The sequence below is a fragment of the Chryseobacterium sp. AG844 genome, from assembly GCF_003182335.1.
Lineage (GTDB): Bacteria > Bacteroidota > Bacteroidia > Flavobacteriales > Weeksellaceae > Chryseobacterium > Chryseobacterium cupriresistens.
Genome location: NZ_QGTV01000004.1, coordinates 57,672 through 157,619 on the forward strand (window position 1 = coordinate 57,672; position 99,948 = coordinate 157,619).

Genomic DNA, 99,948 nt, shown 5'->3' on the forward strand with positions numbered 1-99,948 from the left:
ATTTGCCTTCCCGGAGCTACGGCGCTCATTCCGGCACTTGTTGTTTCGGGGCTTCCTAATAATGAATTTCTATTCGCAGGATTTCTGCCGCAGAAAAAAGGAAGACAAACCAAACTGAAGCAGCTTGCAGAAGAAAAAAAGACCATCGTTTTGTACGAGAGCCCTCATAAGATTAATACCACTCTGGAACAGATCAAAGAATTCTTCGGAGAAGAAACCAAAGTAAGCTTAAGCCGTGAGATTTCTAAGAAATTTGAAGAAACTAAAAGAGGAACAATCAATGAATTAATTGAGTTCTCCAAGAGTAAAACTTTAAAAGGAGAGATCGTCCTTATTGTCAATAATTCTATTTAATTTTCTTTGAAAAAATTAGTTTTTGTATTGTGTTCTGTAGTCTGTACAGCACAAACTAACCAATATATGAAGGTGATCCTGTCAAAAAAGACGGGGAAAGAAATCAGTTCTTATTCTGAAGGATATGGAACATTCTACGATACTGATTATAAGAAACAGGGAATTGTGGATTCTTTGGGAACTATTACATTTGAATCTCCTTACAAAGGAAGTATTCTGCATGTTTTCAAAAACCGGTTTATTCTTTATTCTGAGGAAGGAAATGGCAGAAAATCAGCTGTTATTGACGAAAAGGGAAAAGAACTTATTCCTCTGAACGATCAGGAATTTAATACACCCTGGTGGAGTGAAGAATGCATTATTTCATCAAAACAGAATTCAGAAGCTGTTTATGATTTTAACGGAAAGGAAATCATTCCTTATTCGGAAAAAATCCGTTTTTCAGGGAAGAACAGACTTTTTGTTTTAAAAGATAAAAAATGGTTTCTGTATGACTTTAACGGAAAGCAGCTCAACAATCGCGAATTTAAAGAAGACTATAGCTTTGAAGAGGACAGGGCACTTATCATTAATGAAAATGGAGAAAGTGAAATCATTGGTAATAACGGGCAAACGCTGCACAAATTTTCTAAACAGGTTGTCAACATCAATGCTTATCCTTATCTGATTACTAAAAATAAAAGTACAGGAAAGTATGGCTTGATTGATGCGGAAGACAATACGATTGCCGAAGAAATTTTTAACGATATCACTCCGGAATATTTTGGCAAAAAAGAATATATCTATCTTACGAAAAACGGAAAGACAACAGTTTTCAGTAAGAAAGACGGAAAGCTGTACGCACAGACTTTTAAATACGTAAATCCTTTATTAGGTAATTTATTCAGTGTTTATAATGATAAAGCAAAAAAATCCGGCATTATAGACCTGCAGGGTAACATCATTTTTCCGCAGGAATACGATTTTATCAAAAGTTTTACTGTTTCAGGAAAAGATTTTATTTACCTTAAAAAAGGAAATGAAGAACAATTCTTAGATAAAGATCTTAAAAATATTGTAGGAGACGGAGTTCAGATTTTCGGGTTTTATCCCGACAATCTTATCATTGGAAAGCAGGACCGCTATTATAGATTTTCTGTAAAAGATCATTCTATATCTGAGTTGAAAAATATCAGCGAGATTAAAAATGAAGATGTTGACTATTTTAATCCTCTCAATCAGTATTCAAAACCTTTGGTCTGCAGAAATACAGACAACTTTTATGGAATCCTGGATGGGAAGGGAACAGAAATTGTACCGTTTGTATACGAAGATATTATCACATTCGGAAATGCTGAAAACGAGATTGTCGTGAAAAAAGAAGGAAAATTTGGGGTTTCCAATTTTCAGAATGAGCCTTTGAAAGACATTATTTATGATAAATACTTTTGGCAGAAAGAGGTATTAAGACTGGATAAGAGTAAAAAAACAGACTTTATTTATTTCACCAGATTTAAAAATAATTCCGTTCAACTTTAATGAAAATTCTGATATTCATCAAAAAAAAGCTAGTATTTTGACAATTTAAATGGGTTGAATAACATTTTATAATATCTTTGCAAACCGTTTAATTCCAGAAAGGAATTGTAGAAACATGAAGAGGCAGCTGTCACTAGCTGAACGAGTTATAAAAAATAATTGTCAATAGATATGAAAATATTAGAAGGAAAAGTAGCACTAATTACCGGAGCTACAAGAGGAATCGGTAAGGGAATTGCTGAAATGTTTGCTCAGCAGGGAGCAAAGGTAGCATTTACCTACGCTGGCTCTGTAGACAAAGCAAAAGAATTAGAAGCAGCTTTAAGTTCTGTAACCCAAATTAAAGGATATCAGTCTGACGCATCAGATTATGATGCTGCTCAGAAATTGGTGGAGGAAGTGATGGCAGAGTTCGGGCAGATTGATATTTTGGTAAACAATGCAGGGATTACAAAAGATAACCTGTTGTTGAGAATGTCCAAAGAAGATTGGGATAAAGTAATCAAAGTAAACTTAGATTCAGTTTTCAACCTTACAAAGGCAGTAATTAAGCCGATGATGAAGGCAAGATCAGGATCTATCATTAATATGACTTCTGTAGTAGGTGTGAAGGGTAATGCCGGACAAGCCAACTATGCAGCTTCTAAAGCCGGAGTGATCGGGTTTACAAAATCTGTGGCATTGGAATTGGGATCAAGAAATATCAGATGTAATGCTATTGCTCCCGGATTTATTGAAACAGAAATGACGGCTGTTCTGGATGAAAAAACCGTTCAGGGATGGAGAGAAGAAATTCCAATGAAGAGAGGAGGACAGCCAGCGGATATCGCCAATGCATGTGTATTCTTAGGCAGCGAAATGTCTGCATACATTACCGGACAGACGTTAAACGTTGACGGTGGAATGTTAACATAAAAAATGAAAAAAGTACAGAATATAGTTTTATTCTTGTCCGTTTTACTATTCATCGGTCTGACATACATTAGTTTCTTTAATGTATATCAGACCGATGATTATTTTTGGTCCTATACAACCAGAAAAGTGGGACTACTGGAAAGTTTTAAAGAAACTTATACAACATGGGGAGGAAGATATTTTGGGTATTCTATCAATATGTTTAATCCCGTCTTTTATGACAGTAACAATATTGTTCCGAAAATCTATCCCGTCTTTTTAATGTTTTCCTTTATTGGAATTTCCGCATTAAACCTGAAAGAATATTTCCACTATTCTCTGAAAGAATCTCTCAAAAAAGGCTTCCTTTTGTTTTTCTTTTATACCATACTTCTGGTAAGCCTGCCTGAGCATTACTTCTGGATCACGGGTTCAAATATCTATTTCGTTCCTGTAATTTTAGCAGGTATTTTACTCTATTTTATTAAAAAAAATAAAGATACTGGAGAGAATATCTGGTTTTATCTTTCCATACTGCTTGTCGTAATGCTGATGGGTTCTAATGAAATTCTGGCATTGATTGTATGGGGAATTCTGTTGGTATCTTATTATCAGAAACGTAATAAAAAGAACTTGTTTTTGGCACTCCTGGGAACCGTTTTCCTGCTGGTATGTTTTCTTGCACCAGGAAATTTCAACAGAATGGGAGAGGTAGAAAGAGGTGTTGTAAAATGGTTGAAAAGGATTGCTCTTTTTGGTGCTGATACAGCATATGTAGGGCTTAAGGTTATCGCAGTACTTCCATTGTTTATTAAGGTTTTTGAAGAAGAACTCAGGAAAATCGCTACTCAGATACTGTTGAAAAAAGCTGTTTTATTCTGGTTGGTTTCATTGATACCTTTGTTATTTACAGGGTATATTCTGACCGCCATTGCAAGGCAGTTTGAAAGTATCATCTTCTATTTTTTAATTAGTTTTTCACTAATCGTCTTTTTCAAATTTGAGAAAATTAAAAATTTTTGGTGGGTTTCTCTTTTCATTGTTTTTCTACCTGAATTGAAAATTTTCCCCGAAAAGTATTCTTATTTTAACATTGATTTTAATGGTGAAAATATAGTTATGGAGCTTTTGACTACAAATCTTAAGGAATATGAAAGAGAGATGAATCAGAGAGTTGATATAATTAAAAACTCGTCTCAGGATTCTGTTGTGGTAGATAAAATAAAAGAAGTTCCCAGAATTTTATATATGGATGAAATGGCTTCTGTAAAAGAGGAAAAAACCTATGTAAATGATCAGCTTGAAAAATATTTCAATAAAAAATACATCAGAACAAAAGAATAAAGGCTTTAGATAAATATTCTAAAGCCTTTTATTTTTAGTCTTTAAAAACCTGATTTTCCTGCTCCTGGACTCTTATAAAAGTAGTTCTCTTGGAAAGTTCTTTAAGCTTTGAAGCACCTACATAAGTACAGGTAGATCGTACACCTCCTAAAATATCCTTTACGGTTTCTGAAACAGGACCCTTATAGGCCACCTTTACTGTTTTTCCTTCAGAAGCACGATATTCTGCCACACCTCCGGAATGCTTATCCATGGCTGTTTTAGAACTCATTCCATAGAAAAGGCGATATTTTTTACCGTTTTCTTCAATCATTTCGCCACCACTTTCATCATGTCCGGCAAACATTCCGCCCAGCATTACGAAATCTGCACCGCCACCGAAAGCTTTTGCTACATCACCGGGAACTTTGCATCCGCCGTCAGCAATGATATGCCCTCCCAAACCGTGAGCAGCATCTGCACATTCAATAATCGCAGAAAGTTGAGGATATCCCACTCCTGTTTTTACTCTGGTCGTACACACAGACCCAGGTCCAATACCTACTTTAATAATATCTGCACCTACCAGAAGAAGTTCTTCTACCATTTCTCCGGTAACCACATTTCCTGCTATAATAATCTTATCCGGGAAATTGGCTCTTGCCTTCTTCACAAATTCAACGAAATGCTCAGAATAACCATTGGCTACATCTATGCAAAGAAACTCAATTTTTGGGTGCTTATTGAGAATCTGTTTTATTTTCTCTTCATCAGCTTTTCCGGTTCCGGTACTCAGTGCAATATACTGATGAATACTTTCAGGCTGGCTGTTGAGAAACTTGCTCCATTCCTCAGGAGTATAATGCTTATGAACCGCGGTAATAATTTTCTCCTTGGCCAGTTCTACTGCCATTTCAAAAGTTCCTACCGTATCCATATTGGCAGCAATTACAGGGACTCCTGTCCATCTTTTTCTGGTATGTTTAAAGGTAAATTCTCTCTGTAAATCAACTTCCGAGCGGGATTTTAAAGTAGAACGCTTAGGGCGGAACATTACATCCTTGAACCCGAGTTTTATGTCATATTCTATACGCATTTTGTAATTATTTGTCAGAATAAAGGTAGTGAATAATATGAAATAGTGTATTTTTGAAACAATGGATTTTCCTGTAACATTTCATATTTTCGGCAAAACAATCCTTGCGCATCCGCTTTTTGAGGCTGCCGGAATGTTTCTGGGCATGAGATATTATTTTTATCTGAAACGTAAGTCTAAAGAAAAACTTTCCTTCAATACTTCTGCGGCAGTTTTAATTGGTGCTACTGCCGGAGCTTTGATCGGTTCCAAGCTGATCGGTAATCTTGAAAATCCTTATGCATTGTTTGAAAATTTTTCTGTCAGAAAGGTCTGGTCAAACAATACTATTGTAGGCGGACTGGCTTTTGGTTTATTGGGAGTAGAGCTGGCAAAAAAGATTGTACATCATAAAGAAAGTACGGGAGATCTTATTGTTTTTCCCCTGATATTGGCCATGATTATAGGCAGAATAGGATGTTTTCTTACAGGTATTGGTGAAGAAACATATGGTATTCCTACTGATTCTGTTTTTGGGATGCATTTGGGGGATCAATATCTCAGACATCCTGTTGCCTTGTATGAAATAGCCTTTTTACTTTTTCTGTGGATTGGATTAAAGTATATTCAGAATCGTAAGAAGTACACCTCAGGTTTTATTTTTCAGCTGTTTATGCTCAGCTACTTTTCGTTCCGATTCTTTTTGGATTTTATTAAACCAAGAATAGAAATCATTGGAAATATAGGTACAATTCAAATGGTATGTATCTGTGTAATTATTTACTACATTTATAAAATCAAAAATACCGGATCTTTATATTTAAAATATTCAAGATGAAAACATTAACTATTTTAGAAGGCAATCTCAATCTGGCTGGAGTAGTGGTAATGATTATTGGTGCAATTATTTTGGCTGCACTGGTTTTTTCCCTCATCGTCGCTTTTATTACAAAACTTATTTATGAAAGGAAAGGAGACCAAAAATTCACCAGAAAACAATTTATCCAGACCATGCTGATATCCCTTCTGATCTGTGGATTAATCAGCGGTTATATTTGCGGAGGACTTTAAAAAATTTGCTATGCCAGTAAGAAATTATACGTATTACGATTATACAATCAGTCTTTGCCCGGAATGTCTTAAAAGGGTAGGTGCCAAAATCATTATTGAAGATGAAGCTGTTTTTATGACCAAAAGATGTCCGGATCATGGATTTTTTAAAACAAAAATAGCTTCTGATGTACAGTATTATAAAAATATAAGAAACTATAATAAAGCCTCTGAAATGCCCTTCCATTTCGGAACCGATGTGGAATATGGCTGCCCCTATGATTGTGGACTATGTGTAGATCATGAACAGCATAGCTGTCTTTCTATCGTAGAAGTGACTGATCGCTGTAATCTGACCTGCCCAACCTGCTATGCAATGTCCTCACCCCACTATGGAAGTCACAGAAGCCTGGAAGAAATTGAGGCTATGTTTGATGTTATTGTAAAAAATGAAGGGGAACCGGACGTGGTGCAGATCAGTGGAGGAGAACCTACAATCCATCCGGAATTTTTCAAAATTATGGATATTGCCAAATCAAAACCGATCAAACATCTGATGCTGAACACCAACGGAATCAGAATAGCCAATGATCCGGGATTTGCTGAACAGCTGGCGACCTATGCTCCCGAGTTTGAAATTTACCTTCAGTTTGATTCATTTAGACCTGAAGTCCTGGAAGATTTCAGAGGGAAGGATCTTACCGCGGTCAGAATGAAAGCACTGGAAAAACTCAATGAGCTTAACCTTTCTACGACACTGGTTATTGTTCTTCAAAAAGATAAAAATATTGATGAAATAGGAAAAATTATAGAATTTGCCCTGAAACAGAAATGTGTAAGAGGAATTACCTTCCAGCCGGTTGAAATTGCCGGAAGAAACCGGGAAGATTCTGCTCATGAAAAAATTACCTTAACTGAAGTAAGACAGGAAATTATCAATCAGTTTCCGTTATTACATTCTGATGATATTATTCCCGTTCCATGTAATCCGGACGCGCTGGCTATGGGATATATCCTGAAACTTCAGGGCGAAACAATTCCTTTAACCCGATATATCAATCCTGCAGATCTTCTGAATAATGAATCAAGGAATACCATTGTTTATGAACAGGATAAAGGATTGCATATGCAGCTGCTGGATATTTTCAGCACCGGAATTTCCGTAGATAAAGTTCAGCCTAAAGTCAATCAGTTACTGTGCTGCCTGCCGGAGGTTTGTGCTCCGGATCTTGACTATGATAACCTTTTCAGAATAATTATCATGAACTTTATGGATGCTCATGATTTTGATGTAAGAGCGGTGAAGAAGTCATGCGTACATATTGTCAATAAAGACCTGAAGTTAATCCCTTTTGAAACGATGAACCTTTTCTACAGAGATGAAAAAAAGGCTTATCTGGAAGAACTCAGAAAAGAAGATAGAGTATTATTTTAACAATATAAAAGCAAAGCGTGAAATCTGATTTCACGCTTTTATTATTTCCTTGTTATTTTACTTCTTTTACATCTTCAAAAGTCATCACTTCTTCCAATGTTTTCATGTATTCATACGCAGTAAGATCAAACTTTACCGGAACAATAGAAATATATCCGTTAGCCAATGCCGTTTCATCGGCATCTTCAGAATCGTCCATATTGTTGAAATAACCTGTTAACCAGTAATATTTTTTACCGTGTGGATTGATTCTTTCATCAAAGCTTTCTTCCCATTTGGCATGAGCCTGCTTACAGACTTTTACACCTTTTATTTCTTCCGCCGGGAGTTTTGGAATATTCACGTTCAATACAATTCCTTTTGGCATTGGATTTTCCAATGTTCTTCTTACGATATTCTGAATAAATTCTTTAGCCTGGGTAAAATCTGCTTCCCAGCTGAAATCCAGCAGTGAGAATCCAATAGCAGGAATTCCTTCCACACCAGCTTCTACCGCAGCAGACATTGTACCCGAATAAATTACATTGATAGAAGAATTTGCCCCGTGATTGATCCCTGAAACCACAATATCCGGTCGTCTTTTCAGAATTTTATCAAGAGCCATTTTTACACAGTCTACAGGAGTTCCGCTGCAGGAAAAATCAGTCTGCGGGCCGTCCAGGGTAACTTCTTCGTAACTTAGGGTAGAGTTGATGGTAATAGCGTGGCCTTTTCCACTTTGGGGAGAGTTGGGGGCTACAACCACTACTTCTCCGATTTCATTCATAAAACTGACAAGATTTCTGATACCAGGAGCTGTAATTCCGTCATCATTAGTCACCAGAATAAGTGGTCTTTCCATAAATTATCTTTAATTTTTTATTTAAATAGAGTGAGTTTGTTCATTTTCAGAATTGAACAAATAGATTTTCAACACATCAAATGTAGGTAAAAATCAGACGCCATAAAATACCAGATTGGGATTGGCTGTTGTGAAAATAGAAATAAAATCCTTCTGCTTTTGCTTCAGAGAGTGAAGATCAAAGCACCAATAAAGAAAAATACCAGATGCAGAATATCTGACTAAAATGAAGGAAGTTTACTATGAATTTTATTTTATCAAACTCAGAATTTTACAGGTGCTTCCCATGAAAATCTGTTGTTATCCTGTGAAGAACACCTGTAAAGCCTGATAGTTTTAATGTTAAGTGGTTGTACAAAATAATAAACTAGTCGAGAGGTTTTCTACCGGAAATGATATTATAAAGAATAACAATAATAGCAATAACCAGTAAAACGTGAATTAAATAACCTGTGCTCATTCCGGGAACGACTCCTAGCATTCCCAATAGCCAAACAACGATGCAGATGACTGCTACTAACCATAATAAACTTTTCATGACTTAATATTTTGAATTTGTATGATTAATTCTCTGCATATTTTATGCCTTTATGATATGAAATTGATTTTTGTGGTATGTGTTCTTTAGTTTTTAACTAAAAAAACAAAGCTTCACATATGCCTGAGAAAAGGCTGATCTGTATCATTTTGTAATCAAACAGCCTGATAATAGGAAATGGCTGACACTGTCCTGATTATTTGTCAATCTCTTTAAATAAAAATCGTCAAAACTGTCGATATTTGTAAATAAGGTATTAAATTTGATCATTTGTAACAGTACCAAACTTACTGCTACTAATTATTATACTTATTTTAAAAAAATTAATAAATAAAGACAGTTTATGTGGAAAAATTTCAAACTGAATAAATTTTTACTCCTTATTCCATTAACCAGTCTAATGTTTTGTTTCAACTCGCCACAGAATGACGATGAAAAGATGCAGACGATAATGGTGAGCGTAAAAAACACACTTTCTTATCTGCATTATAGCCCGAAAACTATCAATGATGCCTATTCGAAGGACGTTTATAAGCATTATTTCGAATTGGTAGATCCGGCAAAAAGATATTTTCTTCAATCTGATATGGATGAATTCAGCAAGCATGAAACCAAGCTTGATGACTATATCGGACAAGGTGATCTTACATTCTATAAGCTTACGATTGACAGGCTATACCAGAGAGTAGATGAGATTGATAAAATCACACAGGATATCTTCAGCAAGCCCATCAATCTTCAGGAAGATGAAACGCTTACTCTTGAGCCCAAATTAAAAAAAGTACCTGCCAACAAACAGGAACAGTATAATGAGTGGAAAAAATTCATCAAATACAACATCCTTCAGGAAGTTGAGTCGATGAACAGCAAAGAAGAAGCTCAGAAAGAAAAGAAAGACTCTGTTCAGAAATACAAACTGAAAGATACGATCAAATTTAAGCCACTTACTCAGGACGAGAAGATCAAAAAAGCGACTGATGAAGTAAAAGATCTGGTAAAAGATACTTTCACGAGATTCAAAAAGAGAAAGAAAATGGATTGGTTTACCGTGTATATGAATGCTTATACAGAAGTATTTGATCCGCACACCAACTACTATTCTCCAAAAGATAAAGAAGACTTTGATACCCAGTTTACCGGAAAAGTTATCGGTATCGGGGCTTTGATCCAGGAGAAAAAAGGAAATCTTTACTTAGGAGCGCTTACTATTGGAGCACCGGCATGGAAGTCGAAACAGCTTTCAGAAGGAGATAAAATCCTGAAAGTAAGATCAAAGCCGAAAGAAGATGCTGTAAATGTAGTGGGAATGCTTTCTGATGAAGCAGTACGTTTGATCAGAGGTGAAAAAGGAACTCCGGTAACCTTAACTGTTCAGAAAAAAGACGGTACCATTAAAGATGTAACGATGATCCGTGAAGAGGTTGCTATCGAAGATACATTTGCAAGAAGTATTGTTGTAAATGCTCCAAACGGTAAAAAATACGGTTTCATCAACCTTCCAAGTTTTAATGCTGACTTTGAAAATGCCAAAGGAAGAAATGCTTCTGATGACATCAAAAATGAGATTATTAAGCTTAAAGCCCAGAATATTGAAGGAATTATTCTTGACCTTAGAAATAATGGCGGAGGTTCTTTAACTGAAGTAGGCGATATTATGGGACTTTTCATGGAAGCCGGGCCTTATGTTCAGGTGAAAGATGGAAATGGAAAAATACAGACGCTTAAAAATAAAAACGAAGCTCCTATCTGGACTGGTCCGCTTGTCATTATGCAAAATGAACTTTCCGCTTCCGCTTCAGAAATCCTTGCAGGTGTAATGCAGGATTATGGAAGAGCAATGATCATCGGATCTCCGCAGTCTTTCGGAAAAGGTACCGTTCAGACTTTTGTGGATCTGAACAGATTCCTGAACACAGAAGATGATTTCGGATCTTTAAAGCTGACGATCCAGAAATTCTATAGAATAACAGGAGAATCTACCCAGAGAAAAGGTATCGTTTCTGATATTCAGATGAAGGATTTCTTTACTTATGCTGAAGTAGGAGAGCGATATGATGATTATGCATTGGCCTGGGACAAAATTTCACCTACAAAATTCCAGAAACTGAACTATTTCAACATTCAGGCGCTGGAAAAAGCGAGTGCAGACAGAATGGCTAAAAACAGCAATTATCAGTTGTTATTAGAATCCGCTCAATGGAGGGAAAAACTGGATAAAGAAGAAAATATCACTTTGAATATTACGAAGTTTAACGAGCTGATGAAGAACAGAAAATCTCAGATTGAAAAGTTCAAAGCTTTGACGAAATTTGAGAACGGCCTTCAGTTTATCATGTATCCAAGTGAAATTGAAAGAGAGAAAAAAGACGAAGCTTTCAAGAAAAAATCTGAAATGTGGATCAAGAATCTGAAAAAAGATCTTTACCTGCAGGAAGCAATGAATATTGTATCAGATATGGGAGCTAAATCCTAAACATAAAAAACCGCTAATCAAAAAGATTAGCGGTTTTTTTATTGAATAAAGTAGATTACTTAATTTCTACACATCCCACTCTTCCTCCTGCATTTCCGGTAGGCTGAGTATGGAAATCATCTGCAGCGGCATGTACAATAAGACCTTTTCCAATGATGTTTTTAGACTCATCTGTACAGCCCAGACACCATTTGTCTGTCTTGAAAGTCAATGTTGCTGTTCCGTTCTGATCAGCAACCAGGTTTCCTATATCTCCCATATGGAAATGTTCAGCACCCCATTTACCATGATCATTCTTTGAAGGATTCCAGTGGCCGCCAGTAGAAGTTCCGTCTGCAGCTGAGCAGTCTCCTTTTTCATGAATGTGTACCGCATGGATTCCAGGAGTAAGGTTGGTAATATCCAGCTTCATGGTTACTTCATTTCCATTTTGAGTAAACTTCGCTGTTCCCCCTGTCTGTGTTCCGCTTTTGGCATTTACAGAGTATGTTTTTGTGGTTCCGCATGAAACGGCAAAAACTGCAAATCCCGCCAATAATGCTAATGTTTGTACTTTCATTTTTTTAAATGATTTATAGTGATTTTACGATAAATTTAAAAAAGATTTTCCAAAAGGCTTTATGATCTCACTCTTTTTTGAAAAACTTAGTTTAAATGATTGCTTTAATACAGGCTGTTGTGACCTTAAATTCCGAAACTTAGCCTGAGACTTACTGATTTAAAACGAAGTAAAAAAAGCTTATTTTAGTAGCTGGGAAGCAGTGTATAATCTGATCCTTGGAGAAAGAAAAGAAAATGATTATTCTGTATACATTCATTAGTGAAGAAAAACATCAGTCACGTTTAGACCGATACCTGCCTGCTTTTTCTCAGGAGGTTAATCAGAATATCCTGCGATACAGAAGATGGCAGGATGTGCAGATTTCTTTACTGGGAAAGGTGCTTTTACAATATGGTCTAAAAACATATTATAATATTTCTGATGTAAAAACAGGAGTTCTTCCCAATAAAAAGCCTTACTTAAAAGACCATCATATTCATTTTAATATATCGCATTCCAAAGAGCTTGCGGTCTGTGCTATTGCAGAATATCCTTTGGGAATAGATGTTGAATTCAGAGATCCGAAGATCAATTATCAGGATTTTATATTTCAGATGACGGCCAAAGAGCTTCAGAAAATTCATGATGCTGAGGATAAAACGAAAGAATTCTTCACTTATTGGGCAAGAAAGGAAGCTGTAATAAAGGCTCATGGAGCAGGGATGATGCTTCCGCTGGATTCTTTTGAAGTGGTCAATAACGAATGCAGGATTGAAGAAGAAAAGTTCTTTACCAGAGAAATTTTTATTCATGAAGATTATCAGGGTTATATTGCATCTTCAGATCGGAGAATTAAAGAAGATGTTCTTTTATTTAAAAGATTTGAAGAGGAGATCTCGTGACAAAAAAAGCGTAATGACCTCCAGACAATAGCAATAAAAGACAACAGACTTTCATTCCGGAAAAATATCTTTGTAAACTAATAATTTTGAAGTGGAAGAGTATAAAAAACGGATTGTAAAAACAATTCAATATATTGATAACCATATTGATGCAGATCTTTCTCTGGAAAAAGTTTCAGAGGTAAGCGCCTATTCTCCGTATCATTTTCACAGAATATTTAAGCTGGTTACGGGAGAAACCCTTCAGAATTATATTATCAGAAAGAAAATAGAGAAAAGTGCTCTCCATTTAGCGGTACATAGAAATATGGAGATTAAGGAGATCTATTGGGATCTTGGGTTTTCCAATCATTCTGTTTTCTGCAAAACATTCAAAAAATATTACGGTCTCGTGCCCACAGAATTTCGCAGATCAGCACCGGAAAAATTTCACAGGATTTTACAAATACAAAGCAAAAACGGACAAGTTGATACGGTTTTCAGCCAATACATTTGCAATATTGAAAATCTGTTAAACTGGACTAAAATGAATTTAAAAATCGAAGTAAAAGAAATGCCGGAAATGAATCTGGCATCCGTAATGAGCCTTGGAATGGCCAATGTAGAACCTTCTTTTAATATCCTTATAGACTGGGCAAAAAAGAAAAACCTGTTTCCGCGGCAAAATCTTAAAATGATTTCTGTTTATCACGACAGCTGCAAAATAACACCTCTCGATAAGGTAAGGATTCATGCCTGTATGCTTTTGGATGAGAAACTGACTCAGCAGGACGGGGAAGTCTTTCCAGAAACATTAGAGGGCGGAAAGTACATTGTAGGAAGCGGAGAGGTGACATTGGATGATTTTGAACAATGTTGGGTTTCTTTGTTCTTATGGATGAATGAAAACAATTACACCATGAGAAGAATCTTCCCTTATGAAATCTATCACTCCAATTTTAAAGAACATCCGGAAGGAAAAATGATCGTGGATTTTTGCATTCCGGTTCATTAATTACCATTCGGGAGCAAAAGAATGCCTTTCAGTAATATATTTTTTACAGAAAGGCATTTCTCATGCTATTTTTGATTCCAGAAAACAATAAAAATGAAAACACAAGGACAAAACATACTGTTTCTGATTCTTCTTCTCACTTCCATTATGGGATATTCCCAGGTGAAAATATCGGGGAAAGTATCCTTCAAAAACAAAGGAGTCGCCGAAGTAAATGTAACGCTGAAAGACACCTATGATGGGGCTACAACAGATGCCCAGGGTAATTTTACCTTTGAAACTTCAGAAAAAGGAGCTCATACAATTACTTTTACCCACCCGAAATATGAAAATGTAGAAAGATCAGTTTCTATTGAAAGTCAGGATATTTCTTTGAATATTGATCTTAAAGAACAGATCAGTGAGATTGATGCAGTGGTGGTTTCTGCAGGATCTATTGAAGCCAGCGATAAGAAAAGAGCAACAGCATTACTCACTCCCATTGATATTTATACTACAGCAGGAGCAGACGGACAGATTTCTTCGGCATTAACTTATCTTCCTGGAGTTCAAAAAGTAGGAGGAACGGAAGGTTTGTTCATCCGTGGAGGAACAGGAACCGAGTCTAAAATCTTTATGGACGGAAGTCTTATCAATAATTATTTTTCCAATTCAGTTCCGGGAATTGCGGGAAGAGATCAGTTCAATACTTCGCTTTTTAAAGGAAATATCTTCTCAAGTGGTGGTTATTCGGCGTTGTACGGCCAGGCCCTTTCGGGAGCTTTAATGCTGGAAAGTGTGGATCTTCCGGATGAAACTTCCTATAATTTCGGGATTTCACCCATTTTCCTGAATGCCGGATTTCAGAAGTTAGGAGATAATAAAAACTATTCTTACGGAGCTACAGCAGGATATTCTCTGCTAAGCCTGATGCAGAAAGTCTTTAATTTTAATACAGATTTTGTTGAAGCTCCGCAAGGTCTCAACGGAGATCTGAATTTCAGATTTAAAACAAAATCAGGAGGCTTTTTCAAATATTACGGAATGTTCAATTCCAATAAAATGGGTGTAAAGTCGGAAAGCCTTGAACCTGGATCCGATTTCAGTCTCGTAAAGCTTAACGGTAAAAATACATTTCACAACCTTTCTTTTAAACAAAAATTCGGAAAATATCTGCTTAATATGGGCGGTTCTTATTCCTACAACAGATCGGATCTTCATTTTTCTACAGAAACCAATGATATTGAATCCAACAGAAGCCAGCTTCTTACCGATGGAAACTATCTGAACTTCAAAGCAGTTCTTGAAAGAAAAATAAACAGAATCAGTGCCGTAAGAGGAGGAATTGAACTGAATAATACCGATGAAAATCTGAATTTTGAAGCGGTACGGAAACATTATAAAGATTTGATCTCCTCTGCTTTTGTAGAAACTGATCTTGGCTTCAGCAATGCTTTATCAGCGAAAATAGGGGTGAGAGCAGAACATTCTTCATTTTTAGGAAAGGATAATATTGCGCCTCGTTTTGCGATTGCCTACCGCCTTGCAAAAGACTGGACCACTTCGTTAGCGTACGGGACTTTTTATCAGAATCCTGAAAGTAAATACATCAATGGACCTGCCAATCTTGGTTTTCAGAAATCACAGCATTATATTTTCCAGGTTCAGAGGGCTTCAGAAGGCAGAACTTTACGTTTTGAGGCATTTTACAAGAAATATGACCAACTGATTAAGACGTTCAATATTACCCAGAACAAAGAGCAAAATCAGCAGATTCAGACTGCTTTAAACAATGATGGCTACGGATATGCAAAAGGACTGGAGTTTTTCTGGAGAGATAATAAAAAGACATTTGAAAATATCGATTACTGGATCAGCTACTCTTATCTGGATTCAAAAAGAGATTTCCTGAATTATCCGGTAAGCCTGCAGCCGAGTTTTGCAGCAGAACATACCCTTTCAGCAGTCGCAAAAAGATTTATTCCTGAATGGAAGCTTGGGGTTAATTTATCATATACTTACGCAAAAGGACGGCCTTATTATGACATTGCCTCCACATTTAAAGATGGAAAAGCTGTAAATTTTATCCGGAATGAAGGAACACTTAAGGATTACAACGCATTGAATTTCAGTGTCAATTATCTTCCGAATATCGGTAAAAAAGATGCGAAAGCCTTTCCTGTATTTGTATTGAGCATCAGCAATATTTTAGGATCAAAGAATGTATATGGCTATAATTTTTCAGCCAATGGCTCCAGAAGCTCTGCTATTGTTCCGCCAGTCAATACTTTTGTATTCATAGGAGCATTTATAAGTTTTGGAGTAGATAAAACAGATGATGCTATCAATAATAATTTATAAAAAACATATCTTAGAACACACAATAAACTAACTTTTAAAATTTAATATCATGAAAAAATACCTTTTAAGTTTTGCTTTAGCTTTGGTGAGCTTAACGGCTTTTGCACAGGCAGATTATGACAAAATAATGTCTGAAAAAATAGCCAGAATTGAAACCTGTAAAACCCCGGAAGATTTCCAGGCTCTTGCGAATGATTTCCAGAGAATAGGAAGTAAAGAAAGCTCAAAGTGGTTACCTGCTTACTATGCAGCATTTTCTTATATCCAAAAAGGGAGAACCCTGATGAGGGACGGAAAAATGCAGGAACTGGATGGTATTGCAGATCAGGCAGAGAAAAGTCTTTCATTGGCCCAGAATCTTGCAGGAGCAGATAATGCGGAAATTCATCTGTTGAAAAAAATGTCTTATTCCCTGAGAATGATGGTGAATCCTGCACAACGTTATATGACAGACGGGGCAAGAGCTGCTGAGGAACTTAATATTGCAGAAAAATTAGATCCTTCAAACCCAAGAATTGCATTGATCAAAGCAGAAGATGTCTATTTTACTCCCGAACAGTACGGAGGAAGCAAAACCAAAGGATTGGAACTATTTAAAGATGCTCAGGCAAAATTTACAACATATAAGCCTAAAACAGCTTTAGATCCTAACTGGGGAAGAGGAGAAGCCGATTATTTCCTAAGCTTACCGGCAGAAAAAGCAAAGTAGTTTTCTCTATATTTCAAATCAATCAACCTTCACAAGTGAAGGTTTTTTTGTACCGTTCAGAACGAAAAATCAGCCCTTCGGTAACAATTAATTTTTGATACCTTTAATAAAAACTAATTTTGAGTCAAGAAAACAGATCATGAAACGGAAAAACTTTATTGTACTATTCTGGGTATCGCTTGCAGTCTCCATGTTTTTCTTTTTTGTCTTTACAGAAGAGAAGAATCTTGAAAACTTTTTATATACCCTGCTTATCTCTTTTATTTATTCTTTTGTATTGGGAGGAGGAAACGGAATGCTGAACAGTTTTCTGAATAAAAAAATTCCATGGTCGGAAGCTACAACGAAAAGAGCGGTTATCAGTATTATTTCAATTATCGTAACCAATTTTGTACTGGTTTATTTTTGCAATTATGTCAATTTTGTACTTATTCAAAAAGCGGCTACTACAGAAGAGTTTTTCCTTGGAAAATATAATTTCCTTAATTGGTTTACCATCAATATTGCGTTGTTGATTTCTGCTTTCCTGCATGCAAAAGGTTTTATGGAAGAACTGAAAAAGACTTCCAAAAAAGAAGTGGTGGAACAGAAGCTGATCGCCAAATCCGCCAATGCCCAGTTTGAAAGTTTAAAAAACCAGCTGGATCCGCATTTCCTTTTCAATTCTCTGAATGTTTTAAGCTCTCTGATTGATGAAAATCCGCGACAGGCACAAAAGTTTACCGCTTCAATGTCAAAGATTTACCGGTATGTACTTGAACAAAAAGATAAAGAGCTGGTAACGGTGGAAGATGAAATAGAATTTGCCAGAACTTATTGCGAACTTTTAAAAACAAGGTTTGAAGACAGTGTAGATTTTACCTTTGATGTAGCTAAAGATGATTATCAAAAATATGTAGTTCCACTGGCTTTGCAGCTCTTGCTGGAAAATTGTATCAAACACAATTTTGCAACTTCATCAAAACCTTTGGTCATCAGAATTTTTTCAGACGGAAATACGCTCTGCATTGAAAATAATCTTCAGGTAAGAGAACAGATCAAAGAAAGCTCAGGAATTGGTCTAGCCAATATTGTACAGCGTTATTCCCTTATTACAGAGCGAAATGTCTTCATCGAAAAATCTGAAGATCATTTTAAAGTAAAACTTCCAATGCTCGTGGCTAAACCACAAGTTTCCATATCAAAACCTGAAGATGATTCTGCAGCTTACCAACGGGCACAAAAAAGAGTAAAAGAGATTAAGAGCTTTTACATGAACCTTATTTCTTACTGTACCGTAAGCGCCTTTTTAATCTTTATCAATCTTTTTACAAGCAGCAGAAATCACTGGTTCTGGTTTCCCGTACTGGGATGGGGAATAGGTGTTGCTTCTCATGCATTTCAGGTGTTTGGAGTAGGAGAATCATGGCAGGAAAAGAAGATTCGTGAAATTATGAACAAACAAAAAAAATAGAACCATGGGAAGATTTGACGAAAACGATATTGAATATCAACGGGCAAGAAGGCAGGTAGAAAGACTGCGTGGATTTTACGGACATGTATTCGCTTATATCGCAGTGAATGCTCTGATCGTTGTCTATAATTATATGCACCTGAAGCCTGGTGAAAGCTATTTTCAGTTTAAAAATTTTTTTACGGCAACTTTCTGGGGAATAGGGCTTGCAGCTCATGCGGTGACCGTTTTTCTGCCGCAACTTAATTTTATCAGGAAATGGGAAGATAAGAAGATCAAGGAACTGATGGATAAACAGAAAGATCACTAAAAAGGAAATTTTAATCTAAAAAAATTCTTTACAATGAATACCTTATCAACGCTGTTCTACATTTCAATGGCCGCCTGGTTTCTCACGGAATTCCTTTACAAAAACATGTTGAAATCTGGTAAAGAAGACCAAAAGAACAAGGATAAATCCACACTGAACATCTTATGGCTGGCGATTCCTTTTTCCATTGTTAGCGCAATATTCATGTCTTATAATTCTCATTTTCCGATGGCTGATGGTGTCTGGATTCTTTACCTGGGTGAACTTTTCATTCTTATTGGGATTATTGTCAGGTATGTGATCATCAGATCTTTGGGGAAATATTTTACGGTAGATGTTACCATCAGACAGGATCATAAAATCAAAAAAGAAGGGTTTTATAAATACCTGAGACATCCTTCCTATGCTTTTTCCTTGCTGACTTCTCTTGGCCTTGGTTTGTATTTAAATAACTGGTTGTCATTGATTTTTGCTTTTGTACCTCCGTTTTTAGCCTTTGCCTATAGGATAAAGATTGAAGAACAGACTCTGATAGAACAGTTTGGAGATGAGTATATTGAATATAGAAAAAGCACGAAGAAATTAATCCCGTTTATCTATTAATGACAGGTTTTTACGGTTCGGATAGCATAAACTACCATTCGGTCACATAAAATTGATTCGTGGCACTTTCCTGAGCTACCTTTGACTCAAGAAAAAACAAATCAACCTTTAAAAACAAAACATTATGGAAATTTTACCTGACAAAGAAACAATTGCTTACAGAAAAGCTTCAAGAAGAGTGAAAGACCTGAAAGAATTTTATGGAAACCTTACCTCGTACTGTATCATTATTCCTTTTTTAGCAATACTGAACATTGTAACTGCTCACGGATATTTATGGTTTTTATGGCCTGCACTGGGATGGGGAGTAGGAATTGCATTTCATGCCATAAGCGTATTCGGAATTGGTAAAAGCTGGGAAGAAAGAAAAATCAGAGAACTGATGGAGAAGGATGAAAAACAGAAAATAAAAACACTTTAAACAATAACTTAAAAACTTATAATATCATGGATTACGATACTGCCCACACAAGAACCAACAATATCAGAAAATTCTATAAAAGCCTTTTTATATTTGCCTTATTTGCCGTTCTGATCATTCCTGATGATATTTTTAGCGAAAAGATGATTAGCTTTCATTGGTTTGACCGATATACTATTCTTGGAATCTGGGGATTTATTATTCTGGTAAAAGCTGCAAAACTATTTCTCTTTGATTCCGAATGGGAAAAGGACATGATTGAAAAAGAACTCAGAAAAGAGAAAAAAACGATAAATTATTAAAATCTGTCCACTTTTATATAACTTTATTTCCTAAAATCTGACAACCAAAACTTAAACTCAATGATCAAAACTGTCATTATAGAAGATGAAAAACCTGCTTCAAGGAAGTTGGAGAGAATGCTGAATAACTTTCCTGAAATAGAGATCGTTGCCAAAATAGAATCAGTGGAAGAAGGTGTTGCCTGGTTTTCTGAAAACGAACATCCGCAGCTGATCTTTTCAGATATTGTTTTGGGTGACGGACTATCTTTTGATATCTTCGAAAAAGCACCTACCAAAGGTTTCATTATCTATACAACAGCATTTGACCAATATACCCTGAAAGCCTTTAAGCTGAACAGTATTGATTATCTTTTGAAACCTATTCTTGATGAAGATCTGGAAGGAGCAGTGGAGAAATTTAAATCCTTCATTCCTGCCAGCGATACCAATGGTTCTCAGGATATCAAACAGCTGATAAGAAAAGAAAAATCTACCCTTTCCAGAGTTCTGGTAAAAATAGGATACAACCTTAAGATTATTCAGACTCAGGAAATAAGTTGCTTTTTCAGTGAGAATAAAATCGTTTATCTTCAGACGGAAGACCGTACCTATCCATCAGATTTTACACTTGATGAGCTGGAAGATGTACTCGATGAGAAAAAGTTTTTCCGGGTGAACAGACAGTTTATTATCAGTTCGGATTATATCAAAAACATCCATACTTCGCCTTACTATAAAGTGGACCTTGAGTTTCAGCCTGAAGAAGAAATAACGGTCAGCAGAGACCGTGTGAAAGATTTTAAAGACTGGCTGGTCAGTTGATAAAAATTAAACAAAAACAAACACCATGGATCTTATACTATTTATTTTTAAACTGTTTCTTTCTCTATTTTATCCCTGAAAGATTGATCAGCAGGCATTATAGAAATCACTGGCGGATTGTACAAATTGGTGAAATGCTTCCGTAACTTCTTTTGAATGCTTGTGGGTAAGCGGAAACGGAACCATATGGGAATATTCAAACGGGAAATCTTTAATTTCAATAGCTACATTGATGTTCCTGTAGCCTCCCTGCAGCGTATTGAGTGCTTCTATCGGAGGAGCAACACTGTCTTTCTCCAATACATAAGCCTTGATCTGAGATTGGATTTCCTGAATTCTTTCCTCTCTTTCCTTCTGGAAATAATTGTAGCGGAGCATTTTCTTGAACCAGCTTTCCTGTGGATGCAATACTTCATTCTGATAATGTTTCAGACGTGAATCTGACTTAAAATCAGAGCTCAGCAATTCCGTAAAAACAGACTGCATTTTAACTGTTGCCTGAGTATCCATTATATATTTGGATATAGGAAACATCCTGTCGATCGTCATTCCTCCACAAAAACAAAATACTTTTGATCGGGTAAAATAATGATGAGGATCTGCCATTTTGATAATTAAAGCAAGAAATGATCCTATAGAATAGCCAAATAAATCCAGATTTGCTGTTGGAGAAATACCCTTGATTTTACCCTTTTTAATGTCTTTTACCACTTCTGTGATATCAGAATAGGTCTGGAGGCCGGACCAGAAAATTCTTTGAGGATGCGCTTCCAGTCTGGAACTTATGGCTGCATTTACATAGGAATAATTCATATTTTCCGGATACTTTTTTTTCCTGAAACTAACCACTTCCATCATATGATGACGGTCACTCCAGATAGGTTCTGCACGATCCATATGAAATGCAATAGGAAATAAAATGATGGCCTTTTGTGTTCTTTGAGCCAGTTCATAGGCCCATGGCAGGTATTTATCCCATTTCTTTTCATTCAATCCATGGAAGAAAAACAAAGCTCCTTCGGCTGTTTCTATATCTGCCCGCTTCAGGATATGATATTCAAATCTTTTATTACATTCAATATCAAAATCTTTGATATCTACAGCGGGGTGGTCGTACAAGAGATAAGCATTTTTGTTGATTTCGAGTGTTTGCTGATGTTTGTTGCAATGCTGATTTTCTGAGCCGTAAAGCAGGTCACAAACCTTGGATTCAAAAGGAATTGATTCAATGCTTACATTCAGTTCCTTTAGTTCAGCCCTGTCTTTTCCGGAATCAAAATGATTTTTCAAAACTTCATACAATTCATAATATTCCATAGCAAGACGATTGAGGGGTTCATATTTAGAACCATCAAGTTAGAGAATTATTGCGGTAATGAATTGATTTTTAAGGTTTAAATATATTCCAGGCATAAGAGAAATACAATAAACCCCGAAATAGTCTTATTCCGGGGCCATGATATAGAGATTGATGATGATGTTTATTGTTGAATTATTTTTTTGTCCGATAATTTTTTTTTAAACTATCTGTAATCTATTCTGTTAGATTCGGTGTCTTCAAGTTGTTTGACAATTGATTCAGGTATTTCGTCACTGTCAATGGGAAAACTGATGGAATCAGAAATGAAGTTTTTTCTGTCCGCTTTTCTGAAGATTTCAAACAAAGCAATCGGCTCCTGATTGAAGCTAATGCAGGTGCTTATAAAGTGGATTTCGTGGAGTTTATAGTCTGGGTTCTTAAGTTTTTCTTTAATATCCTTTATCCTTGAAATGAAATGTCTCTGACGAATAAAAGTATTGCTGTTCATGATGATGAAAACATAATCAGAATAGGCTGTTACTTTTCCAAAGTATTTGTGATGATCACCACCGCTTCTTTCAATAAAATATTCTCCGGTGGTTTCAGACTTGTAAATTTCCATCGCAGAGCGCCATATACGGTCTTCTTTTGCCATCAAAGGATTATCGGGTAGATTTCTGTTATAAGAATACCAGCAGCCTACTAAGCGGTCTAAAAGTGCCGTATTCATATCGGCATTATTCATATCGATCCTCAAATCATTAAAATTGAATGCCTCCGTATTTGAATTGATGAAATCTATATAATTGGAATAACCCAAAACTTTGACAATTAAACTCAGTTTGGCAAGGCTGGGTCTGCTTAAAGCAGCATTTTCATTCTGTTTAAATTTTTTCAGTTTATTGATGATCAGATGTTCATACAGATAATTCGTTCCCAGAAGATCTGGCTCTTTTTTGATCTGTTTTTCAGAATGATCGTTAATAATCAGGTCGTTCAGTTCTGCGCTTATATAAGACCATTCGGTTTTGGTCACATCTTTCCAATGGTTTTTCTTTAAAAATTGCCGGCTTAAGAAATTCATAAGCTTTTCAAGATGCAGGATATCTTCCTTTTTCATGGTGTTTATTTATAAGACTAATTTAAGATTTTTATCAAACTAAAAAAGATTTTTGAAAGACTTTTATATTGTATAATCCATGGATATTTGAGTAGAAAAACAAAAATCAAAACAATGGAAACAAAAATGCTATTACAAGATGAGTCCCTTTGGAACAGAATACAGGAATTTTCTCTGGATGCTCCCGGTGTCGAGTTCCCTTTCTCAAAAAAACTCGCAAAAGAAGAACGCTGGAGTCTGGATTTCGCAAGAAAAGCAATTGAAGAATACAAAAAGTTCGTGTATCTCTGCTGTGTTCTTCCTCATGGAGCTTCTCCCAGTAACATCGTTGACAAGGTTTGGCATATGCATCTGATTTATACGCAGAATTATTGGGAGGAATTCTGTCCTCATATTTTAAAAAGACCACTTCATCATCATCCATCCAAAGGAGGTTCTGCGGAAAAAGAAAGACATCAGAACTGGTTTGAAGATACATTAGACAGTTATCAGACCATATTCCGGCAGGAAGCACCCGAAGAAATCTGGAGAGAGCGTAAGAAAAAGTCAACATTGCAATCATGGATTAGAAAAATGGCCTTCTTTGCTCCCATATTGGTGTTATTGCTTTTATTTTCGTGTACAGAAGGAGATAACTTTTCAGGGTTAATGGTTACTGGAGTTGTATTCGGGATTATTTTTATTCTGGGAACTATCGTTTCAATCATAGGAGATCAGGAGGTTTCTGACCATAACAGAAAAGATAAGCAAAATAATGACGGAGGAAGTTGTGGTGGCTCAAGCTGCAGCGGAGGAGGCGGCTGCGGTGGTTGCGGTGGATGTGGAGGCTGTGGTGGATAATAAAACTCATCATTATGAAAAAACTCATCATTCATTCAGCTCCGGTTGTGATAGGCTTTATATGGCTTATGACAGTTCATCAGACATTTAATCCGGTTATTCTTAAAGGACCTGACTTTTTGAAGTTCTATGTCATTCTGGTTCTAGGATTTTACGCTTCGTTTTTTATGCTAAATTCTTTGAAAGAAACCATTTCGGGAACGACAATTTATTTCGCAGGATTTATTTTCTTGTTGGGAATTATCAAGCTTATCAGAGGGTTCTTGTTGGGAAAACCTGTTGGGTTTCTTGTTATGATCTTAATAGCAGAATGTATTGTTACATTGATTTTTATCTCAGGTCATGTCAATGAAAAGATAAAGTAAAACTTATTATTAAAAACAAACCCGAAACAAAAATGTTCCGGGCTTTATCATGTACTGTTGATATTAAATATCTTTCTTTTCTTCTTTTACGGGCTTATAGCCATATTTCCGAACCATAACGGAAGTCAGGACTACCAAAATAAGACTGATCGCGATATTGGAGTTTTCCGGATGTACAATGGCCTGATAAAGATTATAACCGAAAATAGAGGATACAACCGCAATCAGAATATTGTTTACATAAGCATACTGGTTTTTTGTAGATGTTTTCATAGTAGTATTTTTTATTGTTATTTACTCAGTAAGTATGATAACTTAAAAAACGTTACAGAAAAATTTCAAAAAAATATTTTCTTTAAAAAAACAATCTCAATGACCGAATCCCGTACCCCGAAACTCTTATGAAATAACACCACTGCCGATCAGCTCCTCATCAATATACCATGATGCAAACTGTCCCTCAGCAATAGCAGACTGAAGTTCATCAAATTCAATATAAAAAGCATTTTCAAACTGATACAGGGTTGCTTTCTGCAAAGGCTGTCTGTACCTGAATCTGGCCATTACTTCCATAGATCCTCCGTTCTGAAGTCTCAAATCTTCACGTACCCAGTGCAGTTCAGAATTATCAATTTTCAGAGCTTTTTTATGAAGTCCCGGGAAATGGCTTCCTTCTCCTACGAAAAGAATGTTGTTTTCCATATCTCTGGAAATGATAAAACAGCTTTCTTTGTGTCCGCCTATACCAAGGCCTTTACTTTGTCCGATCGTGAAAAACTGGGCACCCTGATGTTTTCCGATTACCTTTCCGTCAGATTTTTTATAATGGATTTTTCTTGATAAAAATTCAAGTTCTTCTTCTTTGGATGAGAATTCAGGTTTTTCTTCCGAAAATAGAGGAGAATCTTTGAAAATTTCTACGATTTCCCCTTCATTAGGTTTCAATTGCTGTTGTAAAAACTGGGGAAGGCTTACTTTTCCGATAAAACATAATCCCTGAGAATCTTTTTTATCTGCCGTTACCAGTCCGATTTCTTTTGCAATTTCTCTTACCTGAGGCTTTGTAAGTTCTCCAATTGGGAATAACGCTTTTGAAAGCTGATCCTGGCTTAGCTGGCAAAGGAAGTAAGACTGATCCTTATTATTGTCTTTTCCGGCCAGAAGGTGGAAAATTTCTTTACCGTTTTCATCAAAAGTAGAATTTACCCTTGCATAATGTCCTGTTGCTACCTTATCGGCACCTAAAGACATTGCGGTCTTCATAAACACATCGAATTTTACTTCTCTGTTACACAATACATCAGGGTTGGGAGTTCTGCCTTTTTCATATTCGGCAAACATATAGTCAACGATACGCTCCTTGTAAAGTTCACTCATGTCTATCACCTGGAAAGGAATTCCAAGCTTTTGTGCTACCATAAGGGCATCATTACTGTCCTCAATCCAGGGACATTCATCTTCTAATGTTACGGAAGCATCGTTCCAGTTTCTCATAAATAAAGCCACTACGTCATGGCCTTGCTGCTGCAGCAAATACGCTGTAACACTAGAATCTACACCTCCGGAGAGGCCTACTACTACTTTCATTGTATTCAATTTTACGAAACTCTTAACGGGAGTTCTTAGTTTGATGTGGCAAAAATACAATTAAAAAATTCGTAAAAAAACCATAATTTTAAACATTGATAAAAACGATAGCATATTGATTCCCTTTTTATCAGTTTCTCTGCAAACGGAAACAGACGAGAACATAGCTTTAAAAACAAAAATAGTATATATGAAAAAGTTTATTATTTCTATGATGCTGATCAGCTCAGGATCAGCATTTTCCCAAATTTCAGTAGGTACGCCGGTACAGGAAAACAGCAAATGGACTTTCGGAGGAGGCATTGGATTAGGATTTGGAAGTAACAGCGCTTTTAATCTGTCCGCATCACCAAGAGTAGGTTACAGGTTTACAGATGATTTTGAAGGCGGTGTGGTAGGAAGTGTGTCGTGGCAGACTTCTGATTACTATAAATCTACTATGTTTGGAGTAGGTCCTTTTGTCAACTATTATTTTGCCAGATCATTTTACGTGGGAGCCAACTATCAGCATTATTTTGTTGATTACAAAGATAAATATTACGATTATAAATATAACACGGAAGAGAATGCATTATACCTTGGAGGAGGATATATGCAGCGGATCGGGAATAATTCCTTCATGCAGCTGGGTTTAATGTACAATGTGCTTTGGAAACAGAATTCCAGTGTATTTTCCAGCGGTCTGATTCCGACTATTGGTTTTGTGGTGGGACTTTAAGTGTTCATTTATCAAGAGGAACGGGCTTTAGCCCGTTTAGTCAGAAAACAAAATTCATCCGGCTTCAGCCAAAGCTTACAAAACAAAAATCCCCGGGAAACTTCCCGGGGATTTTCTATTTGAAATTAAATTATTTATTTAATTAAGATTGAGAAGACTTTTCAGCCGATTTCTTAGCTTTCTGTGTTTTCCCGATCAGTCCGTCTTTTGCTTCATTAAGATCAAGAATTACGGTTTCTCCTTCGCTCAATTGCTTGTTTACCAGCATTTCTGCCAATAAGTCCTCAATATATTTCTGAATTGCACGTTTCAGTGGTCTTGCTCCGAAATCTTTATCCCATCCTTTTTCAGAAATAAAGTCTTTTGCTTCTTCAGTAAGATCCACTTTATATCCTAATTTTTCAAGTCTGCCATAAAGCTTATTCAGTTCAATATCAATGATTTTCTTGATATCATCCTGTACAAGAGAGTTGAAGATCACAATATCATCAATTCTGTTTAAGAATTCCGGTGCAAATGCTTTTTTAAGGGCATTTTCAATGGTACTTCTCGCTCTTGAGTCTGAAGTGGTTTTCTTCGCAGAAGTTCCGAATCCTACACCGTCTCCGAAATCTTTAAGATCTCTTGTTCCGATATTTGAAGTCAGAATAATGATGGTATTTCTAAAATCAATTTTTCTTCCTAAGCTGTCTGTAACGTGTCCTTCATCCAAAATCTGCAACAGAATATTGAATACATCAGGGTGAGCTTTTTCAATCTCATCCAAAAGAACTACTGCGTAAGGCTTTCTTCTTACCGCTTCTGTCAGCTGACCACCTTCTTCGTATCCAACGTATCCCGGAGGCGCACCAACCAATCTCGAAACCGCGAATTTCTCCATGTATTCACTCATGTCAATTCTGATCAGAGATTCATCGGATTCAAAAAGCTCTCTGGCCATTACCTTCGCCAATTCGGTTTTACCAACCCCGGTTGTTCCAAGGAAAATAAAGGTACCGATAGGGCGGTTAGGATCTTTAAGACCAGCTCTGTTTCTCTGAATAGCTTTCACTACTTTCTTCACAGCATCTTCCTGGCCGATTACTTTTCCGTTAAGCTTCTCATCCATTTGGGCCAATTTATCAAGCTCGTTCTTACCAACTTTCGTTACAGGAACTCCGCTCATCATAGAAACTACTTCCGCTACATTTTCTTCTGTTACGGTTTCTTTTTTCTCTTTTACATCCTTATCCCATTTTTCCTGAGCCGAATTCAGTTCCATCTGAAGACGTTCCTCTTCATCTTTCAGTTTTCTTGCTTCAAGATAGTCCTGAGCTTTTACCGCTTTCTGTTTCAGTTCTTTGATATCTTCGATTTTCTTTTCAAAATCAATAATTTCAGTAGGAACTTTCATGTTTTTGATATAAACACGGGATCCGGCTTCGTCCATTGCGTCAATTGCTTTGTCCGGTAAGAAACGGTCTGTTATATATCTTGATGTCAAATTGACACACGCCGCAATCGCTTCAGGTGTATAAATGACATTGTGATGCTCTTCATACTTATCTTTGATCTGGTTCAGAATCTGAATGGTTTCATCAATAGAAGTTGGTTCCACCATTACTTTCTGGAATCTTCTTTCTAACGCTCCGTCTTTTTCAATGTACTGACGGTATTCATCCAGAGTAGTTGCTCCGATGCATTGAATTTCACCTCTTGCCAAAGCCGGTTTGAACATATTGGAAGCATCTAAACTTCCCGTAGAACTTCCAGCTCCTACAATGGTATGAAGCTCATCAATAAATAAGATGACATCTCTGTTTTTCTCCAGTTCCGTCATGATGGCCTTCATTCTTTCCTCAAACTGACCACGGTACTTAGTTCCGGCAACTAAACTTGCCAGGTCTAAAGTGATCACACGTTTTCCGTAAAGAACTCTGGACACTTTTTTCTGTTGAATTCTTAATGCTAAACCTTCAGCGATGGCAGATTTACCAACTCCCGGCTCCCCGATAAGAAGCGGGTTGTTCTTCTTTCTACGCGATAAGATCTGAGAAACTCTCTCGATTTCTTTTTCACGCCCGATTACAGGGTCCAGTTTTCCGTCTCTGGCCAAAGAAGTAAGGTCTCTACCAAAGTTGTCCAATGTAGGGGTTTTACTTTTTGCAGAACCTAGATTTCCTGCAGGTTTTCTCATTTGCTCAAATTCCTCTCTTTCATCATCATCATCGTAAGCACTCATCTGTGGAGACTGGCCTGAATTTTTAAGCATAGTCTGGTACTCTCTTGAAACTCCTTCGTAGTCGATGTCATAAGCTCCCAGAATATTTGAAGTAGGGTCCTCATATTTATAAAGAATACCTAAAAGCAGGTGAACGGTATTAATTTCATTGCTTTTATACTGTCGGCATTCTAACTCTGCACGTTTGATCGCATGATCTGCCATCTTAGTGAAAGAAATATTGGTAACCTCCTCAGAAATAGGATTAAGACTTGCTGTATTTAGAGTTTCAATTTTTCTTCTGATTTGTGTTAAATCCGCATTAAGGTTTTGAAGGATTTCTTTTGCAGAGTTTTCCGTTTTTATAATACCTAAAAGTAGATGTTCTGTATTAAGAAATTCACTTTTCAGCCTTTTAGCTTCGCTTTTGCTTTGTTTGAACACCTGGCTCAAACCTTGTGAAAACTTATAATCCATAATATATCTCATTAGAACAAAGGCAACATTACCTTTTATTCATTATCTAAATTACAAATATTTTACCAAAAATCAATTAATGACTTTATGGCAGAAAAAAATTTATTATCTTATTGAAAATGATTAAGTTTGTAACCTTAAATTTTCCCCATGAATCCTGAACTTACCACTTACATTGGCTATTCTGCTTCTCTTTTTATCGTATTGAGTTTCATACTGAAAGATGTAAAAAAAATCAGAGTGGTTAACATGATTGGCTGTATTTGTTTTGTCATTTATGGTATCTTTAATGGAATGCTTTGGCCGGTTATCATACCAAACGGGCTTATTTGTTTCATTCAAATCTATTATTTAATACTAGACAAGAAAGATTGATGAGGAAAAAAATTATTACTTCTGCTTTTAGTAATCTGTATACTGACCAACGGATAGAGAAGGTGTGCAAAACCCTTTTTGATAACGGGTATTCCATAGATCTGATTGGTAACGATTGGGAAGGAAATGAAAAAATGGAACGTCCTTATCCCTTTTCCAGAATAGGATTAAAATCTAAAAGCTTAAAGACCGCTTATTTTGAATTCAACTGGAAATTATACAAAGAACTGAAGAAAAAAGCGGACAAAGATACGATTCTCCATGCCAATGACATTGATGCACTTCTGCCAAATTATCTCATTGCCAGAAAACTGAACATCCCTTTGGTGTTTGACAGCCATGAAATTTTCACGGAAATGCCATCTGTTCAAAACAGGTTTTCTCAGAAATTCTGGAGAGTGCTGGAAAGAAAGCTGGTTCCCCATATGGAACTGATGATGACAGAAAGTGAAAGCTATGCGGAATGGTTCCATGAACAATATAATGTCAATCCGGTTGTGGTCAGAAATATTCCCAGAAAAATTCTTTTTGCACCGGAAATTCCTGAAAATCATCCAAAGATCATTCTGTATCAGGGAGCGATTAATCAGTCGAGGGGAATTGAAAGAATGATTGTGGCCATGCATCATATTAAAGATGCTGTTCTGAAAATTGCAGGCGACGGCCCGAAGAAAAAAGAATACGAAGAACTTGTGATTCAGGAGAAACTTCAGGATAAAGTATTTTTCCTGGGTAAACTGAAACCTGAAAACCTCAGGGAAATCACCAAAACCGCTGACGCAGGATTCAGTCTCGAAGAAAATAACGGAGTAAGCTACTATTATTCACTTCCTAATAAAGTTTGCGATTATATCCAGTCGAGAGTGCCACTGGTCATGATTAATTTCCCGGAAATGCAAAGGATAAAAAATCAGTTTGATGTAGGAGAAATTATTCCGGATCACCGGCCTGAAACCATTGAAAAAGCAATTAATCTTGTTCTTCAGAATGGAAGACAGTATTATCAGAGCGAATTAAATAAGGCAGCAGACGTATTTTGCTGGGAGAATGAAGAGACGAAAATTCTTCAGCTTTTTGAAAAAGCGTCACGTAAATAAATTTTACAAAATTGGTTATCTTTGCAAAAGAAATTTGATTTAAAATGACCATTAAAGAAAAACAGCAGGAAATAATAGACGAATTCGCTTTTCTTGACGATTGGGAGCAAAAGTATGAGTACATCATTGATCTTGGAAAAGAACTGAAAGGCTTACCGGAAGATAAGAAAACAGAAGAAAATCTGATTAAAGGCTGTCAGAGCAAAGTTTGGATTGATGCTGAATTCAAAGATGGGAAACTTTTCTTTAATGCTGATTCTGATGGTATTTTACCCAAAGGTATCGTTTCTCTTTTAGTAAGTATTTATAGTGGGCATTTCACTCAGGAAATCCTGGATTCTGATTTTGATTTTATTGCAGAAATAGGACTACAGGAATTTCTTTCACCTTCCAGAGCCAACGGATTGATGGCGATGACCAAGCAGATCAAGTTTTATGCAGTTGCTTATCAACTGAAATCATAATCGTGAGCAGAATTTTAGCATATCGTTTTTCCGCATTCGGAGATGTTGCGATGACCGTGCCTGTTTTCAGAGAATTTCTGGAACAGAATCCCGGCGTGGAAATTATTATGGTTTCCAGGAAAAATTTTGCGGCGCTGTTTGCAGGAATTTCTAATGTAACTTTTAAAGGGATTGACCTGGATGATTACAAAGGTTTTTTCGGATTGAGAAAACTGAGTAACGAACTGATCCGTGAATTTAATCCGGATTGTATTGCCAATCTCCATGATGTAATCCGAACCAAGGTTTTAGACAGAATATACAGAAGGAAAGGGCTCAAGGTCTTTAAAATTGATAAAGGCAAAGAAGAAAAAGAGCATCTTACGGATATCTGGAATCTGGAAAAGGTACAGCTGAAAAAAACAGTGGAACGTTATGCAGATGTTTTCCGTGAAATGGGTTTCAAAGTTGAACTCTCCCATCAATTAAGGCCGGTTTCGGCGCAAAAATCCGGGATTGGTTTTGCCCCTTTTGCCCAGCATAAAGGGAAAATGCTTCCTTTGGCGAAATCGTATGAACTGGTAAGAATTCTTGCTCAGAAACATACGGTGTATTTCTTTGGAGGAGGTAAAAAAGAAACGGAAACTCTGGAAAAATGGGAAGCAGAGATTCCTAATACAAAAAATCTTGCCGGAAAATTAAATCTTACGGAAGAGCTCAATTATATTGCCGGACTGGAACTGATGATATCTATGGATTCTGCCAATATGCACCTCGCAAGTCTTGTGGGAACCCGATGTATTTCTATCTGGGGAGCTACTCATCCTTACGCCGGATTTCTGGGATTTGGACAAAGTGAGGAAGATGTTGTTCAGGTAAAAGACCTGAGCTGCAGACCATGTTCTGTCTTTGGAGATAAGGAATGTTACAGAGGTGACTGGGCCTGTCTTGAAGAATTTAATATCCAGAAAGTGGTGGACAGGGTTAATTTTTAAAAATTAGCTTTACTATTTCTTCTGCTTTAGCTTTATCGGAGTGACTTGCTTCTAAAATACTCTTTCTTTTTTCATTGTCATGGTAGTTTTTTTCAGCTGAGGTGATAATCTGCTGGCGGATTTGGCTCATATCATCGCCATACAGACATAAATTTGTTAAAACCGGATCATCTGTAATATTCCCGTTAATAATCACGAAACGGCTGTTGTAAAGCGTATTAAAAAGCTTCACCTTGGTTCCTGAATTCTGGTAAGAAATTAAAATATTGGCATGAGCACCTTCCAGAAGACGATAAAGGTTCTCTGTGGTTTGAATAGGAGTGAGGCTGATATTTTCAACTGCTGAGATTTTGTTTTTAATATCTTCACTGGCACGATCGGAGGCAACAATCAGTTGATATTGCGGAAGCGTTTTAAATAAACCGATAGTCTCATTTAATGCTCTTTTATTGTCTGCAGTGGTGAGATCGCCGTGAAAAAGAAAATACTTTCCTTTTGTATCCAATACCTTTACTGATGTATTACCGTGAAAAATGTGAACAAGCTGCGCATTCTCCGAACAGGCTTTTACTTCCTGATATTCTTTCTCCGAAAGACAGAATACGGTTTCAAATTGCTTTAAAAGTTTTTTCTGATATCCGGAATACTTCACAGATTCAATTTTGTAAATAATCTTTTTAAATGGATTCTTCTCAGACACAGAGAGGCCTTTATAATACTCTGATTCGTTATTGTGATGACGGAGGTAGAGTTTGTGATCATTCTCTCTCAAAAACCGTATAATTTGGGTGGTTTGTAAACCCTCAAACAAGATGGGAGCTTTATTCCTGTCCAGATTTTTAATAAGTTCTTCAGATTTTCTGATCGCAGCAGCGAAAGGCGTTGATGAAAAATAAAGCAGAGGATTCTTCTTCTTTTTGTAAAAAAATACATTTTCTGTAATCTCTTTAATTTCTCTGTCAATGGTTGAAGGGATCTTATCTATGAAACAGTGAAGGTGAATTTTTATTCCCAGATCAGATAAGGCCTTGATTTTATAATATACATCAATGATTCCGCCATAAGAAGGAGGGTAGGGATAATTAAATGATATGATGTGGAGCTGCTTCAAATTCGGCTATTCGATGTAGGCAAAGGTAGATAAATATCAGGAAAACTGCAGGAGACATTTAAATACTTAGGGATAAAATAAAAAAATCTCCCAGAAATCTGAGAGATTTTTTGTGGGTCCTGAGGGATTCGAACCCCCGACCCTCTGGGTGTAAACCAGATGCTCTGAACCAACTGAGCTAAGAACCCGAATTTTTTTGAAAGGTTTCGTTTCCTTTTCTGTGGGTCCTGAGGGATTCGAACCCCCGACCCTCTGGGTGTAAACCAGATGCTCTGAACCAACTGAGCTAAGAACCCTCTAGACTTGTTCTCTTGTTTAGAGTGGTGCAAATATACGACTTATTCTTTAATCTCCAAATTTTTTTCCAAAAAATCTCCCACTACAAAGTTGCTTCCGCCGATAAAAATCATTTCTTCATTTGTACATCGTTCTTTTGCAGAGAGATACGCTTCCTGTACAGAATCAAAAATTTTATAAAAAATTTTCGCCTCCTGAAGCAGATTTTCATAATCTTCCGGGTGTCTTCCCCTGTTGATGGATGGTTTTGCAAAATAGAACTCAGAATTTTCGGGAAGTAATTTCATCACATCATCTATTTTTTTGTCGTTCACAAACCCCAAAATAATATGCTTGTGCCTGTCAATCGAATTTAATTGTGAAAAAACATACTCCAAACCTGCCTGATTGTGTCCCGTATCACAAATGGTAAGCGGATGTTGTGAAAATTCAAACCAACGGCCAATAAATCCTGTATTCTGGTGAACATGGAGAAGTCCTTTTTCCAATGCTTCATCAGAAATATTTACTTTAAGTTTCCTTAATTCTTCTACTGCGGCCAATACAATTCTGATATTTTTCTTCTGGTAATTCCCTTTGAGATCAGATTCCAGATCTGTATTGATAAGAGTGGCATCTGTCAAAGGAGCATTTTCTTTCGCTGCTTTCTCCTTAATGATATTTTTTACAGCTTCATTTTCGTCACCGGAAATAATAGGCGTATTGTGTTTAATAATTCCGGCCTTCTCTGATGCAATTTCTTCGATGGTATCTCCAAGAATATTCTGATGATCCAGCTGAACATTGGTAATAGCCGAAATCAAAGGATTAATAATATTGGTAGAATCAAGTCTTCCTCCCAATCCAACTTCAATAATAGCAAAATCTACCTGCTGCTGATAAAAATATTCAAAAGCCATAATGGTGGTAAACTCAAAAAATGAAGGACGGATATCTTCAGGAAGTTTCTTTAATTTTTGAATAAAATCAAAGACAAATTCTTTACTGCAGTTTTTTCCGTTGACCTTAATACGCTCCGTAAAATCAATCAGATGGGGAGAATTGTATAATCCTGTTTTATAACCGGCTTCCTGAAGAACAGATGCCAGCATATTGCTTGAAGAACCTTTTCCATTGGTGCCGCCAATATGAATGCACTTTATTTTATCCTGAGGATTTCCAAAGAAAGCACAAAGCTTTGTTATATTATCAAGTCCAGGTTTATAAGCCTTCTGTCCATCTATCTGATAGTTGGGCATCTGTACGAAAAGCCAGTCGATAGCTTCCTGATATTGTTCATTTGTCATGGTGCAAAATTCCCAAAAGTTTTTTTAAAATAAAATATAATTTTTCAATCTGTAACTTTTTTATATTTAATTCGTCTAATATTGAAAAATCTTAATATGAAATCGCTGTGATTCACAGGTAACAGTACTGATGAAGATGACACGGTTCCATATGACCATTAAAAACAAATAAACATATACATATGAAAAAAGTTTGGATCATCGTTTTTGGATTAGGTTATCTGGGTTTGAGCGCTCAGAAGAAATGGTCCTTAAAAGAATGTGTAAGCTATGCAGTGGAGCATAATCTTCAGGTTATCCAAAATCAGTATAACAAACAAAACCAGGAATATAATCTTAAAGCAGCCCAAAAAGAATATTTACCATCTGTATCGGGGAGTATGACGAATGGGGTGAGTTTCGGGCAAGGGTCATTAGGAGCGGGAAGTTTTAGAAACGACAGATTCAATAACAGTGTTGGCCTGGGAGCCGATATTTTGCTCTATAATAATGGAAGATTAGAGAAAAATGTACGAAAAGCCCAGTTTGATGTAGAAGCAAGCCAATATGACATTGAAACCATTAAAAATGATATCTCCCTTCAGATTGCTCAGCAATATCTGACTGCCTTGTTGAATAAAGAGATCGTTAAAATCTCTCAGAGTGCTGTGGATAATGCCCAGAAACAGTTTGACAGAGCTAAGATCACAACCCAGGTTGGAACAACTGCCCAGACGGTTTTAGCTGAGGCTGAAGCTGCGCTGGCAAGAGAGAAACAAAACCTTAAAACAGCAGAGGTAAACGTTGGTCGTGCCTTGTTTGCCATCGCTCAGCTATTACAGCTTTCAGATTACAAAGGTTTCGATGTGGAAGATGTAAACGTTCCGGAAAAACTTGATTTGCAACTCAATACTGTAGATGAAGTGCTTACAACGGCGTATGAGATACAACCGCAGATCAAAGCAGCCGAAAGCAGGATAAGATCTGCCGAAGCACAAACTGAAGTAACCAAAACAGCATTCTGGCCAACGTTAACAGCAAGTGCGGGTCTTAACACTTTCTATAACAGGCAGTTTGATCCTATGCCAGGTACTGTGCAGGGAACTTTTTTTGAACAATATAAAGATCAGTTCGGGCAAAATGTTGGGTTATCATTGAATATTCCTATCTTCAATAAAGGAAAAACAAAACTTCAGGTAGAACAGTCTAAAATAAATGAAAGTATAGCCAAGAATACGTTAGAACAACAGAAGCAGACGGTAAGACAAAATGTTCAGAAAGCTCAGTTTGATGCTGATGCTAATTATGAAACCTATCTGGCTGCAGTGGAAGCTGAAAAAAGCTCAAAACTGGCTCTTGATTTTGCCGATAAAAGTTATGCTGCCGGAAGAACCACCATCTACGACGTCAATGTGGCGAGAAATAATTATGCAAATGCACAGGGATCAGTAGTGCAGGCAAAATATAATTATCTTTTTAGTCGTAAACTATTGAATTTCTATGCAGGAATTCCATTAAGTTTGTAAAATGCCAATTCAATCATTAGAAAAATACTTACCTCAAAATACACTTAAATATTTAAGAATCTGGTTTGCAGATTACTATATACATATAAAAGTTACAAGAAACAGAAATTCAAAACTGGGAGATTACAGAAAACTTCCGGATAATTCGCATGAAATTACGGTAAATTCAACCCTTACCCCACAACTCTTTTTCTTTGTGCTCACTCACGAGCTCGCACATCTGATTGCTTTCGAAAAATATGGACGGAGAATTTCGCCCCACGGCAACGAATGGAAAGAAACTTTTAGAAATATGCTTCTGGAAAGCCTTGAGGTTTATGATGAAGAGCTCAAACCTATTATTGTAAAATTTTCAAAATCGCCTAAAGCCAATTTCATGGCAAGCCCTGATCTGGTAAGATATTTTCATACTGAGAAACAGGATGATAGTCTTCATTTTATCGAGGAGCTTAAAAAGGGAGAATTCTTTATCTATCGCAACGAAAAGTATTTATTAGAAGGTCTGGTTAAAAAAAACTATCTTTGTAAGAACCTGGCTACTGGAAGGAAGTATTCTTTCAAGCCTTTAGCGAGGGTAGAAAAATGTAGCTAATAATGTTAAAATCAGATAGATATTGCGTTATAATGGCGGGAGGAATCGGGAGCCGGTTCTGGCCGATGAGTACGCAAAAATTTCCAAAACAGTTTCAGGATATTTTAGGAACCGGGCGCACTATGATTCAGCAGACCTATGACAGAATCAGCAAGGTAATTCCTAAAGAGCAGATATTCGTAATTACGAATAAAGAGTATGTTCCTGTTTCCCATCAGCAGCTTCCGGAAATTCCTGAAGAGAATATTGTGGGCGAGCCCTTGATGAAGAATACAGCCGCTTGTAATCTGTATATGGCCAACAAAATTGCTGAGATTAATCCGGATGCAACGATGATTGTATTGCCGGCAGATCATCTGATCCTTAAAGAAGATGTATTTTTGGAGAAAGTGGAGCTGGCATTTGAGCTGGCTTCAAAAAATGATTATCTGGTAACATTAGGGATTACCCCTACAAGGCCTGATACCGGATATGGATATATTCAGTTTGTAGAAAAAAAGGGTTCGGAATATTTTAAAGTGAAAACATTCACAGAAAAGCCTATCCTTGAAATTGCCCAAAGCTTTCTGGAAAGCGGTGATTTCCTTTGGAATGCAGGAATTTTTGTATGGAATGTGAAAAGTATCCATCATGCCTTTGATCTTTATCTTCCAGAAATGATGCAGCATTTTATGGCTTGTGAGTACAACTCAGAAAAAGAAAATAGCTGTATTGAAACCATTTATCCGAAGGTTCAGAAGATTTCTATTGATAACGGAATTTTAGAAAAAGCAAAGAATGTTTATGTGATTCCATCAGATTTGGGATGGAGCGATCTTGGAACATGGACTTCCGTATATGAAAATACAGAAAAAGATAAAGACGGAAACGCGGTAAAACTGAAACATTTACTTGCTTATAATTCAAAAGGAAATATCATCCGTTTAAAGAATAATAACAAGGCCGTAATCATTGATGGTCTTGAAAACTATATTGTTGTAGATACAGATAAGGCACTTCTGATCTGTCCGCGTGCTAATGACCAGCTCATTAAAGACTATGTTCTTGATCTGAAAAACTTTAAGAAAGGCGAGAAGTTCATGTAATATTTGGTATATTTCTGCTGATTTTTAAATTATGAGTAACACTGCAACCCGATTTACAATTCTTACATTTTTACTTCTGGGAATCTTAGGATATTCTCAGGAGAAGAAAAAGTTTTCAAATATACCTTCTGTTTTGCAGCAGATCAACCCAGGAAGCAGAGTAGACTCGTGGGTGCTGATATACAACAGCTACGGTAAAGGTGAAGAAATAAAGACTTCGGGTAAGGTAAATTACACTCCTCAGTTCTCAGGATTCAATCTTTTCCCTAGTGAAGACAGCTTTTATTATATTGCTTACTCAGAAGGAGGTAAAGTAAATTATGTAACAGATGTAGTGGGATTGAAGAAGTTTGTTGACAGAATTGATAATGCTCAGGAGGCTGCGGTTGTATTAGCTGCTGAGGGATATATGGTGGATGAAGAATTCAAGGATCTTGCCGGCAATTACCATGAAGATCAATCGAATTACTATCTGGATCTTGGAAAACTGACCTCAAAGGAATGTCCTTACCAGAAAACACATTATACAGTCACTGTAAATAAATCTACAGGTACTGTAAGCAATGTAAAAGACAATGGAACATATATTGAGCTTTACAATAAAAAATGTGCTAATAACCCAAGATTGTTGAAAATCGAAAAAAAAGAAGAACCCAAGAAAGATGAGTCTAAAAAAACACCCAAACGCAGATAATATCTATGAGACTGAGCGATTAATCCTTCGTCCCATGTCCCGTGAAGATAAAGATTTCGTCTTTGACCTTTATAACAGACCAAAATTCATTCAACATATCGGCAATCGCAATGTTAATTCTGTTGAAGATGCCGAAAATTATATTCTCAACAGATTTGCTCCCCAGATTGAAAGACTTGGATTTGGAAACTATCTTTTAATAACCAAAGAAGGCAATGAAAAAGTAGGGGCAGTAGGAATCTTCGAAAGAGAAGGTCTTGATATCGTGGATATAGGATATTCTCTGCTGGAAGAGTTCGAAGGTAGGGGATATGCCTACGAAGCAGCTCAGAAAGTGAAGTCTATTGGAATGGATGATTTCGGATTAACAAAAATATCAGCCATTATTTCAAAGGATAATATTTCTTCCCAAAAACTGATCGAAAAATTAGGGTTGAGGTTTAAAAAACACGTCATACTTCCAGGCGAAACCGAAGAACTCAACTATTACGAAACCGAATAAAACTTCTAAAAATGCTTTCACAAATAACGTATAGATCGTAAATCGTGTTATTTGTGAAAGCATTTGTGATATTTGTGTTTCAAAAAGAATTAACCTTCCAGAATCTGCTCAGCAGCAGTCTTTGACGTTACTTTTTCAATCACTCTTGTACAGACACCATTTTCATCGAAAATAAAAGTCGTTCTTACAATTCCCATATACGTTTTTCCAAACGTTTTTTTCTCCTGCCATACCCCGAATTTTTCAATGATATCACGGTTTTCATCCGCAATAAGATCATAAGGAAATGCAAATTTACTGTGAAAGTTCTTCTGTTTCTTTACACTGTCACCACTTATTCCCAGTAACTGATATCCTGCTTTTTCAAGCTTGGAATAATTATCACTCAGATTGCAGGCTTCCACGGTACACGTTGGGGTATTCGCTTGCGGGTAGAAGAAAACCACCAGTTTTTTTCCTATTAACTTTGATGAGGTTACCGTTTCTCCGTCTTGATTGAATCCTTCAAATTCAGGTAATTTATCTCCAACTTTCAGCATAATGATTTAATTTTGTTCAAATTTAAGGGTTACATGACAAAAAAACAAAGAGCTGAGCTCGTTCAGATAGAACTGGATAAATTATATCCGACTACACCTATTCCGTTAGATCACACCGATCCGTATACATTAATGGTGGCCGTAGCACTTTCCGCGCAGACCACAGATAAAAAAGTTAACCAGGTTACGCCTGATCTTTTTGCCGTGGCAGGAACTCCACAAAGAATGGCCAGGCTGGAAGAATTTGAAATCAAAGAACTCATCAAAGAAATCGGACTTTCCAATACCAAAGCCAAAAACCTTAAAAGAATGGCAGAACTTCTGCTGGAACGTCATAATGGTATCGTTCCGCAAACTTATGAAGAATTGGAAGCCCTTCCGGGCGTAGGGCATAAAACTGCTTCAGTGGTGATGAGCCAGGGTTTCGGATTTCCTGCTTTTCCGGTAGATACCCACATTCACCGTCTGATGACACAGTGGAAACTTACCTCAGGAAAGAACGTGGTGGAAACAGAGCGCGATGCCAAGAAATTATTCCCTGAAGAAGTATGGAATAAACTTCACCTTCAGATTATTTTCTACGGAAGAGAATATTCTCCGGCAAGAGGAAAAGGAGAGAAAGATTTTATTACAAAAATGTTATTTGAAAAATAGAATTTAACATTATTTAGGATTTTAAGAACTATTTTCAGTTACAAATAGAACAAGAAGAGCACTATTTTATAGTGTTTTTTTTTATCTCATAATTTAAATTCTAAATTTTTTTTTCACCAATAAAGGATATTTGTAAAATTTCACGATAATTCTTTTATTTCATAAAGAAAACTTTATCTGCCTGATTTATAATATCATTTAGAGACAATAGTTTTCTTTTTCGTAATTTTCTTTACTGTAAATTGTTACAGAAGTATTGTATTTCCATAAAAAGAGATATATTTGGCTCAGTACCATGAAGACCAAAATGAAAAAAATTAATCTTTTCGTTTTTTTTATAGTTTTATATTCCTGTGCCTGTAAAGGGCAGGTTCATCGGTTTTATTATGAACTTACCTATAAACCCTCTACCAAAAATAAGACGATAAAGACCGACATATTCTATCTGGACAGTCTTGATAAAAGGTCTGTATTCATTCGAAAAGAAAAGTGGGAATCTGATTCTCTTTTCACAACACAATCCCCAGTTTTATCATTAGGAACAATGAATTTTAAGGTAATAAAAGATCTTGGTAATTCATCAGTTATTCTGAAAGATGATTTATTTATAGGTGTTATTTCCTATAAAGAATATCCTGATCTTCATTGGAAGCTTTTACCGGAAAAAAGAAATACCGGGACTTTTCAAGTACAAAAAGCAGAAGCCAATTATGGAGGAAGACATTGGATAGCATGGTTTACTCAGGATATTCCGGTTTTTGATGGTCCTTATGTTTTTATGGGGCTTCCAGGGTTGATTATAGAGCTGAAAGATGCTAATAATGAATATCAATGGAAATTGAAAGGCAGTAAAAAAAATGTCCGGTCTACATTGCAAACAGAATCAGTAATGGATGAGAGTTTGATGTCAAAAGAAGCCTACATTAAAAATAAAGAAAACTTCATAAATGATCCCTTGCCTGTTTTGATGCAAAGTATGGCAGATGTTAGTAAAAGTCTGGAAATCATGAATAAGATGAATCAACAGGCCGAAGCAATAAAAAAATATCACCGGGAAAACGATAATACCATCGAAAGATAGTATCAACAATTCAACTATAACCATGGAATTAAGAAAAGAAATTAACGCTGTTTTTTTATATCTGAAATCGATTGATGTAAAAATTGATAAGAATGATTACATCTATCAGGTAGAATCGCATCCGGAGACACCTAGTCTTCTGGCTTTTAGTGATGCTCTTGGTTTTTTTGGTATTCCAAATGGTGCCTTTATGGTTGATTTTCAGGATTTTGATCATTTACCGGAAACATTTCTAACCATATTAGATATAGGAAACGGGCATTTGATTTTATCATATATTGAAAAAAAGGAGCAATCGGTTTTATATACAGATCATGAGGGTGTGCAGAAGACTATCTCCATTCCTGAAATGGAGAGTTTGTGGACTGGTGCGGTACTGGCCGCTGAAAATAACGGAGAAATCACAAAACCGTCTAATGTCTTTTACAATAAACTCCTGCCAGCATTCATCTTTTGTGCAGTATTTGTAGTGTTGTATTTTATCGGAGGCTGGTTTATAAGTGGTTTCGGTGCGATTACAATGGTGGGGTTGCTTTTAGCCTTTGAAGCTATAAAAACAGAGCTGGGGCTGGAGTCTGGTTTTTCTGCGCAGTTTTGTGATGGAAATGAGAAGTCAAGCTGCAGCCAGATTATCAACTCTGAAAAAGGAAAAATTGCAGGGTTCAAATTGAGTGATCTAAGTGTTTTTCTTTTTGGGATTCAGCTTTTTTCACTGCTTGTTTTTAATAAGGAGCTTATCAATAATTATTATTTTTTAATTGGTTTTTCTCTGCTGGGATGTATACCATTTACATTATATTCTGTTTATTTTCAGATGAAAGTAGAAAAGAAGTGGTGTCCAATATGTTTGAGTATTATAGGAGTAATCTATGCACAGCTTATCTATTTGTCATTTAACATGACGGAGATACTGAATAATGTACATCTTGACCTCCTAACAGTTTTGCTTTTGTCATCAGTAGTGATCGCTTTTTCCGGAACCTATATTTTTATTAAAAAAGCTTTGATAACCTATGCAGTGCTGAAAAAGGATGCGGAGTTTGACTCAAGATATATAAGGCATTATCCTTACTTTAAAAATATTCTTACAAGCACAGACCCCCTTGTTTTAAAAGCTGAGCCAATCCTGCTGGGAAATCCAAATGCTCCTGTTACAATTACTTTTATTACAAGCCCTTTGTGCGGATACTGTAGAGAAGCGCATGATTTCTTGCAGAGAATTTACAACCAATATAAAAATCAGGTCAACATCAAAATCAGATTTAATATGACAGGAGTCGTAACTGCTGAAGTAGAAGAGATGCTGATCCAGCTCCTGAACATTTATCAAACAAAAGGCGAAGGCAAATTTATTGAAGCTCTTCATGACTGGTATAGTCACAGACAGGCAGAGAAATGGTTGAAAAAATACAGTACAACTCTTGATAACAGAACCTTTCTACTGAATAAACTGGTTTCTGTTTCTTATGAAAATTTACAGAATAACCTGTTTTTCACACCACATTACTTTATCAACGACTATACATATCCTGTAAGACTTAATAAAAAGTATATAGAAGTATTTATGCCGGATCTTATTGAGGACGAATGGAATGAACAGCATGATTCTGTAAAGGAATTGGAGGTTGAATACAGATAAAAGAAGAAAATTATTATAATAATTATACAAAGAGGAAGCCGAAAATCTAAAGAGTAGGCAAACAAATTAAAACAAATTTCTATGAAAAAATTACAAAAGCTGAGCTTAAATGCTATGAAAAACGAAATGAGCAGAAACGAAATGAGAGTTATTAAAGCGGGTTCAGGAGGTGAGCCAGGAACTTGTAACTGTAACTCACAGTACTGCTATATGAATGGTATGAGAGCTATATGTGGCGGTGGATGGCCAGCAAAATGCTGCTAATCAATCAAAAATAACTTATATTTTTTCTGTAATTGCAATTCTGCAATTACAGAATTTTTTTAACCTATGAATACACCAAGTTTAGTTTTAATTACATGCTGGTATGGTAAATATCCATGGTATATGCCCTATTATCTGCATTCTTGTGCTTTTAATCCAAGTGTAGATTTTGTGATTATAACTGATAATACAGAGGAGGTAAAAAACTTACCCTCAAATGTAAAAATAGTCCATAAAAATCTGAAAGATATCATCTGCGATACATCTGATAAACTTGGGTTTCCAATCAACATAGATTATCCTTATAAGCTGTGTGATTTTAAGCCTGCATATGGTTTTATGTTTCCTGAACTTATAGAAGAGTATGACTTCTGGGGGCACTGTGATCTCGATCTTATTTACGGAGATATAAGAGCTTTTTTTACCAATGAATTTCTCGATAGCTATGATTATATAAGTGTAAGAGATGATTATACCACCGGATGCTTTGGTCTGTACAGGAATAATGAACTGATGAATACATTCTTTAAAAGAAGTAAAGACTATAAAAAGGTATTTTCTATGCCGGATCACTTCTGTTTTGATGAATGTAATTTTGTTTGGGACGATCTAGCAGAAGGTATTCCTATTTTCGAAATTGAAACAGAAATTGAAAGTTTTACCCATATCATGAAAAATGCTGAAAGAGAAGGAATTCTCAGAACTCATTTTGATTTTATTCTTATGGAGGGCTATACGGGGAGAGTAAAATTTGATAATGGAAAAGTTATTTATAAAAACAAATATGAGGCAATTATGTTTCATATGTTTTGGCTTAAAAAAGTATACAACCCCGAAAAAGTACCTGCAAAAATCCCCAACAGGTATAATGTAAGCCCCACTAGAATTTATTGGTAATTACTGTACTACTAATTAAAAAATAATAGCATGAAAAAATTACAAAAAATGAGCATGAATGTTATTAAAAATAACATGAACAGAAAGGAAATGAGAGTTATTAAAGCAGGATCGGGCCCAACATCATGTAACTGCCAGGCAGTGATGTGTCTAGTCCATGGGAGTATGGAGGCTTATTGTGGACCTTCAGGAGTGATCTGTTGCTAATCATTTTATGAAAAGAAAAAGAGAGAACCTTATATTGTTCTCTCTTTTTTATTATTTAAAACCAATTGTTTGTACTTTTTTTGATAGATACCAAGGGCAAGATCTGCTGTTTTAAAATAATGTTCAATATTTCCATTAATATTATTCTCTGCAGTAATATCAGAATATCCGAAATCTTTCTGAACGGAGACAAAAGGATATAATACCATTTTATGAGCTGACAGTTGTGATAAAAAGTTATCTGCAGTGTCTTCCGGGCCAAAGTCTGCATTGAGTATATGATCAAAAAAACGACTGTATACCACCATAAACTGGGTACACCAGAAATGATTGATCCAAAACCTGTTTTCTGTAATAGGAACAACAAATCTAAAGCCTCCTCCAATGCCTCCGGCCAGAATATCAGCACCCTGCTCATTAGATTGTATAATATTATTTATAAACGCATCTCTGTCATAATGTTCTGTAAAAACATGGTCATCTTCTACAATGATAATCACATCATCTTCGTTTTCAATAGCAAGAGATACCGTTTTTTTTATGCTTTCCCAGAGGCCTACATTCCCTTTCTCATGCATACATGCCTCTACAATTTGGCAGCCAAATTCCGGTCTGCCTTCAAACTCTTTTAACACACTTTCCCTTCTGTCTTCTCTATGTTTCAGATTGATAATGTAAGTGGGGATCATAATTTCTGAAAAGTTATTATGGCTCATAGCTGTAGTATTTTTTTATTTGGGAAAGTTCATCAAGAAAAACTTCCGGATTGTCATATATATATTGAAAATCAGTGGTGTTTTCGAATGATTGAAGGTTTCCGTCATCTTCAAACTGAGAAATGAATGGATGTATTACAAAGACGTCTTCCAGATGTGATGATAAAAAAACATCAAGAGGCAGCTTAGTATTGAAATTCCTTTGCAAGAAAAGAGAATATGTTTTTTTGAAAATAATCATGAACTGTGATCCCTTGAAACCATCAACCCAGAATATATGATCAGAAACTTCGATCACTTTTTCAAAGCTTAGGAGACCTCCAAGCAATAAATTACCTTCAAGTCTTTTTACCTTTTCAATACATTTTTCAAGATGATCTTGTGAAAAACTAGGACAAAACCGATGTTGAGAGGTTGAAATAATGATATAGTCTTCATCATCACTTTCTTTTATTACCTTTTGTATTCCTTCTGTGAAACTTAAATGTTCATCTGTGACAATAAATTCAGGTGTAAAATTTCTCTCTGTATAATGTTCTAAGGCACCAGAAAATTTTTCAGGATTTGAAGATAAAACAAATATTTTCTTCATAATGATTGGGTTTTCAGGATAAATTAGTTTTAATAAAAATAAATAAATCAGATTAAATGTCCAACAGCCTTCTGTGATAATTAACCTGCCCCAGATGATAGTCCAGATGAGCAAGCAGATGGATCAGAAAATAATCGGTTGTCATGGCACTTTCAAAAACAACCAATGGATATTCTTTTTTCAGGTCTTCATCGGACAATTGGGAAAGTACCGAATCTATCATTGCCGCAGTGGCTTTCACCTTTTCAATAAGTTCCGCTTTGGGAATATCCTTTGACGAAAATTCAAGGTCACGCTGTCTTACGTATCCTGTGTTTCCAAGGTGTGTTCCGATAAAATGATTAAGATTTCCGACCAGATGAAGGGCAAGGTTACCCGCAGAGTTGGCAATGTTTTTATCCGTTTTCCAAAGATTTTCTTCGCTTTGATAGGCTTCCAGTTCCGTTTTTAACTTATTTAAATCTCTGTTGTAAAGAGATCTTAGACTTTCTGTGATCATACCAGTTATTATTGTATTATAGTTTTAAAATATCCTTTAAAGTGTTTGTCAACCAAACTGTCAATATTGCATTTGTAATCTATAAAACCATATATGCTGTCATTTGTGGCGAATTTATGGCTGTTAAGAACTAATTTTTGACTGTAAACTTCAGATTTTATGAATTTTTCTTCCTTTTTTAAGGTTTTAGGATCAATATCTCTGATGTAAAATTGATTATTAAAAACTTTAATCAAAATACCATTTCCAAAATATCCATTATTGTTATTCAATTTGATAGTAAGAGAGTCATTCAGGTATTGAGCTTTACATTTATAATCATTGAATAAAAACGTTCCCTTACGAAAGCCATCCGAATAACTTGCAGTTTGAACAATATGTGCTGTTCTTGTTTTGCTTTCAACAACTTCACTATTATAAAGCTTCAGTTCCGGATATTTTGAGAGAACTAGAATACTATCATGGTTAGGTAAGCTACTATCAACAGTAAAATTTCCAAAATTCTGCTCTTTTTGACAACTCAAAGCCATCAATAAAATACCTGAAAAAAACAAAAATAGTTTCATATGAAACTATTTTTGTTTTTGAGCCCAAAGCTCCATTTTTCTGTTCAGAACGTCCAGCGGAAGACATCCCTGGCTTAAAACTTCATCATGGAAGCTTGCCAGATTGAATTTGTTTCCCAGTTCTTTCTGATATTTTTCTCTCAGCTCACGGATTCTTAAAGACCCTATTTTGTAGCCTAAGGCCTGACCCGGCATCGCCATATATCTTTCTACTTCTGCAGTGGCCGATGCTTCATCATAAGAAATGTTGCTTAAGAAATATCTGATCGCTTCTTCTCTTGACATTTTTCCGGTATGAAGTCCCGTATCTACTACAAGTCTTACTGCTCTCAGCATCTGATCGCTTAAATATCCCATCTTCTGGTAAGGATCAGTATATAAACCGAATTCAGGACCTAATGTTTCACAATAATGAGCCCATCCTTCACCATATGCTCCCAACCATCCGAATCTCATGAATTTAGGAAGCCTTGTATTTTCCTGCTGAAGAGAAACCTGATAGTGATGCCCCGGAATCGCCTCATGAAGGAAAAGAGATTCCATTCCCGAAGTAACATTAAATTTGGTAGGATCAGGAAGCGGAACATAAAATATACCTGCTCTTTTTCCATCCGGAGTTCCCGGCATATATTCTGCGCTGGCACTTGCCTCTCTGAATTTCTCCGTCTGTCTGATCTCAAACTTTGTTTTTGGCGTTACATTAAACATTGTTTTCAGCTTCGGAGTTATTTTAGTTAAGATCCCGTTGAATGCATTTAAAACTTCCTTAGATGTTTTAAAAGTCATTGCCTTTGGATCCGTCTTAACAAAAGTGATAAATTCTTCCAGAGATCCGGTAAAGCCTACCTGCTGTTTTACTTTCTCCATTTCTGCGCGAAGCATTGCAACCTGTTGAAGCCCGATCTTATTGATCTCTTCAGGTGATTTCTTTGTGGTAGTCCAGCTTTTTACATAATAGTTGTAGATCTCATTGCCGTTAGGAAGGCTGTTGTATCCGTCTGTATCCCTTGCTTTTGGCAGGTATTCTTTTTCTAAAAATGTTCCCATTTTAGTATAAGCCGGGATGATTTTTTTCGTAATAGCATCTTTGTAAAGTGCTGAGAATTTTTCTTTCTGAGCCTCTGTAAAGTTTTTAGGGAAATTTTTAATAGGTCCGTAGAAAATATTCTTTTCCATATCGGAAGTAGTGATTTCCTCAGCTCTCATCTGAGGAATCATTTTGATAACCAGTTTTTTAGGAAGCACTATTTTATTGTTGATTCCCTCACGGAAGTTGTCCGCAGCAGCATTCATCCACTCCGGAAATTTTTCCATTCTTTTCAGCCAGTCACTATAGTCCTTTTCGGTTTTAAAAGGCTGATTGCCCTGTCCGCTTCCATACAGTGGAAAAGTAAGTGGCAGCCCTCCAAACTGAGTGAAAGGAATATATTCCGGATGATAGGCATAGGCCTCAATTTTATCTTTTAAAGTATAATCCAAAACATCATATACCACTTTATCCTCATCAGAAAGACTTTTGTAATCTACATGTTCCAGCTGTTTCTGTACAGAATTGTAGAATGTTACTTCTCCTGAGATAAAATCTTTATCAATATTGATAGGAAGCTGGTCGTTATATCTTGTATCTCCCTGTGCTGTAGCATCTAAGGGGTATAGCTTAAGATATTGCTCATAATAGTTCGAAGCGATAGAATCCAGGTTGCTGGGTGTCACTTTTGTAAGGGGAGAATCCGATTTTTTGCAGGAAGCAAGACCGATCATCAACCCTAATCCCAGAATACTTTTTGATAAAATGTTTTTCATTTCACAATCTTTATGAAAACAAAAGTAAGTATTATTGGGATATTCATGCTTATGGTATGCATTGATTTTAAAAAATTATTTTCAAAATCCTTTTAACTTTGAATCAATTTTTTATCTTTGTCTAAAACGTTTAACAATCATATTATTACAGCTCTTTTTTAAGAAAAAATGAAAGGGATTTTAAAAATTTACCATCCGGACGAAACGCTAAAATACAATATCAGAAATACTTATTGTAAGGCCGTTTACAGCAACCAGCAACATTTTTTAGAGGTTGAAGTGATTACGGATGACAGTTTGGATCACGTGGACGATGATTCATTACAGTACAACTTTCCGCAGCTTTCACTTGAAGTTTTTGATTTTCCTATCGAATCGGCGGAAATAGAAGGGAAGACCATCATCATCAATGACTCTGATGAAGAAACCTATACAGAAGTAGATCTTTTTGATGACGAAGATGCCTATATCTATGATAATGAGCTTCTTTTTGAAAAAAACGAAGAAGGGGAGCTTCAGGTTATCTGGAAAGGAACTATTGATGACTTCTATACCGGATCAGATACACCGATCCCTTTTAGATTAAAATGCGAATTTAAACAAGATGATATTGAGGTAGAAGAAGACTAACCGAGCTTCTGCCTTTTTAACTGTAGATTTCTTTTCAAATTATTTTTTGGAAAGAAATTTGCTGTTTGTAAAATTGTAACAAATTTTAAGTTGTTTTTAAGCAATTTTTAAGAGTTCAATTCATAATATTCTCCTACATTTGTCGTTGAAATTTAATAAAATTTACATTTAATGCTGTTAACGGAACTTTCTCAGATTTTATTCGCACAAATCACTACCCCTGCAGTTGCTGCAGACAACTTGGAGTTCTCATTCTGGAAAATTATGTTCCATGGAGGAGCTTTCGCTAAAATAGTGATGGTCACTGTATTACTATTGGGAGTGTTTTCTCTATACCTGTTTTTTGAAAGGTTTTTCTTTATCAAAAGGCTGACATCGAAAACAGATTCCAACTTCATGAACAATATCGAAGACTTCATCAAGGCTGGAAAAATAGAGGCAGCAGCAGATTACTGCAAAACCCAGAACTCTCCGGAAGGAAGAATTTTAGAAAAAGGAATTTCAAGATTAGGACGTCCCGTTTCTGATATTGTAAGTGCTATGGAATCACAGGCACAGGTAGAGGTTGCCAATATGGAAAAAAACCTGAACCTTTTGGCTGTCGTACCGAGTATCGCACCAATGCTGGGACTTCTCGGAACAGTAATCGGGATGATTATTGCTTTCTTTAATCTATCTCATGCAACAGGGTCATTCTCTCCGAAAACACTTTCAGAAGGTATTTATACCGCTTTAGGGCAGACCGCTGTAGGTTTGGCTGTAGCGATTCCTGCCAACTTCTGTTATAATATTCTACTGACAAGAATTGATAAATTTGTCCTGAAAGCCCAGAATATGTCAGGAGAATTTTTAGACCTTATCAACAAACCTTTATAAATCTTTCTTACGATGAAAATTCAAAGAAGAAATAAAGCGAATCCGGAATTCAGTTTAGCAGCGATGACAGACGTTATCCTGTTGATGCTGATTTTCTTTATGATTACCTCTTCGGCGGCCAATCAAAGTGCCATCGATGTGAATCTTCCGAAAGCCGGGGCAGTTGATGATAATATTCCCAATCCTTTAACGGTAAGCATCAAGCCGGACGGTTCATTTTTTGTAGATGATAATCCTGCCAATAAAGGAGAATTGGAGCAAATTATTGTAGATAAATTAGCCAGCCAGACCAATAAATCATTTACGATCAGAGCTGATGAAAACACATTGCATAAAGATGTTGTTTTTGTGATGGAAATTGCTGAGAAACATAAATTTAATATTGCTATTGCAACCGTTAAAGACAAATAACATATCCGGATTTCCGGAAAGAATTACGTTTTAAGATGAAAAGCTATACAGCAAACAGAAACGAAGAAAATAAAGACAGAGTAAAGAGCGCATTGCTTTCTATTCTCATCTGGGCTGCTATTCTGCTTTTTGTTTTTTTGTATAAATTAAAACCTGAACTGGATAAAGATCCTGAAGTGGTTACTACCATGCTGGTTAATTTTGGTGATAACAGAAATGGAAAGGGAATTGAAGAACCTGCCGAACAGCCGGGAAGCCTTGCCGCTGCAACTGAAGAAGTGGCACCCGAGCCTGCAGAAACTCCGGTTCCGGAAACAAAAACAGTTATAAAACCAGAACCAGTACCAACTCCGGAGCCAAAGAAAACAGAGGTTAAAGAGAAGGTTATTACAGGAAACAATTCAAAAACAACCGTTCCTAAAAAAGAGGAATCCAAAAAAGCTGAGAAAAAAGAAGCAACCAGCACAAGTGCTTCTAAAAATACTAAAAAATCCGGAGCGACCACTGCCAATTCAAAAACAGGAAATGGTGACGGAAAAGGAACCGCAGCGATAGGCAACCTGATTAAAGGCAGAGGAACTAAAGCCGGAAGCCAGGGAACCGGTGATGGTATCGGAAATGCGGGAGATCCTTTAGGCGGTGATGGAAACGGTGACAGTAAAGTAGGAATCGACAGAAAATTGGTTGGTTATATTCCGGGAACAATGGGAAGAGGCGGAGCGCAGCCCTCACACAGTTGTACGGCAAGCGGATCGATTACCATTGCTTACACCGTAGATAAAGCGGGAAATGTAGTGTCCGCAAGAAGAGCCGGCGGGATTTCGGATCCTTGTGTCTCATCCACATCTGTGGCCTGGGTTAAGAAATATGTAAAAGCAGAAAAAGCCAATACATCTTCAACCGGAACTTACAAAATTACCTTCTAAAAATACAAAAGCACTTTATTCAAGTGCTTTTTTCAATTCATTTATTCTGTTGATGACCGGAAGGGCAAAAATACCACTGGTCTGAAGATAAAGCTCGTAGAATGTCTTTGCTTTATCCTGAAAATCTTTGTTCTGATCATGTCTGCTGTTGAAATAAAATAGATTTCCAAGCATTTCATAATAATCTTTGTGATCTCTTTCCTGTCTTTCATTCACAATCGCGATCATTTCTTCCTTGGTTTTAGAAGCAACCTCTGTGAAGTTCATTTTGAAAATATCTCTCATCAACGTATCAAAATCCAGTTCTTTCTGCATTAAACTTTTTTCAGGTTTGTCGAGAATCAATTTTTCTAATGCCTGAGTTAATTGGCGGATGAGTCTTAATGTGAATTCTTTATCTGTGATCATAATGGATTTAAAGTTTTAAGTTTAATGTTTAAAGTTAATAGCATCTGCTCAACCTGCAGATTTCATTAAGCAAAGAATAAGTAAGCTAATGCAATGGCAGTGATAACGCCGACTAAATCGGCCATAAGCATGGCAATTACCGTGTATCTTGTATTCTTAACGGCTACGGCGCCAAAATATACTGCAATCACGTAGAACGTCGTATCTGAGCTTCCCTGAAGCACTGCGGCTAATTTCCCCTGGAAACTATCAGCTCCGAATGTTGTCATCGTATCTACCATCATTCCTCTGGCTCCTGAACCGGATAAAGGTTTGATCAATGCAGTTGGAAGTCCATCCACAAATCTCGGGTCCATATTGGCAATATTGGCTACCCACTTCATTCCGTCAATGATGACATCAAATACACCGGAAGTTCTTAATAACGAAATCGCAATTAACATCCCAACGAGATAAGGAATAATTTTAACACAAGTTGTAAAACCTTCTTTTGCCCCTTCAATAAAGGCATCAAAAACGTTGATCTTTTTATAAACGGCTCCTAATACAATCGCAAGGAAGATAAAGAGAATCAGACCATTGCTTAATACTTTACTGAAATCATCCAGTTCATCTTTACTCAATTGTACAAGATACAGTACCAAAAGGGCAATAATAGCCGAAATTCCGCCTACATAAGCGATTACTACCGGACGGAGAAGATTGATTTTCTGGTATAAAGAAACAATAATCATCGCAGCTAGTGTAGCGGCAAAAGTGGCAATCATACATGGCAGGAAAATATCTGTAGGGGTTTTTGATCCCATAGAGGCTCTGATGGCAATAATCGAGACCGGGATCAATGTCATCCCTCCGGCATGAAGACACAGAAACATAATCTGTGAATTGCTGGCGGTATCTTTATTGGGATTTAAGGTCTGAAGGCTTTCCATGGCTTTTAAACCAAAAGGGGTTGCTGCATTATCCAATCCCAGAAGATTGGCGCTGAAGTTCATCAGCATATGCCCGAATGCAGGGTGATTTTTAGGAATATCAGGAAATAACTTAGAGAAAAACGGCTGAATCAAACGGCTTAGAAGATTGATGCCACCTGCTTTTTCAGCAATGCTCATGAATCCCATAAATAAAGTCATGATTCCGATAAGACCAAGACAGATCTTTACGGCTGTTTCTGAAGTTCCAATAACTCCATCGGCTTCCTGAACACGATAAACATTTACATTTTGTTTTAAAGAATCAGTTTTATAATGAATTCTGCTGTCTGCAAAATCATTCTTTTTCATCAGGCTGTCTCTTACAATAGGAGAGAGGCTGCTCACAGGTTGTGATGCAATCTTCACTGTATCACCTCCTTTTCCCACCACCATATCATTGAAAATGGTTTTGTAGTTACCTGACGAAACGTATTTTATACTGGCAATGGCAATGGCAATGATAATGAAAGCCGACCAAATTCTGCTGAGAACCATCTGATTGATTTAATTGTTTAAACTTATCAAAAATACTTTAAACCACAAAAATAACTAAAGTCTTTTGTTATTCTGTTGCCAAAGAGAAATAATGATGGCTTCTAATCTTAAAGTGTATTGTTAACGCAATGCACGCAAAGGTTTTTAATGATGAAGTTTGATTTTTCGTTCGCAAAGGCGTTCGCCCTAAGCAAAGGCATTGATTTAAGTAATATTGCTGAATGAAATGCCCTTGCGGACGGAAATATGCATAAAGTTTTTAAATTTTCCTTGCGATCCTCAGCGTTTAAGATAAGATGATTTATTTACTCCTTCAGGTAAACAAGGTGTCCTTCAAAATCATCATCCAGATTTTTCAGAACCTTAGCTTCATCCATTTTTTTGATTAATGCATCTACAAAGAAGCTTTTTTCAAAAAACTGGCGGTGAATTCCCGGTAAAATTTCCATGAAATAATCCATTCCGATTTTGTTGTTATGGAGATCCATTTTGGTTTCCAAAGGCTCATTCGGGAAAAGCTCTTCATGCATATCTGTTATTCTTTTGCAGAAATCAAGTGCTTTTTTCGGAGAAGAAATTTTACAGCAGTACATCATAATGAAGCAGCACCAAAGCGCATGTCTGAATGCGTTTCCAATTCCATTGTTGGAGGCTGTATCAGGAAATTTTTTCTGTGCAATGGTAAACGCTTTTACTGTTGCATAAAAACTCAGTAAAGCGAAAAGAGGATGGGGAAGAACAAGTGATAAAAGACGGATAATCTTTTTAAAACTCATGCTTCTGATGGTATTGAAAAATATCTTAAAAGTCCTCATAAATAAAAATCTCTCCCTAATTAGAGAGAGATTGTATTGTTTTTGTTACAGATGCTATGCTTTTACAGTTAATAAATTAACTGTTTTGGCAACAGTATCCTGAATTTCAGTTCTTTTTACGATGAAATCTACAAATCCTTTTTCCTGTAAGAATTCTGATGTCTGGAATCCTTCCGGTAGATCTCTACCAATCGTTTCACGGATTACTCTTGGTCCTGCGAAACCAATCAGTGCTCCCGGTTCTGCCATGATGATATCAGCGGTCATTGCGAAAGAAGCAGTGATTCCTCCGAATGTAGGGTCGCAAAGGTAAGCGATGTATAAAAGTCCAGCTTCAGAAAGCTGAGCTAATTTAGCCTGAACTTTTGCAAGCTGCATCAAAGAGTAAGTCGCTTCCTGCATTCTTGCTCCTCCGGACTGACAGATAATCATATACGGAAGTTTGTGTGCAATACAGTAATCTACTGCTCTTCTGATCTTTTCTCCCATTACAGAACCCAAAGATCCACCGATGAAAGCAAAATCCATACATGAAACTACCATTTCAGTTCCTTTTACAGTTCCTACAGCGTTTCTGATAGAGTCTGTAAGCTTTGTTTTAGCTTTTACTTCTTTCAGACGGTCTTTATAAGACTTTGTATCTTTGAAATTTAAGATATCAATACTTTCAACATTGGCATCCAGTTCGGTAAATTTACCACCGTCAAAAAGGATGTCAAAAAATTCTGCACTTCCTATTCTTACATGAAATCCGTCTTCAGGAGAAACATAGTTATTTCTCTTTAGTTCATCATGTTCCACTACTTTTCCGGATGGAGTCTGATGCCAAAGGCCTTTGGGAACGTCTTTTTTCTCATCAGTAGAAGTGGTAATGTTTTTTGCTTTTCTTTTAAACCAGTCGAATGCCATTTTTGCTTGTATTAATGTATAAATGTAAAATGTACCAATGTAAATGCATTTCTATGAATACTTTTTTACATTGGTACAAATGTACAGTTCTTATTTTAAAGTATCTATGTTATTTAAATCTTCAAATGCTTTCACCAATCTTGCAGAGAATGTGTCCTCACCTTTTCTTACCCAAACTCTTGGGTCATAGAATTTTTTGTTAGGTTTTTCTTCTCCTTCAGGGTTTCCGATCTGAGCTCTTAAATAATCAATATTGTTTACCATATAATCTCTGATACCTTCTGTGTATGCAAACTGAAGGTCAGTATCAATGTTCATTTTGATAACTCCGTAGTCGATAGCCTCTCTGATCTCCTCTAAAGTAGATCCTGAACCTCCATGGAATACAAAGTTGATAGGTTTTGCCGCTGTTCCGAATTTTTCCTGAACATATTTCTGAGAATTGTCAAGGATTTTCGGCGTAAGAACTACGTTACCTGGTTTGTAAACTCCGTGTACGTTACCGAAAGCAGCAGCGATTGTGAAGTTATCAGAAATAGCTTTTAATTTTTCATAAGTATACGCTACATCTTCAGGCTGAGTATATAATTTTGAGTTATCAACATCTGAGTTGTCAACACCATCTTCTTCACCTCCTGTTACCCCGATTTCTACTTCAAGAGTCATCTGAAGCTTAGCCATTCTTTCGAAATATTTAGCAGAAATTTCAAGGTTTTCTTCTAAAGACTCTTCAGAAAGGTCCAACATGTGAGAAGAGTAAAGAGATTTTCCTGTTTGCTTGAAGAATTCTTCGTTAGCATCCATCAATCCGTCGATCCAGGGAAGTAATTTCTTTGCACAGTGGTCTGTGTGTAGAATTACAGTTGCTCCGTAAGCTTCTGCAAGCGTATGAATATGTTTTGCTCCAGCGATAGCTCCTAAGATCGCAGACTTCTGTCCGTCATTGCTTAATCCTTTCCCTGCATTGAAAGAAGCTCCACCATTTGAAAACTGAATAATTACAGGAGCGTTTAATTTCGCTGCAGTTTCCATCGTAGCGTTTATGTTGCTTGATCCAATTACGTTTACTGCAGGTAATGCAAATTTGTTTTCTTTAGCATACTGAAAGATATCAGTAACTAACTGACCTGTGGCAACTCCTGCCGGAAAAATTCTGCTCATGTTTTACTTTTTATTATAAATTTATTAGGTGTTTTAATTTCGTGTAAAGGTAATCATTTTTAAGAAATTACTAGTTTCTTTTATCTCTGCCCCAAAGGAGCTTCTGACGGATGGTTTCATAGAAACTCAAACTGTTGGGCTGCACCAGAAGAAGCTGGAATTTTGCCTTTTTAATGATGATTTCCTTGTCGGTTTCTATGTGTATCAATCGGGAGTCTAAAGAAAGAGAGTATTGTGGTACACGGCTTTCCACCCTGAATTTTATTTCTACTTTATCATTCACAACCAACGGCCTCACATTCAGATTGTGAGGAGCAATAGGAGTAATGACAAAATTTTCGTTATTGGGAGAAATGATAGGGCCTCCGCAGCTCAGAGAGTAGGCGGTAGAACCTGTAGGTGTTGAAATGATCACTCCGTCACCCCAGAATACATTCAAAAACTCGTCATTGATATAAGAGTCAACGGTAATCATGGAGGTTGTTTCTTTTCGGGAAACGGTAACGTCGTTTAGTGCGTAAGGAAAAACTCCCTCCAGTTTTGGAGAAACCACTTCAATTACGGAACGGCGGCTTGTTTTTACATTTCCTTTTAAGATGGAATCCAGTTCCTTAAAGGCTTCTTCTTTCGTGAAAAAAGCTAAAAATCCAAGTCTTCCTGTATTCACTCCTACCACCGGAATTTCAAGATCTTCAATAAATGTCAGAGAGTTTACAATGGTTCCGTCTCCACCAAAAGTGAAAAACAGATCCACTTCCTTATCTAGAAGATCCTGTTTGGAATTGAAAGTTTCGAATATTTTTGAAAACTGAAGTGCTTCAGCCATTTCATCATACAGAACAGATTTTACATCTCTTGCTTCAAGTTCAGAGATAAACTTACTTAAATATAGAAAAGTATCAAGATCCTTTTTCTGAGAATATATGGCTGCCTTCATGTTATATTTCTATGAATTTTTGTAAAAAACCATAACGGTCTTTAAACAGATCGGTTTTCTCATCAGAATAATATTTTTCAACGATTCTGTAGTCATACCGGTCAAAAGTAGCGTCTATCGAGGCCAGGTTTTCATTGCTGATCTTTATGGTGACCTGAACTACCTCTTCAGACATAAAGCTTATAAACCCTCCGTAGAACTTCGAATTGTTGCTTTCTACAATGTTGGTAATTTCCGTCATAGAATATTTTCTGGCCGGAGTTTCTACGGTAAGAATAGCTCCTGTTTCTGAAAATAAAGGATAACGGGAAAGGTCCTGAAAAACATCTTCACAGGTAATATACCCAAGATATTTCTCATTTTTATTAATCACCGGAATCACATTGCTGCTGAAGGTATAAAACAGACGGATACTGTCCATAATATTATTGTCCTCCAGAATGGCAAAACGTTCAATCTGGTGCTCCAGATCCTTCAGTGTTCCGCCATCTTCCTCATACAGGAAATCCATGGCAAGAGCTCCGTAGAAGTGATGGGATTTTTTGATGAAAACATGGGAATATCCAAAGTCTTCCAACATATTTCTGGCCGACTCTATAGAGTCAGAAAGGCTAAAACACGGAAAGTCTTTTGAGATATAGTCCTTGATAAACATTGTGCTAATTTATAAAAAATTAAATGAAACTTTTTCTGAAAACACGACTTTTTTTAAGATGAAACAAAAAAAGTGCCGTCAAAATTTGTTTGTAAAAAAAAATAAAGTACCTTTGTCGCCTTTCATTTTTACTTTTTATTAGATTTATTTCAAACTGCACTGTCTACTAAGGACATATGCAGTTTTTTTATTTTAATGCTTTTGCAAATTCCCACATCACAATTCCGGCGCACACACTTACATTAAGAGAATGCTTTGTTCCAAGCTGAGGAATTTCTAAAAATACATCAATATTCGGAAGTACTTCATCACTGATTCCTTCCACTTCGTTTCCTAAGATCAAAGCATATTTTTTCGATCTGTCGATCGTGAAATCAGTAATAAGCCGGCTTCCTGTAGTCTGCTCAATCCCGATAATTTCGTATCCTTTGCTTTTCAGATCAGCAATCGCGTTATTGGTATCTGCGTCATGAGACCAGTCTACACTTTCCGTGGCTCCCAATGCCGCTTTATGAATCTCCCGATGGGGCGGCTGCGGTGTAATTCCGCAAAGGATTATTTTTTCAATTAAAAACGCATCTGCCGTTCTGAAAGCTGCACCTACGTTGTGCATACTTCTGATATTATCTAAAATGATGACCAACGGAATTTTTTCAACCTTCTTAAATGTTTCTACATCTATTCTGTTAAGTTCTTCCAGTTTTAGTTTCTGTACCAATTGTATTATTTTGTTGAGATTAATTTTCCGTCTTTATAGACCTCTGTTTTTTCTATGCTTCCGTCTTCACGGTAATGAACTCTGTTGCCGTTTCTTTTATCGTTGGCAAGTTCAGTTTCACGCTGTAATTTTCCAGATGGATAAAAAACTTTCCACTTTCCGGTAGCCAGCCCGTTGTCATAATGGCCAATATCTTTTATTGATTTTCCATCTTCATGAAAGGTCTTGCTTTCACCCTGTAATTTATTGAATTTATAATTGGAAATTTCAGTTATTTTACCTGCAGGAGAATAAAAAGTGGCGGTAAGACTGTTATCATAAATATTCTTCTCCCCATTTCTGAAAACTTCCTTGGAAGTAAGAACTCCATTTTTATCAAAATACGACCATTCTTTTACTTTGTATCCTTTTTTATATTCTCCTTTCGACTGCACTTTTCCGTTATCATAATAAAAAACAGCATCGCCATCCAGTTTCCCTTTTTTCCATTCCACGGTATTTTTTACCTGGCCATTGTCATAAAATTCTTTACAGGCCCCTTCCTGTAATCCGTCTTTATATCCACAAGGTTTCTGTGCCGTGATCAGGACAGAAGTGGAAAAAAACAATAGAAACATGTACTTCATAGCTATTTTTAATTCAAAAATAGTAAAATACTTATATTTGACTCAAAAATATACTATGAAAAAATTATTCACATTATTCATATTAATATGGGGATTTATTTACCTGAGTGCACAAAATACTTATTATCCTCAAGCTTTTTTTGATAAAAAGCTCGCAAGAGACATGCTTGGATTTGGAAACTCTACCATTGAAGGAGTGGCTTCTACCAAACAAAAAAACAACTGGGGAATCAAACCGTTACTTGGAGAAAAGCATTATGCTCCCAAAGGTACGGTTGTCATGCTTTTTCCTGTTACTCCTTATTTTGAGGAATTTTATAACATGAGAAAGAAATATGAAAATAAAAAAACCACCGTATATATGTCAGAAGAGGCTTTTAAATACAGAGTGGAAGCTTTAACCGATGACCATGGGAGATTTAAATTTGAAAAACTCAAACCCGGTAAATATTATCTTGAAACCATTGTCAACTTTACGGCAACGGCAAGTTACCAGCAGCAGACAGGAACCTCAGATGCTTATAACGGCTATGGAGCCTATCTGTATTCCACTCCTATATACAGCACATTTTTCTACGGATATTCTGCTGCCAACAGGGAAAGCAAATTTGTAGAGATAAAACAGGATGGCGAACTTAAAGAAATCAAGCTTTAAAAGCTTGATTTTTTATTTTCTGATCATAATCTGCTGTACATTTTTCTCAATGTTCTGAGCTAAGGTTTCCATAGGAATATCATTTTCATCATTATTGAACGGGTCTTCAATTTCTTCTGCAATAAGCTCCAGACTCATCAAAACATAATACACAAAAACAGTAAGCGGAATCATAAAAAGCCCGATCGTAATAACGTACGCAATTGGCAGCGCAAAAACATACAGAATAATAAACTTCTTGATGAAAGAAGAATAGGAGTAAGGAATCGGAGTATTTTTGATTCTTTCACAACCTCCACATACATCCAGAAATCCTGAAAGCTGGGTATCTAAGTACAGCATTTCAACTTCAGAAACTTTTCCTTCTTTTTTTAATTGATTCAGTTTATGGCTTAACAGAATAACAATTTCACTTGGTCCATGGTTTTTCAACGAGCTTTCAATTTCAGAATAATCTTCATCCAAAGCCAGCCTTGTAGATTCCTTGGAAAGGTGTTTGGCTAAAAAGTGCGGGAAATATTTTAAATATCTGGCAATCTGCTCAGCATCCTGGCGGTTATCACCAAGAATAGTATTGATTTTTATCGCAAAGTTTCTCGTGTCATTCACCAGTTTTCCCCAAAGTTTTCGACCTTCCCACCATCTGTCATAGGCCGTATTCGTTCTGAAAACCAGCAAAAGTGAAAGCACAAAACCCAGCAAAGAATGGATCATACCTACATTGCTCACTCCAGATTTTGTGGTAAGGTGCAAATATTCAACTTCCAGATACTGAATTCCCCATGAATACAGCCCTACAAGAACCATACTCGGAAAAAGAATTTTTAAAGTATCACTTTTGTGTAAGCTGAAAAGGATTTTAATGAAATGTTTGGTATTGTAGACTCTCATAAATTCACTTATTACTACAAATATAAATTTTTCATATGAGCTCTGCCAATAAAATAAGGAAGTGTGAAGCAGGAAGAGGGAAGTTATTGAAGCCGAAGGTCTAAGTCATTTCATAAAATCTTTTTATGAAATGATGTATAGGCTTTTACAAACAAATATTAACTTCCAGCATCCATCCTCCAGCTTCCCCCGATTTTAATCTAAATTTTCTCAGGTTTCAAAAAAACACTATTTTTATTTCGCATTAAATACAAAGTACATGATCCTCGAAAACGTAGATATTGTAGATGATATCAGTAAAGAAGATTTTCAGAAAAATTATTTTAAAAAGCAGAAACCTCTTTTAATTAAGAATTTTGCCAGCCGGTGGGAAGCTTTTGACAAATGGAATCTTGCCTATATCAAAGAAAAAGCAGGAGATCAGGAAGTTCCTTTATATGATAACAAACCGGCTGATGCCGCCAAAAGTTCCGATGCTCCGGTGACTTGGATGAAAATGAAGGACTATATTGATACCATCAAAAGCAAACCTTCAGATCTGCGAATTTTTTTCTATATCATCACAGACAGGCTTCCCGAGTTACTGAAAAATTTCACCTATCCTGATCTTGGAATAAAGTTCTTTAAAAGACTGCCGACTTTATTTTTCGGTGGAAGTGAGGCTCATGTTTTAATGCATTATGATGTGGATTTAGGTGATTTTATGCATATTCATTTTGAAGGAAAGAAAAGGATTTTATTATTTGATCAGAAGCAGTCGCCCTTTTTATATAAAGTTCCTTTATCCGTTCATACCATTTACGAGGTTGATTATGAAAATCCGGATTACGAAAAGTTTCCGGCATTGAAATATGCCAAAGGATACGAAATTTTCATGGAGCATGGTGATGCCCTCTTTATTCCAGGAGCATTCTGGCACTTCAACAGATATCTTGAACCTGGGTTTTCCCTTTCTTTAAGAGCGCTTCCAAATAAGCCAAACGTTTTTGCCAATATGCTCTATCATGTTTTCATTATGAGGTATACAGATAAGCTGATGCGAAAACTTTTCAAAGCTAAATGGGTGAATTACAAGCAGAAATGGGCTTACAGAAAAAGCTCCGAAGCTTTGGAGAAATATATGAAAGCAGGAAAATAAAATGGGCTGGAAGAGGGAGGCTGGAAGTTGGAAGACTCTTGACAGCCTTGTTACAACTTAAATGCCTTTTAAAAGATGATCAGTCATTACATGACGAATAGAAACTTCCATCTCCCAGCTTCGTGCTTCCAGCTTATTTATTAATAAGGCCGAAGATGGTTGCATCTACAAATTTCCCTTTTTCAAAGAAATAATCTTTCAACGTCCCTTCTTTGCTGAAATTTAAAGAAGTCAACAGTCTTTCAGAAGAAATATTGGAAGGATCTATGAAAGCATCTACACGGTGGAGCCTCATAATTTCAAATCCATAGGTCAGAATCGGAAGAATCGCTTCTTTCATATAGGATTGCAGCCAGAATTTGGGATTGAGTTCATAACCAATTTCAGCCCGGAAATGTTCTTTGTACCAGTTGTGATACCCGCAGGTTCCAATAACTTTTCCATTCGATTTCAGTTCCAGAGCCCATCTGAAACCTTTTCCTTTTTCGAATTCACTGTTAAAATGCTGGATAATGCGCCGGGAATCATCTTCGGTTTTGAAGGTTTCCAGGTCATAATATTCCATAACTTCATCCAGAGAAAAGTATTCAAACAGGTCCTGGGTATCATTAAAAGTAAGCTGGCGCAAAATAAGCCTTTCAGTCTCTAAGACAGGAAATTCCATAGATAATGTGATTTGACAGGCGAAAAGTACGATTAATTACTGATAAAGAAAAGTCGGGAAGATTAACCCTTAAACAATTCTATTACCCTGAATTTATTTTTTTAAATTTGGGGCTCATTTTTTACTATGGCAAAAACGAAGAAGGAAACTCCATTAATGACTCAGTATAATACCATCAAGGGTAAATATCCGGATGCGCTTTTACTTTTCAGAGTGGGAGACTTTTATGAAACTTTTGGGCAGGATGCCGTGAAAACATCCCAGATTCTGGGTATTGTTCTTACCAAAAGAAATAACGGCGAAGGAAGTGTGGAGCTTGCAGGATTTCCGCATCACTCAATAGATTCTTATCTTCCCAAGCTGGTAAGAGCCGGGATGAGGGTTGCAATCTGTGATCAGCTGGAAGATCCTAAAATGGTGAAAGGGATTGTAAAACGTGGTGTTACTGAATTGGTTACGCCTGGCGTTACTTTCAATGATCAGGTTTTGAATTCCAAAAAGAACAACTTCCTTCTTTCATTACACAAGGAAAAAGAGAAGTACGGAATTGCTTTAGTGGATATCTCCACAGGAGAGTTTCTGGTAAGCGAAGGAAACCTGGAAAAGCTTTTGCACATTATCAATACTTTTGATCCGAGTGAGATTATTTTCCAGAGAAGCACCCAGATTCCGGAGCAGATCAAAAATAAAAATGCCTTTAAGCTTGAAGACTGGGCTTTCCAATATAATTTTGCCTACGAAAAATTAACAAATCACTTTAAAACCAATTCTTTAAAAGGTTTTGGAGTGGAAGGTCTTCCGCTGGCGATTACAGCAGCAGGAGCTATTTTTGCATATCTCGTAGAAGATACCCATCATAATCTGCTGGCTCATATTACGAAACTACAGATCATTCCTCAGGAAGATTATCTGATGATGGATAATTTTACCCTGAGAAACCTTGAAATTGTTTATCCAAGCAATCCTCAAGGGAAATCTCTGCTGGATATCATTGATAAAACATCTACTCCGATGGGAGGAAGATTATTGAGAAGGAGAATTATCCTTCCTTTAAAATCTGTGGATGAGATTATGAGGAGACTTTCCCTGATTGACTTCTTAAACGAAAATGATCCTCTGAAATATGAAATCTGCCAGCTTCTGAAATCAATTTCAGATCTTGACAGGTTAATGGGAAAACTGGCCGCAGAGAAAATTTCACCTAAAGAACTTGGGTATTTACGCCAAAGTTTAATTAATATCCATAAAATCAAAGCGTTATTGCATCCTCATGCAGATGTGCTGGCGTGGTTAGAGCCTTTATTTGATCTGGAAGAATTGATTAAATTCCTGCAGAATCATCTTAATGAAGAACTTCCGGTAAGTATTGCCAAAGGAAATATCATTAAAGAAGGCGTTTCTGAAGAGCTGGACCGACTGAGAAATCTTCAGAGCAAAGGACGGGGTTTCTTAGATGAAATGTGCCAGAGAGAGATTGAAAGAACAGGAATTACCAGCCTTAAAATTGATTTTAATAATGTGTTCGGATACTATATTGAAGTTCGGAACACTCACAAAGATAAAGTTCCTGATGATTGGGTAAGAAAACAGACTCTTGTAAATGCAGAAAGATACATTACCGAAGAGCTGAAGGAATATGAAAACCAGATTCTTGGTGCCGAAGAAAAAATAGGCGTTCTGGAAACATCACTGTACAGAAATGTATGTTCAGAAACAATGGTTTATATTGATCAGATCCAGGGGAATTCCAATATCATTGCCCAGCTTGATGTGGCTGCGGGGTTGTCTGAACTTGCTGTATCTGAGAGTTATACAAAGCCTGTTTTGAATGACGGTTATGCTATCGATTTAAAAGAAGCAAGACACCCGATCATTGAAAATGCACTTCCGTTAGGAGAAAAATACATCCCGAATGATATCTTCCTGGATAAAGACTCCCAGCAGATTATTATGGTAACAGGGCCTAACATGGCCGGTAAATCGGCAATTCTGCGTCAGACAGCTATTGTATGCCTTCTGGCACAGATCGGAAGTTTTGTCCCTGCAAAACATGCGGAGATCGGGATGCTGGATAAAATTTTTACAAGGGTAGGAGCTACCGATAATATTTCTGCCGGAGAATCTACTTTCATGGTGGAGATGAACGAGGCAGCCAATATTCTGAACAATATTTCAGAACGAAGCCTGATCTTATTAGATGAAATCGGCCGTGGAACTTCTACTTATGACGGAGTTTCTATTGCATGGGCGATTGCAGAATATCTTCATCAGCATCCAACGCAGGCAAAAACATTATTTGCTACGCACTATCATGAATTGAATGAGATGACCGTCAATTTCGAAAGGGTGAAAAATTTCCACGTTTCTATTCAGGAAAACAAAGGAAATATTATTTTCCTGAGAAAGCTTGTTCCGGGCGGAAGCGAACACAGTTTCGGTATCCACGTCGCAAAACTGGCCGGGATGCCTGCCAAAGTGGTAAACAGGGCCAATGAAATTCTTAAAACACTTGAAGCGAGCAGAACTCAGGAAAGTGGAAGTACTTCTGAAAGTATCAAAAGAGTGACAGAAGAAAATATGCAGCTTTCATTCTTCCAGCTCGATGATCCTGTTCTGGAGAATATTCGTGAAGAACTGACGAAAATAGATATCAATACGTTAACACCGATTGAAGCTTTAATGAAGCTGAATGCGATAAAAAAAATGATTGGAGGGTAATCCAATCATTTTTTTTAATGCTAAAAGTCTGATTAGCAGCAGTAGCCGTCATTGCCCCTCGGGCCGATAATAAGGAAGTGGCTGACTCCTCTTAGTTTGCATAAACCTTCAGCGCAGGCAGCTGCCCCTCCGTTGATTTTCTTGAGCTCAGCTTTGTTGAGTTTCCTCGTTTTCAGGTTTGAATTTTTCATATTCCTTGTTTAAATATTATAAACCTGGTTAACAACAAAATCCATCCTGCATACCGGGAACTCCGTATCGCTCTTCTCCGGTATTCGGATCTGTGCAGCTTATCACTCTTGGGCAGATTGGTCTGTTGGTCCCTCCGCTGATCTCTTTCAGCTCATTTTTACTCAATTTTCTTTTCTGATTTTTTGAATTTTTCATAATAATTTTAATTTGGTAAAAGCTAATTTACAAGTTATTTTAATAGCTGCAAAATATTGTGATTCAAATTGTTAACTTTTTGCAAAAGATTCCTCCTTCACAAAAAAAGATTGAGGCCGCACCTCAATCTTTAGTATCTAACAAAGCTTTTGCTATTAACAGCAGTATCCGTTTCTTCCTACGGGCCCGATTACATATTCACCGTCCCCTCTGTCGCAAAGTCCTTCCGGGCATACAATAGGTCCGTTACCTCCGTTAATTTCTTTCAGTTCGCTTTTTGTTAATTTTCTTTTCTGAGCGTTTGATTTTTTCATGATGATTTGATTAGGGTTGTTGTTTTATTTAATTTGTATGCATTAACAGCAGAAACCGTCTTTTCCTACAAGACCCGGTACCGGTTCGACAGAGTCAGGCAGCATGCAGAATCCGCGCAGACACCTTGGAGAAAATGCTCCTCCGTTAATTCTTTTTAATTCACTTTTTGTAAGCTTTTTGGGCTGAATGTTTTGTTTTTTCATGGTAATTTAGTTTTTGATTCAACCCAAATATACAAAACCATTCATATAATTCCATCAATTGTGATAAAATTAACATATGTGTTAATGAAAACAAAAAGAGCGCCTTAAGCGCTCCCTTGTATTATAAATGATTGTATTCGTAAGTGATCATTTCACTATTTGTTACCCCAGTTCCTGTCTTATTATAGTACGTTTTGACATTCTTTGTAGGATATCCGCTGCTATTATACTCATAAACGCATTTAAAGATTCCCCATTCCCCGCTTCCTGCTCCGTTGTTATAATTAAGAACATGATTATAACTTAGTATATTGTGTACGGACCCGTTTTCATCTTCCGTATCAATAATTTTTAAAAACCCTGTTATATTTTTAAAAGGTACATTTTTGGTATCATACACAATAGGTTGTAAAGCACCTGTTGCACTGTGAAAACCGCCTGTATTACTGGGTACTGATGCCGTTTCTGTCCAGCTGCTAAGAGAACCGTCGGCATTTAATGTTGCCGTTTTGCTGCCTGTTCTTACGGCTGAAGATCCGGTAAAGTTTGCTGTATAGGTGATTTTTACACTATTACCGGAAAGATAGTTATAATTGGTTTCTACTGTAGAAACAGTTCCGGACGTAAGGTAAGTCTCACTGTATGTTTTTTTGCTCAATCTGCTGCTTCCATCATAAACATATGTTGTTTTATAGCTGGTGCTTGAGCCCGTTGTTACCTGCTGGGTAATCAGATCTCCTGAATAGCTGAAAGAGGTCACTTCACCATTGGTAATGTTTTTAATCTGGGAAATTTTTGAGCCATTGTAAGTGTAGGTTGAGGTCTCTCCGTCAGCAACCATTTTCGTTACTAAAACCGGGCTGTTATCATTATTGTTTTGATTGTTGTTGGATGAATCTGTATCATCATTGCTGCTTGAGCAGGATGCCAAAAAGAATACTGGCAGCAGTAAATAAGCTTTTTTCATGGTTTTTAATTTAAGCCGTAAAAATATCAAAAAAATGAATCAATGGACAAATAAATTATTCTTTTATAAGAAATTGATCCAATGGTGAATTTTATTTTCGTATATTGATGATTTGTAGTTGTTTGTATTTTAAAAATGAAAAATATAGTAAAAATATTAGCCCTGTTTGTATGCTGCTCGATTTTCAAAGCCCAGCAGACGGAAGTTTCTGTTGTAAAATATGAAGATCTGGAGAAGCGTATTGAGCAGGAACATGATAAATTGCTTGTTGTGAACTTCTGGTCTACAACCTGCGGTCCATGTGTAAAAGAGCTGCCTCACTTTATGGAAGTAAATACTAAATATGCAGGTAATCAGATGTATAAGATGATTCTGGTTTCATTAGACAGGCTGGCTGATAAAGAAAGAGTAATAAAATTCATTAAAAATAAAAACCTTACTGCAGAAGTACTTCTGTTGGATGATATCAAAAGAATGAATACCTGGATTCCAAGGTTTGAAAAAGACTGGGACGGGAATATTCCGGTAACGCTGTTCTATAAAAACGGATCAAAAATCTATTTCAATGACGGTGAAATGAGCAAAGAAGATCTCGAAAAAACAATTAAAGAAAACCTGTAATAAATAATCGATTATGAAAAACCTGAAAATTGTAATGACCGCATTTGTCGTTGGGCTGGGATTACTGAACTTTACAACGAAAGATGATCATAAGACTACAGATAAGAGCGTGAATGTTTCATCTGTAAAAGGCTACGAAATAGGGGATGAAGCCACTGATTTTAAGCTTAAAAATATTGACGGGAAAATGGTTTCGTTAAGTGATTTCAAAAGCGCAAAGGGATTCATTGTAGTATTTACCTGCAATCATTGCCCGTACGCAAAGAAATATGAAGACAGGATTGTTGAGTTGGACAAAAAGTATAAAGCTCTGGGATATCCGGTCATTGCCATCAATCCGAATGATCCCAACGTACAGCCGGAAGACGGTTATCAGCAGATGATTGAAAGAGCAAAGCAGAAAGGATTTACTTTTCCCTATCTGGTAGATGAAGGGCAAAAAATTTACCCGCAGTACGGAGCAACAAAAACCCCCCATGTTTTTGTACTGAAGAAAGAAAACGGAAAGAATATCGTAAAATACATTGGTGCTATCGACAATAATTATGATAACCCGAATGATGTATCAGAATACTATGCACAGGATGCCGTCAATGCTTTGATCAAAGGAGAACCGATAAAAACAGTGAAAACTGTAGCCATCGGATGTACAATCAAAGTAAAGAAATAATATATTTGTCTGTATAAAAAATCGGTGTTCCTTAAACACCGATTTTTTATGGCTAATCCCAATTTGAAATGAAAATCCAATTCAGTCTGAAATATTTTCTTTTGACCCTCTTTCTCTTTCTTGTGGAAGTGCTGATTGCCACCAAGCTCAGTGATATTTTCTTTGTGAGAGCTTATCTTGGAGATGTTATTGTGGTCATGCTTCTTTATACTTTTGTAAAGAGTTTTATAAAAGTAAATGATCAGAAACTGATTTTTGGAATTCTGATTTTTTCATTGATGGTAGAATTTGCACAATATTTCAATATTGCAGAAAAATTAGGCTTCCATCCTGGAAGCCTGATGTATATTGTCATTGGAAACTCTTTTTCCTGGATTGATAACCTTTGCTATGCCATAGGCTGCCTCATTCTCTATATTTTCGTAAAAATGACAAACAATGATGGCTTAACCTCAACCCCTAATCCCTGATTCCTAAAACCTATTCTCTATCTCCCAAAACTATCATATTTATCCTCTGCATATTTGGTAAATCGGTTCAGTAAAGCCACATTTTCTTTTTCCAGAGGAGAAAGATCATTGTCCACATTATTAAAAACAGGGATATACCAATCTGTCTGCTCAAAGAAATTTCTGTAGGTTTCTTTTTTGAAAGAGTAACCATGTCTTGCAAATACAGAGTTTTTGATGATCTCGAGATCCAGTTTTCTTAAATTTTTAAGATCTTTTTCTGTGAGTTTCTGCTTGGATGCATTCAGCCTGAAAATTGCTTCAGAGGCTATACGGTTTTTAGAGGTTTTATAGCTTTCTGTTTTTCCGGTTTCCTCATCGGTATATTTTTCGGTAAACTCTTTCGGGTTTGACCAGTCTACGAGGTCAGAATCCTTATCCAGCATGAAATTTGGGTTGTAAACAAATTCTTTTTTGGTCAGTTTAAGTGTTTTTGAAGGTGCTTTAACACTTGTTTTATCAAAAGCATTCCACTTTCCGGTTAAGCTGTCACCTTTTAATTTTACCTCAAACCTTCCGTCTGTTTTGTCATTGCCGGGTTCATCCAGTACAAAAGATGCCGTGGATTCATTGAAAACACCTCTGAACGGGCGCTGATTCCCATTTACAATACTTTGTCCGTAAACACTGTCTTTGGTGATTCTGTTGATCTTTAAAGAAATTCTTTTGTAGTTGCTGACATCATATTCTGAGCCGTCTGTTGGGTCAACAACCTTTTCCATGCCGGCAAATTCACCGGTATAAATTCCGTAATATTCTTTGTGAACCTCGGGGATTATCACAGAGTCTTTCTTTGCAGTCAGAGAATCTTTTCCTGATTCAGTAGTCTTTCCCTCTTTTTTGCAGCTTAACAGAGAAACTGTAAGCAGGGAAATCAATGTGTAATTTAGAGTTTTCATATAAGTTTTTTTGTGATTAAATATTCAATAATAAGGATGTTGGGAATCCAGCCCAGCCATGCAATGATCTGATAAACATCCATAGGATTGGGATGAAATAAATATACAATAATTACCTTCCACATTCTCAGGGTAACAGCAGATAACGTAAAAGCAAAACTCCGCCACATCCACTGTTTGTGCTCTTTAAACCTTTTCTTTCTGGCTAATTGATACGCTTTCAATGTTAAAAACCACCATAAAAATCCTAAAATAACAAAAGAAATTTTTGAAAGAAGTCCTCCGTTGGCAAAAATTCCCATGTAAATTCCTGAAGGTGCTGCAAAGATCAGAATGAGAAAAATATAAACTTTTCCCATATTCCTGTGGAAATTTTTGAATCCAAAATTCTTTCTGAGCATGGCAAGAAAACCAGAAAGAAGCACAAAAATGCTCGTGTAAACATGAGTATAGAAAAAAGAAAGATATTCCGGTCTTTCCGATACTTCTGTCTGTTTAATCATCAGAAAGCTGACTTCAGGATTATAAGGAATATATTCTAATGTAATCTTAAGCATCAGCCAAAAGAAATACCCGAACCCTAAAACTAAAAGGGTTTTAAAAAAGATAGATGTATTTCTTTTAGCAGAAAGCATTCTGATTATTCAAAATTAATAACGAAAGGAAGATTAAACCAAATCATTACAGTATTCCCCTTATATTCTCCGGGTTTCCATTGGGTTTTCATTGATTTCATCACTCTTTCTACTTCATGATTAAGGGATTCATTGTCTCCGGTTACGATAATCGTTTCAATATAACCTTTAGCATTGACAGAAAACCTTGCTTGTGAACTTGTTCTTCCTTTGGCTCCTTTTATTCGGTTCGTATTTATTTTTTGAGATACCTCACGCATAAATGCTGAAAGTCCTCCGGGATATTCTGCCTGCTTACTTTGTTCAGGAATAAACTTATCTCTGGAATGATCTTCTGTGGGTGGTGTTTTGGTTTTCTGCGTTTGTGAGAAGGCGAACCCAAATCCAAGACACAAAATGAATGCTAGTGTTTTTTTCATGATTAATATTATCGTATTCAGGTTATTTATTTTCAAAGAAATCAATGACTAATTCATTGAATAATTCCGGTTTTTCTTCGGGAACATAATGATTGGCATTGGGGATAATAGCTAATTGTCCTTTTGGGATAGATTCTGCGATTTTTACCGTATGTTCTGTTTTTATAAGATCATTATCACCAGCAATGATTAATGATGGGCACTGAATTTTACTCAGGTCTTCATACTTCCATTGGGGATACTTCAAATCCAGATTCAGAAGATCAATAAAGATATCATTTTTGTGGTCTTTATTGTCTTTAGTAAGGCTTACAAGCATTTCTTTCATGGATTTTAAATCATGATCTTTCACTCCTTCCGGAAAAATATTGGCTCCTGAACAGGCAATTTTGTCTACCATTTCGGGGTATTTCATGGCCATAGACAGTGCGAGAATTCCTCCGTCACTCCAGCCCAGAATCTTTGTTTTTTTGATGTTCAGCTTCTCTAAAAACTGTTTAATATCCTCTGTCTGAATATCAAAAGTAAGCTCTTTCGTTTTGTCATAAGTAGATCTTCCTCTTTCACGGCAATCGACAATGATCACTTTATATTTTTTAGCAAAGGTGTCTTTTTGATTCATAAAAGCACTGATAGATTGGCCATTACCATGAAGCATAAGTACAGGTTCTCCCTCTCCATAGGTTTCATAATATAATTTGATACCGTTAACATCCATAAATTTTCCTTCCGACATTGTTCCGATAATGCCACGACCTTTGATCAACAAAGACTTGCTGCCACTGAATGGTTGATAATCCGAAGCTTCAATGGTAAAATGTTTTACGTGCTTTATGTTCTGAGAATAGATTCCTTCAAACCAGCCGCCGGATGTGAGATCTTTCTCAAAGCCTGAGTTTTCCAAAGGGATTTCAATCCACTTTTTTGACTTTCCATCATTGACTTCCAACTTAAAATCGTCAAAATAAAAATCGCCGTTGTTTTGTGCAAAAGCTCCGATAGTCATGGTCTTCGCAGATGGATTGATGGTTCCTTTTATTTCGTAGGTTTTCCATTCACGGGTTACCTGGATTCCATAATATTGATTTTCAAAGAAACTTGTAGAGTTATCTTTATTATTTATTCTGCACCATAATCCACAATTGGAGCCATTATCCTCATTATCTTTTCTGATTTTTGCCGTTATACGGAAGTTCCAATTCTGTTTATGCTCTATATTGACAACTTGTGTGAATGATGTCCAGTCAGAGACGATTGTTTTTTCCTGGCTGTATCCTAAAAAGAACCAGAGTAAAAGAAAGAAACCGAAATTTTTTTTCATGTATTTAGTTTTTATTAAAAGTAATAATTTTTTATAAGCTGTTGAGATCCTGTGCAATCAGCCATCCTTCACTCCAGCATGCCTGGAAATTGAATCCTCCGGTCACGGCATCTATATTCAAAACCTCTCCGGCGATATAGAAATTGGGAAGTAATTTTGAAGACATGTTTTTGAAGTTAATTTCCTTTAAATCAACGCCTCCGGCCGTTACGAACTCATCCTTAAATGTTGATTTTCCGGTTACCTGAAACTTTTTTTGGCAAAGATTTTCCAGTATTTTATGGATTTCTTTTCCGGAAATATTAGCTACCTGTTTGTTGAGATCAACCTTTGAGATCTCTAAAATTTTCTGCCAGAACCGGTTGGTAATATCAAAGATCTTTGATTGTCCGATGGTTTTTTTTGGGTTGCTTTGCTTGAAATTCTGGAACATTTCTTCCGCTTCATCTATTTCAATAGAAACGAAATTCACTTCAATTTCAAAGTTATATTTCAACTTTGCCAGGCTTATCGCTTCCCATGCAGAAATTTTCAGAACAGCAGGCCCGGAAAGCCCCCAATGAGTAATAAGCAAAGGTCCGCTTTCTTCAGTTTTCAGCTTAGGAATAGAAATTCCTGCATTTTCAAAGCTTGTTCCCGGAAGGTCTTTCAGCAATTCATCTTTAATATTGAAGGTAAAAAGTGAAGGGACAAGGTCTACAATCTTATGGCCCAGATTTTCTAAAATTTTCAACGATTTTGGCGAACTTCCGGTTGTATAAACAATATAATCGGCTTCAAAATCACCTGAATTGGTTTTCACTATATATTTTTCGTCCTGTTTTTCAATCTCTTTTACCGTACATCTTGTCTGCACAGTGACATTTTTCTTTTGAGTTTCATTCAGGAAAGTATTGATGATAGTCTGGGAAGAATTGCTTTCCGGAAAAGTTCTGCTATCATTTTCAATTTTTAACGGAACATTACGCTGGTCAAACCATTCCATGGTATCACCAGGCTGAAATTTAGTAAAGACACTTAGCAATTCTTTATTTCCACGGGGATAAAACTGAACCAGTTCTCTGGGATCAAAGCATGCGTGCGTCACATTACAGCGTCCGCCTCCGGAAATTTTAACTTTCTGAAGGACATCTGAGTTCTGTTCTAAAATCGTAATTGTATATTTCTTTTCGTCAAGATTAGATGCGCAGAAAAAGCCTGCAGCACCGCCTCCGATAATAATGATCTGTTTCATGTATGGGTAATCCTATGCGGAAGATTATTTTTTCAAAAGTACAATTTTTATAAACCATCTTATTTGAGTATTTTTGAAGATTATAATTTTAATTATATCAAAAACGATTTTCATATGATTTTCTACCATAAATTTGAAGTAAGATGGAGCGATCTTGATGCCAACAAGCACCTTGCCAATTCATCATATGTACAATATTGTGCACAGGCCAGAATGGCTTTTATGACTAAAGAAAAAATGGGGGTTACCCAGCTGAGCAGATGGGGAATCGGCCCGGTGATCCTGCATGAAAGATATTCTTTCTTCAAAGAGATCTATGCTGATCAGACGGTAATCGTAAGTGTGGAAATAGACGGATGTGCAGAAGATTCTTCCATCTACCGTTTCGTACACAAATTCTATACACCTGACGGAATGCACTGTGCCACGGCAGAAGCTACAGGCGTATGGATTGATATGATGCTTAGAAAAATGACCACACCACCGGATGATGTAGTGGAAGCAATGAATAAGTATAAGACCGCGGACACTGTTGTATTATCGAAAGAAGACTTCAAAAAGTTTCCTTTCCACCCGCACAATATTGACCCGGCAGAACTTACCCAATAATTCAAAGTTTAAAATTCAAGGTTTAATGTTTAAAGTTTGAGAAGCAATTTTTACATCATTCATACTTTTTACATTGGACATTAATACAAAAAATCATGTTTGAAGATAAATCACAGGAGCTGACGCCCATTTCAAAATTAGGAGAATTTGGTCTTATTAAACATTTGACAGAGTATTTTCCGTTATCCAATGAATCTTCAGAACTTGGAGTAGGAGATGATGCGGCGGTCATTAATCCGGGCAGCAAAAAAGTAGTTCTAACAACAGATGTATTGGCGGAAGGAGTTCATTTTAACCTGGGTTATGTTCCTTTAAAGCATTTAGGATATAAAGCGGTGGTCGTGAACCTAAGTGATATTGCTGCGATGAATGCGACACCTACACAGATATTGGTTTCCCTTGCGGTATCCAACCGTTTTCCTGTGGAAGCTTTAGAAGAAATCTATTCCGGAATTCAGGCTGCTTGCGGAAGGTACAAAGTTGATCTGGTTGGAGGTGATACAACAAGCTCCAATTCAGGGCTGGTGATGAGCATTACGGCTGTAGGAATTGAAAATGAAGAAAACATCGTAAAAAGAAGCGGTGCAAAACCAAATGATCTTCTTGTTGTAACAGGAGATTTAGGTGGAGCCTATATGGGGCTACAGATTCTGGAAAGAGAACATGCGGTTTACCTTGCTGACCCCAATATGCAGCCTGAAATGGAAGGCTATGATTATATCCTTGAAAGACAGCTGAAGCCTGAAGCAAGAACAGACGTTAAAAAGATCCTGGAAGAACTGGATATTAAACCAACTTCTATGATTGATATTTCAGATGGTCTGGCTTCCGAAATCCTTCACCTTTCAGACCAGTCAAAGGTAGGTTTCAGATTGTATGAGGAAAAAATTCCGTTGGATAATCTTACCATCTCTACGGCAGATGAAATGAATTTAAACCCGGTAATGACTGCTTTAAGCGGTGGTGAAGATTATGAACTTCTGTTTACGATTTCACCGAATGATTTTGATAAAATTAAAAACCACCCGGATTTTACCATTATAGGACATGCCGTAGAAAAAGAAGATGGAAACTTTATGGTAGCTAGAGGATCAAACCAGCTGGTAGCGCTCACCGCTCAGGGATGGGATGCTTTTTTAAACCAATAAAATGTATACTTTTACAGTACTACCATGTTTAGTAATTATAACGTTTGTAATAGTTACTTTATATAAACATTACATAAAAAAACAAAATCAGAACTTGAAAGAGTCTTTCGTTTTTGTCTTATTTTTTGTGAGCATCTGGACCTTAATTTATTATTTTGTTTTCAGCTGAATGAAAGGTAGGCTGGAAAAGCATATCAATAAAACCGAAAAATTATATTTAATTTTAAATATTGTAAGAGAACCGCAGCACTTTTTTTGCTGTGGTTTTTGTTTCCAGTTAATTATTTTACACCATAGTGATGATTACACCTGAAAAAGAAATTCCCACTCACCATCTCACCTCTGAAGAGTTTCAGATGAGTACACTAAGCGCAGCGGGCCCGGAGAATTTTCATGATGTTCACCGGCATAACTTTTTTGAAATCATCTGGTTCAGGGAGGTGTACGAAAACAGCCGTTTAGAGCTGGACTTTGAAAGCTATCAGCTTCAGAACAATCAGATCTGCATTATTGCACCCGGGCAGGCATTCAATATGAAACTGGAAGGAGAGGAAGGGTATGCAATGGCGATAAGCAGGGAAATTTTCAACGAAGTATGTGATATAGAATCAGTACTTAACGGAGGTGAGCTTCCCTTTTTTTTACATCCAAAAAATGAAAAAACCTGCAGTACAATCATATCTCTGATGGAGCAGGAGTATACAACAACATCAAGAACAGCGCTTTTAAAGGCTTATCTGAAAGCATTCTGTATCATCATCGGGGAACAGATTATCCCTCAGGAGCCTTTATTGAATGACCGCCAGCGTATTCAGGAGCTGGTGGGACTTATTGACAAACATTATATCGTGCATAAAGAGACTGGTTTCTATGCCGATCAGTTAAAGATAAGTACCCATCATCTTAATGATATTGTGCGCCATCTGAGAGGAACGACTGTAAAAAAGATGATTTCTCAGCGTCTTGTCCTCGAGGCGAAAAGAGAGCTTAGCTTCGGAGCGCTCACGGTGAAGGAAATTGCTTTTAAACTAGGATTTAACGATGCTTCATATTTTTCAAGGTTTTTCAAGAAACATACGGGGCAAAATCCCGACAATTTTAAGAATAATGAAAAAGGGTAATCCTCAATATTTACTACAATAATAGAGTAAAACTGATATTTTTCATTTGTTATTCTATTTAAATCTTCAGTTTGTCCTATACTTCCTTCAGTTCTTTTATTGAAAAACGATGCTTTTTACAGCAATTTTGCAGCTGAAAAAATCGCCTGCGAAGGCTTATTGTTATTTATGAAGAAGAATTTAAGTATTGTAGTGTTTATTCTTGCACTGCTCAACACACTGGAGTCGTTAAGTATAGATCTTTATCTTCCCGCTTTCCCAAGTATGGCCGAAATCTTTAAAACGGATATCGGGCATATTCAGATCTCTATTTCGGTATTCTTTGCCGGATTTGCCTTCGGGCAGCTTTTGTGGGGACCTTTATCTGATAAAAAAGGGCGTAAACCAATGCTGTATTGCGGGCTTTTGCTTTTTATTATCGGAGCTACAGCCATCTATTCTACATCGGATATTTATGTATTATGGGCGATGCGTTTTCTGCAGGCATTTGGTGGAAGTGCCGGGATTGTGATCGGAAGGGCTATTATCATTGATCTCTATGATAAGCATAAAGCAGTTACTATCTTTTCACAGCAGTCGCAGATCAGTGGAATAGCACCGATTGTGGCACCGCTGTTGGGAAGTGTATTCCTTAAATTCTGGGGCTGGAACAGTTCTTTTGCCTTTTTATGCATCATGGGACTGATCACATTTTTCATGGTCTACAAGTATGTGCCTGAAACTAATACCAGAATCCATCTTTCTGATGATGAAATACCGGATGAAAAAGGATTAAAAGATCAGTTGAAAATGATCATCTCCAACAGGGATTTTATCAACAGTACGATGGTAGGAAGTATTGCTTTTGCCTCTTTGATTATTTACATCTCCAATGCCCCGTTTTTATTCATGGAGATCCATGGGTTTTCGAGCAGCACATTCAGCTTTATTTTTGCTTTTAATTCTTTAGCATTGATAACGGCAGCTTATATTACACCCAAACTGATCAAAAGAATAAGCAATTCCACCCTTTTGTTTGCTGCTACCATTGTTTTACTGGTAGTATGTACTCTTCATATTTTTATTGCGGCTGAAAACCTTTCTGTAGCATTGGAAATCGCAATGTTGTACCTGTCATTGCTGGCTATTGGTATTTTATTTCCCATCACATCTGCCCATGCCCTGTCACCATTCAAAGAGGGAAGAGGAACAGCTGCTGCATTACTTGGTTTTATGCAGCTGATGGTTACATTTTTAATGTCAGCTTTACTTGGCTTTTTGGAAGCGGATTCTATTATTCCAATGGTGGTAACACGTTCTGCAATGGCGTTGATTGCCGTATGGTTTGGGTATCGCATTTTTAAGACTCAAAAAGTGACTGCAGCATTGGTTGCCCAACCTGGAAATTAATCCTCGTATTTGATCCTGTTGTCATACAATCCAGACACTTAATCAAGTAATTTTTGTAAAAAATGGTCAAAGGGTTCTCTTTGCATAAAATTTAAAATATGAAAAGAACCCTTTCGACAGCTTTATGCTGTATATTGCCATTAGGATACTGGGTAAATGCACAGTCCGGGCTCTCTGCAGAGCTTAAAACCGAATACATTCCTGCGTCCAATTACATCCGTCCGGAAGACAGTACAAAGACCAATTCCAAAAGTGATTTTAAAAGAGTAGATCTGAATCTAAGCATTCCTTTATCTGTAAAAAAAGATACTGATGGAAAAGTAAGAGCATGGTCTATGCTGCTGAGCGGATCGTATGCAAAGATGAATCACAAAAATTATGAAACAGCATTATTTCCGGATCAGATGCTGAACGCACAGGTCGGCATACAGCATATGAGACCTATAGGTAAAAAGTGGAGTATGATGATGACGGCATCCGTAGGAGTGTATACAGACCTTGAGAAAATAGATTTCGATGATGTACTGGGGCAGGGTGGAATTTTATTTATCAGGCATTTTAATCCTAACCTTTCGTTAGGAGCCGGGCCGGTGCTAACTACTGCTTTTGGTGTCCCTATGATTTTACCATGGATTTATTTCGACTGGAAAACCAACGGAAAGATTAAATTCAAGATCAACTTCCCGGAAGGAATGGAAGCCGGATATCTTTTCTCGGATAAATTTGCTTTAAAAGCTGTTGTGGAACTGAACGGAATGACGGCAGAGAGAAATATAAACGGAAAATCGATGTTGTTAGGGTATCAGCAGATCACCGCAGGGCTCAGGCCGGAATTAAAAATCAATGACAGGCTCACCGTACGTCTCACGGGAGGAACAGCGATATTGAGAAGCTTTAGTGAAAATGACCGGAAAATCAGCAGCATTTTCAGAGACAAAAAAATAGCCGATCCAAGATTTTCGAGCACATTTTACGCTGCAGTATCATTACGCTGGAATCTGCCTTAAAAAAAGCCGGAAACGGGGAATGTAATAATTCCGGTTTCCGGCTTCTTTCAGTTACTTGCTGATTAATTTCTTGTAAACCACTTGGTTAAGCAATTCTTCTTTGCGGGTCCGGGAGATGGGAAGCTCAATTTTATTAATAAAAAGACGTCCTCCGGAAATCATATCAATATGGGTAATATTGATGAGGTATGATTTATGAATCCTGAAAAAATGATCCGAAGGAAGTGATTCTTCAATCGCTTTCATCGTCTGATGGATAATCAACGATTTATCTTTAAAATGAAGCCTGGTATAATTCTGCATACTCTCAATGTACAGAATATCAACCCAGGAAACTTTAATGAAAGTATCAGACTGTCTCACATACAGAAAAGGATCATCCAATGAAGTGTTTTTTTTCAGCTTTTCACTGATAATAAATTGCTGCTGAGCCTTATTTACCGCCTGGTAAAACCGGTTGAAGGCAATGGGTTTTAACAGATAATCAACCACCTGCAGCCGAAATCCTTCCAGCGCATATTCGGAATAAGCGGTAGTGAGAATACATAAAGGAGGATTTTCAAGCTGTTCCAGAAATTCAAGGCCCGTAAGATAAGGCATATTGATATCAAGGAAAAGAAGGTCTATTTCACTCTCCTTTACCTTTGCGTCGGCTTCCAATGCTGTTGCGCATGTTCCTTCAACCGATAAAAAATCAATCTGACCGGCCAGTTCTTTAAGATGGAATCTCGCCAGAGGCTCATCATCAATAATAAGACATTTCATTTTAGGAATATTAGAGCTCATAACTGTCAGATAATGTTAGTATTAATGTTATTCTAAAGATGTGATTATCGGATTCGATTTTCAGATCATAAGAGTCCGGATATTGTAATTTTAAACGTTTTTTTACATTTTGAAGACCGATTCCGCCCGTTCCGTCCTTCTTTTTATAGGTTGCCATATCCGAATAGGAGTTTTCGACATAAAAATACAGACTGTTATTCTTTTCTTTACAGGAGATTTTCACATAACCTTTATGTCCCGGAAGCCTGCAAACGTATTTAAATGCATTTTCTATGAAAGGTACCAAAAGTAGTGGAGCAATAGAAGCTTTTCTGTTATTGATCTGCCATTGGGCTTTTACGTCCAGCTCGTTTCCCCACCTCAGTTTTTCTACCTCAACAAGGTTTTGGAGATACTCAATCTCTTTATCCAAAGGAACCAGTGGCTGATTGCAATGATACAGCTGGTACCGTAGAATATCCGAAAATTTCATCAGTAAAAAATCGGCAAGCTGGGTATCCGTTTTCATCAGGATATGAATATGATTCAGGATATTAAATACCACATGCGGGTTGATCTGATCCTGCAGAAGCTTGAGCTGGTTTTCCAGATGAGCCTGCTGAAGGAGAATATGATCACGCTCTATTCTTCCATGTTCATTATAAAATTTTACACCACACGCTGCTCCGTTGATCAGAAAAGAGGCAGGCAGGGACATATAAAAGCCTTTCCACAAAAAGGGTAAATGATCTCTGAAGTTGTCCGGAAGCTCATCTTTGGGTTCCACTTCAAGATAGGTGAATATAACAGAGAAAACCAGACTAAGCATGAAAATTACCATGACCAGCTGTATCAGGAACAGTTTCATTTTCTTTTCCCGAAGTGCTTTAGGAAGAAGCTTATTGGTTAAAAAGTGAGTAAATGTAAACGAGAATGCCGCAATGATCGCAGCCTGGGTCATCGCAAGGTAACTTTCTGTTGTACTCTGGAAATTAAACCACAATACAATCGCTAATACAAGCCAGAAAATAAAAGTAAATATGTATTCTTTTACAATAAAAGATTTTGTCATGGAATTGGAAATAGGTTGATAAAAAAATTAGAAACTGCAGGGAAAACAGTTTCTAATGGTAAAGATAATTTAAGTTTTTTAGAACAGGAAATAACCTATCCCAAGGGAGAAACTGTGGGGTTTGGACTTAAATTCTTTACTGATGCTTGTAAGGCCGGTTTCATATCTCAAATCTACCGTGAAGTTCTTATAATCTAATCCTACACCTCCCGTAATGCCAATATTGGATTTGTCAAACTTTTTAAATCCTTCATGAAGGGCCTGAGACGCAGACACTTTATTGTTGAAAGCATAGCTGTAAACGCCTCCGGCAAATACTCTCACATTAAAGTCATCTGCTTTGATCAGTTTATATCCTACTACCACTGGAATATCAATAGCGTTCCATGAAAGTTTTGAAGAGCTTCCGTCTTGGGACTGGTATGATGTTTTTCTTTTGTTGAACAGAGCTTCTCCCTGCACATACAGTTTTCCGATATCCACTCTTGTCATTACACCTGCCTGATAACCGAATCCGTATTTCCCTTCTAAAGAAGATTCCGTGGAGGTTTTTGTAAAGTTTGCCCCTCCCTTTACCCCAATGTGAAAAGCCGGAGTCTGCTGTGCTTTAGTTTCCATACTGCAAAAAATACATAATAGCAATGCACTTAAAGCGAAAAATTGCTGCTTCATAATTTTATTATTGTTAAAAATCTGATGCAAAACAACAACGATGAAGGATGGAATTAAATTTTATTTGATGAATGGCAGAGATGCTTTGACAAGGATCTGTTTTAAGGTGAAAAATAAAACCGGAAGCAGTAATGTTCCCGGTTTCTTATCGTTTAATAAGGCTGTTCTTCACAAATAGAAGGAGGAATGCATCCGCCAGTGCCTCCACCACCAGGATTTCCACCACCGCCAACAGCGATGCATTGCCCCGGTGTTCCGTCTTCATACATTTCACAGGCTTTTCCCCATGCACACTCACAGTCACTCTGACAGTTATAGGAATCTCCGCCCATATGGCACTCATTTCCTCCGCTGCCCAGAATGGCAGATAAATCTTTTCTCAAAAGTTTTTTCATTGTTTTCATGATAATTGGTTTTAATGTTATTGTTTACAATTGTAGTTGACTGTAAATATAATAAAATTGACTTAATGTGTTGTAAATGAATTTCATGTGGAACATTAATAAAGAAAAGCCACTGTAAAAGTGGCTTTCTTATGTTGATTAGTAAAGATATCTTAAAAACTGAACTCCTTCTGATACAGCATACGTTCTTTTTTGAAAAGAGGAATAGTTCCTTCATATCGTAAAGGAGCAATTCCAAAACCATAGAACATATCAGCCTGAATTTTACCTTTCACAGAAATCACACCTTTTCTTTGAGGAACAAATGTTAATCCTAAAGACGAAAGGGCAGAAGCTCTTCCTTTCAGCCCTGAATTGGCAATAGGAATGGTAAGGAACATTAATCCTACAGCTCCTTTTGCTTCCAAACCAGCTTCAGTAGATAAGTTTCCTTCTGCGCTTGTAATGGCAGGGTCAGATTTTTTTTGAAGGTTGATATTAATTTCCGGGGTTTTGCTTACCAAGAAGTTGGCGTCTCCTTCAAGATCCAAAAGCTGGGCCTGTACTTTTCCTGTAGCCTGTATTCCCAGGAAAGGACCTGCAGAAAGAGTAGGGCTTAAGACCAGTCCTGTAGGGCCTAATACAATTGGAACAATAGGAATATTCAGGTAGTCTGTGGTACTGGCTGTATAGCCCACGCTTCCTACAATGGTTGCGGAGCTCTGAAGCTTGATGTCATCCATGATGAGATTAACATAGAAGTTGGACAAATGGCCCCATGAGAAGGTGATATTATAATCAATTTTGGGTGTAAAACCTCCCTGTACATTAACACTGGATGTTCCTGCTGAAGTCAAAGGAAACGAAAAGGTTTTATTAAAATTATAACGGTTGAATGTAATTAATTTCTGATTTTGAAGGTTTTTAGCTTCAATAGAAAGTATTCTTTGATTGATCTGTTCTGAAACCATTCCTTCTACTGGAACGTAATTAACCATTTTTCCATCAATATTGACAGGAGCTTTGCCAGATGGATCATACACGCCGCTCAGAGTTCCGCTGTAGATAAATTCTTCAAGCTTTGCACTGGAAGTCTGTACGGTGAATTGGTTATTCAGTTTTGAAACAGAATTTACTTTTGAAAGAATGGTATTCACCTGATCACCTTCTATCTTAGTCCCAACAATAACAGTTCCTACAGAAATGCTATCTGTTTGTGGAGTTGGACGGTTAAATGTAATTTCTCCGTTATTATGAGCAGAAATTGCATTCACTGATTCATCATTCAGAATAATAACATTTTTCTGTAAAATCAGATTTCCCAACGTTTTCATTTGGGCAGTCTCTGCAGGTTTTTCAGCAGGCAGATCGGCAGGATCATCCTGAGAACAAGACGTTAAAAGAAACAAACAGAAAATAGATACAAGGAAAGAAAAACAAAAATTTCTGTTGATTTTGAAAGGGTTGGATTTCATTTTCATATAAAGTGATTTTAAGTTTTAATCAAAATTAGGTGAATTATTTAAAACTTACAAAAGAATTGTGTTAAATTAATATCAACAACATAATGATCTTTAATTATGTTTTTATTATATGAAAAATAAAAAACCCGCTATGATGATAGCGGGTTCTGTATATTATTTTTTAAAGGACATTGTTAAAGGAACAGAAACATTTGAGGAGACTGGTTTCCCTTTGTCTTCTGCCGGTTTCCATTTGCCTTTATCTTTAATCCGGTAAAAAGCGGCTTCGATGAATGCGTTTACATCTTCATTATTTCCTTTTACATTGGGATTGAGGGCGTTCCCTTTGGAATCTACAACAAAACTTATTGTTGCTTTGTAGGTTTCCGAAGAAAAGTTCAAAAAGTCAAGATCTACAGCTTCATATAAAAGCTTTTGAAAAGCGGCCTTACCTTTATCATATTCTGCGTCCTTACTCACTTTTGTTTTTACAGGAGGGTTTGCCGAGATCATTTTCTGATCCTCAAGAGAAGCTTTATCCAAAGCGGTCTTGTAAGCTGTTATTTTATCCTCTGTCAAAAGCCATTCTTTCTTGGTTCTTAAATCATTAGGCTTAGGATATTTATTATACAGAGCCGTTTTCTTTCTTTCATAGCGTGAGTCTGCCCTCTGAAATTCAGAAATCTGGGCACTACTGAAAATAAAAGTGAAAATGAATGCTGATGCTAAGACCTTTTTCATGATGTATTAAGCTTTTACAATGTTAATAATGACTTCAGTTGCTTTTTCCATGCTTTCCAAAGCGACATACTCGTATGGTCCGTGGAAGTTGATTCCTCCCGCGAAGATATTCGGGCAGGGAAGTCCCATATAGGAAAGCTGTGCGCCGTCTGTACCTCCTCTGATTGCCTTGATTTTAGGCTCAATACCTGCTTCAGTCATTGCTTTTGCAGCAAGGTCTACAATATGCATTTTACCTTCAAACTGCTGCTTCATGTTTCTGTACTGCTCTTTAATCTCTACTTCTGCAGTTCCTTCCCCATGTTTTTGGTTGAACTCAGCTACTTTTTCTTCCATGAATTTCTTTCTGGCTTCAAATTTATCTGCATCATGATCCCTGATGATATATTGAAGTTTAGCTTCAGAAATATCCGCTGTAATGTCCATCAAATGGTAGAATCCGTCAAAACCTCTTGTTGTGGCAGGTGTTTCGTTCGCAGGAAGCATTTGAGCAAATTCAGCAGCCAAAAGAGCAGCATTGATCATTTTTCCGTAAGCATAACCGGGGTGAACACTTAATCCATGGATTTTTACCACAGCTCCGGCGGCGTTAAAATTCTCATATTCAAGTTCTCCGACTTCTCCGCCATCCATTGTATAAGCCCATTCTGCACCAAATTTAGCAACGTCAAATTTATGCGCTCCTCTTCCAATCTCTTCATCCGGAGTAAATCCTATAGCAATTCTTCCATGTTTGATTTCCGGATGAGCGATAAGATATTCAGCTGCTGTTACAATCTCTGCACAGCCGGCTTTATCATCAGCACCAAGAAGAGTATTTCCGTCCGTAGTAATTAAGGTCTGACCAACATATTTTTTTAAGCTTTCAAATCTTGATGGAGATAAAGTGAATCCTGTTGTCTGGTTCAAAAGAAGATCATTTCCATCATAGTTTTCCCAAACCTGAGGCCTTACATTTTCTCCGCTGAAGTCCGGTGAAGTATCATAATGTGAAATAAATCCGATGGTAGGTCTGTCATCATTTTCAAGGTTAGAAGGAACATAGCCCATAATATAACCATTGCTGTCTATAGAAACATCTTCCAGACCGATGGTCTTCAGTTCTTCAGTAATATAGTTGGCAATATCCCACTGACGTTCGGTAGAAGGTGTAGTTTCACTTTCTGCATCACTGGTAGAATATATTTTTACATAGCTAAGAAAACGGTTCAGTAATTTTTCTTTCCACAAAGGGTTGAATTCTATTGTACTCATCAGATATCATAAATTTTAACAAAGTTAGCAAATTTGATGCTGAGAATACGTTATTTGCGATTTAATATCAGTTATTGAAATTATGAATCAGATATAAATCTTTGAAAATCAAAATAGTGTTAGCTTTGTACATATAGTATACCAAGTAGTTTAGTTTTATTATATTTGAGAAAATCAAAAAGTAAAAATGTTTCTTACCGAATGTCCTAGAGATGCTATGCAGGGATGGGGAGAATTTATCCCTACCGATAAAAAAATAGATTATATCAACTCCTTGATGGATGTTGGTTTTGATGTATTGGATTGTCTGAGTTTTGTTTCTCCAAAAGCAATTCCGCAGATGGCTGACTCTGATGAGGTGGCAAAAAATATTGACAAATCACGCTCCAAGACTAAAGTTTCTGCCATTATAGGTAATTACAGAGGTGCCGAAAAAGCATTGAAACATGAGTCAGTAGATATTCTGGGTTTTCCGTTTTCTATTTCTGAAACGTTCCAGCACAGAAATACCAATAAAAGCCAGGAGGAAGCATTCGATGAAATCATTAAAATGCTTGAACTGGTAAAAAGTGAAGGGAAGCAGCTAAATATCTATTTCTCTATGGCTTTTGGAAATCCGTACGGTGAAATGTGGAAATGGGAAGATGTTGACCAGTGGGCACAAAAATTCTCAGATATCGGAGTAAAAGATATCTTATTATCAGATACTACCGGAGTGGCTACTCCTGAAACCATTGCCCTTTTGTTTGAAAAAATACCTTCAAAATATCCGGATATCAACTTCGGAGGGCATTTTCATAACCGCTATGAAGATTCCTATTCAAAATTAAAAGCCGCTTACGATCAAGGCTGCCGAAGATTTGACAGTGCGATCAAAGGAATCGGAGGATGCCCAATGGCTAAGGATGATCTTGTAGGAAATATGCCTACAGAACAGGTGATCAACTTTATGAGCGTTGAAAAAGCTGAACATAAGCTGAACCTTCTGAATTTTGAAAGTTCTTATAACAAGGCGAAGGATATTTTTCATTTTTAAGAAGAATGAATTTCTCGCAGATTCTGCAGATCCCACAGATAGAAAAGTAGATCTGCTTAATCAGCAGAATCTGCGAGAAAACTATCAATAGGAGCGGGCTTTAGCCCGCTTTACTATATTGAAATATACATGGCTTTAACCAAAACGTAATTAAATTAACTCAAAATCAACAAACATGTCTCCAATCATCTCATCATTCGAACTCAAAAATATCCCCGGTGAAAATCTTATTATTCTTGATGCAAGAACCGGAAAAGAGGTAAAACAAAACTACCTTGACAAGCACATTAAAGGAGCAAGGTTTATTGATCTGGATAAAGATCTGGCTGAAATAGGAGAGAATGCAGCTTTTGGTGGAAGACATCCTCTTCCTTCGGTAGACAAGTTTGCTGTAACTCTCTCAAATCTTGGAATATCAGAAGATGCTCATATTGTTGTCTATGATGACAAAAATGCTTCCAATGCAGCAGCAAGAGCATGGTGGATGCTGAAATCTTTCGGACTGGAAAATGTTCAGGTTCTTGATGGCGGAATACAGGCTGCGGAAAAAGCAGGTTTGGAATTTGCTTCAGGAGAAGAGATCTTTGAGAAAGCATCTTTAATTAAAAAAGATCATTGGAGTCTTCCGGTTTCAAGTCTGGAAGTAGTTGAAAATGAATTGGAAAACGACTCTTCTACAGTTGTTGATGTAAGAGATGCCTACCGCTACAAAGGTGAATCTGAGCCTATTGATCTGGTCGCGGGGCATATTCCGGGGGCGATCAATATTCCTTTTTCTGAAAACCTTGATGAAAACGGAAATTTTCTGAGCCCGGAAATCTTAAAAGAAAAATACAGCCAATTCTTAAAAGATAAACCTGAACACCTTATTATTCATTGCGGATCAGGTGTTACAGCTTGTCATACAATTTTAGCCCTGGATTATGCAGGATTTCCCGTTCCGGATCTGTATGTAGGTTCATGGAGCGAATGGAGCAGGAGAGAAGGCAAGGAAATAGCAAAAGATATTTAAAAATAAAAACCCCGAAAATACTTCTTCGGGGTTTTATATTTGTTAAGAGTGATTAAAGCATTCCCAGCTCAAACTTCGCCTCTTCGCTCATCATATCCTTATTCCAGCTCGGTTCGAAAGTAAGCTCTAAATCTACACTGTTTACATGCTCTACTTCAGCCACTTTATCTTTTACTTCCTGAGGAAGTGTTTCTGCCACAGGACAGTTGGGAGTAGTAAGTGTCATGATAATTTTTACGTCTGCATCATCGGAGATCTGGACATCGTAAATCAGCCCTAATTCGTAAATATCTACCGGAATTTCAGGGTCATATACGGTTTTTAATACACCAATGATTTCCTCACCAATGTCAGCAATTTGATCGTCTGTAAATTTCATTTTTTAATCTAGATTGATATTCCTTTTCAACAAATCTTCCTGACGCATGCGTCGGAAAATATTTGCCAAAGTTAAGACATCTTTTTCACAATAGTCAACAATTCTCTGCAAGTCTTTTTCTATGTAGTAAATTGATGAAACCATTGAGCCGTCAATATCATCCTTCGGAGTAGGAATACCAAAGACATGAGCCAGTAATTCCAGGGAGACAAAACTTTTATAATCCCCAAACTTCCAGAGTTCCATAGTATCTATATGCGGAATTTCCCAGGGCTTTTTCCCAAACATCTGAAACGGTGCCGGTGGCTGCATCCCATTGATGAGATAGCGTCTGGCAATCCAGGGAAAATCAAATTCTTTTCCGTTGTGGGCACAGAGAATCACATTATAAAGCCGTGGGCTGTTGAAGATTTCTCCAAATTCCTGAAGCATTTTCTTTTCATCATGCCCGGAAAAACTCTTTATTTTTAATGTTTCATTCTTTTCAACCATTCCAATGGTAATACAGATGATTTTTCCAAACTCGGCCATAATACCGGCTCTGTCATAAAATTGTTCAGCCGTAACATCTTCTTTTCTCTGAAATTTTGTTTTTTTATCCCACAGATATTGCTCTGTTTCTGATAACTCGTTCCAGGAGGCGGATTGTGGAACCGTTTCAATATCAAGAAATAAAATTCTTTCTAAAGGAATATTTTGGATCATTTTTTGTTTTTTATAACCGAAATATATGACATAATAAATCAATTATCCAAAACGTTTTTTATTATACATAAATTTTAAGCTTATGAAGAATTTATTCATTATAGGAAGCAGTATCTGCTTATTATCCTTGGCATCATGTAATGATTCCGATGAAAAAGGTTCTGCTACAGTGAATGTAAGGCTTACAGACGGCCCTGCTGCATATAATGCCGTTAATATTGATATTCAAAAAATTGAAATTAACAGCAATGGAGAATGGATAGCATTAAACTTTCCAAATCCGGGAGTTTATAATCTTCTTAATTTTAAAAATGGAACTGATGTAGTTTTAGGACAGGCTACGCTCCCTGAGGGAAATGTTTCGCAGATGAGAATGGTACTGGGTCCTAATAATAGTGTGGTTGTAAACGGAGTAACTTATCCGCTGCAAACCCCATCAGCTCAACAGAGCGGACTGAAATTCAACTGGAATCAGACATTATCAGCAAACGGAGCATATACCGTGTGGATTGATTTTGATGCCGGAAGATCTATTGTAACGACAGGGAATGGATCATATATTTTAAAACCGGTGATACGGGCGTTCTCTGAACTTACCAACGGGCAGATTAAAGGATATGTGCAGCCTCAGGCGGCGCAGGCAGTTGTTCACGCCATTATGGCTTCAGATACGATTTCTACGGCAATCCCTAACCCTGACGGATTTTTCATGTTTTCAGGGCTTCCGCAAGGAAGTTATACCGTTTCTTACGATGCCGGAAACAGCACTGGATATATGGATGAAAATACACCCAATGTATCAGTAAGCTTTGGTCAGGTTACCAATCTTGGGGTAAAAACCCTCCATCAATAAATAATAGTATCAAATAAAAAAACCTTAGTGAATGTCTTCCTAAGGTTTTTTTATGTTTTATTGGCGGGTTATCCTACCTGCATTCCGTTTTTTGTGGGTAATGATGGCGTTAAAAGAGTGACATCTTTTTTGTCTTCACCATAAAGCCCTAACACCAGACATTCGCTGAAGAAATTAGCAATCTGCTTTTTAGGAAAATTCACTACGGCTAAAATCTGTTTTCCAATAAGCTCTTCTTTTTCGTAGAGAGAAGTAATTTGTGCAGATGATTTTCTGATTCCTAAGTCTCCAAAATCTATTTCGAGCTGGTACGATGGATTTCTTGCTTTTTCAAAATCATTCACTGAGATTATAGTTCCGCATCTGATGTCTATTTTTTCAAAATCTGCCCAGGTGATGTCTGGTTTTACTGTCATGGTAATTCGTTAATTAGATGTTCTACTTCTGTTTTCTGTTCTGCATACTTTTGCTGCAATACTGAGTCTTCACCCATTCTTTTGTAGTATTCCAATGCTTTTCCTCCAAAGAATTTTTTATGAAAATCCGAAACTTCAGGAATCTGTGGGAAAACCTTGTGAAAAAGCATTTCATAATACGCCTGAAATTCCCTTTCATTTTTGTCTTCAATAACTTGTCCGGGTGCTTTTTGTCTTACATGAAGCATTTCGTGGGCAACCATATTCAGAACAAGGTTCAGGTCAAAATCAAATAAATTTCTTGGGATCATTACGGTTTGGGGGCCTCCCAGGTCTCCTTCTGCTGTCAGAAGCATCGAGGTGGGAGAAAGCTCTTCCCTGAACCCGAATCCCGCAAAGTTTTCATGTTCCAGATTAAAAGAATGGATCAGATATTTTGCTGCATCCAGAATCTGGTTGTGTTCTTTGTAAGCCTCAAGGTGTAAGTTGATCTGCTCGAAATTCATCTGAAGTATGTTTTAAACAAATGTATTAAAATATTGAGAATACCAATAGTTTTTGTTCCAAAGGTTTAGAGTAGAAAAATAATTTTTTTTTTATACGACGAGTTCTGTCGCTTCTGGGGGTGATCTTTGCTTCAAGAAAAAAACACAATATGAAACTTGACTTAAAAATTCCAGGTGGACATCTTTTGCCGGAAACCACCTAAAAAAATAAGGCTAAAACCTGAAGACATTCTACTAAAAAGAGCTTCAGATCTCAACCTTTATAAAAACCAAAACAAAATTAAAAAATGGAAGCAATTAATCAAAATAATAGCTCACAAACTTTATTCAGATTTGCGACGATGCGCAGCGCAGAATTGTCTGATCCAAAGAATAGGGAGAAAAGATTTATTTTCAGAAACTATCTAAGACAAAGGGGAGTAATTGATCCACGAGTAGAAGCTGGGGAATCTTTGAAAAACGTCTGTGAAAAGATCACAGGGTTAACCATAGAAACAGAAGCATCATTAAAAGCTAAAAGTGTACAATTTTATGAATTGTCAGTTTGGGTTGCAAAGAATAAAGCAAAAGCAACCAAAGAGGAGTTTGATGCTAAAATCAAAACTTATAAAGAAACTCCAAAACCTATCGTTGAAATTGACTCTAACATTTGGGATAATCTTATTTATCAGGTGGTCACTCAAAAAGATTTTTACGCAAAGGAAACTTTAATGCAATTTTTACATCTGGATCATATTCTTTCCAATTATGATGGAACTACTCAAACGCAGTATGAAGATGTTATTAAAGCCAAAGTTGTTCTTCCTAAGGAGCTTTTTAGTGCTAAGACTGCTTCTTCAAATACAGCTGTTTCAAGAGAGGGGAGTATGCAAAGTTATCCTTTGAGTGATAGTGCCTTGAAGTTTGCAGAAGCTACAGTAAACTTAAAAGGAAATGAGGAGCTTAAAAGAACTTTAGAACAGCTTGAGAAGAATTATCAAAAAGAATACGGAGCGGCTTATGATATTGCATACAAACAATATCAAGAAGAGGTAAGACCTGAGCAGTCCAGATATGATGCTCTTGTCAAAGAACAGGAATATCAGAAAGAAATTTTCCTGGCAGCAGATAATCGTGAAGGACTATCAAGTTTAAAATATATTCCGGTTCCGGAAGTAAAGACTTTTACATTTAACTTTCGTCCTGAAATTCAGGCAGATGATCTGCAAAGAAAATTAAGCCAAGAAAATAACGAATCTTTACAACGAATTTTTGGGACATCAAACTCATTAAATGATGTTTCAACCTTTACAGAGCTTTTTCAGACCATTGAACAAAACAGCCAGCAGCTGCAGCAAACGATATTAAATAATACAAATCTTACTCCACAGGTTTCTACAACAGTAGGAGGTGTTGTTATTCCTGTAACGCAATCTGTAAATACTCAGGAGATTCCTTTTTTTGCAAGAACAATGAGTGGTAATATGGGATTGGGGGATCATACCATGATTCTAACAACTGATATCAATGCTCCTAAGCATATTGTAAGTGGAAATTACAATATAAAGTCATATGATGATCAACTTTTAGCAGGTGGAACCCTGGCTTATACATTTGATGCTCCCAACGTAACATCTTTATTCAATACTCCGGAAAAAATTCCCGCTGCTATTATAGATAAAAATGAAGTTTTGCTATTGGAAGGAGAAGTTATTCTTAATGATGGACTTGCCTATACGATGAAAGCGAAGTTATTGTGGACGGCAAACAGAATGTACAGATTTGAAGGACCAGGAACATTTACATTAAAAAATAAAAGTACCGGAGGTGATGGAGGGGCAAGTAACTGTCTGCCTGTTTTGTTAAGAACCAGATCTTTTCAGAACTATTCGGACAGATGGTTGCTAAGTATGACACCTAAAGAGACTACATCGTTATTTTCATCAGCTTCAGGAATAATCAAAATATTGGATAATAATGGGAATGTAGTTCAAACCTCAAATCAATTACAAGTTGCCGGTGGGGGAGATTACTTATCCCTGTTTAGCGATGGTGTTTTGCCTCAATTACAAATTACAGATGCTATAAAGAATGGCTGCCAGCTTGAAGCGGAGCTTACCCTTGACGACGGAAAAGTATATGCTTGCAAAATTCCTATGACAATATATACCGCAGGAGGAATAGATTCGGTAACAAAAACCTATAATCTGACAGGTGAAGGAAGCGTTTGTCTGAAAAGTAAAGATACCCCGACTACACCTGAGGATGATCAGCCATTCATCCCATCAGGGTTTGGAATGAAAAATATTGGTATTGCGGATTACCGAAAGGTAGAACAAAGTACTTACTGTTATGTAGAAGGAGATGTTTCACACATCGAAAATATTATGGCAAGGGAATATAGAGAAAAATCTTCGCGAAGATTAAAAAGAAGTGAATCCCAAACTACCAAATCTACAGAATCTGAAAAAGAAAAATTGACGGATACTACTTCCACGGAAAGAAATGAGATGCAAAGCGAAATTTCTAAAGTCCTTCAGGAATCTAAGGATTTTGCAGCACAGGCAGGGTTTAATGCATCATGGGGAGGAAGTGCTTCTCCAAGGTATATGTTAAATACCGCTGCTAACTATGCTACTCATAGTTCCAAAGAAGAAAGTAACAGACAGGCCGTTACCGAGGCTAAAGATGTTACCGCCAGAGCCCTGGAAAGGATTGTTACCAAGGTGAAAGAAGAACGAATTGATAAAATCCTTGAGGAATATGAGGAAAACAACAAACATGGTTTTGATAACACCAAAGGCAGCAACCATGTCGTAGGGGTATATCGCTGGGTGGATAAAGTAGTCAAAAACCAGATCTTTAACTATGGAAAGAGAATGATGTTTGAGTTTATGATTCCGGAACCTGCCAAATTACATTCATTAGGAATGAAGGTAAGTAATGTTGTTGAAAATCAATTGGTAAAGCCTATTGATCCGAGAGAATCTGCCGGGATGCAGATCAAAGACTGGAGTGCTCTGGCAGATTCCACAAAACTAAAATATTGGCTGGGTTATTACAATGTTGAAGTTGATGAAAGACTGGAACCAGTTGTGTATGTAGGAAAATCCATTGATTACTCATCCACTGAATCAAAACAAGCCTCTTCAAAATCTGACCTTATTGCGATCCCGGAACATTATATCACTGAATCTTATGTTGTTAAAAGCAATAATTCATTCCCAGGCTACAATGGCTGGGCAAGTGGAGTAAGTTTATTGGTAGGAGGAGATAGTTCGTCTAATGCATTCTTAAAATTTGTAAGGGAGGTTCCTATTACTATTGCGACAACAAATGCCCATTATTTCCATGCAACGGTTAATATCAAATGTGTATTGCAGGAAGAATATAAAAATGGCTGGCTGCAGAAGGCATTCAATAAAATTATTGAAGCCTATAAAGTGGAGTTGAGCAAGTATGAAGCTGCCTTGGCAGATGCAAAAGCTGTAGGAGCTCAGATCAAAGGATCTAATCCGGGATTCTACAGAAAAATTGAAAATACCATTTTAAGAAGAAACTGTATTTCCTATATGCTGAATCAGAATCCTGATGCATTACTCACTTTCGGTAAAAAAAGATATTATACCAATGATAATGCTTCTACAGAAACTTTTCAGAATACAGACATTAAGGTGGATGAAAAACTGGATCAATATGCTGCATTTATCAAATTTATGGAGCAGGCGTTTGAATGGGAAATCATGAGTTATTATTTCTACCCCTATTATTGGGGTGAAAGAAAATCATGGGCAGATTTATATCAGTTTGATGATAATGATCCTACGTTCAGAGCATTTATGCAGTCAGGGATGGCAAGGGTTATTGTTACGGTAAGACCAGGATTTGAAGAAGCAGTGAGACATTTCCTGGCTACAGGACAAATCTGGAACGGAGGTGAAGTTCCTGTCATTGATGATCCTTTATTCTTATCCATTGTGGATGAATTACGCTCACCAAAAGCGACAAAAGAAGGAGAGCCATGGAGAGAGAAAATTCCTACTTCCCTTACCATTCTTCAGGCAGGATCTATTGGGCTAATAGTTAAAAAAGCCCTGCCTTGCAACTGTGAACCAGGAGTGAAGTTTGATGATGAACTGGGAGAAATCTGCGGAACCAATTTTGAACCCAATGACAATCTTCTTGGAGTAGAATCGCTGGAAGGACAGAAAGTTATTTTGGGAGACTGGAAATAACATAATTATTAACCTTAAAAATTAAAAAAAATGCCAATTATAGGAAAAATTATACGTGTCAATGAATTGCCTCCCATTGGGGAAAGGGAAGCGAATGCGATCTATCAGGTAGCAGCAGTAGGTTCTCCCACTTACACAGATTATGCTGTTGATGAAAACGGAGATTTAAAAACGCATGCCGTTGTTGATGGAACCATTCCCCTGGAATTAGCTGATAGTCATATCAGTATTTCAAATGCGGATCTTGTAGCAGAAGGAATGGCAAGTCAGGCTCAATATAATATCAAGACACAAGAGAAATTAGCTAAAAAATTAGAAATTCCTCTGACAGATGGAAATGCGCAGGATTATCCTAAAATCATAGGAATGAATGATAACGGAAGTGTTGCCAAACTTCCCGCCGGTGATCTGGGAAAAAATATAGCCAATTCATCACTTACATCTGTTGTGGGAGCAGGACTGAAATTAGGAGCCAACTGGACGTTAGATACTTCAGGACTTTATTATTCGATCACAGGCTTGAATGATGTGTCCAATGATGCTACCTTTAGTACTTTCTTATCTCAGAACTCTTCAGGACGTGTAGGTAAAACAAATGGAAAGCAGCCGTTCTTAAGCTTGCCGGGCACTCTCTCCGAAGCAGAGAAAACAGCCTGGAAAACAGCAATGAACGGAGGATGGACTACTAATACTATGAGTGTTGCTGTTATCACTCCTCCTGTTGTAGATAAGCAGAATAAAAACTACTGGATCAGCTTAAGAGGAGCCAACCTTAACCTCCCTCCCACATCTTTCTCCATAGATATCATGGATGAAAGCGGCTCTACGAAATTAGCGACTGTTCCTAATTCACAGGTACAATTATATACCAATGGATTAGACCTGACATTCTATTACAACTTTAAGGATTTACCCATTGGACAGTATAAGATAAGACTATGGAATGGAGTCGCTTATTATGTGACACCCCTTACAGTTTCAGTAGTGCAGAATCTACAGATTGCAGATGTATCAGCATTGACATGGACCAAAAAGATTTATAATGATGCATCTAATCCCGACACATTTGGTAGCGGAGGATCAGCTATTTATCAAAGTAACTCTGCTGTAAAAGCTTACAGTACGGATGATCCTACTATCGTAGCCGCACTTAAATCTTCAAAGCTTAATAATGCCGGAGAAAATTTTTATCTGGAATTTTCTGTCAATTATCAGCATGCAGCTAATATGACCTCAAAAACACAATATGTAGGACTGATGAATAATGCATCGAATGTAGAATTATTGGATCAGACAATTACCCGTTTGAAAACAGTAGGAACACTGGGAAACAGTTTAGGATACAGAGTTCATTATCTTAATAATACAGTAGTGGGCGCTGTTAGTGCAGGGACTACCGGAACCAATGAGACCATCAATGTTATTATTGTTAAAAACGGAACCTCTATGACTGTTTCTATGACAGCAAGGGGAGTTACATCACTGGCCATTATTTCTGTTCCTGACGTTGAATACAGCCTGAATATGGCCGTCAACAATATGGGAGGAAATGCAACAACATCGTTAAATATTATCAATTTATACAAATTTTAAAAACAAAAATTATGAACGAACATTTAATTATACCCGAAAACATTAAAGAAATCCTTAATAATGTAGAGAATATTTCATTAAGCCTTGCAGAACTTCTACTTCAGGAGCATCCGAAGCTTCCACAATTTCAAAGAAGTATTCGTGTATTGGATATTGATGCTAAATCTGAACAACAGTTCATCAGTTTCAGATATAAGCAGATACTGAAAGACAAGGAAACAGGAGAAGAAATTAATATTTCACTTCCTTCTCCGGAATGGGTAATCTATAAAGATACGTGGAGTTACCTTCGTGACGGAGACAATCATCTTATAGAGCTTGCTGTTGCAGAACCCGAAGGTAATATGAATACCGATCTGGTAAAAGTACCAAGCTATCAGTATATGCTTTGGCTGTTGAAAAACAATAAAGCTGGTTTTACAGAACTTCTGGCTTCCTATCTGGATGAATTTGTGGAAAAACACAAAGAGAACCTAGATGCACTTTCTTAAGAATTATTAATTACTGGCAGGGCCTTAAAGCTCTGCCTTTTTCAAAAAAGAAAAATTATGGAAACACTTGAGCTTAGAGAAATTATCAGTAAAGAATGGCGTACTGATGATTATATAAGAAAACAGCTGTTATGTAATAAATTAAAATACAGTAATCAGTTTAATCAGCGGTTTATGCTGAATTATAACATCAATGATTATGATGGAACTGCCGAAGAAAAATACATTAAGGATGATAAAGAGAACATTATATACTTAAAAACATATCTCAATAAGAATGCTGAGATTGTTGACCTGGCACAACCAGAGTGTGAAATCAAATTTGTGATTAATGCTGCACAAGAGAAGATCTCCTGCCAGCTTATTTACTTCTTTCACAGAGATGCCGACCGGGAAGAACTTAGGAGAAAGAAAGCTATCATACTGGAAACCTTTTCCTATGAGGAATTCAGGAGATTGGTCATGCATGTAGGATTTGATGATTTTGAAAATTATTCTGAATACAAAAACTACTTCACAGAAATCTTTAAATCAAGTTTTCTTAAAGCAAAGAGTGCAGAGGAGCTTAAATTCCTTTATACCAATACTCCTGAGTTTGTTCTTCGGGGAATGGCTCTTGAAAATGAAACGTTATTCGGGCATCTGCTTGCCTTAACAAAACTTGATGATACCGGAATTTTCAGCGGATGGAAGGATGGAAGTTCCGCTTTAGTCAATGTCTTGAAAGCATTTCCTGATCATATTTTTTTACTAAATAAGTTCAGAAAAACCCCTGAACTCTGTAACAGAATTTATTTCAACCTGGATGGAGCAAGTGAGTTCAATGGAGAAATGAAATCTAATCGTATCATTTTTGCTACCATTCTGATGGAGTATTGCCTGTTTTCTTACAGTCGTCCGAAGGCAGGAGCCCCTACTTTCAAAATAGGAAATGAGTATAAAGTAAATACAGAAGTCTTTGGGCTGGCAGGAGACATATTAGGTTTTGGAAAATCAGATGAAAAAACTTTTTTTCTTCAGCAGCAGAAAGAAGTGACAAAAAGAGTTTTCATTGTACCTAAAGAAGGAGATCCTAATGCAACAGAACAGGTAACAGAAGATCTGGATGAAGGAGCTGAATTTTATCCTCTTGAAATGGTTTATTTTATAAAACAACAGACATCAGAAACCAATGAAGGAGCGGAACAGGAAGGTTCTATCATGATGGTTCCGGCTATTTATGTAAAAGCGCTGGCTGATGCAGAAAAGTGGGAAGATATTAATGAAACGATCCGGATTGTGGCCGATATGGTAGGAGTCGTTTTTGGAATCGGAACATTAGCATTATCCGGAAACCCGTATCTCTTATTAGCAGCGGCGGCAGATCTTAGTTTGGCATTACCGGATCTTACCATACAGGCATTCCGGGCAGAAATTGCCAAGCTTCCCGGAGGAGGTGAGTTTCTGCGGCAATGGGATCTTATTTATAACGTATTGGGATCTGCTGTAGCAGTACCACAGCTTGCTGTTGGTTTAGCACAGCTTACTGTCGCTTTTTACAGAAGTTGCTTAAGCTTATTGAAAGCATCTGTGAATGTGGCAGAAAATGTGAGACAGGGGTTGCGTGCAAGTGCAATTTCCGTATTTTTGGATTTGAACAGCGGAGTTTATCAAAGGAAAGATCTCCGTATGTTTACTCCAACAGAATGGGTAATCCCAAGCGCAGGGTTCATTTCAAAAACATCGGAATGTGATGCTTTGATACAAAACGGAGCATTCTTTATGGAGCTCGATGCAGCTGCTATTATGGAGAGTATTGCAAAAAAAGGAGGTGTTAATCCTGATGCCATCGGCTCAATAAGCAGCAACAGAAGATTTGCTTTAGTTTATAAAGGTGAGATTATTGCCCAAGGAAGTCGGTATGATAGAGCTTACCAGAAAGTTTTGCAAGATATAAGAAAAGTAAGCTATAGCTCAGAGAAAGTTGGGGAATATTTAGAAACCATTGTCAACCGAAGAAGAATTGTATCTGTAGAAGATGCTTCACTTTTAGGAAAAGCACCAGAAAAAGGAGTTAAAATGTTGTTTAACTTGTTTGATGAATTCGGTAATAATATTGGGCAGCTTACAAGATCACCGAATAGAAATGAGCTTTTTTATAAATTAATATACAGAGGTAAAGAAATTGATATTAAAAGTACCATTAAACTTTTGGGTGATAAATATAGATTAAGAGGTTTACCAATAGAAGAAGGAGAACATTTGTTATATGGTGATCTGAATATTCCAAAAGAAGTTACAGATAAATATGCTGCATTAGGGCAGATTGTCTATGAGGACGGTTTAAAGTATTTTTTAAATGCAAAAAAGTATGGGAAAGTAGATGGAACTGTAAGCGTTTGGATCAAGGCGGATATTTATACTGATTATGGTGGACAATCCATCAATTTGGATCAGTTTTGGAAAGCAAGAGATGCTGGTATGAGTATAGAACAGGCTGCTTTTTCAACATTTGCGGGAAAACAAGCCAAGAAATTTGGATTTACTAGAATAAGGATTTTGGACGATGAGAAAATAACTAGAAATTATGTGGAACTTAACTTTTTAAAATAATTATTTATGCGAATTAATATACATAACACTATCAAAAGTGATAAAACAATAGATGAATGGACAAGAAATGATGAATATAAAGGCGCATCATGGCGTAATTTCGCTTTTGCGGAAGGCTTGGCTTTAGATTTGTTTAAAGAAAAATTATCAAAAATTCCTTTTAAAGATGAACCTTTAAACAAGGAAGAAACAGAAAAATTAAAAATAATTCTTGAGGATAAAATCAAAGAATTGTTATCAACAAGAATTCCTGAACCGGATGTAAGAACAAAAATCGAATTTTCGGGTAAAATTATAGGTATAAATTTTACTCCTTTGGGTAAAAACCCTCAGGATAATTGGATAAATATTTTTTTTAGAGCATACAAAATATGTGAAGAATGTTTGGAAGAAAATAAACCTATTTATTTAAGTATTACAAGTGAAGACTAGGAATAATCCGCTCAATCAATTGAGCGGATTATTCATTTTTATACTGTTTACTATTTTGGATTTGAACTGCGGCGTTTTTCAAAGGAAAGATCTTCGTATGTTTACTCCAACAGAATGGGTAATCCCAAGCGCAGGGTTCATTTCAAAAACATCGGAATGTGATGCTTTGATACAGAATGGAGCGTTCTTTCTGGAGCTTGATGCAGCTGCAATTATGGAGAGTATTAATAAAAGCAATGGTATTAATCCTGATGTGATAGGTGCGATCAGTAGTAACAGAAAGTTTGCTTTAGTTTATAAAGGTGAGATTATTGCCCAAGGAAGTCGGTATGATAGAGCTTACCAGAAAGTTTTGCAAGATATAAGAAAAGTAAGCTATAGT

General features: G+C 36.8%; 107 protein-coding genes and 2 tRNA genes (1 of these 109 cut by a window edge). 59 read left to right on the forward strand and 50 right to left on the reverse strand.

Going from position 1 to position 99,948, the window contains the following annotated elements; all coding sequences use genetic code 11:
• From rsmI to DEU40_RS05800, 4 genes are all read left to right on the forward strand, one after another.
• On the forward strand, nucleotides 1–354 hold the 3' portion of the coding sequence (gene rsmI, locus DEU40_RS05785; protein WP_110008962.1) for a 16S rRNA (cytidine(1402)-2'-O)-methyltransferase. Its footprint begins 321 nt before the window's first position; the window shows 354 of its 675 coding nt (coding positions 322–675); the start codon falls outside the window, past its left edge; the stop codon is at nucleotides 352–354.
• 6 nt (nucleotides 355–360) lie between these two features.
• Complete coding sequence (locus tag DEU40_RS05790; RefSeq protein ID WP_146207828.1) at nucleotides 361–1,872, forward strand: WG repeat-containing protein; 1,512 nt, start codon at nucleotides 361–363, stop codon at nucleotides 1,870–1,872.
• Between the two features lie 171 nt (nucleotides 1,873–2,043).
• The gene (fabG, locus tag DEU40_RS05795) at nucleotides 2,044–2,787 is read left to right on the forward strand and encodes a 3-oxoacyl-[acyl-carrier-protein] reductase (RefSeq protein WP_041461954.1); all 744 of its coding nucleotides are present in this window, start codon (nucleotides 2,044–2,046) and stop codon (nucleotides 2,785–2,787) included.
• Nucleotides 2,788–2,790: 3 nt separating this feature from the next.
• Nucleotides 2,791–4,110, forward strand: coding sequence for a DUF6056 family protein (locus DEU40_RS05800; RefSeq protein WP_110008964.1), 1,320 nt, complete (start codon nucleotides 2,791–2,793; stop codon nucleotides 4,108–4,110).
• 34 nt (nucleotides 4,111–4,144) lie between these two features.
• Here the strand turns inward: DEU40_RS05800 and DEU40_RS05805 are convergent, their stop codons facing one another.
• The gene (locus DEU40_RS05805; protein WP_110008965.1) at nucleotides 4,145–5,185 is read right to left on the reverse strand and encodes a GMP reductase; all 1,041 of its coding nucleotides are present in this window, start codon (nucleotides 5,183–5,185) and stop codon (nucleotides 4,145–4,147) included.
• Nucleotides 5,186–5,246: 61 nt separating this feature from the next.
• Between DEU40_RS05805 and DEU40_RS05810 the strand changes: the two genes are divergently transcribed.
• From DEU40_RS05810 to DEU40_RS05820, 3 genes are read left to right on the forward strand one after another with little or no spacing between them, the layout of a single operon-like run.
• Nucleotides 5,247–6,002, forward strand: a complete 756-nt coding sequence (locus DEU40_RS05810; protein ID WP_110008966.1) for a prolipoprotein diacylglyceryl transferase — start codon at nucleotides 5,247–5,249, stop codon at nucleotides 6,000–6,002.
• Nucleotides 5,999–6,235 (forward strand): hypothetical protein, encoded by a 237-nt coding sequence (locus DEU40_RS05815; protein ID WP_110008967.1) that lies wholly within the window; start codon nucleotides 5,999–6,001, stop codon nucleotides 6,233–6,235. The genes DEU40_RS05810 and DEU40_RS05815 overlap by 4 nt, the downstream gene beginning before the upstream one ends.
• Before the next feature lie 10 nt (nucleotides 6,236–6,245).
• Nucleotides 6,246–7,649 (forward strand): radical SAM protein, encoded by a 1,404-nt coding sequence (locus DEU40_RS05820; protein ID WP_110008968.1) that lies wholly within the window; start codon nucleotides 6,246–6,248, stop codon nucleotides 7,647–7,649.
• A 52-nt stretch (nucleotides 7,650–7,701) separates the two neighbouring features.
• Here DEU40_RS05820 and surE read toward each other — a convergent pair whose 3' ends face one another.
• Together surE and DEU40_RS05830 are read right to left on the reverse strand one after the other, a co-directional pair.
• Complete coding sequence (surE, locus tag DEU40_RS05825; protein WP_110008969.1) at nucleotides 7,702–8,490, reverse strand: 5'/3'-nucleotidase SurE; 789 nt, start codon at nucleotides 8,488–8,490, stop codon at nucleotides 7,702–7,704.
• A gap of 367 nt (nucleotides 8,491–8,857) precedes the next feature.
• Nucleotides 8,858–9,028 carry a lmo0937 family membrane protein gene (locus DEU40_RS05830; protein ID WP_110008970.1) on the reverse strand — a complete coding sequence of 57 codons (171 nt, stop codon included), beginning with the start codon at nucleotides 9,026–9,028 and terminating at the stop codon, nucleotides 8,858–8,860.
• A 343-nt stretch (nucleotides 9,029–9,371) separates the two neighbouring features.
• Between DEU40_RS05830 and DEU40_RS05835 the strand changes: the two genes are divergently transcribed.
• On the forward strand, nucleotides 9,372–11,501 hold the full coding sequence (locus tag DEU40_RS05835) for a carboxy terminal-processing peptidase (RefSeq protein WP_110008971.1): 2,130 nt from the start codon (nucleotides 9,372–9,374) through the stop codon (nucleotides 11,499–11,501).
• A gap of 55 nt (nucleotides 11,502–11,556) precedes the next feature.
• Here DEU40_RS05835 and DEU40_RS05840 read toward each other — a convergent pair whose 3' ends face one another.
• On the reverse strand, nucleotides 11,557–12,060 hold the full coding sequence (locus DEU40_RS05840) for a superoxide dismutase family protein (protein WP_062672846.1): 504 nt from the start codon (nucleotides 12,058–12,060) through the stop codon (nucleotides 11,557–11,559).
• A 236-nt stretch (nucleotides 12,061–12,296) separates the two neighbouring features.
• Between DEU40_RS05840 and DEU40_RS05845 the strand changes: the two genes are divergently transcribed.
• The 10 genes from DEU40_RS05845 (at nucleotide 12,297) to DEU40_RS05890 (ending at nucleotide 20,880) form a co-directional block, all read left to right on the forward strand.
• A complete protein-coding gene (locus tag DEU40_RS05845) occupies nucleotides 12,297–12,944 on the forward strand; it encodes a 4'-phosphopantetheinyl transferase family protein (RefSeq protein ID WP_137904544.1) in 648 nt (215 codons plus the stop codon).
• A gap of 91 nt (nucleotides 12,945–13,035) precedes the next feature.
• The gene (locus tag DEU40_RS05850; RefSeq protein WP_110008973.1) at nucleotides 13,036–13,938 is read left to right on the forward strand and encodes a GyrI-like domain-containing protein; all 903 of its coding nucleotides are present in this window, start codon (nucleotides 13,036–13,038) and stop codon (nucleotides 13,936–13,938) included.
• Between the two features lie 93 nt (nucleotides 13,939–14,031).
• Complete coding sequence (locus DEU40_RS05855; protein ID WP_110008974.1) at nucleotides 14,032–16,278, forward strand: TonB-dependent receptor; 2,247 nt, start codon at nucleotides 14,032–14,034, stop codon at nucleotides 16,276–16,278.
• Nucleotides 16,279–16,327: 49 nt separating this feature from the next.
• Nucleotides 16,328–16,987 carry a hypothetical protein gene (locus tag DEU40_RS05860; RefSeq protein WP_110008975.1) on the forward strand — a complete coding sequence of 220 codons (660 nt, stop codon included), beginning with the start codon at nucleotides 16,328–16,330 and terminating at the stop codon, nucleotides 16,985–16,987.
• 139 nt (nucleotides 16,988–17,126) lie between these two features.
• Entirely contained in the window at nucleotides 17,127–18,440 is a 1,314-nt protein-coding gene (locus tag DEU40_RS05865) for a 2TM domain-containing protein (protein ID WP_110008976.1), read from the forward strand.
• A gap of 4 nt (nucleotides 18,441–18,444) precedes the next feature.
• Nucleotides 18,445–18,750 carry a 2TM domain-containing protein gene (locus tag DEU40_RS05870; protein WP_110008977.1) on the forward strand — a complete coding sequence of 102 codons (306 nt, stop codon included), beginning with the start codon at nucleotides 18,445–18,447 and terminating at the stop codon, nucleotides 18,748–18,750.
• Nucleotides 18,751–18,783: 33 nt separating this feature from the next.
• Nucleotides 18,784–19,353, forward strand: a complete 570-nt coding sequence (locus tag DEU40_RS05875; protein ID WP_110008978.1) for a methyltransferase family protein — start codon at nucleotides 18,784–18,786, stop codon at nucleotides 19,351–19,353.
• 124 nt (nucleotides 19,354–19,477) lie between these two features.
• Entirely contained in the window at nucleotides 19,478–19,774 is a 297-nt protein-coding gene (locus tag DEU40_RS05880; protein ID WP_110008979.1) for a 2TM domain-containing protein, read from the forward strand.
• A gap of 26 nt (nucleotides 19,775–19,800) precedes the next feature.
• Nucleotides 19,801–20,076, forward strand: a complete 276-nt coding sequence (locus tag DEU40_RS05885) for a 2TM domain-containing protein (RefSeq protein ID WP_110008980.1) — start codon at nucleotides 19,801–19,803, stop codon at nucleotides 20,074–20,076.
• Nucleotides 20,077–20,136: 60 nt separating this feature from the next.
• Nucleotides 20,137–20,880, forward strand: coding sequence for a LytR/AlgR family response regulator transcription factor (locus tag DEU40_RS05890; RefSeq protein ID WP_082798753.1), 744 nt, complete (start codon nucleotides 20,137–20,139; stop codon nucleotides 20,878–20,880).
• Between the two features lie 87 nt (nucleotides 20,881–20,967).
• Here DEU40_RS05890 and DEU40_RS05895 read toward each other — a convergent pair whose 3' ends face one another.
• Nucleotides 20,968–22,197, reverse strand: a complete 1,230-nt coding sequence (locus DEU40_RS05895) for a DUF6051 family protein (protein WP_110008981.1) — start codon at nucleotides 22,195–22,197, stop codon at nucleotides 20,968–20,970.
• Nucleotides 22,198–22,403: 206 nt separating this feature from the next.
• A complete protein-coding gene (locus DEU40_RS05900; protein ID WP_110008982.1) occupies nucleotides 22,404–23,300 on the reverse strand; it encodes a hypothetical protein in 897 nt (298 codons plus the stop codon).
• 114 nt (nucleotides 23,301–23,414) lie between these two features.
• Here DEU40_RS05900 and DEU40_RS05905 point away from each other — a divergent pair, with 114 nt between their 5' ends.
• Both DEU40_RS05905 and DEU40_RS05910 read left to right on the forward strand, forming a co-directional pair.
• Complete coding sequence (locus DEU40_RS05905) at nucleotides 23,415–24,140, forward strand: glycine-rich domain-containing protein (RefSeq protein WP_110008983.1); 726 nt, start codon at nucleotides 23,415–23,417, stop codon at nucleotides 24,138–24,140.
• Nucleotides 24,141–24,154: 14 nt separating this feature from the next.
• Entirely contained in the window at nucleotides 24,155–24,505 is a 351-nt protein-coding gene (locus DEU40_RS05910) for a hypothetical protein (protein WP_110008984.1), read from the forward strand.
• A gap of 63 nt (nucleotides 24,506–24,568) precedes the next feature.
• On the opposite strand, the gene DEU40_RS05915 is transcribed toward DEU40_RS05910, so the two are convergent.
• Nucleotides 24,569–24,778, reverse strand: coding sequence for a hypothetical protein (locus tag DEU40_RS05915; RefSeq protein ID WP_110008985.1), 210 nt, complete (start codon nucleotides 24,776–24,778; stop codon nucleotides 24,569–24,571).
• A 126-nt stretch (nucleotides 24,779–24,904) separates the two neighbouring features.
• Nucleotides 24,905–26,092, reverse strand: coding sequence for a tRNA 2-thiouridine(34) synthase MnmA (gene mnmA / locus DEU40_RS05920; RefSeq protein ID WP_110008986.1), 1,188 nt, complete (start codon nucleotides 26,090–26,092; stop codon nucleotides 24,905–24,907).
• A gap of 190 nt (nucleotides 26,093–26,282) precedes the next feature.
• Between mnmA and DEU40_RS05925 the strand changes: the two genes are divergently transcribed.
• Nucleotides 26,283–26,810, forward strand: a complete 528-nt coding sequence (locus tag DEU40_RS05925; protein WP_110009143.1) for a hypothetical protein — start codon at nucleotides 26,283–26,285, stop codon at nucleotides 26,808–26,810.
• A gap of 142 nt (nucleotides 26,811–26,952) precedes the next feature.
• On the opposite strand, the gene DEU40_RS05930 is transcribed toward DEU40_RS05925, so the two are convergent.
• Entirely contained in the window at nucleotides 26,953–29,487 is a 2,535-nt protein-coding gene (locus DEU40_RS05930) for an ATP-dependent Clp protease ATP-binding subunit (protein ID WP_110009144.1), read from the reverse strand.
• A gap of 150 nt (nucleotides 29,488–29,637) precedes the next feature.
• Between DEU40_RS05930 and DEU40_RS22610 the strand changes: the two genes are divergently transcribed.
• From DEU40_RS22610 to DEU40_RS05950, 4 genes are read left to right on the forward strand one after another with little or no spacing between them, the layout of a single operon-like run.
• Nucleotides 29,638–29,862, forward strand: a complete 225-nt coding sequence (locus DEU40_RS22610) for a uroporphyrinogen decarboxylase (protein ID WP_110008987.1) — start codon at nucleotides 29,638–29,640, stop codon at nucleotides 29,860–29,862.
• Nucleotides 29,862–30,959: a glycosyltransferase gene (locus DEU40_RS05940; protein ID WP_110008988.1), complete on the forward strand. Its 1,098-nt coding sequence runs from the start codon at nucleotides 29,862–29,864 to the stop codon at nucleotides 30,957–30,959. The genes DEU40_RS22610 and DEU40_RS05940 overlap by 1 nt, the downstream gene beginning before the upstream one ends.
• 44 nt (nucleotides 30,960–31,003) lie before the next feature.
• A complete protein-coding gene (locus tag DEU40_RS05945) occupies nucleotides 31,004–31,423 on the forward strand; it encodes a SufE family protein (protein ID WP_110008989.1) in 420 nt (139 codons plus the stop codon).
• Nucleotides 31,424–31,425: 2 nt separating this feature from the next.
• Nucleotides 31,426–32,397 (forward strand): glycosyltransferase family 9 protein, encoded by a 972-nt coding sequence (locus DEU40_RS05950; protein ID WP_228406451.1) that lies wholly within the window; start codon nucleotides 31,426–31,428, stop codon nucleotides 32,395–32,397.
• Here the strand turns inward: DEU40_RS05950 and DEU40_RS05955 are convergent.
• The 4 genes from DEU40_RS05955 to DEU40_RS05970 all read right to left on the reverse strand — a co-directional run bounded on the left by DEU40_RS05955 (nucleotide 32,387) and on the right by DEU40_RS05970 (nucleotide 35,091).
• On the reverse strand, nucleotides 32,387–33,508 hold the full coding sequence (locus DEU40_RS05955; protein WP_110008990.1) for a glycosyltransferase: 1,122 nt from the start codon (nucleotides 33,506–33,508) through the stop codon (nucleotides 32,387–32,389). The genes DEU40_RS05950 and DEU40_RS05955 overlap by 11 nt on opposite strands.
• 113 nt (nucleotides 33,509–33,621) lie before the next feature.
• Nucleotides 33,622–33,696 (reverse strand) — tRNA-Val (locus DEU40_RS05960).
• A 33-nt stretch (nucleotides 33,697–33,729) separates the two neighbouring features.
• Nucleotides 33,730–33,804 (reverse strand) — tRNA-Val (locus DEU40_RS05965).
• Nucleotides 33,805–33,846: 42 nt separating this feature from the next.
• Nucleotides 33,847–35,091, reverse strand: coding sequence for a bifunctional folylpolyglutamate synthase/dihydrofolate synthase (locus DEU40_RS05970; RefSeq protein ID WP_110008991.1), 1,245 nt, complete (start codon nucleotides 35,089–35,091; stop codon nucleotides 33,847–33,849).
• 182 nt (nucleotides 35,092–35,273) lie between these two features.
• Between DEU40_RS05970 and DEU40_RS05975 the strand changes: the two genes are divergently transcribed.
• Genes DEU40_RS05975 through DEU40_RS05995 form a run of 5 tightly spaced genes read left to right on the forward strand, consistent with a single transcriptional unit; the run spans nucleotide 35,274 to nucleotide 39,469 of the window.
• The gene (locus DEU40_RS05975) at nucleotides 35,274–36,596 is read left to right on the forward strand and encodes a TolC family protein (RefSeq protein ID WP_110008992.1); all 1,323 of its coding nucleotides are present in this window, start codon (nucleotides 35,274–35,276) and stop codon (nucleotides 36,594–36,596) included.
• A 1-nt stretch (nucleotide 36,597) separates the two neighbouring features.
• Complete coding sequence (locus tag DEU40_RS05980) at nucleotides 36,598–37,188, forward strand: SprT-like domain-containing protein (protein ID WP_110008993.1); 591 nt, start codon at nucleotides 36,598–36,600, stop codon at nucleotides 37,186–37,188.
• Between the two features lie 2 nt (nucleotides 37,189–37,190).
• The gene (locus DEU40_RS05985) at nucleotides 37,191–38,273 is read left to right on the forward strand and encodes a mannose-1-phosphate guanylyltransferase (RefSeq protein WP_228406452.1); all 1,083 of its coding nucleotides are present in this window, start codon (nucleotides 37,191–37,193) and stop codon (nucleotides 38,271–38,273) included.
• Between the two features lie 31 nt (nucleotides 38,274–38,304).
• Nucleotides 38,305–38,967 carry a hypothetical protein gene (locus DEU40_RS05990; RefSeq protein WP_110008995.1) on the forward strand — a complete coding sequence of 221 codons (663 nt, stop codon included), beginning with the start codon at nucleotides 38,305–38,307 and terminating at the stop codon, nucleotides 38,965–38,967.
• Nucleotides 38,936–39,469, forward strand: coding sequence for a GNAT family N-acetyltransferase (locus DEU40_RS05995; protein ID WP_110008996.1), 534 nt, complete (start codon nucleotides 38,936–38,938; stop codon nucleotides 39,467–39,469). Before DEU40_RS05990 ends, DEU40_RS05995 begins: the two co-directional genes overlap by 32 nt.
• A gap of 89 nt (nucleotides 39,470–39,558) precedes the next feature.
• Here the strand turns inward: DEU40_RS05995 and bcp are convergent, their stop codons facing one another.
• Nucleotides 39,559–40,008: a thioredoxin-dependent thiol peroxidase gene (bcp, locus tag DEU40_RS06000; protein WP_110008997.1), complete on the reverse strand. Its 450-nt coding sequence runs from the start codon at nucleotides 40,006–40,008 to the stop codon at nucleotides 39,559–39,561.
• A 33-nt stretch (nucleotides 40,009–40,041) separates the two neighbouring features.
• Here bcp and DEU40_RS06005 point away from each other — a divergent pair, with 33 nt between their 5' ends.
• The 5 genes from DEU40_RS06005 (at nucleotide 40,042) to DEU40_RS06025 (ending at nucleotide 44,543) form a co-directional block, all read left to right on the forward strand.
• Nucleotides 40,042–40,662: an endonuclease III domain-containing protein gene (locus DEU40_RS06005; protein WP_110008998.1), complete on the forward strand. Its 621-nt coding sequence runs from the start codon at nucleotides 40,042–40,044 to the stop codon at nucleotides 40,660–40,662.
• Between the two features lie 307 nt (nucleotides 40,663–40,969).
• Nucleotides 40,970–41,743, forward strand: coding sequence for a GLPGLI family protein (locus DEU40_RS06010; protein WP_181397936.1), 774 nt, complete (start codon nucleotides 40,970–40,972; stop codon nucleotides 41,741–41,743).
• A 22-nt stretch (nucleotides 41,744–41,765) separates the two neighbouring features.
• Nucleotides 41,766–43,382, forward strand: coding sequence for a vitamin K epoxide reductase family protein (locus DEU40_RS06015; RefSeq protein WP_110009000.1), 1,617 nt, complete (start codon nucleotides 41,766–41,768; stop codon nucleotides 43,380–43,382).
• An 81-nt stretch (nucleotides 43,383–43,463) separates the two neighbouring features.
• The gene (locus DEU40_RS06020) at nucleotides 43,464–43,646 is read left to right on the forward strand and encodes a TIGR04149 family rSAM-modified RiPP (RefSeq protein ID WP_110009001.1); all 183 of its coding nucleotides are present in this window, start codon (nucleotides 43,464–43,466) and stop codon (nucleotides 43,644–43,646) included.
• 66 nt (nucleotides 43,647–43,712) lie between these two features.
• Nucleotides 43,713–44,543 carry a DUF6625 family protein gene (locus tag DEU40_RS06025; protein WP_110009002.1) on the forward strand — a complete coding sequence of 277 codons (831 nt, stop codon included), beginning with the start codon at nucleotides 43,713–43,715 and terminating at the stop codon, nucleotides 44,541–44,543.
• Nucleotides 44,544–44,779: 236 nt separating this feature from the next.
• Here the strand turns inward: DEU40_RS06025 and DEU40_RS06030 are convergent, their stop codons facing one another.
• Genes DEU40_RS06030 through DEU40_RS06050 form a run of 5 tightly spaced genes read right to left on the reverse strand, consistent with a single transcriptional unit; the run spans nucleotide 44,780 to nucleotide 48,926 of the window.
• Nucleotides 44,780–45,466: a glycosyl transferase gene (locus tag DEU40_RS06030; protein WP_110009003.1), complete on the reverse strand. Its 687-nt coding sequence runs from the start codon at nucleotides 45,464–45,466 to the stop codon at nucleotides 44,780–44,782.
• Entirely contained in the window at nucleotides 45,456–46,058 is a 603-nt protein-coding gene (locus DEU40_RS06035; RefSeq protein ID WP_110009004.1) for a hypothetical protein, read from the reverse strand. Before DEU40_RS06035 ends, DEU40_RS06030 begins: the two co-directional genes overlap by 11 nt.
• A gap of 52 nt (nucleotides 46,059–46,110) precedes the next feature.
• Nucleotides 46,111–46,557, reverse strand: a complete 447-nt coding sequence (locus DEU40_RS06040) for a DinB family protein (protein ID WP_110009005.1) — start codon at nucleotides 46,555–46,557, stop codon at nucleotides 46,111–46,113.
• A gap of 8 nt (nucleotides 46,558–46,565) precedes the next feature.
• Nucleotides 46,566–47,123, reverse strand: a complete 558-nt coding sequence (locus tag DEU40_RS06045) for a hypothetical protein (protein WP_146207829.1) — start codon at nucleotides 47,121–47,123, stop codon at nucleotides 46,566–46,568.
• A 6-nt stretch (nucleotides 47,124–47,129) separates the two neighbouring features.
• Nucleotides 47,130–48,926, reverse strand: a complete 1,797-nt coding sequence (locus tag DEU40_RS06050) for a DUF885 domain-containing protein (protein WP_110009007.1) — start codon at nucleotides 48,924–48,926, stop codon at nucleotides 47,130–47,132.
• Nucleotides 48,927–49,094: 168 nt separating this feature from the next.
• On the opposite strand from DEU40_RS06050, the gene DEU40_RS06055 reads away from it, so the two are divergent.
• The 4 genes from DEU40_RS06055 (at nucleotide 49,095) to DEU40_RS06070 (ending at nucleotide 51,769) form a co-directional block, all read left to right on the forward strand.
• Entirely contained in the window at nucleotides 49,095–49,556 is a 462-nt protein-coding gene (locus tag DEU40_RS06055) for a hypothetical protein (protein ID WP_110009008.1), read from the forward strand.
• 171 nt (nucleotides 49,557–49,727) lie between these two features.
• On the forward strand, nucleotides 49,728–50,432 hold the full coding sequence (locus DEU40_RS06060; RefSeq protein ID WP_110009009.1) for a MotA/TolQ/ExbB proton channel family protein: 705 nt from the start codon (nucleotides 49,728–49,730) through the stop codon (nucleotides 50,430–50,432).
• Nucleotides 50,433–50,444: 12 nt separating this feature from the next.
• A complete protein-coding gene (locus DEU40_RS06065; RefSeq protein WP_062672905.1) occupies nucleotides 50,445–50,843 on the forward strand; it encodes an ExbD/TolR family protein in 399 nt (132 codons plus the stop codon).
• A gap of 35 nt (nucleotides 50,844–50,878) precedes the next feature.
• Entirely contained in the window at nucleotides 50,879–51,769 is an 891-nt protein-coding gene (locus DEU40_RS06070; protein WP_110009010.1) for a ferric siderophore ABC transporter substrate-binding protein, read from the forward strand.
• Between the two features lie 15 nt (nucleotides 51,770–51,784).
• Here DEU40_RS06070 and DEU40_RS06075 read toward each other — a convergent pair whose 3' ends face one another.
• The 9 genes from DEU40_RS06075 to DEU40_RS06115 all read right to left on the reverse strand — a co-directional run bounded on the left by DEU40_RS06075 (nucleotide 51,785) and on the right by DEU40_RS06115 (nucleotide 59,467).
• Nucleotides 51,785–52,177: a hypothetical protein gene (locus DEU40_RS06075; RefSeq protein ID WP_110009011.1), complete on the reverse strand. Its 393-nt coding sequence runs from the start codon at nucleotides 52,175–52,177 to the stop codon at nucleotides 51,785–51,787.
• A 65-nt stretch (nucleotides 52,178–52,242) separates the two neighbouring features.
• Complete coding sequence (locus DEU40_RS06080) at nucleotides 52,243–53,646, reverse strand: nucleoside recognition domain-containing protein (RefSeq protein WP_110009012.1); 1,404 nt, start codon at nucleotides 53,644–53,646, stop codon at nucleotides 52,243–52,245.
• A 305-nt stretch (nucleotides 53,647–53,951) separates the two neighbouring features.
• Nucleotides 53,952–54,461: a DUF6973 domain-containing protein gene (locus DEU40_RS06085; protein WP_110009013.1), complete on the reverse strand. Its 510-nt coding sequence runs from the start codon at nucleotides 54,459–54,461 to the stop codon at nucleotides 53,952–53,954.
• Nucleotides 54,462–54,515: 54 nt separating this feature from the next.
• Nucleotides 54,516–55,370: an acetyl-CoA carboxylase, carboxyltransferase subunit beta gene (gene accD / locus DEU40_RS06090; RefSeq protein ID WP_110009014.1), complete on the reverse strand. Its 855-nt coding sequence runs from the start codon at nucleotides 55,368–55,370 to the stop codon at nucleotides 54,516–54,518.
• A 90-nt stretch (nucleotides 55,371–55,460) separates the two neighbouring features.
• Nucleotides 55,461–56,531, reverse strand: coding sequence for a class II fructose-bisphosphate aldolase (gene fbaA / locus DEU40_RS06095; RefSeq protein ID WP_110009015.1), 1,071 nt, complete (start codon nucleotides 56,529–56,531; stop codon nucleotides 55,461–55,463).
• 70 nt (nucleotides 56,532–56,601) lie between these two features.
• On the reverse strand, nucleotides 56,602–57,468 hold the full coding sequence (locus DEU40_RS06100; RefSeq protein WP_110009016.1) for an NAD kinase: 867 nt from the start codon (nucleotides 57,466–57,468) through the stop codon (nucleotides 56,602–56,604).
• Nucleotide 57,469: 1 nt separating this feature from the next.
• Nucleotides 57,470–58,123, reverse strand: a complete 654-nt coding sequence (locus tag DEU40_RS06105) for a CBS domain-containing protein (protein ID WP_110009017.1) — start codon at nucleotides 58,121–58,123, stop codon at nucleotides 57,470–57,472.
• Between the two features lie 187 nt (nucleotides 58,124–58,310).
• On the reverse strand, nucleotides 58,311–58,841 hold the full coding sequence (locus tag DEU40_RS06110) for an RNA methyltransferase (RefSeq protein ID WP_110009018.1): 531 nt from the start codon (nucleotides 58,839–58,841) through the stop codon (nucleotides 58,311–58,313).
• A gap of 5 nt (nucleotides 58,842–58,846) precedes the next feature.
• A complete protein-coding gene (locus DEU40_RS06115; protein ID WP_110009019.1) occupies nucleotides 58,847–59,467 on the reverse strand; it encodes a toxin-antitoxin system YwqK family antitoxin in 621 nt (206 codons plus the stop codon).
• A 55-nt stretch (nucleotides 59,468–59,522) separates the two neighbouring features.
• Between DEU40_RS06115 and DEU40_RS06120 the strand changes: the two genes are divergently transcribed.
• Nucleotides 59,523–60,122: a hypothetical protein gene (locus DEU40_RS06120; RefSeq protein WP_227941281.1), complete on the forward strand. Its 600-nt coding sequence runs from the start codon at nucleotides 59,523–59,525 to the stop codon at nucleotides 60,120–60,122.
• Nucleotides 60,123–60,134: 12 nt separating this feature from the next.
• On the opposite strand, the gene DEU40_RS06125 is transcribed toward DEU40_RS06120, so the two are convergent.
• Nucleotides 60,135–61,013 carry a bestrophin family protein gene (locus DEU40_RS06125; RefSeq protein ID WP_110009020.1) on the reverse strand — a complete coding sequence of 293 codons (879 nt, stop codon included), beginning with the start codon at nucleotides 61,011–61,013 and terminating at the stop codon, nucleotides 60,135–60,137.
• 259 nt (nucleotides 61,014–61,272) lie between these two features.
• Here DEU40_RS06125 and DEU40_RS06130 point away from each other — a divergent pair, with 259 nt between their 5' ends.
• The gene (locus tag DEU40_RS06130) at nucleotides 61,273–62,151 is read left to right on the forward strand and encodes a cupin-like domain-containing protein (protein ID WP_110009021.1); all 879 of its coding nucleotides are present in this window, start codon (nucleotides 61,273–61,275) and stop codon (nucleotides 62,149–62,151) included.
• Nucleotides 62,152–62,284: 133 nt separating this feature from the next.
• Here DEU40_RS06130 and DEU40_RS06135 read toward each other — a convergent pair whose 3' ends face one another.
• Nucleotides 62,285–62,815, reverse strand: a complete 531-nt coding sequence (locus DEU40_RS06135) for a GNAT family N-acetyltransferase (protein ID WP_110009022.1) — start codon at nucleotides 62,813–62,815, stop codon at nucleotides 62,285–62,287.
• 126 nt (nucleotides 62,816–62,941) lie between these two features.
• Between DEU40_RS06135 and mutS the strand changes: the two genes are divergently transcribed.
• On the forward strand, nucleotides 62,942–65,533 hold the full coding sequence (gene mutS / locus DEU40_RS06140) for a DNA mismatch repair protein MutS (RefSeq protein WP_110009023.1): 2,592 nt from the start codon (nucleotides 62,942–62,944) through the stop codon (nucleotides 65,531–65,533).
• 219 nt (nucleotides 65,534–65,752) lie between these two features.
• On the opposite strand, the gene DEU40_RS06145 is transcribed toward mutS, so the two are convergent.
• The 4 genes from DEU40_RS06145 to DEU40_RS06150 all read right to left on the reverse strand — a co-directional run bounded on the left by DEU40_RS06145 (nucleotide 65,753) and on the right by DEU40_RS06150 (nucleotide 67,405).
• On the reverse strand, nucleotides 65,753–65,920 hold the full coding sequence (locus tag DEU40_RS06145; RefSeq protein WP_110009024.1) for a bacteriocin: 168 nt from the start codon (nucleotides 65,918–65,920) through the stop codon (nucleotides 65,753–65,755).
• A gap of 155 nt (nucleotides 65,921–66,075) precedes the next feature.
• Entirely contained in the window at nucleotides 66,076–66,234 is a 159-nt protein-coding gene (locus tag DEU40_RS22330; protein ID WP_171006250.1) for a hypothetical protein, read from the reverse strand.
• A gap of 42 nt (nucleotides 66,235–66,276) precedes the next feature.
• Nucleotides 66,277–66,438, reverse strand: a complete 162-nt coding sequence (locus tag DEU40_RS22335) for a hypothetical protein (RefSeq protein ID WP_171006249.1) — start codon at nucleotides 66,436–66,438, stop codon at nucleotides 66,277–66,279.
• Nucleotides 66,439–66,559: 121 nt separating this feature from the next.
• A complete protein-coding gene (locus tag DEU40_RS06150; protein WP_110009025.1) occupies nucleotides 66,560–67,405 on the reverse strand; it encodes a hypothetical protein in 846 nt (281 codons plus the stop codon).
• 135 nt (nucleotides 67,406–67,540) lie between these two features.
• On the opposite strand from DEU40_RS06150, the gene DEU40_RS06155 reads away from it, so the two are divergent.
• The 3 genes from DEU40_RS06155 to DEU40_RS06165 all read left to right on the forward strand — a co-directional run bounded on the left by DEU40_RS06155 (nucleotide 67,541) and on the right by DEU40_RS06165 (nucleotide 69,166).
• Nucleotides 67,541–68,026 carry a TlpA family protein disulfide reductase gene (locus DEU40_RS06155; protein WP_110009026.1) on the forward strand — a complete coding sequence of 162 codons (486 nt, stop codon included), beginning with the start codon at nucleotides 67,541–67,543 and terminating at the stop codon, nucleotides 68,024–68,026.
• A gap of 13 nt (nucleotides 68,027–68,039) precedes the next feature.
• Complete coding sequence (locus DEU40_RS06160) at nucleotides 68,040–68,696, forward strand: thioredoxin family protein (protein ID WP_110009027.1); 657 nt, start codon at nucleotides 68,040–68,042, stop codon at nucleotides 68,694–68,696.
• A 68-nt stretch (nucleotides 68,697–68,764) separates the two neighbouring features.
• The gene (locus tag DEU40_RS06165; protein WP_110009028.1) at nucleotides 68,765–69,166 is read left to right on the forward strand and encodes a DUF2809 domain-containing protein; all 402 of its coding nucleotides are present in this window, start codon (nucleotides 68,765–68,767) and stop codon (nucleotides 69,164–69,166) included.
• A 17-nt stretch (nucleotides 69,167–69,183) separates the two neighbouring features.
• Here DEU40_RS06165 and DEU40_RS06170 read toward each other — a convergent pair whose 3' ends face one another.
• Genes DEU40_RS06170 through DEU40_RS06190 form a run of 5 tightly spaced genes read right to left on the reverse strand, consistent with a single transcriptional unit; the run spans nucleotide 69,184 to nucleotide 73,713 of the window.
• The gene (locus DEU40_RS06170) at nucleotides 69,184–70,104 is read right to left on the reverse strand and encodes a YARHG domain-containing protein (protein WP_110009029.1); all 921 of its coding nucleotides are present in this window, start codon (nucleotides 70,102–70,104) and stop codon (nucleotides 69,184–69,186) included.
• Entirely contained in the window at nucleotides 70,101–70,739 is a 639-nt protein-coding gene (locus DEU40_RS06175; RefSeq protein WP_110009030.1) for a DUF2306 domain-containing protein, read from the reverse strand. The genes DEU40_RS06170 and DEU40_RS06175 overlap by 4 nt, the downstream gene beginning before the upstream one ends.
• 5 nt (nucleotides 70,740–70,744) lie before the next feature.
• The gene (locus tag DEU40_RS06180) at nucleotides 70,745–71,158 is read right to left on the reverse strand and encodes a hypothetical protein (protein ID WP_110009031.1); all 414 of its coding nucleotides are present in this window, start codon (nucleotides 71,156–71,158) and stop codon (nucleotides 70,745–70,747) included.
• 22 nt (nucleotides 71,159–71,180) lie between these two features.
• The gene (locus DEU40_RS06185; RefSeq protein WP_110009032.1) at nucleotides 71,181–72,479 is read right to left on the reverse strand and encodes an alpha/beta fold hydrolase; all 1,299 of its coding nucleotides are present in this window, start codon (nucleotides 72,477–72,479) and stop codon (nucleotides 71,181–71,183) included.
• Between the two features lie 31 nt (nucleotides 72,480–72,510).
• The gene (locus DEU40_RS06190) at nucleotides 72,511–73,713 is read right to left on the reverse strand and encodes an NAD(P)/FAD-dependent oxidoreductase (protein WP_110009033.1); all 1,203 of its coding nucleotides are present in this window, start codon (nucleotides 73,711–73,713) and stop codon (nucleotides 72,511–72,513) included.
• Nucleotides 73,714–73,827: 114 nt separating this feature from the next.
• Between DEU40_RS06190 and DEU40_RS06195 the strand changes: the two genes are divergently transcribed.
• The 5 genes from DEU40_RS06195 to DEU40_RS06215 all read left to right on the forward strand — a co-directional run bounded on the left by DEU40_RS06195 (nucleotide 73,828) and on the right by DEU40_RS06215 (nucleotide 78,987).
• The gene (locus tag DEU40_RS06195) at nucleotides 73,828–74,322 is read left to right on the forward strand and encodes an acyl-CoA thioesterase (protein WP_110009147.1); all 495 of its coding nucleotides are present in this window, start codon (nucleotides 73,828–73,830) and stop codon (nucleotides 74,320–74,322) included.
• Nucleotides 74,323–74,417: 95 nt separating this feature from the next.
• Nucleotides 74,418–75,470 (forward strand): thiamine-phosphate kinase, encoded by a 1,053-nt coding sequence (thiL, locus tag DEU40_RS06200; protein WP_110009034.1) that lies wholly within the window; start codon nucleotides 74,418–74,420, stop codon nucleotides 75,468–75,470.
• Between the two features lie 299 nt (nucleotides 75,471–75,769).
• Nucleotides 75,770–76,591, forward strand: coding sequence for a helix-turn-helix domain-containing protein (locus DEU40_RS06205; RefSeq protein ID WP_110009035.1), 822 nt, complete (start codon nucleotides 75,770–75,772; stop codon nucleotides 76,589–76,591).
• A 168-nt stretch (nucleotides 76,592–76,759) separates the two neighbouring features.
• Nucleotides 76,760–77,980 carry a multidrug effflux MFS transporter gene (locus DEU40_RS06210; RefSeq protein ID WP_146207830.1) on the forward strand — a complete coding sequence of 407 codons (1,221 nt, stop codon included), beginning with the start codon at nucleotides 76,760–76,762 and terminating at the stop codon, nucleotides 77,978–77,980.
• A gap of 98 nt (nucleotides 77,981–78,078) precedes the next feature.
• A complete protein-coding gene (locus tag DEU40_RS06215; protein WP_110009037.1) occupies nucleotides 78,079–78,987 on the forward strand; it encodes a DUF6268 family outer membrane beta-barrel protein in 909 nt (302 codons plus the stop codon).
• Nucleotides 78,988–79,038: 51 nt separating this feature from the next.
• Here the strand turns inward: DEU40_RS06215 and DEU40_RS06220 are convergent, their stop codons facing one another.
• From DEU40_RS06220 to pepT, 7 genes are all read right to left on the reverse strand, one after another.
• Nucleotides 79,039–79,773 carry a LytR/AlgR family response regulator transcription factor gene (locus tag DEU40_RS06220; protein WP_110009038.1) on the reverse strand — a complete coding sequence of 245 codons (735 nt, stop codon included), beginning with the start codon at nucleotides 79,771–79,773 and terminating at the stop codon, nucleotides 79,039–79,041.
• On the reverse strand, nucleotides 79,763–80,824 hold the full coding sequence (locus tag DEU40_RS06225) for a sensor histidine kinase (protein ID WP_110009039.1): 1,062 nt from the start codon (nucleotides 80,822–80,824) through the stop codon (nucleotides 79,763–79,765). The genes DEU40_RS06220 and DEU40_RS06225 overlap by 11 nt, the downstream gene beginning before the upstream one ends.
• A 78-nt stretch (nucleotides 80,825–80,902) precedes the next feature.
• On the reverse strand, nucleotides 80,903–81,496 hold the full coding sequence (locus DEU40_RS06230; RefSeq protein WP_110009040.1) for a porin family protein: 594 nt from the start codon (nucleotides 81,494–81,496) through the stop codon (nucleotides 80,903–80,905).
• Between the two features lie 152 nt (nucleotides 81,497–81,648).
• Complete coding sequence (locus DEU40_RS06235; protein ID WP_041461961.1) at nucleotides 81,649–81,900, reverse strand: hypothetical protein; 252 nt, start codon at nucleotides 81,898–81,900, stop codon at nucleotides 81,649–81,651.
• A 152-nt stretch (nucleotides 81,901–82,052) separates the two neighbouring features.
• Nucleotides 82,053–83,360, reverse strand: coding sequence for a hypothetical protein (locus tag DEU40_RS06240; protein ID WP_110009041.1), 1,308 nt, complete (start codon nucleotides 83,358–83,360; stop codon nucleotides 82,053–82,055).
• 156 nt (nucleotides 83,361–83,516) lie between these two features.
• Nucleotides 83,517–84,083 carry a hypothetical protein gene (locus DEU40_RS06245; protein ID WP_110009042.1) on the reverse strand — a complete coding sequence of 189 codons (567 nt, stop codon included), beginning with the start codon at nucleotides 84,081–84,083 and terminating at the stop codon, nucleotides 83,517–83,519.
• Nucleotides 84,084–84,089: 6 nt separating this feature from the next.
• Nucleotides 84,090–85,337: a peptidase T gene (gene pepT / locus DEU40_RS06250; RefSeq protein WP_110009043.1), complete on the reverse strand. Its 1,248-nt coding sequence runs from the start codon at nucleotides 85,335–85,337 to the stop codon at nucleotides 84,090–84,092.
• Nucleotides 85,338–85,524: 187 nt separating this feature from the next.
• Between pepT and DEU40_RS06255 the strand changes: the two genes are divergently transcribed.
• The gene (locus tag DEU40_RS06255) at nucleotides 85,525–86,373 is read left to right on the forward strand and encodes a hydroxymethylglutaryl-CoA lyase (protein WP_110009044.1); all 849 of its coding nucleotides are present in this window, start codon (nucleotides 85,525–85,527) and stop codon (nucleotides 86,371–86,373) included.
• A 175-nt stretch (nucleotides 86,374–86,548) separates the two neighbouring features.
• Nucleotides 86,549–87,385 (forward strand): sulfurtransferase, encoded by an 837-nt coding sequence (locus tag DEU40_RS06260; protein WP_110009045.1) that lies wholly within the window; start codon nucleotides 86,549–86,551, stop codon nucleotides 87,383–87,385.
• 52 nt (nucleotides 87,386–87,437) lie between these two features.
• Here DEU40_RS06260 and DEU40_RS06265 read toward each other — a convergent pair whose 3' ends face one another.
• Both DEU40_RS06265 and DEU40_RS06270 read right to left on the reverse strand, forming a co-directional pair.
• Complete coding sequence (locus DEU40_RS06265) at nucleotides 87,438–87,764, reverse strand: SUF system Fe-S cluster assembly protein (RefSeq protein WP_047422116.1); 327 nt, start codon at nucleotides 87,762–87,764, stop codon at nucleotides 87,438–87,440.
• 3 nt (nucleotides 87,765–87,767) lie between these two features.
• A complete protein-coding gene (locus tag DEU40_RS06270) occupies nucleotides 87,768–88,469 on the reverse strand; it encodes a 3'-5' exonuclease (RefSeq protein WP_110009046.1) in 702 nt (233 codons plus the stop codon).
• 82 nt (nucleotides 88,470–88,551) lie between these two features.
• Here DEU40_RS06270 and DEU40_RS06275 point away from each other — a divergent pair, with 82 nt between their 5' ends.
• Nucleotides 88,552–89,322 carry a DUF4382 domain-containing protein gene (locus DEU40_RS06275; RefSeq protein ID WP_110009047.1) on the forward strand — a complete coding sequence of 257 codons (771 nt, stop codon included), beginning with the start codon at nucleotides 88,552–88,554 and terminating at the stop codon, nucleotides 89,320–89,322.
• Nucleotides 89,323–89,390: 68 nt separating this feature from the next.
• Here the strand turns inward: DEU40_RS06275 and DEU40_RS06280 are convergent, their stop codons facing one another.
• Together DEU40_RS06280 and DEU40_RS06285 are read right to left on the reverse strand one after the other, a co-directional pair.
• Nucleotides 89,391–89,738: a tRNA-binding protein gene (locus tag DEU40_RS06280; protein WP_076595106.1), complete on the reverse strand. Its 348-nt coding sequence runs from the start codon at nucleotides 89,736–89,738 to the stop codon at nucleotides 89,391–89,393.
• The gene (locus DEU40_RS06285; protein ID WP_110009048.1) at nucleotides 89,735–90,244 is read right to left on the reverse strand and encodes a hypothetical protein; all 510 of its coding nucleotides are present in this window, start codon (nucleotides 90,242–90,244) and stop codon (nucleotides 89,735–89,737) included. Before DEU40_RS06285 ends, DEU40_RS06280 begins: the two co-directional genes overlap by 4 nt.
• Before the next feature lie 287 nt (nucleotides 90,245–90,531).
• Here DEU40_RS06285 and DEU40_RS06290 point away from each other — a divergent pair, with 287 nt between their 5' ends.
• The 6 genes from DEU40_RS06290 to DEU40_RS22340 form a co-directional block, all read left to right on the forward strand.
• Nucleotides 90,532–94,458, forward strand: a complete 3,927-nt coding sequence (locus DEU40_RS06290) for a hypothetical protein (RefSeq protein WP_146207831.1) — start codon at nucleotides 90,532–90,534, stop codon at nucleotides 94,456–94,458.
• A gap of 30 nt (nucleotides 94,459–94,488) precedes the next feature.
• Nucleotides 94,489–96,051 (forward strand): hypothetical protein, encoded by a 1,563-nt coding sequence (locus tag DEU40_RS06295; RefSeq protein WP_110009050.1) that lies wholly within the window; start codon nucleotides 94,489–94,491, stop codon nucleotides 96,049–96,051.
• Between the two features lie 11 nt (nucleotides 96,052–96,062).
• Nucleotides 96,063–96,542 carry a hypothetical protein gene (locus DEU40_RS06300; protein ID WP_110009051.1) on the forward strand — a complete coding sequence of 160 codons (480 nt, stop codon included), beginning with the start codon at nucleotides 96,063–96,065 and terminating at the stop codon, nucleotides 96,540–96,542.
• Nucleotides 96,543–96,599: 57 nt separating this feature from the next.
• Nucleotides 96,600–99,134 carry a hypothetical protein gene (locus tag DEU40_RS06305; RefSeq protein WP_110009052.1) on the forward strand — a complete coding sequence of 845 codons (2,535 nt, stop codon included), beginning with the start codon at nucleotides 96,600–96,602 and terminating at the stop codon, nucleotides 99,132–99,134.
• A gap of 6 nt (nucleotides 99,135–99,140) precedes the next feature.
• Entirely contained in the window at nucleotides 99,141–99,566 is a 426-nt protein-coding gene (locus tag DEU40_RS06310) for a hypothetical protein (protein WP_110009053.1), read from the forward strand.
• A 97-nt stretch (nucleotides 99,567–99,663) separates the two neighbouring features.
• A partial coding sequence (locus DEU40_RS22340; RefSeq protein WP_181397937.1) for a hypothetical protein occupies nucleotides 99,664–99,948 on the forward strand: 285 nt, incomplete at its 3' end.

Coding starts and splice junctions, on each gene's coding strand:
- DEU40_RS22610 (WP_110008987.1), top strand. CDS start 29,638: ATGAATCCTGAACTTACCACTTACATTGGCTATTCTGCTTCTCTTTTT.
- DEU40_RS06225 (WP_110009039.1), bottom strand. CDS start 80,824: ATGACAAAATCTTTTATTGTAAAAGAATACATATTTACTTTTATTTTC.
- DEU40_RS06085 (WP_110009013.1), bottom strand. CDS start 54,461: ATGAGGACTTTTAAGATATTTTTCAATACCATCAGAAGCATGAGTTTT.
- DEU40_RS06220 (WP_110009038.1), bottom strand. CDS start 79,773: ATGAGCTCTAATATTCCTAAAATGAAATGTCTTATTATTGATGATGAG.
- DEU40_RS05895 (WP_110008981.1), bottom strand. CDS start 22,197: ATGGAATATTATGAATTGTATGAAGTTTTGAAAAATCATTTTGATTCC.
- DEU40_RS06210 (WP_146207830.1), top strand. CDS start 76,760: ATGAAGAAGAATTTAAGTATTGTAGTGTTTATTCTTGCACTGCTCAAC.
- DEU40_RS05990 (WP_110008995.1), top strand. CDS start 38,305: ATGAGTAACACTGCAACCCGATTTACAATTCTTACATTTTTACTTCTG.
- DEU40_RS06290 (WP_146207831.1), top strand. CDS start 90,532: ATGGAAGCAATTAATCAAAATAATAGCTCACAAACTTTATTCAGATTT.
- DEU40_RS05845 (WP_137904544.1), top strand. CDS start 12,297: ATGATTATTCTGTATACATTCATTAGTGAAGAAAAACATCAGTCACGT.
- DEU40_RS06005 (WP_110008998.1), top strand. CDS start 40,042: ATGACAAAAAAACAAAGAGCTGAGCTCGTTCAGATAGAACTGGATAAA.
- DEU40_RS06045 (WP_146207829.1), bottom strand. CDS start 47,123: ATGAAACTATTTTTGTTTTTTTCAGGTATTTTATTGATGGCTTTGAGT.
- bcp (WP_110008997.1), bottom strand. CDS start 40,008: ATGCTGAAAGTTGGAGATAAATTACCTGAATTTGAAGGATTCAATCAA.
- DEU40_RS06295 (WP_110009050.1), top strand. CDS start 94,489: ATGCCAATTATAGGAAAAATTATACGTGTCAATGAATTGCCTCCCATT.
- DEU40_RS05890 (WP_082798753.1), top strand. CDS start 20,137: ATGATCAAAACTGTCATTATAGAAGATGAAAAACCTGCTTCAAGGAAG.
- DEU40_RS06160 (WP_110009027.1), top strand. CDS start 68,040: ATGAAAAACCTGAAAATTGTAATGACCGCATTTGTCGTTGGGCTGGGA.
- DEU40_RS06195 (WP_110009147.1), top strand. CDS start 73,828: ATGATTTTCTACCATAAATTTGAAGTAAGATGGAGCGATCTTGATGCC.
- DEU40_RS06055 (WP_110009008.1), top strand. CDS start 49,095: ATGAAAGGGATTTTAAAAATTTACCATCCGGACGAAACGCTAAAATAC.
- DEU40_RS06230 (WP_110009040.1), bottom strand. CDS start 81,496: ATGAAGCAGCAATTTTTCGCTTTAAGTGCATTGCTATTATGTATTTTT.
- DEU40_RS06155 (WP_110009026.1), top strand. CDS start 67,541: ATGAAAAATATAGTAAAAATATTAGCCCTGTTTGTATGCTGCTCGATT.
- pepT (WP_110009043.1), bottom strand. CDS start 85,337: ATGAGTACAATAGAATTCAACCCTTTGTGGAAAGAAAAATTACTGAAC.
- DEU40_RS05885 (WP_110008980.1), top strand. CDS start 19,801: ATGGATTACGATACTGCCCACACAAGAACCAACAATATCAGAAAATTC.
- DEU40_RS06190 (WP_110009033.1), bottom strand. CDS start 73,713: ATGAAACAGATCATTATTATCGGAGGCGGTGCTGCAGGCTTTTTCTGC.
- DEU40_RS06015 (WP_110009000.1), top strand. CDS start 41,766: ATGGAATTAAGAAAAGAAATTAACGCTGTTTTTTTATATCTGAAATCG.
- DEU40_RS05875 (WP_110008978.1), top strand. CDS start 18,784: ATGAATACCTTATCAACGCTGTTCTACATTTCAATGGCCGCCTGGTTT.
- DEU40_RS05925 (WP_110009143.1), top strand. CDS start 26,283: ATGAAAAAGTTTATTATTTCTATGATGCTGATCAGCTCAGGATCAGCA.
- DEU40_RS06245 (WP_110009042.1), bottom strand. CDS start 84,083: ATGAAAAAGGTCTTAGCATCAGCATTCATTTTCACTTTTATTTTCAGT.
- fbaA (WP_110009015.1), bottom strand. CDS start 56,531: ATGAGCAGAATTTTTCCGGCAGGAGTTGCCACAGGTCAGTTAGTTACT.
- DEU40_RS06060 (WP_110009009.1), top strand. CDS start 49,728: ATGCTGTTAACGGAACTTTCTCAGATTTTATTCGCACAAATCACTACC.
- thiL (WP_110009034.1), top strand. CDS start 74,418: ATGTTTGAAGATAAATCACAGGAGCTGACGCCCATTTCAAAATTAGGA.
- DEU40_RS05870 (WP_110008977.1), top strand. CDS start 18,445: ATGGGAAGATTTGACGAAAACGATATTGAATATCAACGGGCAAGAAGG.
- DEU40_RS05930 (WP_110009144.1), bottom strand. CDS start 29,487: ATGGATTATAAGTTTTCACAAGGTTTGAGCCAGGTGTTCAAACAAAGC.
- DEU40_RS06265 (WP_047422116.1), bottom strand. CDS start 87,764: ATGAAATTTACAGACGATCAAATTGCTGACATTGGTGAGGAAATCATT.
- DEU40_RS06035 (WP_110009004.1), bottom strand. CDS start 46,058: ATGAAGAAAATATTTGTTTTATCTTCAAATCCTGAAAAATTTTCTGGT.
- DEU40_RS05805 (WP_110008965.1), bottom strand. CDS start 5,185: ATGCGTATAGAATATGACATAAAACTCGGGTTCAAGGATGTAATGTTC.
- DEU40_RS06270 (WP_110009046.1), bottom strand. CDS start 88,469: ATGATCCAAAATATTCCTTTAGAAAGAATTTTATTTCTTGATATTGAA.
- DEU40_RS22330 (WP_171006250.1), bottom strand. CDS start 66,234: ATGAAAAAATCAAACGCTCAGAAAAGAAAATTAACAAAAAGCGAACTG.
- DEU40_RS06310 (WP_110009053.1), top strand. CDS start 99,141: ATGCGAATTAATATACATAACACTATCAAAAGTGATAAAACAATAGAT.
- DEU40_RS06020 (WP_110009001.1), top strand. CDS start 43,464: ATGAAAAAATTACAAAAGCTGAGCTTAAATGCTATGAAAAACGAAATG.
- DEU40_RS06120 (WP_227941281.1), top strand. CDS start 59,523: ATGAAAAAATTATTCACATTATTCATATTAATATGGGGATTTATTTAC.
- DEU40_RS06255 (WP_110009044.1), top strand. CDS start 85,525: ATGTTTCTTACCGAATGTCCTAGAGATGCTATGCAGGGATGGGGAGAA.
- DEU40_RS06150 (WP_110009025.1), bottom strand. CDS start 67,405: ATGAAAAAAGCTTATTTACTGCTGCCAGTATTCTTTTTGGCATCCTGC.
- DEU40_RS06065 (WP_062672905.1), top strand. CDS start 50,445: ATGAAAATTCAAAGAAGAAATAAAGCGAATCCGGAATTCAGTTTAGCA.
- DEU40_RS05860 (WP_110008975.1), top strand. CDS start 16,328: ATGAAAAAATACCTTTTAAGTTTTGCTTTAGCTTTGGTGAGCTTAACG.
- DEU40_RS22335 (WP_171006249.1), bottom strand. CDS start 66,438: ATGAAAAAACAAAACATTCAGCCCAAAAAGCTTACAAAAAGTGAATTA.
- DEU40_RS06130 (WP_110009021.1), top strand. CDS start 61,273: ATGATCCTCGAAAACGTAGATATTGTAGATGATATCAGTAAAGAAGAT.
- DEU40_RS06105 (WP_110009017.1), bottom strand. CDS start 58,123: ATGTTTATCAAGGACTATATCTCAAAAGACTTTCCGTGTTTTAGCCTT.
- accD (WP_110009014.1), bottom strand. CDS start 55,370: ATGGCATTCGACTGGTTTAAAAGAAAAGCAAAAAACATTACCACTTCT.
- DEU40_RS05945 (WP_110008989.1), top strand. CDS start 31,004: ATGACCATTAAAGAAAAACAGCAGGAAATAATAGACGAATTCGCTTTT.
- DEU40_RS06215 (WP_110009037.1), top strand. CDS start 78,079: ATGAAAAGAACCCTTTCGACAGCTTTATGCTGTATATTGCCATTAGGA.
- DEU40_RS06075 (WP_110009011.1), bottom strand. CDS start 52,177: ATGATCACAGATAAAGAATTCACATTAAGACTCATCCGCCAATTAACT.
- DEU40_RS06030 (WP_110009003.1), bottom strand. CDS start 45,466: ATGAGCCATAATAACTTTTCAGAAATTATGATCCCCACTTACATTATC.
- DEU40_RS06260 (WP_110009045.1), top strand. CDS start 86,549: ATGTCTCCAATCATCTCATCATTCGAACTCAAAAATATCCCCGGTGAA.
- DEU40_RS06080 (WP_110009012.1), bottom strand. CDS start 53,646: ATGGTTCTCAGCAGAATTTGGTCGGCTTTCATTATCATTGCCATTGCC.
- DEU40_RS06235 (WP_041461961.1), bottom strand. CDS start 81,900: ATGAAAACAATGAAAAAACTTTTGAGAAAAGATTTATCTGCCATTCTG.
- DEU40_RS06175 (WP_110009030.1), bottom strand. CDS start 70,739: ATGCTTTCTGCTAAAAGAAATACATCTATCTTTTTTAAAACCCTTTTA.
- fabG (WP_041461954.1), top strand. CDS start 2,044: ATGAAAATATTAGAAGGAAAAGTAGCACTAATTACCGGAGCTACAAGA.
- DEU40_RS05865 (WP_110008976.1), top strand. CDS start 17,127: ATGAAACGGAAAAACTTTATTGTACTATTCTGGGTATCGCTTGCAGTC.
- DEU40_RS05915 (WP_110008985.1), bottom strand. CDS start 24,778: ATGAAAACATCTACAAAAAACCAGTATGCTTATGTAAACAATATTCTG.
- DEU40_RS06305 (WP_110009052.1), top strand. CDS start 96,600: ATGGAAACACTTGAGCTTAGAGAAATTATCAGTAAAGAATGGCGTACT.
- surE (WP_110008969.1), bottom strand. CDS start 8,490: ATGGAAAGACCACTTATTCTGGTGACTAATGATGACGGAATTACAGCT.
- DEU40_RS06145 (WP_110009024.1), bottom strand. CDS start 65,920: ATGAAAAATTCAAAAAATCAGAAAAGAAAATTGAGTAAAAATGAGCTG.
- DEU40_RS05940 (WP_110008988.1), top strand. CDS start 29,862: ATGAGGAAAAAAATTATTACTTCTGCTTTTAGTAATCTGTATACTGAC.
- DEU40_RS06010 (WP_181397936.1), top strand. CDS start 40,970: ATGAAAAAAATTAATCTTTTCGTTTTTTTTATAGTTTTATATTCCTGT.
- DEU40_RS06205 (WP_110009035.1), top strand. CDS start 75,770: ATGATTACACCTGAAAAAGAAATTCCCACTCACCATCTCACCTCTGAA.
- mnmA (WP_110008986.1), bottom strand. CDS start 26,092: ATGAAAGTAGTAGTAGGCCTCTCCGGAGGTGTAGATTCTAGTGTTACA.
- DEU40_RS06185 (WP_110009032.1), bottom strand. CDS start 72,479: ATGAAAAAAAATTTCGGTTTCTTTCTTTTACTCTGGTTCTTTTTAGGA.
- DEU40_RS05975 (WP_110008992.1), top strand. CDS start 35,274: ATGAAAAAAGTTTGGATCATCGTTTTTGGATTAGGTTATCTGGGTTTG.
- DEU40_RS05815 (WP_110008967.1), top strand. CDS start 5,999: ATGAAAACATTAACTATTTTAGAAGGCAATCTCAATCTGGCTGGAGTA.
- DEU40_RS06070 (WP_110009010.1), top strand. CDS start 50,879: ATGAAAAGCTATACAGCAAACAGAAACGAAGAAAATAAAGACAGAGTA.
- DEU40_RS05880 (WP_110008979.1), top strand. CDS start 19,478: ATGGAAATTTTACCTGACAAAGAAACAATTGCTTACAGAAAAGCTTCA.
- DEU40_RS06280 (WP_076595106.1), bottom strand. CDS start 89,738: ATGACAGTAAAACCAGACATCACCTGGGCAGATTTTGAAAAAATAGAC.
- DEU40_RS06025 (WP_110009002.1), top strand. CDS start 43,713: ATGAATACACCAAGTTTAGTTTTAATTACATGCTGGTATGGTAAATAT.
- DEU40_RS06135 (WP_110009022.1), bottom strand. CDS start 62,815: ATGGAATTTCCTGTCTTAGAGACTGAAAGGCTTATTTTGCGCCAGCTT.
- DEU40_RS05835 (WP_110008971.1), top strand. CDS start 9,372: ATGTGGAAAAATTTCAAACTGAATAAATTTTTACTCCTTATTCCATTA.
- DEU40_RS05905 (WP_110008983.1), top strand. CDS start 23,415: ATGGAAACAAAAATGCTATTACAAGATGAGTCCCTTTGGAACAGAATA.
- DEU40_RS05855 (WP_110008974.1), top strand. CDS start 14,032: ATGAAAACACAAGGACAAAACATACTGTTTCTGATTCTTCTTCTCACT.
- DEU40_RS06180 (WP_110009031.1), bottom strand. CDS start 71,158: ATGAAAAAAACACTAGCATTCATTTTGTGTCTTGGATTTGGGTTCGCC.
- DEU40_RS06240 (WP_110009041.1), bottom strand. CDS start 83,360: ATGAAAATGAAATCCAACCCTTTCAAAATCAACAGAAATTTTTGTTTT.
- DEU40_RS06125 (WP_110009020.1), bottom strand. CDS start 61,013: ATGAGAGTCTACAATACCAAACATTTCATTAAAATCCTTTTCAGCTTA.
- DEU40_RS06040 (WP_110009005.1), bottom strand. CDS start 46,557: ATGATCACAGAAAGTCTAAGATCTCTTTACAACAGAGATTTAAATAAG.
- DEU40_RS06100 (WP_110009016.1), bottom strand. CDS start 57,468: ATGAAGGCAGCCATATATTCTCAGAAAAAGGATCTTGATACTTTTCTA.
- DEU40_RS05970 (WP_110008991.1), bottom strand. CDS start 35,091: ATGACAAATGAACAATATCAGGAAGCTATCGACTGGCTTTTCGTACAG.
- DEU40_RS06050 (WP_110009007.1), bottom strand. CDS start 48,926: ATGAAAAACATTTTATCAAAAAGTATTCTGGGATTAGGGTTGATGATC.
- DEU40_RS05810 (WP_110008966.1), top strand. CDS start 5,247: ATGGATTTTCCTGTAACATTTCATATTTTCGGCAAAACAATCCTTGCG.
- DEU40_RS05900 (WP_110008982.1), bottom strand. CDS start 23,300: ATGAAAAAGGAAGATATCCTGCATCTTGAAAAGCTTATGAATTTCTTA.
- DEU40_RS06170 (WP_110009029.1), bottom strand. CDS start 70,104: ATGAAAACTCTAAATTACACATTGATTTCCCTGCTTACAGTTTCTCTG.
- DEU40_RS05830 (WP_110008970.1), bottom strand. CDS start 9,028: ATGAAAAGTTTATTATGGTTAGTAGCAGTCATCTGCATCGTTGTTTGG.
- DEU40_RS05995 (WP_110008996.1), top strand. CDS start 38,936: ATGAGTCTAAAAAAACACCCAAACGCAGATAATATCTATGAGACTGAG.
- DEU40_RS05800 (WP_110008964.1), top strand. CDS start 2,791: ATGAAAAAAGTACAGAATATAGTTTTATTCTTGTCCGTTTTACTATTC.
- mutS (WP_110009023.1), top strand. CDS start 62,942: ATGGCAAAAACGAAGAAGGAAACTCCATTAATGACTCAGTATAATACC.
- DEU40_RS06115 (WP_110009019.1), bottom strand. CDS start 59,467: ATGAAGTACATGTTTCTATTGTTTTTTTCCACTTCTGTCCTGATCACG.
- DEU40_RS05980 (WP_110008993.1), top strand. CDS start 36,598: ATGCCAATTCAATCATTAGAAAAATACTTACCTCAAAATACACTTAAA.
- DEU40_RS06285 (WP_110009048.1), bottom strand. CDS start 90,244: ATGAATTTCGAGCAGATCAACTTACACCTTGAGGCTTACAAAGAACAC.
- DEU40_RS05840 (WP_062672846.1), bottom strand. CDS start 12,060: ATGAAAGTACAAACATTAGCATTATTGGCGGGATTTGCAGTTTTTGCC.
- DEU40_RS06300 (WP_110009051.1), top strand. CDS start 96,063: ATGAACGAACATTTAATTATACCCGAAAACATTAAAGAAATCCTTAAT.
- DEU40_RS06275 (WP_110009047.1), top strand. CDS start 88,552: ATGAAGAATTTATTCATTATAGGAAGCAGTATCTGCTTATTATCCTTG.
- DEU40_RS05985 (WP_228406452.1), top strand. CDS start 37,191: ATGTTAAAATCAGATAGATATTGCGTTATAATGGCGGGAGGAATCGGG.
- DEU40_RS05910 (WP_110008984.1), top strand. CDS start 24,155: ATGAAAAAACTCATCATTCATTCAGCTCCGGTTGTGATAGGCTTTATA.
- DEU40_RS06165 (WP_110009028.1), top strand. CDS start 68,765: ATGAAAATCCAATTCAGTCTGAAATATTTTCTTTTGACCCTCTTTCTC.
- DEU40_RS05820 (WP_110008968.1), top strand. CDS start 6,246: ATGCCAGTAAGAAATTATACGTATTACGATTATACAATCAGTCTTTGC.